Origin of the sequence: Streptomyces sp. DSM 15324 (genome assembly GCF_001514285.1) — a bacterium.
Taxonomy (GTDB): Bacteria; Actinomycetota; Actinomycetes; order Streptomycetales; family Streptomycetaceae; genus Streptomyces.
Map to the genome: position 1 here is coordinate 402,792 of NZ_KQ949025.1, position 112,789 is coordinate 515,580.

The window sequence follows — 112,789 nt, forward strand, 5'->3', positions numbered from 1 at the left end:
CGAGGGACGCGTGGTCCGACCCGGCGAGGATCGCGGGCCGCCGCGTCCCCGAACCGGGCCGGGCGTCGTGGACCCGCACCTACTGGCCGGCCTGACCGTGGGGCTTCTCCTCGGATCTGAGTAGCCCTACTCAGGCGAACCGCCCCCGCCAGGGGGCAGGCTAGGGGCATGCTGTGGTCAGACCCGAAGAACGAGCCGCCGAAGGAACTCCGCGACATGCAGGAGACCCTGAGACGGCTCGGCTTCTTCCTCGCGCTGGCCATGGTGGTGGCGCTGATCGTGCTGGGCCTACGCTGACCGCATGCGCAGACTCGTCCTCGCCTCCCAGTCCCCCGCCCGTCTGAACCTCCTGCGGCAGGCCGGCCTCTCGCCCGAGGTCATCGTCAGCGGGGTCGACGAGGACGCGGTGACCGCCCCCACCCCCGCCGAACTGGCCCTCGCGCTCGCGGAGGCCAAGGCGAGCGTGGTGGCGGCCCGCCCGGACACCAAGGGCGCGCTGGTGATCGGCTGCGACTCCGTGCTCGATCTGGACGGCGAGGCGCTGGGCAAGCCCGCCGACGCCGCGGAGGCCACGGCCCGCTGGAAGGCGATGCGCGGCCGGGCCGGCACGCTCCAGACGGGCCACTGCGTCTACGACACCGTCGGCGGGCGGTACGCCTCCGCGACCGCCTCCACGGTGGTCCGCTTCGGCGAGCCGAGCGACGCGGAGATCGCGGCGTACGTCGCCTCGGGCGAACCCCTCCACGTGGCGGGGGCGTTCACGCTGGACGGCCGCTCGGCCCCGTTCATCGACGGCATCGACGGCGACCACGGCAACGTCATCGGCATCAGCCTGCCGCTGGTCCGCAGACTGCTGGGCCGGCTGGGCGTCGGCATCACTGAGCTGTGGGCGCCGCCGGAGGCGTGACCGCCGAGCCGTCTCCGGGCTTCCCCGGCTCCCCGTCCCCGGGCTCCCCGTCCCGGGGGGCCTCGGCCGCGGGCCGCGGCGGGGCGTCGTACGTCATCAGGAGCAGGACGATCAGCCCGAGCACCACGACCATGAACGTGAACTGCGCGGGGCCGAGGAGCCCCCAGGCGAAGGCGCCGAGCAGACCGTGCGTCACGGCGGCGCTGATCAGCAGGATGCGGCCGAGCAGGGAGGGCGCCCGATTGCGTACGGCCACCAGCAGGGCGACCAGGCCGCAGACGGCGAAGTAGAAGCCGAAGACGATCCCGCCGACCTTCGAGGACGTCGCCATGACGTCCGGGTCGATGCCGGCCATGGACATGTTCTGGGAGTCGGCCATGATTCCCAGGGCCCAGTTCAGCAGGCCGATGCCGAAACCCTCAGCGAACAGCACCAGGGCCACGACCAACGCCAGCGGTCTTCGCACCACCGGTCCCCACCCACTTCCGCCTGCGCTCCCTCGACCCTGGGTCGAGCGGGGTTTCGGTTACCCCAAGTACGTTCGAAACATCGTGAACGCTACTAACGGGTAAACCCGGGGACAAGGGTTCCGTGCGTGGCAAAGAATCGTTGGGCCATTCGTAGGGACTCCACAAAGAAACGGAGTGGGCCGCAGCACGCTCTCACAGAGACCTTGACCACACGAGAGGGCTAGGGTTGCCCGCAGGAGTGCTGCGTACGGCGGTACTACAAGGGATTTCACGGTCGAGTGAGCCTGGCATCACGCTCCGTGTGGGCAAGCTCACCTTTGGGGACGGGTCGATGTGTCGTGTCGGCAGTCCCTAAACTCGGCTTGTTTCAAGGAGGGAGCCTCAATCGTGCGCAAGGTGCTCATCGCCAACCGTGGCGAAATCGCAGTCCGCGTGGCCCGGGCGTGCCGGGATGCCGGTATCGCCAGTGTGGCCGTGTACGCCGACCCGGACCGGGACGCTCTGCACGTGCGTGCCGCGGACGAGGCGTTCGCCCTGGGCGGTGACACCCCGGCGAGCAGCTACCTGGACATCGACAAGGTCCTCAACGCGGCCCGCGAGTCCGGGGCCGACGCCGTCCACCCGGGCTACGGCTTCCTCTCGGAGAACGCCGACTTCGCGCAGGCGGTCCTGGACGCCGACCTGATCTGGATCGGCCCGCCGCCGCAGGCCATCCGTGACCTCGGCGACAAGGTCGCCGCCCGGCACATCGCCCAGCGCGCCGGCGCCCCGCTGGTCGCGGGCACCCCCGACCCGGTGAGCGGCGCCGACGAGGTCGTGGCCTTCGCCCGCGAGCACGGTCTGCCGATCGCGATCAAGGCCGCGTTCGGCGGCGGCGGCCGCGGCCTGAAGGTGGCCCGCACGCTGGAAGAGGTGCCCGAGCTGTACGACTCGGCTGTCCGTGAGGCGGTCGCCGCGTTCGGGCGCGGGGAGTGCTTCGTCGAGCGCTACCTCGACAAGCCGCGGCACGTGGAGACCCAGTGCCTGGCGGACAGCCACGGCAACGTGGTCGTCGTCTCCACCCGTGACTGCTCCCTCCAGCGCCGCCACCAGAAGCTGGTGGAGGAGGCCCCGGCGCCGTTCCTCTCCGACGAGCAGGTCGCGGAGCTGTACTCCTCCTCCAAGGCGATCCTGAAGGAGGCCGGTTACGTCGGTGCCGGCACGGTGGAGTTCCTCGTCGGCCTGGACGGCACGATCTCCTTCCTGGAGGTCAACACCCGGCTCCAGGTGGAGCACCCGGTGACCGAGGAGGTCGCGGGCATCGACCTGGTGCGCGAGATGTTCCGGATCGCCGACGGCGAGGCCCTCGGCTACGACGACCCGCCGCTGCGCGGGCACTCGTTCGAGTTCCGCATCAACGGCGAGGACCCCGGCCGCGGCTTCCTGCCGGCCCCCGGCACGGTCACCACGTTCAACGCGCCCACCGGTCCGGGCGTGCGCCTGGACGCGGGCGTCGAGTCCGGCTCGGTCATCGGCCCGGCGTGGGACTCGCTGCTGGCGAAGCTGATCGTCACCGGCGCCACCCGTGAGCAGGCGCTGCAGCGGGCCGCCCGGGCGCTGGAGGAGTTCCAGGTCGAGGGCATGGCGACCGCGATCCCGTTCCACCGCGCGGTGGTGAAGGACCCGGCGTTCGCTCCCGAACTCACCGGTTCCGCCGAGCCGTTCACGGTCCACACCCGGTGGATCGAGACCGAGTTCGTCAATGAGATCAAGCCCTTCTCCGCCACGGCCGACGCCGACGCGGAGGACGACGACAAGGACCGCGAGACGATCGTCGTCGAGGTCGGCGGCAAGCGCCTGGAGGTCTCCCTCCCGGCCAGCCTGGGCATGACCCTGGCCCGCACCGGTCTCGCCGCCGGCGCCAAGCCCAAGCGCCGGGCCGCGAAGAAATCGGGCCCGGTCGCCTCCGGCGACACCCTCGCCTCCCCGATGCAGGGCACCATCGTCAAGGTGGCCGTCGAGGAGGGCCAGGAGGTCAAGGAGGGCGACCTGATCGTCGTCCTGGAGGCCATGAAGATGGAACAGCCCCTCAACGCCCACCGCTCCGGCACCGTCAAGGGCCTGGCGGCAGAGGTCGGCGCGTCCATCACCTCGGGCGCCGCGATCTGCGAGATCAAGGACTGAGGCACGTCGTACGCCGGTGCCCCGCGCCCACCCACACGGGCGCGGGGCACTGTCTTGTCCCCGCGCGGATCCGCCGCGCCAGTCTTGTCTCTGCGCGGATCCGCCGCGCCAGTCCTGTCTCCGTGCGGCTCGGCCGCGCGGGCGCGACAAGCCACCACCGCCGGACCGGCACCGGCGCAGACGGGCACAGCCCTACGGCGCCTGGGTGACCGGCGGGACTAGGGGCTGTCCGGCGGATCAAGTCGCAGGAAAGCAGCGGTGACTCATCGGCCCAGGTGAGCGGGGTCTGGTGCGTCCAACTGCAAGGCGGAGGAGGGCGTCGACGCGATGGGGGTCCCGCCCGCGCGAGCGAAGCCGAGCGTGGGGGAGTCGGCAACCGACGACAACGCCGCAGGTGGGCGTGCCAGACCCCGCGTCTGCGGCATGACCCGCCGGACAGCCCCTAGCGGCGGCGAAGGTCCGCGACCCGCGCCCGCTCACCACCACCGGGCACCTCCCCGAGCACCGCGGTGGCCCGCAGCCCCGCCGTCGGCCCCGGCCCCCGTCGCGGCGCGGGAAGCGGCACGTCCCGGCGCTGCGGCTGCGGTCGCGCCGGGACCGCCTCACCCCCCGGGCTCCCGGACGCCCCGGCCACGGCGATCTGCACCCCCTGGTCCGCGAGGGCCTGGAGCTCGGTGGCGGCACGGTCGTCGTGCGGCGGCGGCTCGTCGGTCACCAGGCGGGTGATGAGGTCCGTCGGCACGGTCTGGAACATGGTGTCGGTGCCGAGCTTGGTGTGGTCGGCGAGGACGACGACCTCGGCGGCGGCCTGCACGAGCGCCCGGTCGACGGAGGCCGACAGCATGTTGGACGTGGACAGGCCGCGCTCGGCGGTCAGCCCGCTCCCGGAGAGGAAGGCTCGGGAGACGCGCAGCCCTTGGAGGGACTGCTCGGCCCCGCTGCCGACTAGGGCGTAGTTGGAACCGCGCAGGGTGCCCCCGGTCATGACGACCTCCACCCGGTTGGCGTGGGCCAGCGCCTGGGCCACCAGGAGGGAGTTGGTGACGACCGTGAGCCCGGGGACGCGCGCCAGCCGGCGGGCGAGTTCCTGGGTGGTCGTACCGGCTCCGACGACGATGGCCTCGCCCTCTTCGACGAAGCCCGCGGCGAGGTCCGCGATGGCGGTCTTTTCGGCGGTCGCGAGATGGGATTTCTGCGGAAAGCCGGACTCCCGCGTGAATCCGCCCGGCAATACCGCACCGCCGTGCCGGCGGTCGAGGAGTCCTTCTGCCTCCAGTGCGCGCACGTCCCGCCGTACGGTCACTTCGGAGGTCTGGACGACGCGGGCGAGCTCACGGAGCGACACGGCCCCGTTCGCTCGCACCATTTCGAGGATCAATTGGCGACGTTCTGCAGCGAACACGAAACTGACAGTAACGCGGGCGACCGTCTGCTTTCAGCTCTTTGCGCCGAATAGTAGAAGTTGTTCGCACAAGGGGACGGGGAGTGGTATAGGGCCCTGACCAGACCCCGACCCGCCCCCTTTCCGGGCCTCTCAGAGCTCGCGTCGCGTGTGCAGCTGCCGGGCCACCTCGGCGATCGACCCCGAAAGGGACGGGTACACGGTGAACGCGTTCGCGATCTGTTCGACCGTCAGATTGTTGTCGACGGCGATCGAGATGGGGTGGATCAGTTCCGAGGCGCGGGGGGCGACGACCACACCGCCGACGACGATCCCGGTGCCCGGGCGGCAGAAGATCTTGACGAAGCCGTCGCGGATGCCCTGCATCTTGGCGCGGGGGTTGCGCAGCAGCGGCAGCTTGACGACCCGGGCGTCGATCCTGCCGCCGTCGAGGTCGGACTGGGTGTAGCCGACGGTGGCGATCTCGGGGTCGGTGAAGACGTTCGACGAGACCGTCTTGAGGTTGAGCGGGGCCACCGCGTCGCCGAGGAAGTGGTACATCGCGATACGGCCCTGCATGGCTGCGACGGACGCCAGCGCGAAGACGCCGGTCACGTCACCCGCGGCGTACACGCCCGGCGCGGTGGTGCGGCTGACCTTGTCGGTCCAGATGTGCCCGGACTCGCGGACCTTGACGCCCGCCTCCTCCAGGCCCAGCCCCTCGCTGTTGGGGATGGCGCCGACGGCCATGAGACAGTGCGAGCCCGTGATGACCCGGCCGTCGGCGAGGGTGACCTCGACTCGGTCGCCGACCCGCTTCGCGGACTCGGCGCGGGAGCGGGCCATCACGTTCATCCCGCGGCGCCGGAAGACGTCCTCCAGGACGGCGGCGGCGTCGGGGTCCTCGCCGGGCAGCACCCGGTCGCGGGAGGAGACGAGGGTGACCTTGGAGCCGAGGGCCTGGTAGGCGCCGGCGAACTCGGCGCCGGTGACGCCGGAGCCCACCACGATGAGCTCCTCGGGCAGCTCGCCGAGGTCGTAGACCTGGGTCCAGTTCAGGATGCGCTCGCCGTCGGGCTGGGCGTCCGGCAGCTCCCGCGGGTGACCGCCCGTGGCGATCAGCACGGCGTCGGCGGTGAGGGTCTCCTCGGTGCCGTCGGCGGTGGTGACGACGACCTGGCGGGAGCCGTCGAGGGCCTGCATGCCCCGGAGCCGGCCCTTGCCGCGCATGACCCGGGCGCCGGCCCGGGTGACGGAGGCGGTGATGTCGTGCGACTGGGCGAGCGCGAGCCGCTTCACCCGGCGGTTGACCTTGCCGAGGTCCACGCCGACCACCCGGGCCGCCTGCTCCAGGGGCGGGGTGTCGTCGGCGACGATGATGCCGAGTTCCTCGTACGACGAGTCGAAGGTCGTCATGACCTCGGCCGTAGCGATAAGGGTCTTCGACGGCACGCAGTCGGTGAGCACCGACGCCCCGCCCAGACCGTCGCTGTCGACGACGGTCACCTCCGCGCCGAGCTGCGCGGCCACCAGCGCCGCCTCATAGCCGCCGGGTCCGCCACCGATGATCACGATCCGAGTCACATGCTCCATTCTCCCGCACGCTCCGCGGTGGCCGCCGCCCGGGGGCGAACGGATATACGCCTGTGACGGAAGTGACCCGTGCACCGGCTGCCGTACCCTCCTCCCATGTCGCTCTACGCCGCCTACGCCGGCAACCTCGACGCGCGGCTGATGACCCGCCGCGCCCCGCACTCGCCCCTGCGCGCGACGGGCTGGCTGGACGGCTGGCGGCTGACCTTCGGCGGGGAACAGCTCGGCTGGGAGGGCGCGCTGGCCACCCTGGTCGAGGACCCGGAGGCACAGGTCTTCGTCGCGCTGTACGACATCGCGCCCATGGACGAGGAGTCCCTGGACCGCTGGGAGGGCGTCGGCCTCGGCATCTACCGGCGGCTGCGGGTGCGGGTGCACACCCTGGACGGCCAGGCCCCGGCCTGGGTGTACGTGCTGAACGGGTACGAGGGCGGGCTGCCGTCCGCCCGCTACCTCGGGGAGGTCGCGGACGCCGCCGAGTCGGCCGGGGCGCCCCACGACTACGTGATGGAGCTGCGGAAGCGCCCCTGCTGATCGATGCTGGAAGGCATGAGCGGGGCACGGCACGGCTACCAGGTCCAGTACACCGAGCAGGCGGCGGCCGCGCGCGACCGGCTGGACGCACGGCAGCGCGCCAGGTTCGACCGGGGGATAGCCGTCCTCACCCGGGACCCCTATCTGCCCGCGTCGCGTGCCGTGAGCGGGACCGGCGACGACCGCACGGTACGGCTCACCGAGCACATGTTCGCGGAGTACATCGTCAGCCGGGGCCGACTGCTGATCTTCGTGGTCGAGGTGTTCAGCGACGAGGACGTGCTGGTCCCGGAGGACTGACCGCGCCCGCGGCGACGGCCCTGGTTGGAAACGACAAGACAACGATCCCCATCCCGTGGGCTCCGTCATCTACGCGCGTAGGCAAGAACCGGCTACCCTCATCCGCGTGAACGCATCTCTTCTCCCGGACGACATCCAGGGCGACCCGCACGCCGCCGCCGACGCCGCCGCCGCGCGCCTGCGCGAACTGACCGGCGCCGAGACCCACGACGTGGCCCTCGTGATGGGCTCCGGCTGGGCACCCGCCGTGGACGCCCTGGGTGCCCCCGACGCCGAGTTCCCGGTCACCGAGCTGCCCGGGTTCCCGCCGCCCGCGGTCGAGGGCCACGGCGGCAAGGTCCGCTCGTACCGCATCGGCGACAAGCGCGCCCTGGTCTTCCTGGGCCGCACCCACTTCTACGAGGGCCGCGGGGTGGCCGCCGTCGCGCACGGCGTCCGTACGGCCGTCTCGGCGGGCTGCAAGACGGTCGTGCTCACCAACGGCTGCGGCGGTCTGCGCGAGGGCATGCGTCCCGGGCAGCCGGTCCTGATCAGCGACCACATCAACCTCACGGCGACCTCGCCGATCGTCGGCGCGAACTTCGTCGACCTCACCGATCTGTACTCGCCGCGGCTGCGCGCGCTGTGCAAGGAGATCGACCCGACGCTGGAGGAGGGTGTCTACGCCCAGTTCCCCGGCCCGCACTACGAGACGCCGGCGGAGATCCGGATGGCGCGGGTCATCGGCGCGGACCTGGTCGGCATGTCGACGGTGCTGGAGGCCATCGCGGCGCGTGAGGCCGGGGCCGAGGTGCTGGGCATCTCCCTGGTGACGAACCTCGCCGCGGGCATGACGGGCGAGCCCCTCAACCACGAGGAGGTCCTCCAGGCGGGCCGGGACTCGGCGACGCGCATGGGCGCCCTGCTCACCCAGGTACTGGACCGCCTGTAACCGCCCCCTGGGGGCTCCGCCCCCAGCCCCCCGGCCGGTGCCCACCCACCACCCGCCTCGGCCGGGAAAAGGGCCGACCGCCACCGCCCCCCCGGTCGGCGGAAAGACCCGCCACCGACCGTCCCGGCCGGGAGAAGGGCCGGGGGCCGATCGACTCGGTCGGCTGGTAGACCCGCCGCCGCCCGACTCGGTCGGCAGTAGATCCGCCGCCGCCCGACTCGGCCGGCAGGTAGATCCGCCACCGACCGTCCCGGCCGGGAGAAGGGCCGGGGGCCGACCGACTCGGTCGGCCGGAAGGCCCCCGCCACCCGGCTCGGCCGGCGGGTAGACCCGCCGCCGCCCGACTCGGTCGGCAGGAAGACCGCCAGCGACCGACCCGGCCGGCCGGAAGGCACGCACGCCACCGACGGTCGGGAGAAGGGCCGGCCGCCACCCGATTGGGTCGGGAGAAGAGCCGACCGGCCACCACCCGCCCCGGTCGGCAAGAGGGCCCCCACCACCCGACTCGGCCGGGAAGGCCCGCCGCCACCCGCCCCTCCGGTGTGCGAGGACGAGGGCCCTTCAGGGGCGATCGGTGGTCCGAGGGGCGGAGCCCCCTGGCGGCGAGACACCACACACGAGAGGCTGACCGACGTGCAAGACGACCTGATCACCCGCGCCCGGGCCTGGCTGGCCGAGGACCCCGACCCGGAGACCCGCGCGGAACTCGCGAGGCTGCTGGAGTCGGGGGACGCCACCGAACTGGCCGCCCGCTTCGCCGGAACGCTCCAGTTCGGCACGGCCGGCCTGCGCGGCGAGCTCGGCGCCGGTCCGATGCGGATGAACAGGTCGGTCGTGATCCGCGCGGCCGCCGGTCTCGCCGCCTACCTGAAGAAGCAGGGCCACACCGACGGGCTCGTCGTCGTCGGCTACGACGCCCGCCACAAGTCCGCCGACTTCGCCCGCGACACGGCGGCCGTGATGACGGGCGCGGGGCTGCGCGCCGCCGTACTGCCCCGTCCGCTGCCGACGCCCGTCCTCGCCTACGCCATAAGGCACCTCGGCGCGGTCGCCGGGGTCGAGGTCACCGCCAGCCACAACCCTCCCCGCGACAACGGCTACAAGGTCTACCTCGGCGACGGCTCCCAGATCGTGCCGCCCGCCGACGCCGGAATCGCCGCCGAGATCGACGCGATCGCCTCGCTGGACGACGTCCCGCGCCCCGACAACGGCTGGGAGACCCTGGACGACTCGGTCCTCGACGCCTACCTGGCCCGCACGGACGCCGTGCTCGCCGAGGGCTCGGCGCGCACCGCCCGCACGGTGTACACCGCGATGCACGGCGTCGGCAAGGACGTCCTCCTCGCCGCGTTCGCCCGCGCCGGCTTCCCGGAACCGGTGCTGGTCGCCGAGCAGGCCGAGCCCGACCCGGACTTCCCGACGGTGGCCTTCCCCAACCCGGAGGAGCCGGGCGCGATGGACCTCGCCTTCGCGCGCGCCCGCGCGATGAACCCGGACCTCGTCGTCGCCAACGACCCGGACGCCGACCGCTGCGCGGTGGCCGTCCCCGACGGGGGCGACTGGCGGATGCTGCGCGGCGACGAGGTCGGCGCCCTGCTCGCCGCCCATCTGGTCCGGCGCGGCGCGCGCGGCACGTTCGCCGAGTCGATCGTCTCCTCCTCCCTCCTCGGCCGGATCGCCGAGAAGGCGGGGCTGCCGTACGAGGAGACCCTCACCGGATTCAAGTGGATCGCCCGCGTCGAGGGCCTGCGCTACGGCTACGAGGAGGCCCTCGGCTACTGCGTGGACCCGGCAGGGGTGCGGGACAAGGACGGCATCACCGCCGCGCTGCTGATCACGGAGCTGGCCTCCGAGCTGAAGGAGCAGGGCCGTACCCTGCTCGACCTGCTGGACGAGCTGGCCGTGGAGCACGGTCTGCACGCCACCGACCAGCTCTCGTTCCGGGTGGAGGACCTGTCCGTCATCGCCGGAGCCATGCGCCGGCTGCGCGAGCAGCCCCCGGCCTCCCTCGCCGGGCTGGCCGTCACCCGGACCGAGGACCTCACCCGGGGCACGGACCGGCTGCCGCCGACCGACGGTCTGCGCTACACGCTCGAAGGTGCCCGGGTGATCGTCCGGCCGAGCGGCACGGAGCCCAAGCTGAAGTGCTACCTGGAGGTGGTCGTCCCGGTGGCCGGCCCCGCCGCCCTGCCGGCCGCCCGCGCGCAGGCGGCCGAGGTCCTCGCCACGATCAAGCGGGACCTGACGGCGGCGGCCGGGCTCTGAACCGCGGCGCCGCACCCGGCGCCACCCTGACCCACGGGGTGCGCCGGGACGGGCGCGGGCACGGGCGCCGGCACGCCGGCGGCCCTGTCCGGGCGTGCGCGCCGATCTCCACGACGGACCGCTGTGCGGCCCCGTCGTCGTGGGTGCGCACGTCGGAGAAGTCCGCCCCGAGACGCGCCTCCAGGTCGGCGCGGACCGCGCAGTCCAGCGGCTTCCCGGCGCTGCGCAGGACCTCGGGGACGGTGGAGCGCTGGACGTCGGTGGGGCTCCTCGCCATGGCCGCAGCCGGGGCCGTGCGCATCCCGTTCCCGGGCGACGGGCTGCACGGCGGCGGCGCTCGCGGCGCTGCCGCTGGATCGCCAGGAGCGACTGCGGGACGCATGCCGTCGGCGACCGCTCGGTGACGTGCGGAGTCCGGCTCGGCGGAGCGACCGGGTGTCTTCCCGGAGAGGTTCGAGAATCCCGCCGCCGGGACGGGGCGGGGAAGGTCCCCGCGGACACACCGGGGGCAGCGTGCGATGGCCTCAGTGGAACAGCACCGCCGCCACCCCCACCGCCCCGATGACCACCCCGAGCGGCCACAGCGCCCGGCCGCGCCGCCGTTCGTCCGCCACGCCCGTCGGCCGCCGCGCGGGGTCCCGCCACAGCGCGGTGATCTCGGCGGCCGTCCGCTCGTAGGGGTGCGGCATCCCGAGCCGCGCCTCCAGCCAGGGCCAGCGCAGCGCGTCCACCGCCCACTCGTCGGCGGGCGCGCGGCCGCCCACGATCCGCAGCTCGCTGCGGCGGCACCGCACGGTCCGGATGTCGTCCCAGGCCAGCAGACGCGGGCCGCGGAAGCCGGCGAGCCACAGCCCGTCGCGGTCGGCGGTGATACGCCAGCACAGCCGGCGCGGCAGTACCCGCGCCGCCAGCAGACTCACCGCGACGCCGACGACGTAGTGCCGTATGCCGTGACCTCCCGAGAACCAGGCGGCGTAGAGCACCACCACCGCCATGCTGATCCAGTCCCCCCAGCCGGCCCGCCACCGCAGCAGCGCGGCGGGAGCGGCGTCCCCGGCTCGTCCGGCGGCCTCCTCGGCGCTGCGGCCCTGGGCCCGGTACCAGTTCTCGCGGGCCGCGCCGCGCCGCGCCTCCCCGGCCCGGCGCCGCAGGTTCCACCCGGTCACCGGCCGCACCGGCCCGCTGCTCAGCTCCACCACCGGCGGCTCCCCGGCCTTCTCGGCGGCGGCGAGGACCACGACCTCGGCCCCGTCCCAGGGCGCCCCGAACAGCACGCCCTCCCGCAGCGGCCCGCCCCGGTCCCCGCCCCACCGGTCGAGCAACTCCTCGGCGTCCTCGTCGACCCGGTCGCCCTCGGCGGCCCGGTCGCCCTCAGCGGCCCGGTCGCCCTCAGCGGCCCGGTCACCGTCGACCCCGTCGACCCCGTCGCCCTCGGCAGCCCGGCCGACATCGGCCCGGTGGTCGCCGGTGACCCAGCCGCCGTCGACCCGGTCGCCCTCGGCGGCGCGGCCGTCATCAGCCCGGTGGTCGCCGGTGACCCGGCCGTCATCGGCGGCCGGGCCGTCATCGGCCCGGTCATCCTCGGCCCGTTCATCCTCGGCCCGTTCATCCTCGGCCCGTTCATCCTCGGCGTCGGCGTCGTCCTCCTCCGCCCCCACGGTCGCCACCGTGAACAGGGGCCGCCCGCCCGCCGTGTCGTCGGCGGCGTACACCTCGGTGTCGCCGTCCCGGCCCTCCCGCAGCAGCACCCGCAGCACGGGGACGGGCTCCCCGCGCAGGGCGGCGGCCCGCCGACGGGCCAGCGCCCCGGAGAACAGCACGGTGAACCCCAGTCCGGCCAGGCACCAGCCCCCCGCCGGGACGCCCTGCCGGTCGGCGCCCTCCGCCCACAGGTACGCGGCGCCGGACACCGACGCTCCCGCCCCCGCCGTGACCAGCCCGAGCCCGATGAGGAGACGGCCCCGCCGGAGCCGCTTGCCCGCCTCGACGGGCACCGGGGCGGTCGCTCCCCCGGCCGCCGTCAGGGCCGCCGCCCGCTGCCGACCGCGCGCGGACAGCCGTAGCACCGCCGCCAGCCATACGGCGGTCAGCGCGGCCACGAGCAGGGGCGGCAGCAGCCACGGCGGCCCCGGCCAGTCGCCGAGGGCGACGACCGCCACGGCGGCGACCGGCGCACACACCCGCACCGCCTCGGGCCGCTGGGCCGCCCAGACGAGGTGCAGGCCGAGCAGGACGGCGGCCCACCCGGGCAGCACGCCGTTGTAGGCGAGGGCGCCCGCGCCGACCACCGCGCACAGGGGCAGCCACAGGGCCGCCCCGAGCGGGGCGCGCAGGGGCACACCGCGCGCGGGCAGCGTCCGCGTCCAGCGGTCGGCCGACGCGCCGTCCCAGGAAGGGCAGCCCTCCGGGGCCGCGGAGGCGGGCAGCCGCAGCACCTCGCCGGGATTCGTCATGATGGTTCCCCAGACTCGGGGCCCCGTGTTCCGTCGGTCTGGCCGGGGCCGCGCGCCCGATGATGACGAAGAACCCTGTGACCTGGAAGAACTACCGGATCACAATCCAGCCGCAGAGAAGCGCAGAGGGGGAGGCGGAGGGGGAGGCGGAGGCGGCACCACGGTCCGCCCCTGGCTCACCCCGTAGCCAGCAGGATCGCCAGCACCACCGCGCCGGCGGCGGCGGGGCCGAGGATCTCCCACGCCCAGCGCACCGTCACCTCGCCCTGCGCGCTCTCCGTGTGCTCGCGCTCCTCCCACAGGCTCCGCAGGTCGTCCATGACCTGGTCGGTCGCGGCCCGCACGGGTCCCTGCCCAGCCCGGCCACCGTCCCGCCCGCCGCCGACCGCGCTCCCCGGCGTGCCCTGCGCCACCGCCCGGGCCTCGCGCCGCGCCGCGGACTTGCGGGCCCGCAGCGACACCGGCACCGCCCAGAGCTGGAACTTGGTCCCCGACCTGGTGAGGACCTCGTTGGAGTATCCGGAGCGCAGCGCCGCGATCTGCCCCCAGGGCAGCACGACCACCCGGAACGGATTGCGCACCCGCAGCCGGTCCCGGCCCGCGTACACGGCGGGCCGCAGGGTGAAGGCGACGACCAGCGGGACGACCAGGATGAGCAGGGCGAGCGCCAGCCACGGCGTGCGTCCCTCGCCCGCGACGATCGCGTCGACGCCGAGCCAGCCGACGAGGGCCAGCAGCAGGACGCCGCTGGCGATACCGGCGGACGACCGGTGGACACGGTCGGCGTACTCAGGGGCCGGGGGCTGTGCGGAGGGCTGGTCTTCCGGGGTGGTCATGGGCCCGATTCTGCCGCACGCCCTCGGGGGGCGGCCGGGTCGCCCGGCCCGTGCCCCGCCCGTCGGTCCGCGCACCCCGCTCCGCCGGAGGGTCGTTCCTCATTCTTCGGGCGATACATCGGGCTATACATCCGCTACGCGCGTAGATATGCTCGTCTGGTGACCATGCCCACCAATGCACCCACCGCAGCCCTCACGGACGTGACCTCGTCCGGCAGCACGCTGCGCCGCTTCCTCCACGGGCTGCCCGGCGTCGACGCGGTCGGCCTGGAGGCGCGCGCCGCCTCGCTCGGCACCCGTTCCATCAAGACGACCGCGAAGGCGTACGCCATCGACCTCGCCATCTCGATGGTCGACCTGACGACGCTGGAAGGCGCGGACACCCCGGGCAAGGTCCGGGCGCTCGGCGCCAAGGCGGTCCGCCCCGACCCGACCGACCGCACCACGCCCACCACCGCCGCGGTCTGCGTCTACCCCGACATGGTGGCCGTCGCCAAGGAGGCCGTCGCCGGCTCCGGCGTGAAGGTCGCCTCGGTCGCCACCGCCTTCCCGGCCGGCCGCGCCGCCCTCCCGGTCAAGCTGGCGGACGTGCGAGACGCGGTCGCCGCGGGCGCCGACGAGATCGACATGGTCATCGACCGCGGCGCGTTCCTCGCGGGGAACTACCTGAAGGTGTACGAGGAGATCGTCGCCGTCCGGGAGGCGTGCGGGGCGGCCCGGCTGAAGGTCATCTTCGAGACGGGCGAGCTGTCGACGTACGACAACATCCGCCGGGCGAGCTGGCTCGGCATGCTGGCGGGCGCCGACTTCATCAAGACCTCCACCGGCAAGGTCGCCGTCAACGCCACCCCGGCGAACACCCTCCTCATGCTGGAGGCGGTGCGGGACTTCCGGGCGCAGACCGGGGTCCAGGTCGGTGTGAAGCCCGCGGGCGGCATCCGGACCAGCAAGGACGCCATCAAGTTCCTGGTCCTGGTGAACGAGACGGCCGGCCCGGACTGGCTGGACAACCACTGGTTCCGCTTCGGCGCCTCCTCCCTCCTGAACGACCTGCTGATGCAGCGCCAGAAGCTGGCCACCGGCCGCTACTCCGGCCCCGACTACGTGACGGTGGACTGAGACCCATGACCACGGAAAAGCGGACAACTGTGTTCGAGTACGCACCGGCGCCCGAGTCCCGCTCGGTCGTCGACATCGCCCCCTCCTACGGCCTGTTCATCGACGGCGAGTTCGTGGAGTCGGCCGACGGCAAGGTCTTCAAGACGGTCTCGCCGTCCTCGGAGGAGGTCCTGTCCGAGATCGCGCAGGCCGGCGCCGAGGACGTCGACCGCGCGGTGCGGGCCGCCCGCAAGGCGTTCGAGAAGTGGTCGGCGCTGCCCGGCACGGAACGGGCGAAGTACCTGTTCCGGATCGCCCGGATCATCCAGGAGCGCAGCCGTGAGCTGGCCGTCCTGGAGACCCTGGACAACGGCAAGCCGATCAAGGAGACGCGCGACGCCGACCTCCCGCTGGTCGCCGCGCACTTCTTCTACTACGCGGGCTGGGCGGACAAGCTGGAGCACGCGGGCTTCGGCCCCGCGCCGAAGCCGCTGGGCGTGGCCGGCCAGGTCATCCCCTGGAACTTCCCCCTGCTGATGCTGGCGTGGAAGATCGCCCCGGCGCTGGCGACCGGCAACACGGTCGTCCTCAAGCCCGCCGAGACCACCCCGCTGTCCGCCCTGTTCTTCGCGGACATCTGCCGCCAGGCGGGCCTGCCCAAGGGCGTGGTCAACATCCTGCCGGGCTACGGCGACACGGGCGCCGCGCTCGTCGCGCACCCGGACGTGAACAAGGTGGCCTTCACCGGCTCCACGGCCGTCGGCAAGGAGATCGCGAAGACGGTCGCGGGCACCCGCAAGAAGCTCACCCTGGAACTGGGCGGCAAGGGCGCCAACATCGTCTTCGACGACGCCCCGATCGACCAGGCCGTCGAGGGCATCGTCAACGGCATCTTCTTCAACCAGGGCCAGGTCTGCTGCGCCGGGTCCCGGCTCCTCGTGCAGGAGTCGGTCCAGGAGGAGCTGCTGGACTCGCTCAAGCGCCGGCTGTCCACGCTCCGGCTGGGCGACCCCCTGGACAAGAACACCGACATCGGCGCGATCAACTCCGAGGAGCAGCTCGCCCGGATCACCTCGCTGGTCGAGCGGGGCGAGGCGGAGGGCGCCGAGCGCTGGTCCCCGGCCTGCGAACTCCCCGAAGCGGGCTACTGGTTCGCCCCGACGCTGTTCACCAACGTCACCCAGGCCCACACCGTGGCGCGCGACGAGATCTTCGGCCCGGTGCTGTCGGTCCTCACCTTCCGCACCCCGGACGAGGCCGTCGCCAAGGCGAACAACACGCCGTACGGCCTGTCGGCGGGCATCTGGACGGAGAAGGGCTCCCGCATCCTCGCGGTGGCGAACAAGCTCCGGGCCGGTGTCGTCTGGTCCAACACGTTCAACAAGTTCGATCCGACCTCGCCGTTCGGCGGTTACAAGGAGTCGGGCTTCGGCCGCGAGGGCGGTCGCCACGGCCTGGAGGCGTACCTCGATGTCTGACCGCACCAACGAGCGTCTGAGTGTCTTCAAGACCTACAAGCTGTACGTCGGCGGGAAGTTCCCGCGTTCGGAGAGCGGCCGGGTGTACGAGGTGACGGACTCCAAGGGCAACTGGCTGGCGAACGCACCGCAGTCGTCCCGCAAGGACGCCCGTGACGCGGTGGTCGCCGCCCGCAAGGCCTTCGGCGGCTGGTCGGGCGCCACCGCCTACAACCGGGGCCAGATCCTCTACCGCGTCGCGGAGATGCTGGAGGGCCGCCGCGAGCAGTTCGTGCGCGAGGTGGGGGAGGCGGAGGGCCTCGGCAAGTCCAAGGCGGCCGCCGTTGTCGACGCCACGATCGACCGCTGGGTCTGGTATGCGGGCTGGACCGACAAGATCGCCCAGGTCGTGGGCGGCGGAAACCCGGTCGCGGGCCCGTACTTCAACCTCTCCTCCCCGGAGCCGACGGGCGTGGTCGCGGTCCTGGCCCCGCAGGAGTCGTCCTTCCTGGGCCTGGTCTCGGTGCTGGCCCCGGTGATCGCGACCGGCAACACGGCCGTGGTGATCGCCTCCGAGAACTCCCCGCTCCCGGCCCTCTCCCTCGGCGAGGTCCTGGCCACCTCCGACGTCCCCGGCGGTGTCGTCAACGTCCTCTCCGGCCGTACGGCGGAGATCGCGGCCCCGCTGGCCGCGCACCAGGACGTCAACGCGATCGACCTCGCGGGCGCGGACGAGGTCCTGGCGAAGGAACTGGAGATCGCGGCGGCCGACAACCTCAAGCGGGTCCTGCGTCCACAGCCTGTGGACGACTGGACGGCGCCCCCGGGCCTCGACCGCATGACGGCCTTCCTGGAGACGAAGACGGTCTGGCACCCGACGGGTTCGCTGGGCGCGTCGGGCTCGGCGTACTGACCCCCACCACGAACAGGGCCGCGCCACCTCCCCGTCCGGAGGAGACGCGGCCCTCTTTTCCGGCCCCAGCCTGACTACCCCAACGCAGTCCGCGTAGCGCCTCCGTGCCGTGTGACGCGCGGCCGACAGTCGACTTTGGCCGTCCCCCTGATGAACGCCTCATCTGTAGCCTTGCCGGACCACACATACGCCTCACCGGGTCTGAGCGCCGCCAGTTTCTCGGGGTTGAGACCGGACAACGCCGCATTCACCTTCTGCAGGTGCTTCAGCCAGGCCGGAGATGTGAACCTGTGCAGCACCATGTGGGTGGAGAGTTCGATGAGCTCGGAGGGCACGGACGGCGGATCCTGACTGGCGACGAGCACGGACATGCCCTTGTGGCGCATCTCTCGCACACTGGACACGAGTCCCGTCACCAGGTCACCGCTGTCGGCATACTTGTGCGCCTCGTCGAAGACGACGAGCTTGTTGAAGGGACGCCCGTCGTCGGTCGCCTCGGAGAACAGGTGCATCAGCACGACGAACAGGCTCAGCGCGTCGCTCTTCTCGATGTCGTCGGAACGCAGGTCCACGATGATCAAACGGCCTGGTCGCGCCAGGTCCTTGATGCGCGCCGAGTCATCGATGAAGTCGCCTGCGAGGTCGAGCCGCTCCCTGGCCTTTCTCTTCAGGTGTTCGTCGAGCGTCGAGTCCTCGACCCCGCGCCGGACCGTGTCCAGGGTCAGGTCGGCTCGGTTCGCCTTGATGATCCTGCCGATCTGCCGGATGTAGCCGGACTGGTTGCCGACGGCTCCCATGAGGAACTTCCAGTGGGCGATCTTGAGTTCGGCGGCGGCGAAAGCCAGGGGGTGTACGAGTACACCTGGGTACTGGGCCTGACGCTCCTCTACGTATTCCTCGGGAACGAGTAGTACGACGTCGGAAAGGCCGACGGGCTGTGCCCCGTACCGGCGACGCAATGCCTGCCCCTGCCCCTCGTCGTCGTTGGCGTGGATCATGCTCAGGAACTCGGGCTCGTACTCCGAGGTCTCGCTGTAGTGGAAGACGATGCTCGCCAGGGGGCTCGCCAGCCGGTTGACCCCTGACACCGGCAGACTCGCCATTTCCAGAACCGAGCCCAGGGTGTAGCTCTTGCCGCCGCCCTGCACGCCGAACAGGCTGATCGCGTGGGTCTCGTTGAGGTCCAGGGCAACGGTGCCGCCCGCACTCGTGCCGAGGAGACCGAATTGCGGGGACGGTCGCGAGACGCCGAGGACGATATCCGCATCCTTGGTTTCCGAGGAACCGGATGAGTCATCGGACGACACTGCGGATGCCTCGTCTCCCAGGCCGGGTTCTCCGGCTGCCACCTCCTGGGCCTCCGGGGCCCCCTCCTGCACCACCCGCGTGTTTCCCTGCGAGGCATCGGTGGGTTTGGGGGCAAGGGAGTCGTCGGCGGCAGCCATCGGGAGTCCGGACGCGTCCTCGACGGGATCGTCCGGATCGTCGGACAGGGGGGCGGGTTCCTCCGGGAGGTCCCGTGTACGTGTGCGTGGCCGCAGTTGGACAGTGGCCGCACCCAGGAGGGGATCCCGGTCCTGCGCGCTGAGGTCCTCCAGCCCCGGCAGAACGGGCTCAGGCGCCCCGGCGTTCCCGGCGTCGGAGTCTCCAGCTGCGGGCCGGTACTCCGTCTCGATGTCGTCGAGCAGCCGCACGGCGCGGTCGCGGCCTATCCGGTGGAAGGCCACTCCTTCCTCGTGATCGGTGTCGAAGCCGTCCCTGGAGAGGTCGAACACAAGGCCGGTGCGGGTGAATTCCAGGCGGTAACCATGATCGAGGCGGTTCAGAAGCCAGCGTGCCTCGGTCATGGCTCGCTTGCCGAAGAGACCGTAACGGCCCGCACGGGAGAGGTACTTGTCCAGCAGCGTGCGCAGCGCCACGTTCTGCAGCGGTCGGTCCGTCCGTCCCCGTACGGGGTCGAACCTCTCGGCGAGGATCCGCTCCGTGTTTCCGGTCTGGCGGATGATGTGCTGACGTCTGCCCTGGTAGGCGCCGAGGCCGCCGCCCGTGTGGCACTTGACCTCTAGAAGTCGGCACACGATCGTGCGCCGCTCGGCGTCAAGGTCGAACAGGGCGAGGTCGGTGCGTTGGAGGCGGACCTCGGTGTCTCCGGCCGCCGCCCGGCCGCGTTCCTCCGCGTACAGCTCGGGGTGGGCATCGAGAGGGACGAGGATCTGGTTGCGCAGTGCGTCCCGCGCGCCGAGGTACCGGCGGGCGAGGGCCAGGCCGAGGACCTCGGTGCGATGGTTCTCGCCGAGCGCGGCGAGTTTGAACACGAGACTGCCGGACAGTTCCCTCAGCTGGTCGAAGAAGGTCCGCACGTGCCGTTCGGGGATGCCGAGCGACCGGTCGGCGAGCACCGGGCCGAGCAAGGCACGCATCTCGTCCAGTGATCTGGAGGAGACGACGATCTGGTGACCGAGTCCGCTGTTGGACGTGGTGGTGTGGTCGATGACGTACTCGGTGCGTCCTGGGCGTCCGTGATCGAAGTACTCGGCTCCGAGGGTGCGGTCCACGGTGACGACCCAGTCGCTCACCCGGTGGACGTCGTGCAGGAGGGCCCGGTCGTCCGGAGAGAGGCGGACCGTTATCTGCGGCAGCATGCCCGGCCGGTGTTCACCCGCACTGGCCGCGACCAGGGCGGCGGACAGGGTCCGGGGCAGGGCGGCGAGCAGGTCGCCGGTCGTCTCGGCGCCCGCCAACGGGTCGGTGACGCCGTGCCGGGGGCGGCGGGTCCACTCGACGCTGTCGTCGTCCTCGCGGTAGTCGCCGCTCATCTCCTGGACGAGGCCGTGCACGGCGACCCGTCCGGTGCCGTCCAGACCGGGGGCGATGTCGTGGCTCTCTCCACCGAAGGGGTTGAACAGGAAGGTGAGGTGGGCCGGGAAGTCGTCCGCCGCTTTGAGGAGTTCCTCCGCGTCGCGGATCACCACCGACAGTTTGGGCCGCAGCGGCTCACCCGGCGTGGCGTACGCCTCCGCCGCGGCGGATCGCGGTCCGCTCGCGGGAACCATCAGGTCGGTCAGGGCGGACCCGGTCCAGGGATCGTCGGGCGCGGTGGCGAAGAGCCGCACTGTGTAGTGGAGGTGGGACAGATGCCGGCGCTCCTGCAGGGTGACGAGCATGTCGGCGAGAAGTTCGCCGTGCCCGGCGCCGAGCGCGTTGATCACCAGGCTGTCGGCATAGGGGTGGAGACGGATGTACTTCTCCACCCGGTCGGCCAGTTCCGTCCCGGTCACCCCACCCGCCGCTGCCGCCGCGTCGACGCCGAGCGCGCCCGCCACCCGGGCCAGAGTCTCCCGAGGGTCATCGGCCTCGCTGGGCAGGCACACCTGCCAGTAGTCCGTCAACGGGCTGCTAGCAAAGGCCAGTTCGCCTGTGTCGAGTGGTACGGCGAGCGGGTAGCCCAGTGGGGCCAGCTGTCGTTCCAGACTTTCCAGCCGTGCCTTGACCACGCCCGCCGAGACGTGGTGGAGCTGTTCGAGCCAGCGGTCGGCGAGGGCCGCCTGTCCGCTCCACCACAGCATGCGCAGCGGATGGGTGGGGGCGACCAGGACGACGGTACGACGGCTGCCGTCCGTGTCGTGCAGGTGGACGGTGAGGGTGTCGGTGCGCAGCAGGCTGTGGAGCCGCGACTGCCGCCGGGCGATGTCGGGCGCGCCCGGCCGGTCCAGGGCCCGCAGACTGGCGGTGACCGCGGTGAGATACGCCTCCGCGTATTCCTCGACGGCGGCCCGCAGCGCACGCGGGTCCGCCCCCTCGACGACTAGGACGTCCGACGCGCTGTCCGTGGCCTCCGGCAGGGCGAGCCGGCCGAACAGCTCCGCTCGTGCGCGGAGATAACCGGACAGGGGTCCCTCACCCTCGGTCCGCGCGCCGTCCTCTTCCCGCTCCCCTGGTTGCCCGGACGGCGCGGACAGCCGGGTGGCTCCCGCCGCGTCGACATCGATCCGGGGCCCCTGAAGTGTGTCCGGGGAACGGAGGATGTGCTGTTCCGCCTCGGCCAGGAGCCGGGGGAGGTCGATGGTGACCAGTCCCGCGGGCCCGAAGGAGGCGCGCAGGGAGCGGGTCTTCACGCTGGTGCCCCGTGGGCCCCAGCCGGTCTCGCGGCACTGCACCCGGGCCGGGTCCCGGCCTTCGGCGAGCGCGGTGAAACGCAGTCGGTTGATCGCCTGGGCGAGGCCGGGCGCATGGTGGCCGCGCGGGGTGGGCGGCTCGTCGAACTCGCCCTCGGGGACGACGTAGAAACGGTCGCTCTCGTACGGGCGACGGCCGACTGTCTGTCCGCTGCCCGCGGCGGGCATGGGGTCGTCGTTCCCGTCGAGCGGGGTGACCCTGACGAAGTGCCAGCCTTCCTCCCAGTCCGGTGCCCGGCGTCCCTTGCGGAGTTTGATGCTGGCCTTGTACTGCGGCTTGTTGCGTGGCCCGGCCGGAACGGTCACTGTCAGCCCGGTCGGGCTGGCCACTGCCGTACCCGCGTCGCTGCCGTCCTCGTCCCCTGGCTCCTCACCGGTCTCGGCGCAGATCTCGACCTTGAAGCGCTTCAGACCCGTGACACCCCGCTGGTCTCGATCCACGGAGAACGTGACAGGCAGCGAGGAGAGGCCTCCGGGCAGCAGGTAGGGCTGGCCGAAGAGCCGGTCGAGGGCGGGATGGTTGCGCTGGTCCTCCACGTTCTCCCCGGCCTTGGGCAGCGCGGTCAGGTCGTCCACCTCGATGCGCACCGTCTGGTCGGCCGGGTCGTTCTCCTGCGGCCAGTGGTGGAAGGCGAGAGGCCAGTTGTCGGGATCCGCGGCGATGGCCCGGCACCAGTGCCCGGGGTCGGTCAGGCCGGTGTGCGCGGCGAAGTCGACGAGGCGGCGCAGGAAGCGCTGGTGCTCCTCGGAGTTGCGGGGCAGGCCGAGGGCGAGGACCCGCTGCCGGTCGGTGGCGGGACCGTCGGTGAGTTTCTCGACGGTCCGCCGGTTGCGCTGGATCTTGGTGACCAGGAGTGAAGGGTCGGCGAAGAGCTGGAAGTCCGGGATGAGGCCCAGCAGGTGGATGGCGGCTCCGGCGGCCTGCGGGTCGTGCTGGTTCTCGCGCAGGGTGAGCAGGTAGCGGGCGGCGGCCCGGTCCGAGGTGTCGGCGGTCTCCGCGAGCAGCCGTTCGACGCTGGTGCGCAGCGGTTCGGGCACCTCCTTGAGGAGGCTGCGCCTGAGGCGGGCGTGCACCTCGTGGAGGGAGACCTCCTCGAAGGTCGCGACGGAGAAGGAGTCCTCGGCGCTGGCCTTGGTTCCAGGCGGTACGAACACCAGGAGCACCGGCCTGAGACGGCCGTGTTCATCGGGGTTGCGTAGTTCGACCAGCTTTGTGCTGGTGATGGAGGTGTCGGCGCCGTCTGCGGGGTCAGCCGCGAGAACGTGCACCTGCGCGTCGGGAACGGCCTGCCGGAGGCCGCGAGTGAGGCGGGCGGCGAGTTCGGCGTCGAGTCCGCCGACCCGCATGCAGTGGCCGGCCTCACGCGTGCGCAGCAGGTCGGCGAGGCCCGGCAACGCGACGTGTTCGAGGGCGCGCCGCCAGTCGGTCTCGGTGATCTCCGCCAGTCCGCGTTTCATGGTCCCGCTTGTCATGCCGCCGTTTCCCCCATGTGCCTCTCGTCTGGTCTGCTGCCGCGGTCGGTGTGTCCGTCACCGCTCGCCCGTGGTCACCGTGCCGTCCTCGGTGATGGAGAACCTGGGGGTGATCACCTGGGTGAGATAGGCGTCCGACAGGTCGTCGTAGAAGCCGATCTCCCGCATCCGGGTGGTGAACGCCTCGGCGTTGGCCCGCAGTGCGGCCTCCTCCTCCAGTCCCGCCGGACCGAATCCGTCCGCTGTGGGCAGCCGGTCCACGTACAGCCCGTACCGGTCGCGCAGCAGGGCGAGGAACTCGTCGAGCCGCAGCGAGACGGTGTGGTGGGTGTACGGGGAGGAACCGCCGCGAGGGTTGAGGCGCAGCAGTGCCACCTGGACGAGCACCTCAAGCAGGGCACTGTCGAGGACGAAGCGGCGCCGACCTCCGTGAGGCTGCGCGATGGCGGCACCGGGCCGGTTCTTGAGGAGGAGGGAGTCGACGGCCTGGAAGATGTACTTGTGGTGATAAGGCCCCCGGTAGGCCATCAGGACTTCGAGGTACTTCTCGAAGGGGGCGAGGCCCATGGACTCGTCCAGCAGGGGCCGGACCTCCTCGGGCTGCTCGCTGACCGGGGTGTCGTCGAGAATCGCGGTGAGCCGGGAACCGAAGAACTCGTCGCGCGCCTTGCGGTAGTCGTCCGTGCCGAAGCGGAGGAGTTCGGGCACGGTGAAGTGCCCAAGCGGGGGGCGGCGCTCCTTGCCCTGGCCGACGAGGTGCTCGGCGAACTCGTCCAGCTTGCGAACGGTGTAGGAGGCTCGCACGAAGTCGGGGATGCGGCGCAGCCAGTGCTCGGCGCTGTGCTCGGCGAGCGCGGCGGCGGGTGTGCCGGGTACTCCGGCGACATCCACGAAGAGCCCGACGCGAAAGGGGCATCCGGCCAGTGGATCCTGCGCGGTGGCGGAGGCAGGGCAGCGGTCGTGCCCGCAGGCCGGGTCGGCCGCCGACCGGGCCACGGCGACGGGCAGCAGCTTCATGGTCTTGAACTGGCCGAGGGCTAGGTGGAACGCGAAGAGGATCTTCAGGTACTCGACCATGGTGATGCGCGGCAGCAGATCTTTCAGGGACAGCAGCCGTACGACGTCGTCGGCGAGGAGATCGGCCTGCCCGACGCACAGCGGGGGCGCCGAGTACCAGCCCTTGACGGTGTGCGGGCTGTCCGCCTTCACCTGACTGTTGAGGTGCAGCACGGCCTGCGTCTCGATGTCCACGGGTGTCTTCTGCGCGGGAGCGGAGGCAGCCGTGCCGAGGCCGGTGAAGAAGAACGTCCGAAGCTGCTCCAGCGCGAGGGCGCCGAGGGGGCCGCGCGCGTGCCGCAGCATCTCGTACAGCTGGGCGTCGGCGCCGTAGGGCCGGGAGTGACGGCTGCTGCGGAACCGGTAGGTGAGGCCGTGCAGCGGGCGCAGGCCGGCCACTTCCTGGGTGGGCTTGCCCCGGTTGACCACGTCCAGGAGCTGGGTCTCCACCCAGCGCCGGGCCATCTCGGGGTGTTCCGCGAAGCCCTGGAAGCGGTCGGCGTTGACGGGGTCGGTGAACTCGTCCGCGAACTCCTTGACGAACAGGTCCTTGCGCCGCACCAGGCGGCTGGTGAGGCCCTTGTGGTTGAGTCGCATGAGAAACCCGGTCAGCACCCGGTCCATCTGCACGCGCTTGAAGTCCAGGTAGGAGACGCCGAGGTGCTTGAACTCGGTGTCCCGGCGGCGCAGGGCCATCAGCATGCTCCTTGCGGTACTGCGCCGGAGTCGGTGTCCGGGGGTGTGTCGGGCGTGGCGGCGAGGGCCAGGCGCAGGGCGCCGTCCTGGAGCCGGCGCAGCCGGTGGGGTGGTGATCCGGGGGCGTTGAGGAGGACCTCCTGGTAGGAGGTGGCGGCCAGGGCGTTCTTGAAGACAGCCAGGGCGAGGTTCTGGCCTTGGCGGTCCTCGACGCCGGGCTGGTGGCCCCGGTGCAGCCGGTCGAGGAGTTCGTAGAGGTCGAGGCGGACCGTCAGCTGGGCGCGGTGGGCGCGGCCGTCCTCGGGGTGGTGGCGTACGACGATTTCGCGGGGGCCGGTCTCGACGTACGGCGAGGCGGGCGGGCCGCCGACGGAGATGGTGAACTGGTCTGCGGGGAACAGCCGGTGGCTGCGCACGGTGCCGCCGGGGACGGCCCGGACCTGGAGCGCGAGGTCCTGGCCACCCCTCTTGGCCAGTCCACGCGGCATTCCCTCGCCGCGGCTGACGGCTTCGACGATCCGGGCCAGTTCCTCCGGACCCGGCTGCCCGTTTGCGAGCAGCCGCAGAAAGCGGTCGGCCGCCTGGTAGGGCAGGAGGCTTCGCCAGCGGCTGTCGTCGAGGCTCTCGAAGTAGAAGCGGCGCCGGGCCGCGGCCAGGTAGGCGCGGTGCGCGGCGATCTGGGCCCGGTCGGCCTGGTGGGTGCGGGGCAGGGCTTCGAAGGCATCAGTGAGGAGGCGTTCGTCGAGGTCGCCGCGCTGGTCGAAGGAGACGAGGGTGTGGCCGTCGGCGGGGCCGGTGTAGTCGAGCTTCCGGTCCAGTTGGGGGTCGGGGACGGCGGCGACGTCGAGATCGCGCAACTGGACGAGCAGGCGGTCGCGTTCGTCCGGTCGTGAGGTGTCGGCGGGGATCCTGCCGGTGCGGCCGGACGTACGGCTGCCGCCACCGGCCGCCACCCGCGCGTCCGGGTGGCTGACGGTGTGGATGCCGGTCCAGCTGGTGAAGTACAGGCTGTCGAGGATCTCCTGGGCCGCCTCCGGTTCCTCGCGCGCGTACAGGGTGTGGATCTCGGCACAGTCGCGGCCGGAGGTGAGGGTGAAGGCGAGGGCGGAGCGCAGGTCGCGCAGGGTGATGTGGAGGCGTCCACGCAGGTGGGCCATGCGGTAGAGGGTGGCGAGGCGTTCGGTGATCTGGGCGCCGGCGGTGGGGTGGGCGAAGGTGCGGGCGTTGTGCAGGGCGTAGCAGCGGGGGGCCAGGGTGCAGGAGCCGCAGGCCTGCCAGTGCCGTTCGTCGGTGAGGACCGCGACCATGCGGTGCATGATCGATCCGGTGCCGTCGGGGTCGGCGAGGACGTCACGGGCGTTGAGGTTGACGACGGCGACGCCGTGGACGGCGCTGCCGGTGGTCAGTCCTTCCCGGACGGTGTCCGCGAGCAACGGGTAGCGCTTCTGGTGGCGGGTGACGAAGTCGACGAGGCGGCCCTCGTTGACTGCGACGAGCCGGGTGACGTTGTCGGGCCAGTCCTCCGCGTCGGCACCCTGGTAGGGGGCGAGGAAGGTGTCGAGGACGGTGTCGTTGTCGGTGTCGCCCTCGTCCTGGCTGCCGTCGTGGTTGGTGTGGAAGGAACGGCCGTCGAGGGTGAAGTCGTCGCCGTTGGCGCGTGCCGCACCGAACCGGGCGCCCCGGCGACGGGCCTCGTCGGCCAGGTGCTGGAGGAAGGCGGTCTTGCCGTCTCCGGCGTTTCCGGTGATGAGGACGAGGCGGTGGCGGCCCGCGAGGACGTCGGGGCGCAGCCGGTCGTCCAGGGCCGTGGCCACGTAGAGGGGGTAGGCGGCCGGGTCGAGGCCGCGGGTGCCCGCGTTGGTACGGGCACTCTGGCTGTAGAGGGTCTGGAGATGGCCGACGAACGGGTTGGAACCGGCCTCGTCCGCGTCGCCGTCGGCGGGTGCGGGTCGCTGCGGTTCCACCTGCTGCGGGGCGGCCGGCACGAGGCGCACCTCGCGGACGGCGGCGAGGGCGGCGCGGAACTCGTCGGCGTCGCGGTAGCGCTCGTAGCGGCGGGGGGCGAGGGCGCGCAGCAGGACGGCTGTGAAGTCCGGGTCGAGGTCGGCGAGGCCGGGCAGGCGGCGCGGGTCGAGGGCCTGCCCGCCGCGCGGCGGGGTGCCACGGCCCTGCCAGGGGTAGCCGCCGGTGAGCGCCTCGTAGGCGGAGATACCGAGGGCGAACAGGTCCAGGTCGGCGAGTTCCTCACGATTGGGCCGAGTCAGGCGGGTGGCCTCGGGGGCGAGATAGCGGGGGGAACCGAGGGTCGGGGTAAGGGTGGAGTCGGCGGAGACGGCCGCGTTGAAGTCGAGGATGCGGGCGCCGTCGGCGGTCCACAGCAGGTTGCTGGGTTTGATGTCGCAGTGGAAGACCCCGCCCGCGTGCAGGTGGGCGAGGCCGGCCAGGCAGTCGTCGAGGAGCTTGCGTACATCGGCGGGGCCGAGAGGGCGGCCCTGGTCGAGGACGCGTTTGAGGTCCTGTCCCTCGGCGAACTCCATGCGCAGGTACGGGAAGTCGCCCTTGGGCAGGAACTCGGCGTCGATGAGCCGCACGAGGTTGGGGTGCGGAGCGATCCGGCGCAGGATACGGTACTCACTCACCAGGCGCTCGCGGACGGACTCCCGGTCCCTGGTGATGATCTTCAGGACCTCGTCGGTGTCGTCGAGGGTGTTGAACACCCGGTAGACGACACCGAACTGGCCGTGCCCGAGCCGGGAGCGCACCCGGAACCTCTCGGTGAGGCGGAACCCCTCGGGCAGATCGGTGTAGCCGTGCGGGTCGTCCCAGTTGAACGGGTCGCCGGACTCCTCGCGCCCCTCGCGCCGCCCCCGGGTGCGGGCTCGGCGCTTGTCGGCGCTGGTGAGCCGCTCGATGGCCTCACGGGCCGGCGGCCGGTCGCCCGGGGCGGCGGACAACAGCTCCCGGATGACCGACTTGAGTTCGGGGTCGAACCGGTCGGCCTCGTCCAGGCTGTCGAGCGGGGTGCCGCCCGCGCCGAGGGCGGGCTCCTCGCCGGTGTACAGCTCGTGGAAGAGCACACCCGCCGCGTACAGGTCGGTGGCCGGGGAGAAGATCCCGGGCCGCTCGTGGCACTCGGGGGCGAGGTAGGCGGGCGACTGGTGCGCGTAGGCCTCGATGCCCCGGGACTCGTCGCGCGGACGCGGCGGTCCGGGGTGGGCGTAGTCGAAGCCGGTGAGCATGGCGGTGCCGTTGCGGCCGATGAGCACGGTGTCCGGGCTGAGGTAGCGGTGGACGACCCGGTGGGCGTGCGCGACGGCGAGACCTCCGAGCACCCCGTCCACGACGCGCCGCTTAGCGTCGGCGCCGAGCGCGCCCTGCCCCCGGGCGTCGAGCCTGACCCGCAGCGCCTCGGCGAGCACGTCCTTCAGGACCACGGCGTAGCCGTCGCCCTCGTCCAGCGGGAAGGACGTCTCGCACGGCACGATGTACGGGCTGGAGGGCAGCTTGCTGAGGGCCTGGACCGGGTTGCCGATGCGCGCGTACGCCGTGGACCGCGCGCCGTCGGGCAGCAGCGGGTCGACGGCGTGCGCCTGGAGGATGCGGGTCCCCGACCGGGGCTGGTCGGCTAGCCGCACCCGGTACACCGAGACCCGCCGGGCCGGATCACCGTCCTGGTCGGCGAGATCGGTGGGGGACGCCTCGTACAGCGCTTCCACGACCTCGTAGTGCCCAAACCGGCGCGGCCCCGAGGGCGGCCTGGTCTCCGCCTGGAAGACACGGGCGATGTCCTCGCGCAGCGCGGAGATGTCGTCGCCGGGGCCTCTGCCGTGCCCGGAGGGGCGATGTCGCTCGATGAACGGCACCAGATCGGTGAGTGGATACGTCGTCACCTCGTCGCGACCGTCGGGGTCGTGCAGCGTGGCACCCCGATACGGCAGGACCACCAGCCCCTGGCACCACACCGACCCGAGCCGACCGCTCGCCGACCGGGACCGGGCCAGCAGGTCGGCGGCCACCCGGGCGTGGTTGCGAATCTTGCGCGCCGGGCTGGGGAACGACATGCCTTGCGGATACCAACGCCCGCCGCGCACCTGCACCCGACCGTGCACGCCCTTGGTGTCGGCCAGGTAGACCGCGTGATCGGCGATGATTGCGAGATCCACCTCGAACATCGGCCGCCCCGGCCCGTAGGGCAGCTCAAAGTTGGCCACCACGATCCAGTCGTCCGGCGCGTGCTCCCGCAGATGGCGCAGCACCATACGCTCGGCCTCGTTGGCCGGCTCCCCGATCGGGATGATCCGCGCCATCGCCCGCCCCCGCTCCCCGTCTTCCCGCCGTGCCCGTCCCGGCGCCCGCGCCCGAGATCCCCCATGGCACACGCACCGACACCTGTGTCACGGAACACTCTAGAACGCCCCACTGACAATGCGTCGCGAACCGGTTACAGCCGAGCTCGCACCGTGACGACCGGCGCGTGAGACGCCGACCGGAGAGGCATGCCGTTCTTCAGGCGTTCTCGTCGTGGATCCGCGCCCCCAGATCCTCCGCCCACTCCAGCGCCCACGCCTTCAGCTCATCGATCTGCCGGGAGGTGAGCCCGTACGCGGCGTAGTCCTCGTCCTCGTACCAGTCCGCGCCGGTGAGCCGGTCGCGGAGGTCCTCCAGGCTGAACTCATCGGGTGCGCGACGGCGGCCGAGGGATTCGAGGTCGGCGATGGAGCGGTGGCGGGAGGCGGCCTGGACGTCGATGAGGTCGCGGACGGTGCCGCGATCGGCGAGGGCGCGGACCTTGGTGCCGATCACGTCGTCGAGGGAGAGGACAGGGCCGTAGGGGGTCTGGGCAGGCGGGGCCCAGAACGCCTCCTTGAGGACGTCGACCTCGCACTCCTCGCCGGTGTCCGGATCTGCGACGAGGAACCGGCCGCTGAGCGGGTCGGTCTGGATGTGCGTGGTCCGCCAGCCCCGGGCGGCGAGGCCGGCGGTCAGCGAGGCGACGATCTCGTCCATCGGGGCGGGATTCTCGGTGGCGACGTCGAGGTCACGGCTGAAGCGTTCGACCAGGCCGTGGGCCTGCACGGCGTATCCGCCGGTGAGGACCAGAGGGTAGGGAGAGCCGAGGTCGAGGATGTCGGCGAGGAGACGCTCGTGGAGCGGGGTGAGCTTCACGAGGTGGTCGCACCGTCCAACGCGGTGCGGGGCAGTTCGGGAAACGCCTCCTCCCAGACCTCGCGGACATAGGGGCTGACCAGGCGACGCAGAAGGGGCCACTGCTCGGCAAGCAGCCGGGGGTGGAGGAAGGCCACCAGATCCTCGCGCAAGCCCTCGGCCAGGACGGTCCGGTAGAGCGTCATGCGGGACTTCGGGCGGTCCAGGCTGTAGCTCGTCCGCCCGGACCAGGCGATGTGGAGCGGCAGATCGACTGTGCCCTCCACCGGGCCGGTCAACTCCTGCAGTCGCCCAGGCAGCCGATCGCGGTAGCGGTCCCGCAGTACCTCGGCGCGGGGGGCGGTGGTCTTCGCGTCCATGCGTCCAGTATCGCTGCCGCGAGGCGGCGGCATGGCGGATACGGGGCCCTCCTCCCGATGGCCCGACGAACGCCGCGACAGCCCCCGGGACGATCTCAAGCTCACAGCACCTCTCCCCGGCTGCGAGCGTTGGCGCTGGCCACCCGCGCCCACATCAGAGCCTCCGCCTGCTCACGGACGTTCAGCGGATGCACATCGCCGGGGCACGCGGTCCACTCCGTACCACCGCCTTCGGGGCGCAGCCACACGAAGCCGTCCTGGTGGTCCATGACGATCCCGCGCCTCTCCTGCCGTGTGTCGTGGGCGAGCTGACCGACGGGAAGCCGGGTCCGCTCCAGCTCGGCGCGGTCGGGACGGGGTGTGCGGGCAGCCGCGTCCGTCATGTCGGTCGTCCTACGTCCTCGAGGTGCCACGGGCGTCTCCGTTCTCACTGTGCGTACTCCCAGCGAAACGGTCGGCGGCCGTCGCGCGACAGGGTGACTGTGTTCCGAAGCGGGTTACGGAACACCCGCCACCTGCCCTCTTTCACCGTTTGCGATCACCCTGTCACCGACGGCAACTATCGTGGAGAGGCGACAGCGTTCCCCCAAGGACACGGAACGCCACGCACGTCCGCACGGCATACGGCAAGGGAGCACCGGCCATGGCCCAGCCCGCCCGAGACCTCGAACCCGCCAGCTCCGCGCGCGACCTGTACGGCGTGGAGCTACGGCGTCAACGCCAGGCCGCCGGGCTGTCGTTGGACCGGCTGTCGGACATCGTGAACTACAGCAAGACGCATCTGCACGGGGTGGAGACGGCGGAGCGGCTTCCGTTGCCGCCGATCTCGGAGAAACTGGATGTGGCGTTTGGGACGGGGGAGTTGTTCCAGGGGTTGTGGGGGGTGGTTAAGCGGGAGCACACGCCTCGGCGGTTTGATCATTGTTTGGAGTTGGAGGCACGGGCGGCGCGGATTCAGTCGTTCAACGCGAGCCTCATTCCTGGGCTGCTCCAGACCGCGGCGTACATGCGGGCGTTGTTCGCCGAAGGTGAACCGGGCATCAGCCCAGAGGAGATCGAAAGCCTCACGGCAGCTCGCCTGGGCCGTCAGGAGATCCTGCGCCGGGACTGCCCGCCGGACTTCTGGTGGATCCTCAACGAAGCAGTGCTACGGCAGGCAGTGAGCGGCCGCGCAGTGATGCGTGAGCAACTCGCGGCGCTGCTGCCCCTTATGGAAACGCGCCACACGACGATCCAAGTCGTCCCTTTCGAGGCGGGCGCATGCTCCCTGATGCTCGGCACGCTCATCCTGCTGACGCTTCCTGACAACTCCACCACCGTGTACCAGGAAGGTCCTAGGAACGGCGAGATCTTCGACGACCGGAAGACTGTCATGCAACGCGTGCGAGACTACATCGCATGAAGGTCTGCGCGCTCTCACCCAAGGAGTCCGCAGCGTTGATCAAGGCGACGATGGAGATGTACGAGCCATGCGAGTCACCCCGGACCTGAGCACCGCCCGCTGGCGCAAGTCATCGTTCAGCGGAAACCAGGCAGGGGACGAATGCGTCGAGGTCTGCGACGACTTCCCCGGCGCGGTCCCCGTCCGTGACAGCAAGGAGACGAACGGCCCCATCCTGATGCTCGACGGCGCGGCCTGGCAGCCCTTCGTCGACGGCGTCAAGGACGGCTCCCTGTAAGGCGGTTACGCGAAACGGGTCCCGGAGGTGTTCCAGGACCCGTTCGGAACAAGAAGTCCGGCGGGCAGCTCAGCCCGTCACAGCCGCCTCCAGCCTCGCGAGAGCCAGGTCTTCCCTGCGGTCGGCCTCGTCACGCTTCTTGTAGGCGGCCCGGACGGTGGCGGCGATGCGGTCGCGGTCGGGCTGGGTGAGGACAGGAACGGGAATCTCCCGACACAGATCGAGATGGATGTCCTGCTGCTTTCCGCCCGTCGAGCAGGCGCGCAGCAGCCTGAATAGGGCCTCGGAGCGGAACAACGCGTACAGGTAGGCGCCGGAGTACTCCGAGGTCCCGGAACGAATCCGCAGGAAGTCCTCGGAATAGGCGAGATTGGCCCACTCTCCCGTCACCAGGATGGAGCGCCCGTACACCTCGTTCTCGCCGAGCGTCCCACGTGCAGCGACCAGAAGCGTCTCGTCGGCGGCCCGCACCTCGTCCGGCGTGAACGCCTTGCTGATCCATCGCCCTTCCGGCCGCAACCAGAACGCCTGCCGCTGCCCGACCAGCCGGTAACTGCACGTGTTACCGGGTTCGCCGTCGACACGCTGGAACCGCATACCCCGGCTCAGCTGTCCCCTCTCACAAACCTCCCCCAACGACACACACTCCCGCTCCCCCAACCGCTCCAAAATCCTCCGAGCCCTCGGCTGGAAGTTGAGCGCCCGCAGACTCGTCGCCGTAACACGGCGCTGGGCGAACCCCAGATCCCGCCCCTGCTCATGCCACCGCAGATCCAGCAGATCCTCGATCTCGGCCGTGCGGAACAGATCCCGCGTCGCCGCCTCAAGCCCCGCCTGGAACTCGGCCCGCAACTCGGCCGCGTCCTCGACGAGTTCGTGGATCTCGTTCTCCACAGCGTCCCCGAAGCGCGGCACGGGGATCTCACCGACATGGTCGGGGGAGATGTGCTTGACGGCCGAGCCGTAAATCCCACCCCTGACAAGCACCTCGCCAAACCGGCTGGCCAGGAACGCGTACAGGTATCCAGGCTGAATCTTGCTCTGGTCGGGAACAACCTTCATGACGTGCTCCGAGGACCAGAAACCGTCCATGTCCGGGCGCGTGTACGAGCGCCGCCCGGCGTTGAATCCCGACCGTGAGATCAAGGTCATCCCGGCCTTGAGCTCCATGTAGCGCAAGCCGGGCGATTCCGCCTCGGCCTTGCTCAGTCGGGGCAACGCGCCGAGGTCGGCGACAAGCATGTCCTTGCTGCCCACGAACGGCACGCTGTGCTCAGGGTCAGTGAGATACACCCGCCGCGATTGCGGACCGTCGAAGATGCCTCCCGCATACCCTGCCGTGAGGTCCTTCAGCGGAACCTTTTCCACAGGCAACCGCTCCAGCAACCGCTGTGTGATGAACGCCCCCGACAGGTAGGGCTTCGCAACGAGCTTCAGCCCCTGCTTGTCGAACCACCCCCGCCGCGCCGGATTCCCCCTCTCCGCGATCTTCACGCCGATTCCCCCTTCACCCAGGGAAGTTCGTGCCCGTGCTCCTTCAGGAACTCGTGGTAGGAGTCGATCACATTGGCCCGCACCTCGACATCGTGCTCGGTCCGGTCCCGCAGCGCGAACAGGTCGTTGTCCAGGATCCGCTTGCGCCGGTTGATCTTCCGGGGCACGACGACGTTCCCGACCCAGATGTCGTCGTTCTCCTCGTACTCCTGCCACTCGTACTCGCCGCGCGCGTCCCGCACGTACAGCCGGTTGCCGCGCCGGTCGTGGCCGACCTTCTCGACGACGGCCATGAACACCGGGTAGTCCTTGGGCTCGTACAGCCGCTCCTCCTGCTTCTCCCGCTCGGTCTTCTTCCGCAGGAACAGCATGGTGGTGAGGATGTTGACGCCGGCGCCGAACACGAAGGGTTCCACAGGGAGTTCGACGCTGGCCATCACCCAGCACTCGTCGAGGATGTACCGCCGTACCGCCTCGTCGTCCGGGCCGGGGTTGGACAGGATGCCGTTGGGAAGGACGATGCCGATGCGCCCGCCGGGCCTGACCCACTCCACGCACTTCTGCACGAAGAGCCGCTCGGGCGGGACGGAGGAGGCCGGCTTGCCGCGCTTGAGCGAGCCGTCGCCCTTCTCCTTGTCCTTGGTCCAGTCGTAGGCGATGCTCGCCGGCTTCTCCCCGCCGAACTCGTCCGTCCGGAACAGCTCCAGGGTCGACCCGGTGACGGGGATGTCCGTGCCGAAGGGCGGGTTGGTGAGCAGGACGTCGACCTGTCCGATCCCGACGCGGTTCAGGCGCTCCATGGCGGGCCCGTGACCGGGCTTGTCCTGGCTGCCGCGGGGGAACCTGAGGGAGTCCACCTGGAAGGTGTTGCCCCTGACCTCCGTCAGCATCATCAGGCCGAAGGAGGCGGCGCGGGTGAGGAACGGGTCGAAGTCCATGCCGAAGACCCGGTCGCTGGCGTACCGCGCGAGTTCCGGGCGGTACTCCGTCTCCGCGTCGGCCTTCGCCTGCACGGACATGCCCCGCCCGAAGGCGGGCAGCCCGTCCCGGTGCAGGACATGCAGCAGCGTCTCGCGCAGGAAGCCGCCGGTGCCGCAGCACGGGTCGAGAACGGTCTCGTCGGGCTGGGGGTCGAGCAGTTCGACCATGAAGCGGGTCGCGACGTTCGGGGTGAAGTACTGACCCCGGTCGCCGCGCAGGTTGGCGCCGACGAGTTCTTGGTAGGCGGTGCCGACCGCGTCGAGGGAGGTGCCGAGGAGGGTGTACGTGGACAGTTCACCGGCGATGAAGGTGAGAGCGGCCTCATTGAGAGTGAGGCGGTCGTACTCGGTGAGCTCGTCCGGATGCTCCTTCTTGAACTCCGCGAAGAGGTCCTTCACGCGCTGGGCGACGGCGGGGTTGCCCTCGTCGCTCTTCGCCAGCGCCACGAGCTCCGTGGTGTCGACGTAGAAGCGGGGGTCCTGTCCCTCCCGCACCATCTTCTCGTCGTGCAGCTTGGCGAACAGGACGTAGAGGAACTGCCAGAACGCGGCGTCCTTGGGCAGGCCCTCGTTGCCGTGGATGAAGTCGTGACAGCGGCGGAACGCGAACTTGAGCATGGTCTCGTCGGCGCTGCGCATGATGCCGAGCGAGGAGATGTTGCCCTTGGCGTCGAAGAGGGTGGCGTCGCCGCGCGGCCAGTTCGCCAGCGGCAGGTAGACGTCCTCGAAGCGGTGCGGGTCGCGGCGGATGAAGTAGAGGTCCTTGTCGTCCGTCCACATGCCGTAGACGCACTCCGGCCCGGCCCCGTGCATCAGGTCGGCGACCTCGTCGACCTGTTCCTTGGCCCGGGCGAAGGTGCGGATCTTGGAGACAGTACGGCTGTCGTTGCGGGGCGGCTTGATGACGACGATCCGGCGGATGTCCTCCCGCTTGGGCTCCTCGCCGGGCTTGATCGAGCCGGGCTCGAAGATCGCGATGCTCGCCCGCTTCCACGTCTTCCGGCCGTTCTTCGAGACCTGGATGCGGAAGTCGGCCCGCATGTCGCGCGGGTCGATGCCGTACTGGTGGACGAGCGCCCGGGCGATGCGCTGGCGGACCTCCTCCATCGGGGTGTGCTTGACGACGTTCGTACCGGAGATGTAGTCGAAGATCTCGTCGTCCTGGAGCTTGCGCGGCCCCGCGCTCTCCTCCGGCGCCGACTGCGCACGCCCCCTGCCGGAGGCCTTCGCGTTCGCCTTGGCCGACGGTGCCGGCCTCCGCCCACCCTCCTCGGGAATGTCGAAGCCCAGCTGTTCCTCACCCATCGCGCCCGCGCCCACCTTGTCCCATATCGCCACGTTTCACACCGCCGGTCTGCCGTACGGCGTACCGCCCCACACTAGGCCAACGTCATTCCTCGGCGTCCTCCCCCGTGACGGCCCAGTCCTCGGCGATCTGCACCAGGGAACGCCCGCCGGGGTCGACCCAGTACTTCGTCCCCTGCACCTGCTGGTCGTTGCCCATCGCCTCAAGGCGAATACGTCGGACCAGGCTGGACGGGGAGTACGCCTGCCCGTCCGCCTCCCACACCAGCGGCCGGCTCTTGCTGTTCCGCCAGACAGCCCGCCCTCGCCGCGGGTCCTCCTGGATCCAGCGGGGCAGGTTCTTGCGGTCGGCCTCGGTATCCGGCCGCAGTTCCAGAAGCGTGCCCTCACTGATGAGCCCCTGCTCGACGATCACCGTGACCGCGCGCGTACTGCGCGTTCCAGACGTCGGCTGTCGCGTGCGAACGAATGACTCGGCCGTGAGCGCCAGGTCAGCCAGTGTGGCGCCCCCGGTCTCGGCAACAACCGCGTGCGGCTCTTCGACCAGCGCTTCAGCCGCGGCCTCAGATGCCTCCCCCGCGACCAGGAGCGCGGTGAGGCGACCCGCTACTCCTGAGGCCCGCTCGGGCAGCGTGACCGCCTTGGCAACCTGGCTGGTTCGCCCGTACGCGGCGTTGATCACATCGATCATGAGCAGTACGGCCAGATTCACCCGCCCTGGCACCTGAGCCAGTCGGTCCGACCACGCTTCCCCGTCCAGGGCCTCCAGGTCGCCGATCTCCATGGTGTGGAACAGCACGTGGGTGAGCAGGATGTCAGCATGCTCAGCCACCTGGGCCACGCGGGCGCTCGACACGCCCACAAGCTTGGCCCGCTCGGCAAGGTCACCCAGCATGCCGAGCTTGCCGACCTCGTCGCGCACCGCCCGAAGCAGACCGACACACCGCCACACCCGGAAGGCAGTCGGCATGGGCCCGAAGATCTCCCGGTAGTGGGCCCTCTCCCATAGCCATGACGGATTCCGCTTCGCCTCGGCGGCGAAAGCCGGGTCCGGGTGCACGGCGGCGAGGGCAAGCGCCGCCTCCTCCATGGTGCAGCCTTGCTCCCGGTCCGGTACGACCTCGCCCCGCTTGACGGCGTACGTCAGATTCAGGGCCAGCTGGAAGTCCTCGCGCAGATCGGCCTGCTCCGGCTCCACCGACCTCAGGTCCCGTGCCTCGATGGGGTTCTGCGTGTTGGCTGCGATGGTGATCCGGTCGCCGAAGTCGTCAGGGCAGTCCTTCAGCGAGATGATGCGCACCATCACCTGGGCTTGCGCCACGCAGTCGGGGTGGGACTCCATCACCGCGCGTATCGCGTCCCCGGTCTGGGCACCGTTGATCACACTGGCGCCTTCGAGGTGCAGCCCGATCGACGCCCACCGGTCGGGCGGATCCACGCCCTTGGGGCCGGCCTCGTCACAGACAAGGGTGATCCCGCCGTTGAAGTACAGGAAGTGCTCGGGCCTGTGGATCAAGGAGTCCTGGATGGTGGCATTGACCTCACTCTCACCCAGAGCGTCACGTACATTACGGGCAGTGAGCACGTCACCGTTCTCCCCCGCATACCAGTCGGCCACCGTCGAAGCAGGCACGGTCCCGTAGTACAAGGGGAAGGGCTTGTCCGTCTTCCCCGGGCTGCCCAGCTCGATGTCCAGGTCGACCCTGCGCCGGGTTCCCAGAACCGCCTGATACAGCGCAGGCAGGTCGATGATCTCCAGGGAGACGAGGTCGGGGTTCCTGGGATGAAGCGCTCGTATCTTTTCTTCCAGGCGCTTGCGAGTGTTGGGGTGGAGCCCGTTCCGGGTGACGAGCGCGAGAACCAGCGTCACCTTCGGCCGTGATGCCGCCAGGGCACGCGTGAGGTCCGCAACATGCGGAGCCATCTTGGGGCCGAGGCGCTCGAAATCGCGATTGAAGAGGTAGTGCAGGCCATCCACGACGGCCGCCACATCGGCGTGGCCGAAACCTGCGTTCCCCCTGTCGTTCCACTTGGACTGGACGACGATGATCTCCCGGCCCTCGACGACAATGGCGTCGATGCCCTCGTCTCCCCTCCCATCGGTAATGGTCTGCGCGGCCTGCTCGTCCGTCCGTTCCGTCTCCAGCGTTACGGCGAGTGCGGCGACAGCACGGCTGAGGAACATCTGCTCCTCGTCCGGACGGTGAGCAACGTCCTCCGTGATACCGAACGGCCGGAACCGCTCGATCAACTTCCTGCGCAGGTTCGCCACTTGAACCGGATGCGGCACGCGTCCCCCTCGTCCACCAGTGCTCCACCGCCGTCACCGGCGACACCGTCCCGAGGCTATCCCGGCAGGCGCAAGGCGTTCCGTTCGATTCAGCGGAACATACGCCTCTGGCCGTAGTGCTCACAGCCACCGGCATGCTCAACTCGGGCTGCTTATGGGCGCATTGACCTGCATGACTGCCCGTCGCTATCTTTGTCTGCCGGACAAGACAGCCGCTCGGGGGGCCTGGTGCGCATCCTGTCGTTCAAGCCTGGAAATGACGGGACTGTCGCCCTCATCGAGGATGGGCACCTCGTCTTCTCGCACGAGAGCGAGAAGGACTCCTTTCGCCGGTAGACCGACCTGACCGCATCCACCTTGCTGCACGCAGCCGAAGGGCTGGACGGACCACCCGACGTGGTGTGCCTCAGCAGGTGGGGCAAGGGGTTCCACTCTGTCGATCCTCCGCTGGGTGCGGGGTACTTCGGGTACGACGAGAGCGGCATACTCACGGGTGAGAGCCGCTTCTTCAGTAGCCCCGTCCGCACCTTCAGCTCCACTCCACGAGCGGTCCCATCTGCTGAGCGCGTACGGGATGTCCGATCTGGAGGCCGGCCAGCCCTGTTACGCGCTGGTCTGGGAAGGCAACATCGGATCGTTCTACGCCTTCACCCCCGGCCTACGGGTCAGGCGCCTGTCCACGGTGCGGACCCGGGCAACAAGTACCAGCACATCTTCGCTCTTGCCGATCCTTCCACCTCACGCGAGCACGGAGGATTCCGCTTCTCCAATGCCGGCAAGCTCATGGCACTGACCGGCTTCGCACGCGGCTCCGCCATGTCGCAGGCCGAGCGGGATCTGATCGAGTGCTCAAGACGGCCGACCACCCAGGCGCCCTCTTCTCGCGTCGCGCGCTCAGCCGCCCAGCACTCCCGCCACATCCCCCAGCACGGGAATCGCCCCGAGCGACCGCGCCTGAGCCACCGGCGCGGTCAGCATCTGCGAGGTCAGCGGCTGGAAGTCGGCGACCTGCGTGCCGACGCCGTTGTCGAGGGGGTCCACACCCGTGCCCGCCAGCGGGTTCGGCTTGAGGCCCGTGAGCGCGCCGGTGACGTAGGGCAGGGCCGCGAGCGTGCCCCGCACCCCGGTCTGGGGGTCGATGTTCCCCAGCGAGGTGGGGTGGGTCCGCATCACGTCGACGACGGGTTCGCCCGGCGCCGCCGACGCGGCACCGGCGCCCGCGCCCAGCGCCACGGAGGCGGTCGCGAGGGCGGCGAGCGCGCGCCGGCCGGTGGGGTTGTGGGGAGAGGCGTGTCGGGCCATCGCTGCTGCCACCTTCTGCTGCGCACGGTCATCGGATCGGCACACAGGGTAGGCGAGGTGTGACGCGCGCTTCAAAGCCGACCCGCGGGGTCGTACCGGGGCCGAGGGATGCCGCACACTGGTGTCCCGTGAGCTCCCAACCGCCCATACCGACCCGAGTCGTGCTGCTCTGCGGCCCTTCCGGCTCCGGCAAGTCCCTTCTCGCCGCCCGCTCCGGCCTGCCCGTGCTGCGGCTCGACGACTTCTACAAGGAGGGCGACGACCCGACCCTGCCGCTGGTCGCCGGGAGCTCCGACATCGACTGGGACCACCCCGGGTCGTGGGACGCGGACACGGCCGTCGCCGCCATCGTCGAACTGTGCGCGTCGGGCCGTACCCAGGTACCGGTCTACGACATCTCGCTCAGCGCCCGCACCGGCACGGAGGCGGTCGAGGTGGGGCGGACCCCGCTGTTCATCGCCGAGGGCATCTTCGCCGCCGAGATCGTCGAGCGCTGCCGTGAGCTCGGGGTGCTGGCCGACGCGCTGTGTCTGAGCCGGGGCCCGGTGAAGACGTTCCGCCGCCGCTTCCTGCGCGATCTGCGGGAGGGCCGCAAGTCGGTGCCGTTCCTGCTGCGCCGGGGCTGGCGGCTGATGCGGGCGGAGCGCTCCATCGTGGCACGGCAGACCGCGCTCGGCGCGTACGCCTGCGACCGCGACGAGGCGATGGGTCGCCTGGCGTCCGCGGCGGCGGGCCGCTGCGCACCGGCCGCACGCAGCACCGCCTGAAAGATTCACTCGGACGAGGGACAGGCGAACCCTGCGGACACATGAAAGCGGGACTGGACGGACCCCCCGGCCCTCCAGTCCCGCTTCCCCCGTTCCCCCCACGCCACCCCCCAGCGGCGTTCCCCCGTGCTGTGCGGCACCGCTGCCCGGCTTCCCCCGTCGGGCCGCGGTACCGCTCCCCCGTTCCCCCGTTTCCCCGTTCCCCCGTAACCCTCAGGCGACAAGCTCCCCGAAGGCGTCCTCCTCGTCACGGCCGAAGCTGAGGACCTCGTCCTCGCGCAGCCGGCGGAGCGACCGCCAGATGCTGGACTTCACCGTGCCGACACTTATGTCGAGGATCTCCGCGATCTCCGGGTCGGTGCGGCCCTCGTAGTAGCGCAGGACCAGCATCGTCCGCTGGAGTTCGGGCAGCCGGGCCAGCGCCTGCCACAGGACCGCGCGCAGTTCGGTGCCGCGCATCGCGTCCGTGTCGCCGGGCGTCTCCGGCAGTTCCTCGGTCGGGTACTCGTTCAGCTTGCGGCGGCGCCACGCGCTGATATGCAGGTTGGTCATCGTCCGCCGCAGATACCCCCCGACGGCGGCCTTGTCACTGATCCGCTCCCAGGCGCGGTACGTCGAGAACAGCGCGCTCTGCAGCAGGTCCTCGGCCTCGAAGCGGTCGCCGGTGAGGTGGTAGGCGGTGGCGTACAGGGAGGCGCGGCGCTCCGTGACGTAGGCGGTGAACTCCGCCTCGGTCAGCGAGCGACGCTCCCCCGTGTCCTCCCTGTACGCGGCTCCCCCGTGAGCCTGTTCCCCCGTGTCGACCACCGTCATGAACCCGGTGTGCTGCCGCCCGGTGCCGCGAGCGCACCCCCGCCCGCTCACGACACCGGACTTCTCTGAACCCCGGCCGACGTTCACGTCGTGGAGACGCGTGACGACTGCGACTGCGGTGGTGCTCTTACCGTGCAGCGTGTTCATCTCGCGCCCCCCGTCGTGGACTTCCGGTGTTTCGTTCTTTGCGTTCTTGCCTGTGACCAAAAGACTGCCGGGGCCACTTCATCGCCGTGTCCGCCGACTGTCACAGACCTGTCACAGGGGTCCGTCATGCCGACACCACAGGGCGTGCACAGTCGTCGGGGGTACGGTCGCCGGCTCGGCGCCCCGGCGCGCCCACCCTGCGGTCCTGACCTGGCCCGTTCCCGCCGCCGACCGGGCCCTCGGCCGTCCCGCCGCGCGAGCCGCTCGGTGTGATCGGCGCCCATCAGTGCGGCTGCGGGACGTCAACTCCGCGCGCTGGCCTGCGCCGAGGACACCGCCCGCAGGCTGGGCCGGCCCGAACGAATCACGACGGCACCGGGCCTTGGCCGACCGACCAGGTGCCCCAGGCGAACCTGGTGGACCGGTCCGGGACGGCCGGGCGAACCGGGTGGACCAGTGCGGGACAGCCGGGCGGACCGGGAGGACCGGGCGGACCGGGAGGGCCGATGGGTGGCAGCCAGGCAGACCGGGCGGGCCGGCGGCAGGTGAGCGGGCCTGCGGGAGCCAGGCGGACCGGGCGCACCGGCGGCAGCCAGGCGCACCGGGCGCACGGGCGACAGGTGGGCGGGCCTGCGGCAGCCAGGCGGACCGGTGGCAGCCGGGCAGGCCGACGGCAGCCAGGTCGACCGGCGGCAGCCAGGCGCACCGGGCGCACCGGCGGTAGCCAGGCAGGCCGGCGGTAGCCAGGCAGGCCGGCGGCAGCCAGGCAGGCCGGGACAGGCGGGCGGACCGGGACAGCCGGGCGGGTCGGGGCAGGTGGGCGGGCCCGGTCGTCCTGGTGGTGTCGTGCCGTGTCCGCGGCTCGGCGGGGAAGGCCGGCCGGTGCTCTCCGACCTCGCCGAGCGCCTCGGTCCGCGGCCCCGCGGCGACCTGCTCGCCCGCGTCGAAGCCGCAGGTCCGCGGGTACGCGGCCGACTGGAAACGTACCCCCGCCACCGGCGTGCGCGGGGCACCTCCGAACCCCTCCGCACCGCCCGCGCCGCGGAATGCATCTGCCTGTGCCGTCTCAGCACCGACCCACAGGTCGAACGACAGCCCCCTCATGGGCCAGAATGAGCCCGTGCCTTCCCTGTTGCTGATCGAGGACGACGACGCCATCCGTACGGCCCTGGAGCTCTCACTGACGCGCCAGGGGCACCGTGTGGCGACCGCTGCGAGCGGTGAGGACGGTCTGAAGCTGTTGCGTGAGCAGCGGCCGGATCTGATCGTGCTGGATGTCATGCTGCCCGGCATCGACGGGTTCGAGGTGTGCCGGCGCATCCGGCGCACCGACCAGCTGCCGATCATTCTGCTCACCGCGCGCAGCGACGACATCGACGTGGTGGTCGGGCTGGAGTCCGGTGCCGACGACTATGTCGTCAAACCCGTCCAGGGCCGGGTGCTGGACGCCCGGATCCGGGCCGTGCTGCGCCGCGGGGAGCGCGAGTCGAACGACGCGGCGGCCTTCGGCAGCCTGGTCATCGACCGCGCGGCGATGACCGTGACGAAGAACGGCGAGGATCTCCAGCTCACCCCGACCGAGCTGCGGCTGCTCCTGGAGCTGAGCCGGCGGCCGGGGCAGGCGCTGTCCCGGCAGCAGCTGCTGCGGCTGGTGTGGGAGCACGACTACCTCGGTGACTCGCGGCTCGTCGACGCCTGTGTGCAGCGGCTGCGCGCCAAGGTCGAGGACGTGCCCTCGTCTCCGACACTGATCCGTACCGTCCGCGGGGTCGGCTACCGCCTGGACGTCCCTCAGTGACACAAGCGCAGGAGGCGCGCGGCGGCTGGTCCGCGGTGCGCAGGGGTCATCTGTCACGGCTCAGGTTCACCAGCCTGCGCCTCAGGCTCGTCGTCGTCTTCGGCGCGGTCGCGCTGACCGCCGCCGTGTCCGCGTCCGGCATCGCGTACTGGCTCAACCGCGAGGCCGTCCTCACCCGTACCCAGGGGGCGGTGCTGCGGGACTTCGAGCAGGAGATGCAGAACCGGGCGGGCTCGCTGCCCGGGCATCCGACGCAGGACGAGTTGCAGCACACCGCCGGGCAGATGGCCAACAGCAGCCAGCGGTTCAGTGTGCTGCTGGTCGGCGAGGACGCGAACGGCCGGACGGTGTACGGCAACTCCGGCGGACTGAGCGGCTTCTCGCTGGACGACGTGCCGAAGTCGCTGCGGACGGCGGTGAACAGGAAGCAGGACGTCACCGACGGCAACAAGTCGCCGTACCACCTGTACTGGCAGCGGGTCGTGGAGCACGGCACGCCCTATCTGGTGGCCGGTACGAAGGTGATCGGCGGCGGGCCGACCGGGTACATGCGCAAGTCGCTGGAGCCGGAGGCGAAGGACCTCAACTCCCTGGCCTGGTCGCTGGGGATCGCCACCGGCCTCGCGCTGATCGGCGCCGCGCTGCTCGCGCAGGCCGCCGCCACGACCGTACTGAAGCCGGTGCACCGGCTGGGGGTCGCCGCGCGGCGGCTCGGCGAGGGGCGGCTGGACACCCGGCTGCGGGTGTCGGGGACGGACGAACTCGCCGACCTGTCCCGGACGTTCAACCGGACGGCGGAGGCGCTGGAGAAGCGGGTCGACGACATGGCGGCGCGGGACGAGGCGTCCCGGCGGTTCGTCGCCGACATGTCGCACGAGCTGCGCACCCCGCTGACCGCCATCACCGCCGTCACGGAGGTGCTGGAGGAGGAGCTGGACGCGGAGTCCGGCAGCATCGATCCGATGATCGAACCGGCCGTACGGCTGGTGGTCAGCGAGACCCGGCGGCTCAACGACCTCGTCGAGAACCTGATGGAGGTCACCCGCTTCGACGCCGGTACGGCGCGGCTGGTCGTGGACACGGTCGACGTCGCCGACCAGATCACGTTCTGCATCGACGCGCGCGCGTGGCTGGACGCGGTCGACCTGGACGCCGAGCGCGGCATCCACGCGCGGCTGGACCCGCGCCGACTGGACGTGATCCTCGCCAACCTCATCGGCAACGCGCTCAAGCACGGCGGTTCCCCGGTGCGGGTGTCGGTGCGCGAGTCGGCCGAGGACGTCGTCATCGCGGTGCGCGACCACGGGCCGGGCATCCCCGAGGACGTGCTGCCGCACGTCTTCGACCGGTTCTACAAGGCGAGCGCCTCGCGGCCGCGCTCCGACGGCAGCGGGCTCGGTCTGTCGATCGCCCTGGAGAACGCCCACATCCACGGCGGCGAGATCACCGCCGCCAACTCCCCCGAGGGCGGCGCGGTGTTCACGCTGCGGCTGCCGAGGGACGCGTCGGAGCTGGTGGACCCGGGCGCCCAGGCGGCGCGGGGCGGACCGGGTGGGCCGGGGGGTCCCGGCGCGCAGGGCGCGAAGGCCGGGAAGGCCGGGAAGGACAACAAGGGGGACGCCTGATGAACGTACGCCGTCTGCTCGCGCTTCCCCTGCTCGCCGGTCTGCTCACCGGCTGCGGGATCCGGGCCACCGAGGTGCCGACCGACTTCGGGGCCGCGCCCTCCCGGGTGCGCTGCTCGCTCAGCGAGCCGGACGTGACGACGCAGTCCGCGCGGGCGGGCGTGCCGGTGCAGGTGTTCCTGCTGTGCGGCTCGTCGCTGGTGACCGTCGACCGCTCGGTACGGGTCACGGACGGGGCGGCTGACGCCCAGCGGCGGGCTCTGGTGGCGCAGGGCCTGCTCGACCAGCTCGCCGAGTCGCCGTCGGCCGCCGAGAAGGAGGCCGGGTACACCACCGACGTGCGCGGGGGGATGACGGTCGGCGGTCCGGGCCCGAAGGACCCCGAGGACGCGCTCCGGCTGAGCGTGCCCCCGGACACCCTCACCTCGTACGCGCTCGCCCAGCTGGTGTGCACCTTCTCCGACTCGGCCGCGGCCGAGGGCGACGGCTCGGTCGTCCTGGGCGGGCCCGGTTCCGATCCCCTGCGCCGCTACGCGTGCACGGACGAGGTCCGCTCCAGGCCCGGCAGCACCGAACCGCCGTCGTCGCCCGTCACCGGGACCTGAGCGGCCGGCACGTGCGGCCCGCCGCCGATGTGGCGGACGCCTCACGGGGGCCCCGGCCCGCGGTGTCGCCGCAGGTCACCGTCGGGCGAGGGGGTGCGGCCGACGGGGAACAGCAAGGGCTTGCGGGGGTGCCGGGCGGGGAGCCGGAACCGATCGTGTCGGGGGGTGCGTCTAGGGGGGCGTGCAGCGTCAAGGCTCCATCGGCGGCAGCGCCGCGTTCCGTCTCCGTGCGACCGGGGTTGTCCTCCTGGCCGCACATCTCGTGTTCGTGGCCTGGGTCACGCTGCGCCCCCGGGACGTGCCCTGGGTGCTGCCGACCAATCTGCATCCGTTCGCCGGGATCCGCGCCGACCTGAGACTGGGCTGGCCCGAGGCGGCCCGGCGGATCGGCGGCGGGCTGGGGCTGCTGGCCCCGCTGGGTGTGCTGTTGCCGCTGGTGCACGGTCGGCTCCGGGTCTCGCCGCTCGTCTCCCTGATCCGTACGGTCGCGGCGGGTGCCCTGTTGTCGCTGGCGATCGAGCTGCTCCAGACGGGGGTGCCCGGGCAGGTCGTGGACGTGGACTCGCTGCTGCTGAACACCGTGGGGGTGGCGCTCGCGCATGCCGCGGTGGTGCCTGCGGCCCGGGTGTGGCTGCGCCGCAGGGGGGAGCGCCGGATGCCGTCGGCGGCCTTGGCGGAGGACGCGGCTCAGGGTCGGACCCCGAGGATTCCCAGGGTCGGCATCGCTCCGTAGGAGAAGGAATCTCGGGGTCGGGATGGCTCCGGAGAGTGACGCTTCGCGTTCTTCGGGTCCGTAGCGTTGACGGCAGATGGGACGGCCGTAAGGGCCGCCTCTGCACCGACGCTCATGAAGGAGCCCCAGATGTCCAGCCTCGCCCGCCCCACCCACGGCCGCATGATCGGCGGAGTGTGCGCCGCGCTGGCCCGCCGCTTCGGTACCTCCGCGACCACCATGCGTGTGATCTTCCTGCTGTCCTGTCTGCTGCCGGGCCCGCAGTTCCTGCTCTACATAGCGCTGTGGATCATGTTCCCCTCGGAGGACAAGGCGCGCGCGGCCTGGTGACCCGAGTGCACCGCGTGCACCCCGGGTCCGCAGGAGAACGCCGTCGGGGCGCGCCCGTCACTCACGGGTGCGCCCCGACGGCGTCATGTCCACACGGGATTCAGCCGATCGGCAGCCCGTTCACCGGCAGCCCGTGGGTGGGCAGACCCTGGACCGGAAGCCCGCCGAGCAGCCCGGCGACCGGCTTGGTCGGGCCGTGCGAGAGCGCCTGCTCGGCAGCCGGCTGTACGGCGGCGAGGCCCGCGGCGAGCGCCGGCTGGGCCTGCGAGAGCTGGGCCTGCTCCAGGGCCTTGCCGGCACCCGGCAGCGCCTTGGTGACGTTCGTGACGTTCTCCAAGGGCAGCGAGCCGGTGACCGTCTCCAGCGCCTGCGAGGCGTCGGGGACGGCCGGGGCGGCGTGGGCGGCGCCCGCGCCGACGGCGGCGATGGCGGCACCGAGGGCGGCGACGCCGAGGGTCTTGGCAGCAGACTGCTTCATGAAAATGCGTCCTCGAATGGGATACGGGGAACCGATCGGTCCACGACCGTAAACACGGAAAGGGGGAGGCCGCAAACATCGAAATGCGGACGGATGGTGAACACGCGCCCGCATCTCGCCCCCGGGGAAATCGTGCGGTCAGTCCTCCTTGGGCACGGAACCGCTGGTGGAGGCCGTCTGTTGGAACAGCCATTCGGACTTGAGCTCGGCATAGCCGGGCTTGATCACGTCATTGATCATGGCGAGACGTTCATCGAAAGGAATGAATGCTGACTTCATAGCATTGACCGAGAACCATTGCAGATCGTCGAGCGTGTATCCGAATGCGCCGACAAGGTGCTCGAATTCGCGGCTCATGCTGGTGCCGGACATCAGCCGGTTGTCGGTGTTGACCGTGGCCCGGAAGTGCAGCCGCCGCAGCAGACCGATGGGGTGCTCGGCGTAGGAGGCGGCCGCGCCGGTCTGGAGGTTGGAGCTGGGGCACATCTCCAGCGGGACGCGCTTGTCGCGGACGTAGGAGGCGAGCCGGCCGAGCTTCACGCTTCCGTCGGCGGCGACCTCGATGTCGTCGATGATGCGGACGCCGTGCCCGAGCCGGTCGGCGCCGCACCACTGGAGGGCCTGCCAGATGGAGGGCAGACCGAAGGCCTCGCCGGCGTGGATCGTGAAGTGGTTGTTCTCCCGCTTCAGGTACTCGAAGGCGTCGAGGTGGCGGGTGGGCGGGAAGCCTGCCTCGGCGCCCGCGATGTCGAAGCCGACGACGCCGAGATCCCGGTAGCGGTTGGCGAGTTCGGCGATCTCCAGGGCGCGGGCGGCGTGCCGCATCGCCGTGAGCAGGGCGCCTACGCGGATGCGGCGGCCGTTGCGGCGGGCGTTCCGCTCGCCTTCCCGGAAGCCCTCGTCGACGGCCTCGACGACCTCTTCGAGGCTCAGTCCGGCTTCGAGGTGCTGCTCGGGGGCGTAGCGCACCTCGGCGTAGACGACACCGTCCTCGGCGAGGTCCTCGGCACACTCGCGCGCGACCCGGACCAGGGCGTCGCGGGTCTGCATCACACCGACGGTGTGCGAGAAGGTCTCCAAGTACCGTTCCAGGGAGCCGGAGTCGGCGGCCTCCCGGAACCAGAGGCCGAGCTTGTCGGGGTCGCTCTCGGGGAGGTGGGGGTACCCGGTCTCCCGGGCGAGGTCGACGATCGTGCCGGGGCGCAGCCCGCCGTCGAGGTGGTCGTGCAGCAGAACCTTGGGCGCCCGCCGGATCTGGTCCGGGGTGGGGGTGATGCCCGCCTGGATGCTCTGGCTCGTCATTTCCGCACTCTAACTCCTACGCGCGTAGATCACCCGTTGCACCCCGCCGCCGATACGCAATGGTGACCGCCCGGACGGGTGGAGTCCACCACTGCTTCTGACACTGTTCTGTCATGGCACAGCAACTGACGCCGGCTCGGACGGCCAGGCTGGGGAAGGCGATCGGACCGGAGCCGACGGCGGTGAGCGGGGTGGTGCTGCTGCTCCCGGGCGGCGAGGAGGTGTCCGAACGCCGACCGTCCCCGATGTGGGCGGCCGCCTCCGTGCGCGGCCTCGGGCGAAGACTCACGCGGGCCGGCCGGGAGGAAGGGCTGGTCACCCATGTCGTGCACTACCGCTACCGCGGCTGGAACGGCGGCGCGGCGCATCTCGCCGCTGACGCCACCTGGGCGGCGGACGAGGTCGTACGGCGCTACGGGGACGTTCCCGTGTGCCTCGCCGGGACCGGGATGGGCGGCCGCGCCGCGCTCCGGGCCGGGGGCCATGCGGCCGTCAACTCCGTGCTGGCCCTCGCCCCGTGGCTGCCGCAGGAGGACGTGGCGGCGCCACCCGAACCGGTGAAGCAGTTGGTGGGGCGGCGGGTGATGGTGGTGCACGGGACGCATGACGACCGCAGCGACCCGGAGTTGTCCTTCCGGCTGGCGGCGCGGGTGAAGAAGGCGAACCGGGACGTGTGCCGGTTCGAGGTGCACGCGGACGGGCACGGGTTGCATCAGTACCGGGACGAAGTGCTGGCGCTGGCCGAGGACTTCGTGATGGGGGTGTTGTTCGGGAGGACGTTCTCCCGGCCTGTCGAGGACGCGCTGGCGGCTCCGCCGCCGTTGGGGTTGCGGATGCCGTTGGCGGCGGGGTTCGGGAAGTCGTTGCGGAGGTAGGTCGGGCCGTTCCCGGGCGCGGGGTGCGGGGGGCGGGTGCGGGTGGGTGGGGGCTGGTCGCGCTCACGCGGCGGAGCCGCAAGTCGATACCGCCCCGCGCCTCCTGCGTGGGCTGACCCTAGGTAGGCAGCAGGTTTCCGCGTCTTGAGAGCAGGAATCTCTTGAAGGCCGCCACCGGGGGTGTGTCCGGGTGGCCGTCCAGCCAGGCCACGCCGATCTCGCGGACCGCCCGGGGGGCCGTGACCGTCAGTTCGACCACCCCCGGGCGGGCCACCGCCGGCGGGGGCAGGAGGGCGACGCCCAGGCCCGCCGCCACCAGGCCCCGCAGGGTCTCCGCCTCCTCGCCCTCGAAGGCGATGCGGGGTTTGAAGCCGGCCTCCTTGCAGAGGTCGTCGGTGATGCGGCGCATGCCGTAGTTGGGTTCGAGGGTGACGAAGGTTTCGTCGGCCGCCTCGGCGAGGCGGATGCGCCGGCGGGAGGCCAGGCGGTGGTCGGCGGGGACGACCAGGCGGAGCTTCTGCTCGTCGAGGCGGCGGGCGACCAGATCGGGGGCGTCCGGGACCGGGGAGGTGAGGCAGAGGTCGAGCTCGCCGGCCCGCAGGCGCTCCAGCATCGCCTCGCCGTAGTTCTGGACGAGGCTGAAGCGGACCCGGGGGTGATCGGCGCGGAAGGCGTGGATCAGGCCGGGGACGGTCTCGGCGCCCATCGTGTGGAGGAAGCCGAAGGCGACCTTGCCGGTGGCGGCGTCGGCGTCGGCGCGGACCTCCTCGGCGGCCTTCTCGATCTCCGCGAGGGCGCGTTCGACCGAGGCGAGGAAGGTGCGGCCGGCCGGGGTGAGGGAGACCGTGCGGCCGCGGCGGGCGAAGAGGTCGACGCCCAGGTCCTGTTCGAGCCGGACCATCGCCCGGGACAGGGTCGACTGCGGGACCCCCATCTCCTGCGCGGCCCGGGTGACGTGCTCGGTGCGGGCGACCCCGGCGAAGTGGGCGAGCCGGGGCGCCAGCAACCTCGACATGTCAGTCATGTCTTCTGTGTCACTGGACGGTGACAGATGAGCTCGTGACCTCTGCTGATGCACCATGGGAACGATTATGGGGAGTCCGTGCATTGGACGGATGAACGGGGGCGTCCGTAGTTTCGAGGCATGTCTCCCGCCAGTACGGGGGCGTCCACCGTCGTGGGCGCCGCCTCCTCCGTCCCCGTCGTCGACGACACCCGTATGACCCCCGGTGGCCCCGGCTACCGCCGGATGAGCCTCGCGCTCTTCCTCGCCGGTGTGGCGACCTTCGCCCTGCTGTACTCCACACAGGCGCTGCTCCCGCTGATCTCCGGTGACTTCGGGGTGGCGGCGAGCGAGGCGAGCTGGACGGTGGCGGCGGCGACCGGCGGACTCGCGCTGTTCGTGCTGCCGATGAGTGCCCTCTCCGAGCGCTACGGCCGCCGTACGGTGATGACGGCCTCGCTGGCGGTCGCGGTGACCGTGGGACTGCTGGTCCCCTTCGCGCCGTCGCTGGGCGCGCTCGTGGTGCTGCGGGCGGTGCAGGGCGCGGCGCTGGCCGGGCTCCCGGCGTCGGCGACCGCGTATCTGGCCGAGGAGGTGCGCCCGAGGGCCCTGGTCACGGCGATCGGGCTGTTCGTCGCGGGCAACAGCGTCGGCGGGATGAGCGGCCGGGTCATCACCGGCTGGGTCGCGCAGGAGTGGGGCTGGCGGGTCGCCGTCGCGGTGATCGGTGTGCTGGCCGTGGGCTGCGCGATCGCGTTCCGGCTGCTGCTGCCGGCGCCCCGGCACTTCACGGCGGGCTCGCTGCGGCCCCGCGTCCTGGCCCGCACGGTCCGTGAGCATCTGGCGAACCCGCTGCTGTGCCGGCTGTACGCGATCGGCGCGCTGTTCATGACCGTCTTCGGCGGGGTGTACACGGTCGTCGGCTACCGGCTGACCGAGGCGCCCTTCTCGCTCCCGCAGGGCATCGTCGGCTCGATCTTCCTGGTGTACCTGGTGGGTACGGTCTCGGCGTCGACGGCGGGCCGGCTGGTGGGCCGGCTGGGGCGGCGCGGGGCCCTGTACCTGGCGGCCGGGACGACCGCGACGGGTCTGCTGCTGTCCCTGGCCGACTCGCTGCCGATGGTCCTGCTGGGCCTGGTCCTGATCACGGCGGGCTTCTTCGCGGGGCACGCGGTGGCGTCCTCGGCGGTCAGCAGGACGGCGACCACGGGCCGTGCCCAGGCCTCCGCGCTCTACCAGTCGGCGTACTACATCGGCTCCAGCACCGGCTCGACGGTCGGCGCGCTCGCCTTCCACTCCGGCGGCTGGGCCGGCACGGTCGGCGTGGGCGTCCTGGCGGTCCTCGGGGTCGTGGCCATCACGGTTCTCGGCACCCGGGCGGCGCGGGTCGCGGCGCGGCGGGAGCCCGTGCCCGCCCACTGAGTCACCGGTCCCCGCGTCGGACGTTCCCCCTGTTCAGGGCCCGTTGTCAGTGGTCGCGCCCAGGGTGCGCAGCCACTGGCGCCGACCGAGCAGGGGGTTCGTTCATGGCCCGCGGCTGCCCGCCTCGCTGGCCGGTGCGGAGGAGGTGGCGCGGGCGCTGCGGGACGCGGTGGACGCGCCCGGTGTCCACCGGCATCTGCTGATGTTCGTGAAGCAGCTGTCCTGACCTGCGGGTACGTCGACTCGGCAGGCCATTGTCAGTGGGCTGGGGTAGCTTCCGAAGTGCTGGGGCGCACAGGCGCGCGACAGGACGGCCACAGGGGTGGGTGGACGAGGATGAGTGACGGGACGGCAGCCGCCGCGACGGTCGAGGATCTCGATGTCCGGCTGGAGCGGCACCGGGTCGAGCTGACGGGCTACTGCTATCGCATGCTCGGTTCGTCCTTCGAGGCCGAGGACGCGGTGCAGGACACGCTCGTGCGGGCCTGGCGGAGCTACGACCGGTTCGAGGGCCGCTCCAGTCTGCGCTCGTGGCTGTACCGGATCGCGACGAACGTGTGTCTGGACATGCTGACGGCGGGCAACAAACGGGCCCGTCCGATGGATCTCTCGGAGTCGACTCCGCTCGCCCAGGCGGCCCTGGCGCCCCGCCCCGACCACACCTGGCTGGAGCCGATGCCGGACGCGCGCGTGCTGCCCACGGTGGAGGACCCGGCGGAGGCGGCGGTCGCCAAGGAGTCGGTGCGGCTGGCGTTCATGGCGGCGCTCCAGCAGTTGCCGCCCAAGCAGCGCGCGGTGCTGATCCTGCGCGAGGTGCTGGCGTGGCGGGCGAGTGAGGTCGCCGAACTGCTGGACACCACGGTCGCCTCGGTCAACAGCGCGTTGCAGCGGGCGCGGGCCACGCTGGCCGAGCGGGCGGAGGCGGGCGCGGACGCGGCGGTGTCGGACCCGCTGGACGAGGAGCAGCGCAAGCTGCTCGAGCGCTATGTGGCGGCCTTCGAGGGGTACGACATGGCCGCCCTGACGGCGTTGCTGCACGAGGACGCCATCATGACGATGCCGCCGTTCGACCTGTGGCTGACCGGCCACGACGACATCACGGGGTTCATGACGACGCTCGGCTCGGCCTGCGAGGGCTCGCGGCTCCTGCCGGTCCGGGTGAACGGGCTGCCGGGCTTCGCCCAGTACAAGCCGGACCCGGACAAGGGCGGCTTCAGCCCCTGGGCGATCCAGGTCCTGGAGATCTCAGACGGCCGCCTCACCGGGTTCCACTTCTACCTCGACACCCAGCGCTGGTTCCCCCTCTTCGGCCTCCCCCTCCACCTCGACGGGGAGTCCGACGAGGTCGAGCAGGGCGCGTAGGCCGGGATCGGGGCCGCGCAGCCGTATCCGTCCCCCGGCCCTGCGGGCGGCGAGCTGGAGCCGGGCCAGCAGCTCGACGACGGCCAGTCCCGGCGGCCCCCCGAGCCCGCTGACGTCACAGACGACGACTCCGCCGTCCCCGGCCGTCAGCAGGGCCCGTACGGCATCGGCGAACCCTGCCGCCCGTTCGCGGGTGACAGGGCCGGTCAGGGCGAGTACGGGCGGTGTCCTGGGGTCCACGTGCGGTAGACCCCGGCGGGGGGCTCAACTCATCGCGGCGCTACTGCGGCCTCAGTTCATGGGGAAGACTCCGGTGTCGATGTCCAGGTCGAAGGGGGCGGGCAGCGCCACTTTCTCGCCGTACTCGACGGAAACGAGGACGCGGTATGTGCCGTCTTCCGGGGCCCCGTAGAGCGTCGCCGTGGGACGGCCTCGGTGCCAGGGATCCAGGAGGAGGTAGAGAGGGACACCAGCGCGGGCGTAGCCGTGTGTCTTCTTGACTCGGTCGTGGTTGGCGTTGCTGGGAGACGTGATTTCCACAACCAGTTCTGCCTCACCCGCATGCACGCGCTTACCGCGGCGCAACGCGGCTCTGGGCACGACGCACACATCTGGAACGAAGAACCCTGCCGTTTCAGGGACAGCCAGGCCGAGTGTCTGGTAGATGCCACAGCCCTCCGGGACCGCGGGATAGAGACGCTCGACCAGTAGCTCGGCAGTGTCATTGTGTTCTTCGGACGGCGGAGGCGACACGGTGACGATCCCTCCGACGATCTCCACCTTGCTGCCCTCCGGAGCGTCCGTTTCCTCCCAGACACGGACGATCTCGTCCCAGTCCTTGCCGCTAGGGGACTCGGACTCGACGCTGAGTGCGCTCATGGCGGTTCTCCTATCGGTGCGTCACCCATCACAGCATGCCGAACGGGACCGGCGGCGGTCCACCGATCCCGTTCACCCGCATGGGGAAAGCGCAGGTCAGGCGATACGTTCCAGCACCACCGGCGATGCCGTGAACGCCGTACCGGTCGGGGCGATGTCGTAGGAGCCGGTCACCGCCTGGAGGGCGTAGTCGAAGCGCTCCGGGGTGTCGGTGTGCAGGGTCAGGAGGGGCTGGCCCGCGGTGACCGTGTCGCCGGGGCGGGCGTGGAGTTCGACGCCCGCGCCCGCCTGGACCGGGTCCTCCTTGCGGGCGCGGCCCGCGCCGAGGCGCCAGGCGGCGATGCCGATGTCGTAGGCGTCGAGGCGGGTGAGGACACCGGAGGAGGGGGCTGTGACGACGTGCTGTTCGCGGGCCACCGGCAGGGTGGCGTCCGGGTCGCCGCCCTGGGCCGCGATCATGCGGCGCCAGACGTCCATCGCCGAGCCGTCGGCGAGCGCCTTCGCCGGGTCGGCGTCCTTCACCCCGGCCGCGTCGAGCATCTCGCGGGCGAGGGCGATGGTCAGCTCCACGACGTCCGCCGGGCCGCCGCCCGCGAGGACCTCGATCGACTCGCGGACCTCCAGGGCGTTGCCCGCGGTCAGGCCGAGCGGGGTGTTCATGTCGGTGAGCAGGGCGACCGTCTTCACGCCGTGGTCGGTGCCGAGGCCGACCATCGTGGAGGCCAGCTCACGGGCGTCCTCGACGGTCTTCATGAAGGCGCCGGTGCCGACCTTCACGTCGAGGACCAGGGAGCCGGTGCCCTCGGCGATCTTCTTGGACATGATCGAGGAGGCGATGAGGGGGATCGCCTCGACGGTGCCGGTGACGTCGCGCAGGGCGTACAGCTTCTTGTCGGCGGGGGCGAGGCCGTCGCCGGCCGCGCAGATCACGGCGCCGGTGGTGTCGAGGACGGAGAGCATCTCCTCGTTGGAGAGCAGGGCGCGCCAGCCGGGGATGGACTCCAGCTTGTCCAGGGTGCCGCCGGTGTGGCCGAGGCCGCGGCCGGAGAGCTGCGGGACGGCGGCGCCGCAGGCCGCGACGAGCGGGGCGAGCGGCAGCGTGATCTTGTCGCCGACGCCGCCGGTGGAGTGCTTGTCGGCGGTCGGGCGGGACAGGGACGAGAAGTCCATGCGTTCCCCGCTCGCGATCATCGCGGCGGTCCAGCGGGCGATCTCCCGGCGGTTCATGCCGTTGAGCAGGACGGCCATCGCGAGCGACGACATCTGCTCGTCGGCGACCTCGCCGCGGGTGTACGCGTCGATGACCCAGTCGATCTGCGCGTCGCTGAGTTCGCCGCGGTCCCGCTTGGTGCGGATGACGGAGATGGCGTCCATGGCCATGGCGTGCGTTCCTTCCGAGGGTCCAGAAAGTGTGCGGCCCCCCTGAGCGTGTCCAGCGATTCAGAGGGGCCGTACGGAGGTGCTTGCTTGCTTGCTTACTTGGTGAGGTGGTCCGGGCCGAAGGCCTGCGGGAGCATCTCGGCGAGGGGCAGGATGCCGGCCGGGGTCTCCAGCAGGAGCTCGGCGCCGCCGAACTCGTACAGCAGCTGGCGGCAGCGGCCGCACGGGACCAGGACCTCGCCCTTGCCGTCCACGCAGGTGAAGTGCGTGAGCCGGCCGCCGCCGGTGTTCTGCAGCTCGGAGACCAGCCCGCACTCGGCGCACAGGCCGAGCCCGTAGGAGGCGTTCTCGACGTTGCAGCCGGAGACGATCCGGCCGTCGTCGACGAGGGCCGCCACGCCGACCGGGTAGCCGGAGTACGGGGCGTACGCCCGGGACATGGCGTCCCGGGCCACCGAACGCAGCTTCTCCCAGTCGACCGGGGTCACTTGCCCTGTCCCTTCCGGTACGGCAGTCCGTCGGCCTTCGGCATGCGCAGGCGCTGGGCGGACAGCGAGAGGACCAGCAGGGTGACGACGTACGGGGTGGCGGTGACGACCTGGTTGGGGACCTCGTCGGTGCTGACGTACCAGACGAACATCAGGGCCGCGACCGCGGCGGTGATGAAGGCCGGGACGTACTGCTTCTTCCAGGCCAGGTAGGCGACGCCGACGACCAGCAGGATCGCGAGCAGCAGGATCAGCGCGTGGACGTTGGTCGCGCCGCCGCGCAGGTTGAGGCTGTCGGTGTAGCCGAAGAGCCCGGCGCCGAGGGCGAGGCCGCCCGGCATCCAGTTGCCGAAGATCATCGCGGCGAGACCGATGTAGCCGCGGCCGGCGGTCTGGCCGTCGAGGTAGACGTTCGACGCGACGATCGACAGGAAGGCGCCGCCGAGGCCGGCGAAGCCGCCGGAGACGATCACGGCGATGTACTTGTACTTGTAGACGTTGACGCCGAGGGACTCGGCGGCCACCGGGTTCTCGCCGCAGGAGCGCAGGCGCAGACCGAAGGAGGTGCGCCACAGCACGTACCAGGTGCCCGGGACGAGGGCGACGGCGACGACGGTGAGCGGCGACAGGTTGGTGATCAGGCCGCCTACCAGGCCGGCGAGGTCGGAGATCAGGAACCAGTGCTTGTCGTTGAGGGTCTCCAGCCAGCCGGACAGGCCGGGGACGTCGAAGGTGCCGAGCGACTCGATCGGCGGGGACTGCTTGGAGGAGCCCTGCGGGGCGCCCTCGAAGGTGAACTTCGACAGGTAGCGGGTGACGCCCAGGGCGAGGATGTTCAGGGCCACACCGGAGACGATGTGGTTGACCTTGAAGGTGACGGTGGCGATGGCGTGCAGGACGGCGCCGAGCGCGCCGCCGACGATGCCGAAGGCGACACCGGTCCACGGGCCCCACTGGTAGCCGGCCCAGGCGCCGAACCAGGTGCCGAGGATCATCATGCCCTCGAGGCCGATGTTGACGACGCCGGCCCGCTCGGCCCACAGACCGCCGAGACCGGCGAGTCCGATCGGGACGGCGGCGCGCAGGGCGGTGGACATCTGGCCGGTGGACGTGATGCCGTCCGCGCCGGTGATCAGACGGACCGCCGAGGTCAGGATCAGGACGCCCGCGATGACCAGCAGGAGGACGGGCAGCGACATCCGGCGGCCGCCCTTGCCGGGCTGCCCGGACTTCGGCTTCGCGATGGTCGCGGTGCTCATCAGACCGCCACCTCCTTCTTGGTGTTCGCGGCGGCGGCGAGTTCCTCACCGACGCGCTTCTGCTGGCGGCGCAGACCCCAGGTGCGGACGACCTCGTAGGAGATGACGACCGCGAAGACGATCAGGCCCTGCATGATCATCGCGATCTCCTTCTCGTACGGCTGGGGAGTCGCGTAGTCGAGGGCGGGGGACGCCTTGTCGAGGAAGGCCCACAGGAGGGCGGCGAGGGCGATGCCGCCGGGGTTGTTGCGGCCGAGCAGGGCGATGCCGATGGCGGTGAAGCCGACGCCGGTCGGGAAGCTCAGGCTGTAGGTGTGGGCGTCGCCGAGCAGCAGCGGCAGACCGGCGAGGCCGGAGACCGCGCCGGAGACGATCATCACGGTGAGGATCATGCGCTTGGCGTCGACGCCGGAGGCGGCGGCGGCCGACTCGGACTCGCCGGTGGCGCGCAGGTCGAAGCCGAAGCGGGTGCGGTTGAGGACCAGCCAGTAGACGATGCCGAGCGCGATGGCGAGGAAGACCAGGCCGTAGATCTCGCCGACGTCGGCGCCCAGGTTGATGCCGGGGACCCAGCCGGACTTCTTCATGATGCCGGTGGTCTTGTTGTCGCCGACGAGCTGGCCGAAGACGTCGGGCAGGGTGAGGTAGGCGATGAGGCTGGTGGCGATCGCGTTGAGCATGATCGTCGCGACGACCTCGCTGACGCCCCGGGTGACCTTCAGGACGCCCGCGACGCCGGCCCAGATGCCGCCGGTGAAGGCGGCGACCAGCAGCAGCAGCGGGACCTGGAGGAAGGCCGGCAGGTCCATGTGGGCGCCGACCACGGCGGTCATCATCGCGGCGAGGCGGTACTGGCCGTCCACGCCGATGTTGAACAGGTTCATGCGGAAGCCGAGGGCGACCGCGAGGGCGGCGATGTAGTACAGCGACGCCTGGTTGATGATCAGGACCTGGACGTCGGAGTAGCCGATCTGCTCCAGCATGAGCGTGTACGGCTCGATCGGGCTCTTGCCCGAGGCGATCAGCACGACCGAGGTCAGCAGGATCGCCGCGACGAGCGCCATGACCGGTCCGGCCACGGCGAGGAGCACGCGCTCCTTGTCGAACTTCTTCATCGGGCCTCGTCCTCCGGGGCGCTCGCTTCCTCGACGTGCTCAAGGTGTCCGGTGGCGGCACCCGTCATGGCCGAGCCCAGTTCCTCCGGGGTGATGGTGGCGGGGTCGGCGTCCGCGACCAGCCTGCCGTTGTAGATCACGCGCAGGGTGTCCGACAGGCCGATCAGCTCGTCCAGGTCGGCGGAGATCAGCAGCACGGCCAGGCCCTCGCGGCGGGCCTCGCGGATGCGGTCCCAGATCTGGGCCTGTGCGCCGACGTCCACGCCGCGGGTGGGGTGGGCGGCGATCAGGAACTTCGGGTTGTGGCTCATCTCGCGGCCGACGATCAGCTTCTGCTGGTTGCCGCCGGAGAGGGAGGCGGCGGTGACGTCGATGCCGGGGGTGCGGACGTCGAACTCCTCGACGATCCGGCGGGTGTCGGCCTGGGCGCCCTTGGGGTTCAGCCAGAAGCCCTTGGCGTTGGGCGTCTCGGTGACATGGCCGAGGATTCGGTTCTCCCAGAGGGGGGCCTCCAGGAGCAGGCCCTGGCGGTGGCGGTCCTCGGGGATGTAGCCGACGCCGGACTCGCGGCGCTTGCGGGTGGGCCAGGGGGTGATGTCCTCGCCGAGGAAGGAGATCGTGCCGGCGTCGGCGTTCTTGGTGCCGATCAGGGCGTCGATCAGCTCGGTCTGGCCGTTGCCCTCGACTCCGGCGATGCCCATGACCTCGCCGGCGTGGATGGTGAAGCTGACGTCGTCCAGGACGCGCTTGATCTCGCCGCCCTCGGGAGCCAGCGTGATGCCGCCGGTGGGCTCGGCCTCGGTGCCCATCGAGGCGCCGCCGCTGGCGTAGACGGTGAGGCCCGCGACCGTGAGGACGGCCTGGTCGGTGACCGTGGACTCGGCGGTCTCCGGGGTGGGCAGCTCGGAGCCGACCATCATCTCGGCGAGCTGGCGGGGGGTGGTCTCGGACGGGACCGCCGTGCCGACGGTCGTGCCGCGCCGGATGACGGTGATGTCGTCGGCGACGGAGAGGACCTCGCCCAGCTTGTGGGAGATGAAGATGACGGAGAGGCCCTCGGCCTTGAGCTCGCGCAGGTTGGCGAAGAGGGCGTCGACCTCCTGCGGGACCAGGACGGCGGTCGGCTCGTCGAGGATGAGGGTGCGGGCGCCGCGGAAGAGGACCTTGAGGATCTCCACGCGCTGGCGGTCGGCGACACCGAGGTCCTCGACGAGGGCGTCGGGGCGCACCCCGAGGCCGTAGCGGTCGGAGATCTCCTTGATCTTCTTGCGGGCGGCGCCGCCGATGCCGTGCAGCTTCTCGCTGCCGAGCACCACGTTCTCCAGGACGGTCAGGTTGTCGGCCAGCATGAAGTGCTGGTGGACCATGCCGATGCCGCGGGCGATGGCGTCGGCGGGGCTGGAGAAGCTCACCTGCTGTCCGTCGACGGCGATGGTGCCCTCGTCCGGCTTCTGCATGCCGTAGAGGATCTTCATCAGGGTCGACTTGCCGGCGCCGTTCTCTCCGACCAGGGCGTGCACGGTGCCCTTGCGGACGGTCAGGTGGATGTCGTGGTTGGCGACGACTCCGGGGAAGCGCTTGGTGATACCCGCCAGCTCTACCGCGATCGTCGACTGTGCGGTGAGCGGAGGGCTGCTGGACGCGTCGATGGCGCACTCTCCTTGGGAAAGGGGCCGCTCTACGCGCGTAGCGCCCCTGCTTTAAATAGTGCTCGGATCTGATCGCTCATTTTCGGTCACGATCCGTTCCGAGCATTCTGCCGCGAAGGGGCACGAGTACGCCGTGGTTCCCGTGCCCCGTTCCGTGGCCGTCACGCTGTCATCGCAGCGCCCTGTAGGCCAATCCCTGCGACCGGTTCGATTCGCCGGATCAGGAGGTCTTGACGGTGATGGTGCCGTTCTTGATGCCCTCTTCGGCCTTCTTGATCGCGGCCTGGATGTCGGCGTTGCCGGCGAAGGTCGGGTTGGAGTTCGACACGCTCACGCCGCCGTTCTCCAGGCTGCCGCGGACGACGCCCGTCTCGGGCTTGCCGTCCTCGACCGACTTGGCCAGGCCGTAGACCGCGCCCTGCACGTTCTTCATGGCGGAGGTCAGGATCGAGTTCTTGTACGCCTTGAGCGCGTCCTGCTTGTACTGGTCGGAGTCGACGCCGATCGCCCACACCTTGTTGGCGTTGGCGGCCTTGATGACACCCTGGCCGGACAGGCCGGCGGCGGCGTAGAGGACGTCCGCACCGGCGTCGATCTGGCCGTCGGCGGCGCTCTCGCCCTTGTCCGGGGAGGAGAAGCCACCCTCGGCGGCGGTCTCGGTCAGGTACTGCGACTTGACCGTGACGCCCTTCTTGGTGTCCTCGACGCCCTGCTTGAAGCCGGCCTCGAACTTGTGGATCAGCGGCACGTCCACACCGCCGATGAAGCCCACGACGTTCGACTTGGTGGCCTTGGCGGCCGCGACACCGGCGAGGTAGGAGGCCTGCTCCTCGTGGAAGACCAGGTCGGCGACGTTGGCGGCCTTGATGGTCTCGTCGTCCACGATGCCGAAGGTGGTCTTCGGGTACTTGGCCGCGACCTCCTTGACGGCCGGCGCGTAGGCGAAGCCGACGCCGATGACCGGGTTGTAGCCCGCCTTGGCCAGGCTCTCCAGGCGCTGCACCTTGTCCGCGTCGGACTCGTTGTCCTGCGGCTCGACCGCGGTGGACTTGTAGCCGAACTCCTTGTCGGCCTGCTCCAGGCCGGCGGTGGCGGCGTCGTTGAAGGACTGGTCGCCCTTGCCGCCGACGTCGTACGCGAGCGCGAGGCCCAGGTTGTTCTTGCTGCTCTCCGACGAGGAGGACGACGTGGACGAGCTTCCACAAGCGGAAACGGTCACGGCGAGAGCTGCGGTGGCAACACCCGCAGCCGCGATTCGGGACACCCGGCGCATGGAACGAGACTCCTTTGTGCAAGCGCCCAAACCAGGCGCTGGTTCCGCCGCAGCGTAACGCGCGTAGACCGGGAGGAAAAACCCTTCTGTCCGCTCCGTTATCGAGCTGTGGCCACAGTTGTAGTCCAGGTTACGTACAGCAGAACGCCCCCTGCGGAACGCAGGGGGCGCGTGGGCTGCGAGGACGCCCGGAAGGGCGTACGGGACGGGCGGGGCCGGCGTTACGGCGGCCCCGCCGGGGCGTTACTTGGTGTTGACCGTGACCTTGCCGTCGATGATGTCCTGCTTGGCCTTGTCCACGGCCGCGACGACGTCCGTCATCGCCTTGTACTTCGGGTTGGAGTCGGCGAATCCGACGCCGTCGTTGGAGAGGCTGCCGCGGACCACGCCGGACAGCGGCTTGCCCTCGTGCACCGACTTCACGAGGTCGTAGACCGCGCCGCCGACGTTCTTCAGCGCCGAGCCGAGGATGAAGTCCTTGTACGTGGCGAGCGCGCTCTGGTTGTACTGGTCGGAGTCGACGCCGATGACCCAGACCTTCTTGGCGGCGCCCTCGCTGATCACGCCCTGACCGGACAGACCGGCCGCGGCGTACAGGACGTCGGCGCCCGCCTCGATCTGGCCGCTCGCCGCGTCCTTGCCCTTGTCGGGGCTGGAGAAGCCGCCCTCCTGGGGCGTCTCCGTGAGGTACTGCGACTCGACCTTGATGCTCGGGTTGACCGACTTGGCGCCCTGGACGTACCCGGCCTCGAACTTGTGGATCAGCGGGATGTCCACGCCGCCGATGAAGCCGATGTGCGCCTTCTTGGAGGCCTTGGCGGCGGCGACGCCCGCCAGGTAGGAGGCCTGCTCCTCGTGGAAGACCATGTCGGCGACGTTCTTCGCCTGGACGCTCTCGTCGTCGATGATCCCGAAGGTGGTGTTCGGGAACTTGGCGGCGACCTCCTTGACGGCCGGCCCGTAGACGAAGCCGACGCCGATCACCGGGTTGTAGCCGGCCTGAGCCAGCTGGGTGAGCCGCTGGATCTTGTCCGCGTCGGTCTCGTTGTCCTGCGGCTCGACGTCCCGGCCGCTGATGCCGAACTCCTTCTCGGCCTTCTGGAAACCGGCGTAGGCGGCGTCGTTGAAGGACTGGTCGCCCTTGCCGCCGATGTCGTACGCGAGACCGATGCCCTTGCCCGAGTACTTCCCGGACGACGACGAAGCCGAGTCGTTCGCCTTGGAACCGGTGCTGGACTCACCGCAGCCGGTGGCCGCGAGCGCGATGACCGCGACGGCCACCGCTGCCTGGGAGAATCTGCTCCTCCGAGATATCTGACGCACAGCAAGTACCCCTTCGCATCCCCACGGCGCCGCGACCGGCCCGCTTTCCCCTTGGTGGCGCCGTTCCGGGGGGCTCCCCAACAAGCCGAACCGGGTGGCGATTTCGGCGACAGTAACGCGCGTAGAAGTCGAGGGGAACGGGGTTGCCCGCTCCCGTTATCGATTCGTGCCGACCTTGGCGTGCAAGCGCGTCCTGGGCGTTACGGACGGGTGACACAAGGGGACGAAGAGGAACCTTTCGGTCACCTCGTCGTCCCCCGTGGTCGGATACCGCCTCACGCGTCCCGCGTCGCCGCGTCCAGCAGGGCGGCGGCCGTGAACAGCTCCACGCCCACGGTGATCGCGTGCTCGTCGGCGTCGAAGTCGCCCTGGTGCAGATCGCGCACCGTGCGCTCGCCCGGGGGACGCACGCCGAGCCGGGCCATCGCGCCCGGGACCCGCTCCAGGTACCAGGAGAAGTCCTCGCCGCCGAGGCTCTGCTCGGTGCCCTCCACGGCGTCCTCGCCGCGCCGGGCGACCATCGCGTCGTGCAGCAGGGCGGCGACCGCGCCGTCGTTGACGACCGGCGGGACGCCCCGGACGTAGTTGATCTCGGACTTGGCGCGGTGCAGGTTGGCGACCTCGTCGATCGCCGCCACGACGATGTCCGGGGCCTGCCGCCAGGCCTCGATGTCCAGGCAGCGCACGGTGCCGGACAGCTCGGCGTGCTGCGGGATCACGTTCGGGGCGTGGCCGCTCTCGATCCGCCCCCAGGTGACCGCGAGGCCCGCCCGGGTGTCGACCCGGCGCGCGACCAGCGCGGGCACGTCGGTGACGACCCGGGCCGCGGCGGTGACCAGGTCGGTGGTGAGGTGGGGGCGGGCGGTGTGGCCGCCGGGGCCGTCCAGGGTGATCTCCAGCCGGTCGCAGGCGGAGGTGATGGCGCCCTCGCGCAGCCCGATCAGACCCGCGTCGACGCGCGGGTCGCAGTGCACGGCGATGATCCGGCCGACGCCGTCCAGCGCGCCGCACTCGATGGCGTCGGCGGCGCCGCCGGGCAGCACCTCCTCGGCGGGCTGGAAGATCAGCCGCACCGGGCGCGGGAGGCGGCCCTGCCGGTGCAGTTCGGCGAGCACGAGACCGGCGCCGAGGACGACGGTGGTGTGCACGTCGTGGCCGCAGGCGTGGGCGCGGTCGGGGACCGTGGAGCGGTAGGCGCACTCGGTCTTGGTGTCCGGGATGGGCAGCGCGTCGATGTCGGCGCGCATCGCGAGGACGGGCACGCCGGAGACCGGCTGCCCCTCCTCGATCCCGATGTCACAGATGAGCCCGGTCCCGACGCTGAGGACGCGCGGCTTGAGGCCTGCCTTCTCCAGGCGGGCCTTGATCGCGGCGGTCGTGCGGAACTCCTGGTTGCCCAGCTCCGGGTGCATGTGCATGTCGCGCCGGAAGGCGACCAGCTCCGCACGGAGGGCTTCGGGCAGCGTGCCGGGCAGGGCGGCGCGCTTCGCGGGTTCGGCCTCGGACTCTCGGGACATCAGTTGCTTCACCCTCTGAAGGGTAGGACGCCGAAGCGGTCAACTGACCCGATCAACAAAATTTCAACCTGTTGGAGGAAGAAAAGTTGGCCGCGCGACGCATGGTTGCCGTAGAGGGTGGGTAAACTCGCCGAATTTTCATCTGGCGCCGTCCCTCTTCCTAACCTCACCCATACCATGAGGTGCGGGTGGGGCGCCTGCCGTGTCCACGTTCCGGAATCGTTCATCGGACGTTCGTACGAGCCGCCGCGCGCGCCGGTAGTGTGCGCGCCCATGACCGACCTGGACGTCGACTTCCTGCACGCCGCCCGCACCTCCTACGACGCGATGGCCGAGGCCTACACCGAGGAGTTCGCGGACGGGCTGGAGCACCGGCACCTGGACAGAGCGCTGGTCACCGGCTTCGTGGACCTGGTGAAGGAGCGCGGGGGCGGCGAGCCGGTGGCGGACATCGGCAGCGGGCCGGGGTACGTGACCCGGCGGCTGGACGCGCTCGGGCTGTCGGTGTTCGGGGTGGACGTGTCGCCGCGCATGGTGGCGCTGGCCTCGCGGGCGCATCCGCACCTGCGGTTCCACGTGGGCTCGATGACCGGGCTCGACCTGCCGGACCGCTCCCTCGCCGGAGTGCTGGCGCTGTTCTCCGTGATCCATGTGCCGGACACCGAACTCCCGACCGTACTGCGGGAGTTCCGCCGCGTGCTGGTCCCCGGCGGACATCTGCTCCTCGCCTTCCAGACCGGGCGGGGCGAGGAACTGCACGTCACGGAACGCTTCGGGCACGAGGTCTCGCTGCGGTACTGGTTCCGGGACCCGGAGGTGATGGCGGGGCTGCTGGGGGAGGCGGGCTTCGAGGTACTGGCGCGCGTGGTGCTGGCCCCGGAGGAGGGCCGCCGGTACCCCCGGGCGTATCTGCTGGCCCAGGTGCCCGGCAGATAGCGGGCCGGGGGCGGGGGCCGCTCCCCCGCGCTCGGGGTGCCGCCCCGCAGCTGAGGGGACACGGGACTGCAAGTCCCTGGGGCGGGGGGAACCGCGCCCTGGTGCGCGGGGAACTGCCCCCAGGGGCGCGGGGAACTGCCCCCCAGGGGCGCGGGGAACTCCGCGACCAGCCCCCGCCGGCCGGCAGCCAGAAGGCGGTGCGCGGTTACGGCATCACCGCCGCCAGCCGATGCACGTCCCGCGCCGTCCCGGTGACCCCCGACAGGAAGCCCTGGGCCCTTGGGGACGCGTGTGCCGTCAGCCAGGTGGGGTCGATGTCGCAGACCGCCACGCGGACGTCCGTGCCGGAGAGCGCCAGGGGGAGGGTGTGGACGACGGTCGACGGGAAGCTGAGGACCGTACGGCCGATCGGGCCACGGCGGGCGATCAGTTCCAGGGGGAGGTCGGGGCGGACCACCTCCAGGCCCGTCTCCACGGCCAGCCGGTGGAGTTTGTCCGCGCTCTCGCGGCGGTGCGCGAAGTAGCGGGCCGCGCCATGGGCGCGAGCGAGGGCCCGGACGGCCTCCAGATAGCGGTCGGCGTCCACCACACCGGTCTCGACCAGCGAGGTGCCGACCAGGTCCGCGCCCTTCGTGACCCGCGGCGGCCCGAAGCGGGCCCGGGTCCAGGTGAAGGTGTTGGCGGTGACCGTGACGCCCTCGGGGACGTCCTGGACCGGCATCGCGGAGAAGACCTCGACCCGGGTGTCGGCCGACGGGGTGAGGCGGCGGCGGGCCGAGGAGGAGACCGGGGCGAAGAGGAGGTCGCGGGGGCCGGGCCGGCCGCCCTTGCGGTGCCAGCGCACGAGGCGTTCGCCGCGGGCGAGCTGGCCGACGAACTCCATGGTCGCGGTGCCGTCGTCGACCACGACGAGGTCGGTGGCCCTGGTGATGGACAGAAGGAGCTGGACGTACCGGGAGAACGGGTCGCCCATGACGACCCGCCGGGCCCGGCGCAGCAGCGGGGCGAGCCCGCCGATCGTGCGGAAGGGGGCCGTGGTCCCGCCGCGGGCCTCCTCCCAGCGCACGGCGTGCCCCTCGTCGCGGGCCAGCTCGGCCATGCGCCGCAGCTGTCCGCGGGTCATCGGGTCGGTCGGGGACAGGACGACGAGGGTGAGCTCCGCGCCGGACGCCTCCTGGGCGGGCGACGGAACGGGCAGCTCGGCGTGCCGCCGGTTGTGCGCCCACTCCAGCACGTTCAGGAGCTGCACCGGGCTCTCGACGAAGGCGAGGGTGTGGGGGGTGGTGCCGGTGCCGATGCCGGCGCGGGGGCTCATCCTCGTACGACCGTCCCGTAGTGGTGGGTGTCTCGGGCCCTGGTGGCTCAGACCGCGACCGGCTCGCCCGCCGCCGCGGCGATCTCCGCCTCCGCGACGACACCGCTGACGCGGCGGAGCTTCTTCATGGGGCCGAGCTCGGAGTCGTAGACCTTCTTCACGCCGTCGCCGAGGGAGGCCTCGATGGTGCGGATGTCACGGACCAGGCGCGTGAGGCCCTGGGGCTCGACGGAGGCGGCCTGGTCGGAGCCCCACATCGCGCGGTCGAGGGTGATGTGGCGCTCGACGAAGACGGCGCCGAGGGCGACGGCGGCCAGCGTGGTCTGCAGGCCGGTCTCGTGGCCGGAGTAGCCGATCGGGACGTTCGGGTACTCCGTCTCCAGCGTGTTGATCACGCGGAGGTTGAGCTCCTCGGCCTTGGCCGGGTAGGTCGAGGTGGCGTGGCACATGAGGATGTTGTCGCTGCCGATGACCTCGACGGCGTGGCGGATCTGCTTCGGCGTCGACATGCCGGTGGAGAGGATGACCGCGCGGCCGGTGGCGCGCAGGGCGCGCAGCAGCTCGTCGTCGGTGAGGGAGGCGGAGGCCACCTTGTGGGCGGGGACGTCGAACTGCTCCAGGAAGGCGACGGCCTCGGTGTCCCACGGGGAGGCGAACCAGTCGATCCCCTTCTTCTTGCAGTAGGTGTCGATCTGGCGGTACTCGTCCTCGCCGAACTCCACGCGGTGGCGGTAGTCGATGTACGTCATCCGGCCCCAGGGGGTGTCGCGCTCGATGTCCCACTGGTCGCGCGGGGTGCAGATCTCGGGGGTGCGCTTCTGGAACTTGACGGCGTCGCAGCCGGCCTCGGCGGCCACGTCGATCAGCTTGAAGGCGTTCTCGAGGTCGCCGTTGTGGTTGATGCCGATCTCGCCGCAGATGTAGACCGGGCGGCCGGGGCCGACCTCGCGGGAACCGAACGTGCGCAGACGGGAGTTGGTGCTCATGGCGGAACGTTCCTTACCTGGTGAGGGTGGAGAGGGAGGGTCCGAGGATCCAGCCGGCGATCTCCCGGATCGCGCCGTCGCCACCGGGGACGGTGGTGACCGCGCGTGCGGCGCCGCGTACGACGTCGTGGGCGCTCGCGACCGCCACCGGCCAGCCCACGAGGGCGAAGCAGGGGAGGTCGTTGACGTCGTTGCCGACGTAGAGCACGCGCTCCGGCGCGATGCCCTGTTCCTCGCACCACTGCTTGAGCGCGAGGTCCTTGCGGTCGATGCCGTGCAGGACCGGGAGCTTCAGCTTCCGGGCCCGGGCGGCGACGACCGGGTTCTGTTCCGTGGACAGGATCAGGAGCGGGAAGCCGCTCCTGCGCAGGGCGGCGATGCCGAGGCCGTCGCCGCGGTGGACGGAGACGAACTCCCGCCCGTCGGAGTCGATCAGCACCCGGTCGTCGGTCTGGGTGCCGTCGAAGTCGAGGACGATCGCGTCGATGTCGTCCGCGGTCGGCAGACCGTCGGGGCGGTCCGCGTCGAAGAGGGGGGCGAGGGCGCGGGCCCGGGCGAGGTCGTGCGGGTCGTCGACCTCCAGGACCCGGGCGGGGTCGGTGCGGACGAGTTCCGTACGGCCGAAGAAGCGGTGCCGGTGCTCGCGGAAGCCGGCGGCGTCCATGGCGTAGGCGGCGCCGGTCTCCAGGAAGTCCTGCGGGCGGTCCTGGCGGCGCGGGCGGAAGGACTTGTCGTGGTTGACGCCGTGGCCGCCCTCGCCGCTGTCGTCGGCGTGCCGCCAGACGAAGCCGTGGAAGGGGGCCACGGTGACGGCCGTGTCCGCGCCCTGCTCGACGACCGCGCCGGCGACGCCGTCGACGTCCTCGCGGACCAGGAAGGGGCTGGTGCACTGCACGAGCAGGACGACGTCGACCGGGCTGCCGTGCAGGGCCTCGTGGGCGTCCATCGCGTGCAGGACGGCTGCCTCGGAGGTGGCGGTGTCGCCGGCGATGGCGGCCGGGCGCAGCACGACCTCGGCGCCGGCCTCGCGGGCCGCGGCGGCGATGGCCGGGTCGTCGGTGGAGACGACGACATCGGTGACGAGCCGGGTGGCCCGGCACTCGCGGACGGCCCGGGCGACCAGCGGGACGCCGCCGACGGGGGCGAGGTTCTTCGCGGGCACACCCTTGGAGCCGCCGCGCGCGGGGATCACGGCGAGAACGCGGCGCCCCGCTGGGGAGTCGGACATGGGGGCTTCTCCTAGCGGTGAAGGACGATCACTCACGCCGCTCCCTCCCGGGAATGACGACCGAGCCCGATGACGGGGCCGGGGCGACGGACGGGCACGGCGGCGGACCTGCAGCTACGGGCGGGCGCGGCGGCGGACCAGCGGCCACGGGCGGGCGCCGCGGCGGACCAGCGGCCACGGGCGGGCGCCGCGGCGGACCAGCGGCCACGGGCGGGCACGGCGGCGGACCAGCAGCTACGGGCAGGCACGGCAGCCGACCGGCAACCACCGCCGGGCACGGCGGCGGACCCGCGGCCACGGGCAGGCACGGCAGCCGACCGGCAACCACCGCCGGGCACGGCGGCGGACCGGCAACCACCGCCGGGCGCGGCGGCGGACCAGCAACCACCGGCAGGCATGACGGCGGCCCCGCAGCCGCTGGCCGAGTCGCCGGCCGACCCGAGCCTGCGAGGCGGCGCCGCGGCAGTCCCGGGACACCGGGCCGGCCTGGCGGCGGGCCGCAGCCCGCACGCCGACGTCACGGCAGACCCCGGACACCGGGCCGACGCCACCGCGGAACCCCGACACCGGGACGACGCGGCACCGGACCCGAGCCCGCAGGACGCCCCGGCACCGGACCCGAACCCGCAGGACGCCCCAGCACCGGACCCGAACCCGCAGGACGCCCCAGCACCGGACCCGAACCCGCAGGACGCCCCAGCACCGGACCCGAACCCGCAGGACGCCCCAGCACCGGACCCGAACCCGCAGGACGCCCCAGCACCGGACCCGAGCCCGCAGGACGCCTCGGCAATGGACTCGGACCCCGGGCCAGGGCAGTTGGAGGGCTCGGCGGCTCGTGTTCCGTCGGCCGCCGGACGGCCCCCGCTCACAGCTCCCCCATGCGGCGGATCACGGGGGCCACTCGCTGCACCCCGTGCCGGTAGGCGCCGCGTGCGGCGCGGCGGACGATCTGGCGGACCGGGCCGGGGTCCTTGTCGGAGGCGGGGGCGCCGGGCAGCGGGCTGCCGTCGGGGCCGAGGTGGTGGCGCGCGAGGATGCCGGGCAGATAGCCGGGCGCGGTGGCGGGCGTGTACCAGGGGGTCAGGGGCGGCAGGCCGCCGGGCCGGTCGAGCAGCTTGGCGATGCGCTCACGGGCGGTGTCCCAGGAGGAGGCGTACGAGCCTGCCCCGGAGGGGGTACCCCCGGCCGCGACGCCCTGCCGGGCGATCCACTCCTCGTCGGGGGCGGGCCGGTGGCCGGCGTCGAGCTGGTCCCAGGAGGCGAGACAGCCCGAGCCGACGAAGTGGTGGTTGCCGAGGGCCTCGCGCACCCCGAGGTCGCTGAGGACGACGGTGGGGACACGGCGGTGGAGGGACTCCAGGGCCGCGGTGGAGCTGATCGTGACGAGCAGGTCGGTGCGGTCGAGGACCTCGCCCATGTTGCCGTACACCAGACGGAAGTTGGCGGGCGGGTCGAGCCGCTGGACCAGCTTCTGGTAGGGCAGTTCCTCGATGTGCGTGGTGTGTTCGCCGGGCTGGGAGCGCAGTTTCAGCAGCACCTCGCGCTCGGGGTGCAGCCGGGCGTGCCGGACGAGCCGGTTCAGCAGGTACGTACGGTCCTTGCGGCTCTCCGGTACGGAGGGCTGCGCGGCGAAGACCACCGTGTAGGGGTCGTGCTCGCCGGTGTAGGCGGCACCGCCGAGGAACGGCAGGGCGACCTCGGTCACCGAGGAGGAGTCGGCGCCGACCCCGTCGTAGACCGCGCGGAACCGTTCGGCGTCCTGGCGGGAGTTGGCGAGGACGAGGTCGGCCCCGTGCCGCAGCAGCAGGCCGTCGGCGAGCTTCTCGTAGACGACGCCGACATAGCCGGTGACGACGACGGGGCGGTCGGCCCGGCCCTCCCAGACCCGCTTCAGGCCGTGCAGGACGGCCTGGACGCCGCCGCCGACGAGCGCGAGGACGAGGACGTCGTACGACTCCTGTGTCATGGCGCGCAGGAACTCGACGGCCGTGACCTCGCGCAGGGAGTCGGCGTGCACGCCGACCTCGGCGAGCTGACGCGGGGTGGGGGTGGCGCGGCCGCGCAGGAGGTACCCGTCGAGGACGGGGACGACCGGGTCGGCTTGCACCCCGCTTCCGGATCCGGGCACGATCCTGGAGGCGGTCAGCGCACCCCATTTCCATCGGGTGTCGGAGTCCGCGAGGACGGCAATCCGTGGGGGGTTCGCACTACTTGCTGGCACGCCGAAGACGCTAGAAAGCAAAACCCAGGGTTGGCCCAACCTCGATTCAACGAAAAGTTAACAGCAGCCCACCGGTGGCCGAACTGGGCCCGCGGGAGCCGCCACGCACGCCCGGTGCACCATTCCGACACATTGAGTTCACCGCCCGTCTCCGCAACGGAAAGTTCCGTTGTCGGGGGCCCTCCTAGGATTTCGCCGTGCCAAAGCTTTCCGTGATCGTGCCGTTCTACAACGTCCAGCAATACGCGCCGGACACCCTCAGAAGCCTTCGTCTCAACGCCCGCCCGGACTTTGAGTTCGTACTGGTGGACGACGCGTCGAAGGACGAAACTCCGGCCATTCTCGAACGGGCCGTCGAGGAGCTTTCCGAGGTCGCCCGGGTGCGTTACGTCCGCCATGAGGAGAACGGAGGCCTGGCCACCGCGCGCAACACCGGACTCGACGCGGCGAGCGGCGAGTACCTGACGTTCCTGGACGGCGACGACTGGCTGGCGCGCGGGTATCTGACCGAGCTGGTCACCGCGATCGAGACGCTGGGCTGCGACGTCGTCCGGACGGACCATGTGCAGGCCACCGGCCGGGCCCGCACGATCGTCCGGCATCCGCTCGGGCGGCGCGAGGAGGTGCTGAGTCCGCGGGAGGCGATCCTGCCGGTCGACCGCTCCACGTCCGTCGACTACGCCTACGCCTGGGCCGGCGCCTACCACCGCCGCCTCCTCGACCGCGGGCTGCTGCACTTCACGCACGGGCTGCGCACCGCCGAGGACCGGCCGTGGATCTGGAAGCTGCACCGGGAGGCGGAGTCGTTCGCGGTGCTGAACCTGCACGGCGTCTTCTACCGCCGCGGGGTCGCCTCCTCGCTCACCCAGATCGGCGACGCCCGTCAGCTCGACTTCATCCGCGCCTTCGACCAGGTGATCGAGGAGACCGCCGGGGACCGGGAGGCGGACCGGCTGCTGCCGAAGGCGGTGCGCACCTACTGCGCGATCATCGCCCACCATCTCGCGGAGATCGACAAGTTCGAGCCCGCCGTGGCCAAGCAACTGCGCACGATGAGTTCGGCGGCCATACGGCGGATGCCGCAGGAGCTGCTCACCGACGTTCTCGACACCATGGACCTGCGCCGCTCGGCCAAGCTGCGGCGGCTCAGGCGCCAGATCACCAGCGCGAAGGCGGCCGCCTGATGGCACGCACCACCGGACAGACCACCCAGATCTTCTGCGCCTCCACGCTGTACGGCGCGGCCACCCTCGCCGCCGCCCTGGACGCCGGCTGCTTCCCGGCGGCCGGGCGGCGGCTGTTGCTGGTGTGCAACAACGCGACGAACCCGGAGACCTCCCCGGCTCTCGACGAGATGCCGGGCTTCGCGCCCCTGCGCGACCGTTTCGACGAGGTCCTGTCCTGGAACGAGGCGATCAGCCCCTTCCACCCGGGCGCCTGGACCCCGCGTCCCGACGACGTCCCGCTGTTCGAGCGGTACCTGCGGCTGCTGTGGGGGCTCGGCACGGATCGGGTGGCGATCGTCCTGGAGTCCGTCCAGGTCAACCCGGCGCAGGCGATCGCCCAGGTGTTCCCGGGCGCGCCGATCGAGGTCTACGCCGACGGCCTGATGAGCTACGGCCCGACCCGCAACAAGCTCGACCCGCTGATCGGCACCCGGGTGCGCCGGCTGCTCCACCTGGACCTGGTGCCGGGGCTCGTACCGCTGCTGCTCACCGAGTTCGGGGTGCCCGCCGGTACGGTTCCGTCGGCCGCGTTCCTGAAGGTGCTCGGGCAGGTCGCCGACGCCGTACCCGGCCTGCCGCCGCTGCCGGACGACTCGGCGCTGCTGCTCGGGCAGTACCTCTCCGCGCTGGACATCATGTCCGCGGACGAGGAGGAGGACCTGCACGTGCGGATGATGCGGGGGGCGGTGGCGCGGGGCCACCGCTCGGTCGTGTTCAAGCCGCATCCGTCCGCCCCGGCCCGCTACAGCCGGACCCTGGAGACGGAGGCGGCGAAGCTGGGGGTGGACCTCACGGTCCTCGACGTGCCCGTGCTGGCCGAGGTGCTGTTCCAGAAGGCGCGGCCCGCGCTGGTCGTCGGCTGCTTCTCGACCGCGCTGTTCACCGCGTCGGCGTTCTACGAACTGCCGGTGGCGCGGGTCGGCACCGGGCCGCTGCTGGACCGGCTGACGCCGTACCAGAACAGCAACCGGGTGCCGGTGGTGCTGGCGGACGCGCTCCTGCCGGACCTGGAGGAGAAGGACGAGATCATTTCGGCGGATCTGCTGAGCGGACTGCTCGCCTCCGTCGGATTCGTGATGCAGCCGCAGATTCTTTCCGGTCTCCGTCCCGAGACGGAGAATTGGCTGCGCACCCATCTCGGCCCGCGCACCCAGCGTTACTTCAAGCGCAAGCGGCTGACTTCCCTCGGGCTTCCGGGCGGTATCCCGGAACGGCTGGCGTTCCTTCCGCACAACTCCACGGCCCGCCGGGTGGTACGGCGGGCGAAGGCCCTGCGGAAGGCGATCAAGCGGTGATACGCCACCACTCGGTCACATAAACCCGAAAAGATGAAGAGCAATGGGGAAGCCCGCTTTCGGACGTACGGAGTTGGGCCGCGGTTCACCCACGCTCCATAGCTTCCCCGAATGCTGCAAACAGCGCTCTCCCACCAACCGGTCGCCGCCCCGGCACCGGAACACCGGCCGCTGATCTCCTACGTCCTGCCGGTCTACAACGAGCAGGACGGCATCGCCGCCTTCCACACCGAGCTGACCGCAGCCCTCGCCGGCCGCCCCGAGCTCGACTTCGAGATGGTGTACGTCAACGACGGCTCCGCCGACGGTTCGCTGGCGATCCTCAGGGCGCTGGCCGAGCAGGACGGCCGGGTACGCATCGTCGACTTCGCCCGCAACTTCGGCCACCAGATCGCCATCACCGCCGGACTGGACGTCGCCCGGGGCGACGCGGTGATCGTCATGGACACCGACCTCCAGGACCCGCCGCGGGTCAGCCTGGAGCTGGTGGACGCCTGGCGCGAGGGCGCGGAGATCGTGCACGCGCGCCGCCGCAGCCGCCAGGACACCGCGTTCAAGCGGACCACCGCCCACCTCTACTACCGCGTGCTGCGCTCCTCCACCGAGGTCGACATCCCGCTGGACACCGGCGACTTCCGCCTCCTCGACCGGCGGGTCGCCGACGAGCTGCGCAAGTACCGCGAGAAGAGCCGGTTCGTGCGCGGGATCGTCGCCTCGATGGGCTACCGGCAGACCGAGGTCGCCTTCGACCGCGACGAACGCTTCGCCGGCGAGACCAAGTACCCGCTGCGCAAGATGGCCAAGCTCGCCATCGACGGCGTGACCAGCTTCTCCACCGTCCCGCTGAAGATGATCACCCGGCTCGGCTTCGTCGTCCTGGCCCTGTCCATGGCCGGCATCGTCTACGCCCTCGCGATGAAGTTCTTCCGCCCCGACATCACCGTCTCCGGCTGGACGATGCTGATGGTCGTCGTGCTGTTCCTCGGCGGCGTGCAGATGCTCTCCCTCGGGGTCATCGGCACCTACATAGGCCGCATCTACAGCGAGGCGCAGGGCCGTCCGCTGTACCTGGTGCGCGAGGTGATCGGCGGTTCCCGGGCCGATGACTGAGACCACGGCCAGGATCCCGGCGCGCCCCTCCTCCCGGACCGTGCGCCAGCTGGTCCGCTACACCCTGATCGGCGGCAGCGGGGTCACCCTCGACCTCGTCGTCTTCCTGCTGCTGCACAGCGGGGCCGCGATGGACGAGCAGTTCGCCAACGCGATCAGCACCACGCTCGCCATCACCAACAACTTCGCCCTCAACGCCCGCTTCACCTTCGAGGCCCGGGACCGGCTCGTCGTCCGCTTCCTGCGCTTCTACGCCGTCGGGCTGACCGGCATCGCCCTCACCAACCTGCTCTTCCTCGCCTTCACCGACGGCCTGGGGATCAACGCCAACCTCGTCAAGGTGGGCTCGATGCCGCTGGTCCTGGCGCTCCAGTTCGTGCTCAACAAAAAATGGAGTTTCGCGTGAACCTCGGCATCATCGGCGCCGGCGCCACCGGCCTCACCGCCGCCTGGGACGCCGTGCGCGCCGGGCATCAGGTGACCATCCTGGAGGCCGCCGGTGAACTCGGCGGGCTGGCCGCCTCGCTGGAGGTGGGCGGGGTGCCGCTGGAGCGCTACTACCACCACATCTTCCGCAGCGACAAGGCGATGATCGCGCTCATCGGGGAGCTGGGGCTCGGGGACGCGCTGCGCTTCCACCGGCCGACCACCGGGATCTACCGGGGCGGACGGCTCATCGACTTCACCACCCCGTTCGACATGCTCCGCTTCCCGGAGTTCTCGCCGGTGGACGCGGTGCGCTTCGCCGGTTCCTCGGCGGTGCTGAAGGCCGTACGCAACGGCGAGCGGTACAACGACCTCACCGCGCTCGCCTGGCTGCGCAGGAGGGCCGGGAAGAAGGCCACGGCGGCCGTCTGGGAGCCGCTGCTGCGGGGCAAGTTCGGGGACCGCGCCGAGCAGGTGTCGATGGCCTGGCTGTGGGCCCGCATCCACTGCCGGACCTTCGAACTCGGCTATGTGGACGGCGGATTCGAGCGGGTGTACGCGGCGCTGCGGGACGGGATCGAGGAGCGCGGCGGGAAGGTCGAGTTCGGCAAGGCCGTCGAGACCATCCGGCAGGAGGGCGACACGCCGGTCGTGACCTGCGCGGACGGGTCGACGTACCGCTTCGGGCACCTGATCGTCACCACGCCGCAGCCCGCCTTCGCCAAGGCGGCGGGGCTGCCGGCCGAGGACGCGGTGTGGAAGAACCAGTACCTGGGCGCCACCTGCTTCGTCCTGGAACTGGACCGCAGTGTGATCCCGTACTACTGGCTCAACATCAACGAGCCGGACTTCCCGTTCCTCGCGGTGGTCGAGCACACCAAGATGATCGATCCGTCGGTCTACGGCGGCCGGCACATCCTCTACGTCGGCAACTACGTCGAGCGCGAGGACTGGCGCTTCACGACCGACCCCGGTGAGCTGCTGAACGCGTTCGTGCCGTACCTGAAGCGGATCAACCCCGCCTTCGACCCGGCCTGGATCAAGGACTGGCACTTCTCGAAGGCCGGCTTCGCCCAGCCCGTGGTGACCCCGCGGTACCGGGCGCTGATACCGGGCCACGAGACCCCGATGAGCCGGGTCACGCTGGCGACGATGGCCCAGATCTACCCGCAGGACCGGGGGCAGAGCTACTCGGTGGAGATGGCCCGGAAGGTGACGGCCTCGCTCGGGCTGCGCTGAGCGGTCGCGCACATCGGAAGGGGCCCCGGTCCGGCGCGTTCCGGGGCCCCTTCCGCGCACGCGGCTACTTCAGCCGGCACACCACCAGCGGCGTCCCCGGCCTGAGCGGCGGGCACGCGTACGTCGCCTGTACGCGCCTGCGCAGGTCCGCGTCGACGGAGGCGAGCCGGAACCAGGCCCGGTCGAGGATCGCGTAGGGCGCCGGGTCGTGGTCGACGCAGTCGGCGTTCTCCTTGAAGGACTTCAGGTCGGCCACGTCCGGGATGAAGCGGGTGCGCTGTAGGAACGTGGCGATCGGGTAGCGGCACCGGGCCGGGTGGTCGACGTAGTACACCGTGTCGCCGAAGGCCAGGTAGAGCACCTCGGCGCCCGCCGGGAGCTGTGCGCGCAGCCGGTCGGCGTCCTTCTGCTTGGTCTCGGCGTTCCGGTGGAACGTGGTGTTGGTCGAGGACACCTTGCCGTACTGGGCGAGGTGCGGGGAGCTCGGCCAGATCGGTCCGGCGAGCAGGACGACCCCGGCGAGCGCGACCGGTGCCAGGGAGCGCCGGGGCAGTGCGGTGAGCCGGGTGTCGGCGAGCGCGGCGAGCAGGGCGAGCAGGCCGAGGGCCCACATCGTCGCCGGGCGCTGGAGGCCGTGCGGCAGCCGGGTGTAGAGCGCGGGCAGGGTGCCGTACAGCAGGGACACCGCGCCGAAGCACCACGGGGGCCTCGCGGATCCGCCCACCGCGAGGCCGCAGAGGGCTGCGGCGAAGACGGTGAGCTGGACGGCGTGGTACGGGAACCAGTTGCCCTGGACGATCACCACGGCCAGCGAGCCGAAGCCGACGAGCACGGCGAGCGTCAGCAGTTCCAGGCGGCGGGCTCGGCCCCGGACGCGGGTGAGGAGGAGCAGCAGGGCGCCGGGCAGGAGCAGCAGCACCGGGGTGAGGACCGACCGGTCGGCGAGGAACTCGAAGGACCGGTGCAGGATGAAGCCGGGGCGGATACCGGTGCGGCTGAGGGCCGACTGGTTGATCAGCGGCATGTCGTGCGTCCACTGGAGCTCGTGCGAGCCGGCGAGGACGCTCAGTCCGAAGAGCGCGAGGGCGGCGGGTACGGCGACGGCGGCGACGCGGATCGCCCGGCCGCGGTCGACGGCCCACAGGACGAGGACGCCGAAGGCGGCGGTGGAGGCGGTGGAGTACTTCATCATCACCGCGAGACCGAGCGGCAGCGCGGCGAGCAGGGCGGCGGGCCAGGCCCTGCGGACCCCGAGGGCGGCGGCGACGCCGAACACCGTCAGGACGACCGCCGTCCACTCCGGCTGGAGGAAGTCGGTGCGCGGGGCGAGGACCAGGACGAGTCCGGTGGTGCCCGCGGTGAGGGCGGCCTCGCGCGGGGTGGTCCGGCGCAGAGTCGCGGTGTACAGGGCGAGGGCCGCGGCCGCCACGACGAGGGCGCCCTCGGCCTCGATGACCGTCTCCCGTACGGCCACGCCGCCAAAGGCGGGCAGGTCCAGCAGGGCGATGAACCAGCGGTAGAAGAAGGGGCGGTGGGTGAAGACCTCGGACGGGGAGTAGCCGGCCTCGCCGCCGAGGCGCAGGGCGGCGAGCACGTACTGGAGGTCGCCCGTCAGGCGCCGGGTGAGGACCGTGTACACGACGGCCGCCGCGGCCGGGGCCGCGACCACCGGCCACCACAGGGGTGACCGGCGGGCGCGGGGGGCGGGCGGCGCGTCGACCGGGGCGGTCGTCGTCGCCATGCGGTCAGCCGCCCAGGACGGTGCGCAGGTCGGCGGAGTTGGCCTCGGTGACCTTCCACAGTTCCTGCTGGCGGCCGTGCACGTCGGCGACCGTGCGGTCGTGGTCCGCGAGCAGGTCGCGGGAGCGTTCGACGAGGAGCGCGGCGAGGTTGCGGTCGTGCACCGAGACACCCCATTCGGGGCGGTCGATGTCGCGCAGGAAGTACGCCATCTTGGGGTGCGAGATGAGGCTGATGATCGGGGTGCCGCAGCCGAACGGGATCATCCCGGCGTGGCCGCGCATGCCGATGACCAGCTTGGTGCGGGCGTACAGGTCGCGGATGCCGTCGTTGTCGAAGTCGTACATCGGGATGACGGGCAGCGAGACGCCGTGTTCGCGGCGCAGGTCGAAGGCGATCTTCTCGTCGTCGAGGGAGTGCGCCACGCACTGGACGTCGGCCAGCTCGCGCAGGCCCTCGACGGCCTTGGCCATCTGGGCGAGGAAGGAGCCGTAGTCGTGGCCGAAGCGCAGGCCGGCGCGGTCGTAGGCGGCGTTGACGAGGATGGTGTCGTCGCGGCGCGCGGGGTCCTGCCAGCCGTCGACGAGCCGGCGGGTGACCGTGGTCGGGCAGGGCTGGAAGCGGACCTTGTCGTGGAGGTGGGCGGGGAGCATCGCCCGGACCTTCTCGATGGAGCCGTGGTTGCGCAGGCCGAAGAACGCGGACTTCTCGACGAGGAGGCGCAGCGACTCGCGGAAGCGGTGGGCGCGGTAGGACTGGCCGTCGAAGGCGTTGAAGCCGACGGCGTAGACCGCGATCGGGACCTCGATGGCCTTGAGCATCTCGTCCGGGACGTTCCACTGCCAGGCGCTGTTGCCGTTGGGCATGGTGTCCGGGATGAAGAGGCCGCCGCCGCCGATGACGAGACCGCGGCGGGCGTTGACGCGCTCCAGGGCGTTCCGGTCGAAGAGGCGGTGGGCGTGCACGGAGTGCCAGCGGCGGGAGGTGGTGTCGCGGTCGAAGCCGAGCCGGACGCTCTCCGGGAGGAGCTTGTCGCCGGCGTTGCCCTGGCGGTCCATGTAGAACGCGACGTGGGCGAGCTGGTCCTCGGGGCGGCCGGCGGGCTGGGCCGGGATGCCGGTGGTGCGCTGGTGCCAGATGCGGCTGGCCCGGTGGGTGGGGTCGACGGTGAGGCCGGCGGTGGCGTACGCGCGGGCCTGGGTGTCGTCGCCGTGCACCCAGGCGATCTGGGCGAGCCGGGAGAAGGCGGTGGCGGCCCGGTTGGGGGCGGCGCTCGCGAGGTGGAGGTGGGCCTTGGCCTCCTCGTAGCGGGAGACGCTCATCAGGGCGTTGCCGTAGACCTCGTGCGGCCAGGCCTCGTCGATGGGCAGGTGGACCTGCTCCAGGATGTCGACGGCGGCCTGGAAGTCGCCGGCGCCGATGTGGGCGAGGGCGACCTTGCGGGCGGCGTCGGCGTCGCCGGTGCGCTCGACGTGCGGGGTGCCGTAGTGGACGAGCAGGTCGGGGTGGAGGGTGTCGCCGGCCTCCAGGTAGGCGGCGTGGAACTCGGCGTCGGTCAGCTCGAACTCGGCCCAGCGCTCCTGGGCGAGCCCGTAGCCGGCCTCGCCGCCCTGCCAGGGCTTGTGGCGGCCGGTGAAGTGCAGCACGGCGACGTCGTCGGGGACCGGGAGGTCGCCGGAGAGGCGGCGCTTGACGTAGTTGTACCGGGGGTCGAGGTCGACGAAGTCGCCGTCGAGGAGCGCGTTGAGGATGCCCTGGTCGTGCTTGTCGAGCTCGTACGTGCCGCTGCGGCCGATCGCGTCGATCTTCGCGCAGAACGCGTCGCTGAGGTACTCCTTCTGGATGACGAGGAGACCGCTGTTGAGCATGCGGGTCTTGTCGCCGTAGAAGAACTGCGGGACGGCGGCGAGGCCGTGGCGCAGCGTCAGGAGCTCGTCGACGGGGCCGAGGACCACCATGTCGGTGTCCAGGGTGATCACGGTGTCGTAGTCGCGGACGCGGAAGACGTCGAGGATGAAGTAGGCCTTGCGGACCAGGTAGTTTTCCTGGTCGCCCTTGACGTAGGAGTCGTAGTGGTCGGCGTCCACCCGGCGGAACGTGACGCGCGGGTGCAGGTCGCGGATCGCGGCGACGGAGGCGGGGCGCAGGCCGTCGTGGAGGACGAGGAAGTCCTCGCAGAGGTGCGGGTTGGACAGGGCGAGGGAGCGCAGCAGGACGAGGAAGCCGGGGAGGTAGTTCTCGTCGACGAAGCTCGCGAAGGCGATGCGGCGCTTGCCGGTGAGGGCGGAGGCGTCGGTGGCGGGGGCCGCCGGGGCGGGGGCCGGTGTGGAAGTGGTCATCGCAGGGAAATCCTCATGCCGGAGACGCTCTGGGCCCGTTCCATGACCCACGTCTTCTCGCTGCCGTATTCGTGCACGTTGGTGATGGCCAGCTTCATCGCCTCGGGGAGGCGGTAGGCGCCGCTCTCGTAGAAGTCGAAGCCGATCAGGTCGAGCGTGGGGCTGACGTCGAGGAAGTCGAGCAGCCAGAGCATGTTGAAGCCGGAGGTGGGGATGGCCGCGAACTGCTCGGTGGTCCAGCCGCCGATGGTGCGCACGGGCCAGCGCAGCGACTCGTCGTTGACGCAGGTCTGGGCGCCGGGGATCAGCTTGTTGCGGACCGAGTACTTCCAGTCGGGCGAGCTTCCGCTGAACACGAGCCGGGTGTCGACGGGCTTGTCCCAGTTGTAGTGGTGCTTGTGGATGGTGACGTGGATGTCGGTCCTGCTGCCGGTGTGCGCCGGGTCGATGCGGTACGAGTTGAAGCGCACGACGAGGTCGTAGGCGTCGATGTCGTGGCCGAGGCCGCTCTCGCCGACCGTGCCGGAGTTGGCGACGAGGCAGATCGACTTGCCGGCGATCCGGTTGCGGAACTCGCCGAGGCTGAGCCACTGCACGCCCCCGAACAGGGGGTCGGGGACCGGGCCGCGCATCCGGTTGCGGCGGGCGTCGGCGTACAGGGCGAGGGCCCGGGTCAGCTCGGGGGTGGGGCGGCTCTGCCGGGCGGTGGCGAGGTCGAGGTAGTGCGCGAGGGCCTCCTGGACCTCGTCCTCGCGGGCGCCCTCGCGGTCCATGGCGAGCAGCGCGCCGGCCAGCCGGGCCTCGGCGCCGGGCTGGTCGCCGGCGGCGTGCGCGGCGAGGCCGTCGGCCCAGGCGTCGGTGGCGGGTCCGGCGGCGAAGCGGGTGGCCTCGGGGACGGTGCGCTCCAGCAGGGTGAGCAGTTCGGTGCGGGCCCGGGTGGCGGCGTGGATGCCGTCGACGCGGGCGCGGACGCCGAAGCCGTCCTCCTTGGTGAGTTCGAGGTAGCGCTCGTAGGCCTCGGCGGCCTCCTCGGGCAGGCCGAGGGCCTCCAGGATCCGGCCGCGCAGCCGCCAGCCGGCGCGGGAGCCCCGGCGCAGGTGGAGGATGGTGTCGGTGATGGTCAGCGTGAGGTTCAGCTCGTCGTCGTAGGGGCAGACGACGGCCTTGTTGCCGACGTTGAGCAGGGCGTCGAGGACGTCGTTGCCGAGGGTGCCGCCGCTGCCGGTGGCGGCGGCCCTGGTGCGCCGGAGCAGGCTGGTGGCGGTGGGCGCGGGCGCGGACTGGTCCTGGACCGCCCAGGTGGCGAGGAGTTGGCGGAGCGCCTCGGCGACCGCCTGGCGGCGGGGGTCGAGGCTGCCGACGAGCTTGCCGCTGTGCACGGAGCAGGCGCGCAGGCAGTCGTCGAGCGAGACCGGGGATGGCGCTGACGAGGGCTTCTGCGGCCTGGCGTCTGACCCTCTGCTGCGGACCCTCGTCATGGTTCTCCTGGTCTTATGAAAAGCGTATTGACGTACTGAAACCTGGTGAGGTTGGGAGAACGTAAGAAAGGAAAACGACGCTCAGGTGAACCCCTCGGAACAGAGGAGCGAATGCTGAGGCCGTCGAACAGAAGTTTCTCGGGTGACGCCATAGGGTCCACATGGACGGCACTCATCCGCATTCCTAGGGACACCCGCGTGACACAGACGGTCGTGAACACGACACAAGGGAGCCTCACGGTCGCCACCCCGGAGGCGGCCCCGCGCGGTGGCCGGCTGCGCGCGCTGGACGGCCTGCGGCTGATCGCGGCCCTGATGGTGGCCTGCTACCACTACGGCGGCCGGGGCGGCGACATCACCCGCGCCTGGGGCACCTCCGCGGCGCGCGTCTTCCCCACCCTGCACACGCCGTTCGCGTACGGCTGCCTGGGCGTCCAGGTCTTCTTCGTGATCAGCGGCTTCGTCATCTGCATGAGCGGCTGGGGCCGTCCGCTGCGCTCGTTCTTCGCCTCCCGGGTGGCCCGGCTGATGCCCGCGTACTGGGTGGCGGTGCTGCTGGTGACGGCCGTCTTCGCGCTGCCGGTGGTCGCCTACGACGCCGTCTCGCCCAGTGACGTCCTGGTGAACCTGACCCTGCTTCAGCAGCCGCTGGGGGTGGACCGGGTGCTGGGCGTGGACTGGACGCTGTGGGCGGAGGTCCGCTTCTACGCCCTGTTCGCGCTGTGCGTGGTGCTGCCGGGCGCGAACCGGCGCCGGGTGATCCTGTTCTGCGCGGGCTGGATCCTGGCGGCGGCGATCGCGCAGGGCGCGCACCAGCCGCTGCTCGACATCGTCCTGATGCCGGAGTACGCGCCGTTCTTCGTCGGCGGGGTCGGCCTCTACCTGGTCCACCGCGACCGCCGGGACCCCTACGCGTGGGGGATCACCGCGGTGAGTTTCCTCATCGGCCAGCACTACGCGGTCCGCAGCCTGTGGAACGCCTCCGACCCGCACGCCTTCGCCCACCGCACCTCGTACGGCGTCATCGCGGTCGTCGCCTTCGGGTTCGTCGCCGTCGCGGCGATCGCGCTGGGGTGGCTGGACCGGGTGAACTGGGGCGGGCTCACGGTGGCGGGCGCGCTGACGTACCCGTTCTACCTGGTGCACGAGCACCTGGGCTGGGTCGTGGTCGCGGCCCTGCACCGCCGGCTGGGCGTCCCCTCCTCGGCCACCTTCCTGCTGACGGTCGCGGGGATGCTGGTGCTGGCGTACGCGATGAACAATCTCGTGGAGGAGCGACTGACGCCGAGGCTGCGGAAGGCGCTGACGGCGCCGCGCCAGTGAATTCCGGGTGAATCACGGGGCCTTTTTCAGGAAACTCCGCAGCGCGCCGAGATTCCCGCGATGACGATCTCCAGCCCTCGTCGAAATGCGTGCCGTAATCGGGCCAGGGCGTGAACTCAAGCGCTCGCGAGCGACAGCTTCACCGCGAACCCGAGGAACAACGCCCCGGCCGCCGAGGTGACACCCGCGGCCAGCCGCCTCCGCCGCCGGAAGGCATCTGCAAGCCGCGTCCCGCTGAAGATCAGGACTGTCAGGTACAGCACGCTGGCGAGTTGGGCGAAGGCGCCGAGCACCAGGAAGGACAAGGCAGGGTAGGCGTAGTCGTCTGAGACGAACTGCACGAAGAAGGCGACGAAGAACAGGATCGCCTTGGGATTGAACAGGCTCACGACCAGCGCCCGGCGGAAGGGCCGCTCATCGGCGACGGCGGCCTCCTCCTCGGCGGGGACCCGCGACCGCACCATCGCCCACGCCGCCCGCAGCATCCCGACGGCGAGCCAGCTCAGATATCCGGCGCCGGCGTACTTCACGATCCCGAACAGCACGGCGTTGGCCTGGAGCAGCGAGGCCACCCCGGCCGCCGACAGCGTCATCAGCACGGTGTCCCCGCACCACACCCCGGCCGCGGCGGTGTAGCCCGCCCGCACCCCGCGCCGGGCGGCGACGGAGAGGACGTACAGGGAGTTGGGTCCCGGAAGGAGGACGATCAGGACGAGGCCCGCGAGATAGGTGGGAAGGTCGACGACTCCGAACATGAGGACGAGTGTCGCACGGGGGTTCCCAGGTCAGAACGCGTCGGCCGGGACGTACGTCCCCCACACCTCCCGCAGCGCCCCGCACACCTCACCCACCGTGGCCCGGGCCCGCAGCGCCTCCTTCATCGGGTACAGGACGTTGTCCCGCCCCCCGGCCGCCGTCCGCAGGGCGGCCAGGGCCTTCCCGACCGCCGGGCCCTCGCGCCCGGCGCGCAGCCGCGCGAGCCGCTCCGCCTGCCGGGCCTCGACGGCCGGGTCCACCCGGAGCGGCTCGTACGGCTCCTCCTCGTCGAGCCGGAAGCGGTTGACGCCCACCACCACCCGCTCGCCGGAGTCGGTCTGCCGGGCGATCCGGTAGGCGTTGCGCTCGATCTCCTCCTTCTGGAAGCCGCGCTCGATCGCCGCGACCGCGCCGCCGAGGTCCTCGACCCGGCGCATCAGCCCGACCGCCGCCGCCTCCACGTCGTCGGTCATGCTCTCGATGACGTACGAGCCCGCGAACGGGTCGACCGTCGCGGTCACGTCCGTCTCGTGGGCCAGCACCTGCTGGGTCCGCAGCGCGAGGCGCGCGCTCCTGTCCGAGGGCAGCGCGAGCGCCTCGTCGAAGGCGTTGGTGTGCAGGGACTGGGTGCCGCCCAGGACGGCGGCCAGACCCTGGACGGCAACCCGCACCAGGTTCACCTCGGGCTGCTGGGCCGTCAGCTGGACCCCCGCGGTCTGGGTGTGGAAGCGCAGCATCATCGACTTCGGGTTGCGCGCCCCGAACTCCTCCCGCATCACCCGCGCCCAGATCCGGCGGGCGGCGCGGAACTTCGCGACCTCCTCCAAAAGGGTCGTACGGGCCACGAAGAAGAAGGACAGCCGAGGGGCGAAATCATCGACGTCCATGCCCGCCGCCACGGCCGTTCGGACGTACGCGATACCGTCCGCCAGGGTGAAAGCGATCTCCTGCGCCGGGGACGCGCCCGCCTCCGCCATGTGGTACCCGGAGATCGAGATCGTGTTCCACCGCGGCAGCTCGGCCCGGCAGTACCGGAAGATGTCGGCGGTCAGCCGCAGGGAGGGCCGGGGCGGGAAGATGTACGTCCCGCGCGCGATGTACTCCTTGAGGACGTCGTTCTGGACGGTGCCCGTCAGCCGGTCCGCCGCGATGCCCTGCTCCTCCGCCACCAGCTGGTACAGCAGCAGGAGCAGCGCCGCCGGGGCGTTGATCGTCATCGAGGTGGACACCCGGTCCAGCGGGATCCCGCCGAACAGCACCCGCATGTCGTCGAGGGAGTCGACGGCCACGCCCACCTTGCCGACCTCGCCGTGGGCGAGCGGGGCGTCGGAGTCGTGGCCCATCTGCGTGGGCAGGTCGAAGGCCACGGACAGGCCGGTCGTGCCGTGCGCGATGAGCTGCCGGTAGCGGGCGTTGGACTCGGCCGCCGTGCCGAAGCCCGCGTACTGGCGCATGGTCCAGGGGCGGCCGGTGTACATGGACGGGTGGACGCCCCGGGTGAAGGGGTAGCCGCCCGGTTCGCCCAGTTGCTCGGCCGGGTCCCAGCCGTCCAGGGCCGCGGGCCCGTACACCGGCTCGATCGGCAGTCCCGACTCCGACTCGCGCACCATGCCCACCACCATGCCGCTCCGTTCGCCCGGCGTCATCCGGGGGGAACATCTCAGGCATGCGGATGCGGAGATCGATCATCGCCCTGGCCGGCACGGCGGCCCTGGCGACCCTGTGCGGCTGTACCGTGCGGACCCCGGGCCCCCAGGACGGCAGGGCGCGCCCGCCGGTCCAGGCCGGCGTCACCGGTACGACCCCCGACCCGGACCCGAGCGGCACCGCCCCGGACGACAAGCCGATCGCGGCCCGGACCCCCGGCACCCCGTCGCCCGCCCCGGCCGTGCTGTACCGGCGGGGCGACTCCGGGCGGGGCGTGCGCGAACTCCAGGCCCGGCTGCGGCAGCTCGCCTGGCTCTTCGAGGGGCCCACGGGACGGTACGAGGCGTCCACCGAGGAGGCGGTGAAGGGGTTCCAGGGCAAGCGCGGGCTGCCGCGGACCGGGACCACGGACACCGTCACCTGGGACCGGCTGGTGGGGATGACGCGTGAACCGGGGCAGTGGGAGCTGTATCTGATGGGCGGCCAGTCCGCCGCGGAGCCCGACTCCCGGTGTCTGACCGGACGGGTGCTGTGCATCGACAAGACGAGCCGCACCCTGCGCTGGATGATCGACGGACGGACCGTGTCGACCATGTCCGTGCGGTTCGGCTCCCAGTACACGCCCACCCGCGAGGGGGTCTTCCAGGTCTACTGGAAGTCCCGCGACCACGTGTCGACGCTCTACCACACGCCGATGCCGTACGCGATGTTCTTCAGCGGCGGCCAGGCGGTGCACTACTCGTCCGACTTCGCGGCCCGCGGCTACGCGGGCGCCTCGCACGGCTGTGTGAACGTACGGGACGAGGCGGCGGTCTCGGCGCTCTTCGCGCAGGTCCGCAGCGGCGACAAGGTCGTCGTGTCCTGGTGAGTTCGGGGCGCGGGCGGGACCGGGGGAACGTGTCCCGCCCGCGCCGGGTGCACGAGCCGTAGGTACGGGGGGAACCCCGGCTGCGTGCGAAGGCCGATGACCAGTCGGCTCACTTGTTACTGCGTCGCGGCCCCCGAAAACGTCACACCCTGCGCGAAAAAACTTCCGGGATTTGCGAAGTCCCAGTTCAGGTGGGGTGTGGGGGGCGCTGCGAGCGGGCGGGAGCCGGGGGGAGTCAGTGGTGGCCGGGGCCGCCGGTGCCACCGTGCCCGCCGTTGCCCCCGTGGCCGCCGCCGTGGCCGTGGCCGCCGCCGTGGGCGCCGCCGTGGCCGTCCGAACCGGTGCCGCCGCCGTGGGCGCCGCCCCAGCCGTACCCCGTGCCGGCCGCGGCGCCGCCCGGGCCGGCGGAGGGCCCGGCCGAACCCCCGTCGTGGGTGCCCCGGCCGCTGCCGCCGTCGTCGTCGCCCCAGGAGTTCCAGTGGTCCGAGTCGTCCTGGCCGCCGCCCCGGTTCCGGCCGGAGCCGCCGTCCAGGACGTGCGCGCAGTACGTCGTCACCCGGGACCAGCCGCCGGCCAGGCCCTCCAGGGTGCGGCGGCGCTCGGTGCCCAGCGTCCGGCCGGCCTCGATGTCCCGGCAGGACGAGGCCACGCCCTTCGGCCACCCGCCGCGGGCGCCGGGCGCGGTGGAGGAGCCGTCGGTGCCCTTCGTCCGCCCGGTGGTGCCGCGGTCGGTGCCGCCGTCGGGCGCCACCGCGTCCGGGGCGCGGCCTGAGGTCTCGGAGGTCTTCGGGGAGGGCGAGGGCGGGGCCGACGGGCGGTCGGGGCTCGCGGCGCTGGAAACGGAGGCGCCGGGTTCGGGCCCGGCCCCGTCGAAGGGGCTCGGCAGCATTCCGCTGCCCGCGGCCACCGTGACCCCGCCGAGCACGCCGGCGGCCACCGCGGCGGCCAGCCCCAGCCTCAGCGGGCGGCTCAGGCGGCGGTGTGCCCGTTCGCCGTTGCGATCGGCACCGGTGCGACCGCCGATGCGGACGAGTCCGACGTCGGCCGGATACGCCGACGGGTGTGACGTATGCGACCGCTGTGACGTGGGGGACTCGGCGTGGGACTCCCGGGCCGCCCGGGCCTCGCTGAAGGCCTTCAGGGCGGCCGCCTCACCGGGGAGCTCCTCGTCGGCGCGCAGCGGTTCGGCGCCGAGCGCGGAGAGCGCGGCCAGCGTTCTGGCGAGGCGTTCGGCCTGGTCCTGGGCTTCCGGGGCGACAGCGTTCTCGGGTGACTCACCGCGCAGCAGACGCTCCGCCGTCTCGCGGTCGAGCCACCTGTCCTGCTTGTCGGCCATCACATGTCCTTCTGCGTCCGCGCGCTCGGTTGCGTCACACTCGCGGACGTTACCGCGCGCGAACGCGGCCCTCGCTGCGGAGGCAGGGCGTCGAGCACCCCGGCGGTCTCCGGATCCCCGCCGAGCATCTCGGCGAGCTTCTTCAGGCCGCGGTGCGCGGCGGTGCGGACGGCGCCGGGGCGCTTGCCGAGGGTCTCGGCGGCGGTCCTGGCGTCCAGGCCCATCACGACCCGCAGCACGACCGCCTCGGCCTGGTCCTGCGGAAGCCGGGAGATGAGGTCGAGCGTGCGGCCGGTGGCCAGCGCCTCGATGGCCTCACCCGCGGTGTCGGACTCGGCGGCCCGGCCGGTCAGCTCGGTCTCGTCACCGCCGATCGCGGGGCGCCGGCCGCGCATCCGTACGTGGTCGAGCGCGCGGTTGCGGGCGATCCGGGCGGCCCAGCCGCGGAAGCGGTCCGCGTCGCCCCCGAAGCGCTCCAGGTCACGGGCGATCTGCAACCAGGCCTCGGAGGCCACGTCCTCGGCGTCGAGGTCGCCGACGAGTGTGCGCACGTACCCGAGGAGCCGCGGGTGCACCGCGCGGTACACAGCCCGGAAAGCGGTCTCGTCCCCGTTCTGTGCCGCAAGCACCGCGGCTGTCAGCTCCGCGTCGTCCCCCACGTCGTGGTTCCTCGGTCGGTCGATGGTCGCGGTCGAGACCGCTGGTCGGTGCGGTGGACCGCAGGTCGTCGCGGTGGTCTGCCGCTGGGCCCGTCCGGCGCGAAAGGCACGTTACGACCTGAAAGCACCGCCCGTCCATGTCCGCACACCCTGCAACCGACTCGTGATCCCGTCGGGGACGGTCCCGCACGGTACCCGGGGTGTGACAGAAAACGCACTCCCGGCGCTGAAGGAAGTACGGGCCGCCGCGCGGTCCGTGCCGCGCGACGGCCGGGGTCTCTCCTGTGGGGGGTGGCGACCCCGGTCGTTGCCTCGGCAGCGTGAGGCTACCGCTTCCCGGCGTTGCCCTCGGGGTTCTTCGCGGCCTTGTCCTGGCCCTTGCCGGTGGTGCCGCTGCTCCTGCCGCTGCCCCCGCCGTCGTTCTTGCCGTTGCTCTCGCCGTCGATCTTGCCGGTGTTCCCGCCGTCGTTCCCGCCGGCGTCGCGGGCCGGCGCCGTCTGCGCCGCGCAGTACGCCTCGACGTTCTCCTCGCCGCCCGCCGCCGTCACCAGCCGCTGCCAGGCCGTGGAGTCCAGCGCCCTGCCCCGGCCCTCGACCCGCTCGTAGGCGCGGCAGTGGGCCGCGGTGTCCTGCGCGCTCACCGGACGGTCCCGCTCGGCCGGGGCCGACGGGGCGGCCGGGGACGGGGTGAGCGACGGCGCGGCGGAGCGGCCCTCGGACGCGGGCGCGGACCGCTCCGGACGCCTCGCCTCGGCCGGGTCCTCCCCGGCGGACCCGATCGCGGCGAACGCGACCCCGCCGAGGGCGAGGCTCGCGACGGCGACGGAGAGCGTGGCCCGCAGCGAGCGGGCGGTGGACCGGCGGGTCCGGGGCCGCCAGTCGTCGCGCCGGCGGGTCCGGGCGGTGTGCGCGCCCGCGTCCCGGGCGGCCCGGAAGGCGGCCACGGCCCGCAGCTCGCCCTCGCTGCCCGCGGGCGGCGCGACGGGACGCCCCGCGATGCGCAGGACGTGGGCGAGCAGCGCCTCCAGCTCCTGGTCGACCGCGTCCGCCGCCGGACCCGTACCGGCCGGGTGGGGACGCCGACGGACCGGCTCCCCGCCGTCGTTCAGCCGTTCACCCATGTCCGTTTCCGCCTCTGTCCCATGCGTACGTCTGTGCGTGCCGCCGATCCCCGTGACTGTCCGGGTGGCCGCGGCCGGCCGTGCGGCCGTGGCCGTTCATGTCGCATCCCCCAGCGTGCGGGGGCCGTCATCCGTCACACCGTCGCCGTTCCCGTCCGCCACGCCGAGCTGGCGGGCCAGGCGTTTCAGGCCGCGGTGCGCGGCCGTGCGGACCGCTCCGGGGCGCTTGCCGAGGACCCGCGCCGCGGCGGGACCGTCCAGCCCCACGACGACCCTCAGCAGCACGGCCTCCGCCTGGTCCCGCGGGAGTCCCCGGACCAGTTCCAGCGCCCGCGCGGTGGAGAGCGACTCCAGCGCCTGGTCGTGCGTGGTGTGCGGACCGGGCAGGTCCATGGCCACCTCGTACTCCAGCGCCGCCGCCCTCGGCCGCACGCGCAGCCGGCGCAGGTGGTCCAGGGCCCGGTGCCGGGCGATGGTCGCCGTCCAGCCGCGGAACCCGGCGCCGTCGCCCTTGAACCGCCCGAGATCGCGGGCGATCTCCAGCCAGGCGTCGGAGGCCACGTCCTCGGCGTCGTCCCCGACGATCCCGCGCAGATAGCCGAGCAGCCCCGGCTGGACGATCCGGTACGCGACGGCGAACGCGGTCTCGTCGCCGTCCTGGGCCCGTGCCACGGCCGCGCCCAGCTCCCCGTCGTACGCCTGCGCGCGCCGGGGTTCCCCTCCCTGGCCCAAGACTGTCCTCGTTCGTACGGAATTCGCTGGGGGTGCACCCCCACGGTCTTCAGCGCCGGGCCGCACGGAAATGTCACAGGGTGGGCCGTCCGCCCCGGTCGGGGACCGGCCCCGCACCCGGCCCTCCCGCCCGGCGCCCGGCACCGCCTCCAGCCCCGCGCCCAGCCTGGCGTCCGGCCCCGCGTTCAGACCGCCACCCGGCGGGAGCGGCCGTGCAGGGTGAGGTAGAAGGTCCGCAGGGACTCCTCGGGGGCGCCCGTCTCGAAGCGGTTGACGACCTTGCCGAGCGGGTTCCAGACCCGGCCGTCGGGCATCCGTACCCCGACCGGCTGCCCGAACCAGCCGCGCTGCGGCTCCTCCAGGTCCACCCAGGCCGCGCCCGCGCGGCGGACGAGCACCTCACCGACGTACGCGCCCAGTCCCACGAGCGTGTCGTGGGCGCGCGCCCGGTCGGCGCCGCCCTTGCGCAGCCCGTCGGCCAGGAAGTCGACCAGGCGCAGGCTGGCCGGGGAGTAGTCGAGGGGCAGCCGGTGCCGTGCGGTGGCGCGCTCGACGAACGCGCCGGCGCACGCCCGCATGTCCGCCGCGCCTGTCCCGCACGGGTCCGTCCCGCGCCGTTCTTCCGTCCTGCCGCCCATGCGCCGCCACCCTCCGCTCGGCCCGCCGGGCCCGCTCGGTCCGCGGGGAACCGGCTCGGCTCCCCGCTGTCCCAGCGGCCGGCGGCGCCGGAGTGTCACGGGTCGCGGACGTGTCGTCGGTCACGTGCGCAGGGCGTCCCGGCAGAGCAGCCGGAGCGATCCGTGGCCGGCGAAGCACCGGCGGGCCTCGTCGACGGGGTCCCAGAGACGGCCGTCCGGGGTGCGGACCCAATGGTCGCCGCCGGCCGCCCACCACTCGGCTCCGCCGTGGCGGACGATCACCTCACCGGCGTACGCCCCGAGTCCGCGCAGCACGTTCTCGACGGCCGGGTACGGGGTCTCCTCGGCGCGCAGCTCCTCGATCAGCCGGTCGACCCGCCACAGGCTCCGCGCGGAGTGGTCGAGGTACAGGCGGGCGCCCTCGCGCAGCGCGCACAGCGTGTCGGCCGCCCAGCGCACCGGCTTCACGGCGGCCTGGGGCCGGGCGGGGAACGGGTGAGTCGTCGTGGTCATGTACGGGAAAGCGTGGCGGGGGCATGATCCGTCACGCCGTTCCGGACGCCTTCCCGGAACCGGCCGGGAACCCGCACAGGAGTGGGGGTCGTGCGGTCGTGTGCGCCCCTTCGGTGATGAGCGCGCGGCGGCCGCGCCCCGTCGGGGTCAGGCCCGCCCGCGGGCTCGGCGGGAGACCACCGCCCGCAGGATGCGGCGGCCCTCGGTGGAGACGTCCAGGGCGCGGCGCAGGCCGGCCGGGCCGTGGGCCGCGAGGAGTTCCAGGACGGTGACCTGGCGGCGCAGCTCGGCCGCGACCAGGGGCGGCATGCCCTCCGTGCGGCCCGCGCGGCGGGAGTCGACGGAGTCGGCGTCCTCGGCGGGGTCGAGGAGGCGGTGGATCTGGAGCGAGGCGACGGAGCAGGCGTCGGCCCAGACCCGTATCTCGGCGGGGGCCCGGCGGGCGGGGGCGGCGTCGAGCATCCGGCGGGCGAGCAGCGCCGCCTCGCCGCCGTTCTCGCCGGACTCGAGTTTGGCGCGTATCTGTTCCAGCCCGCTGTCCCAGTCCGCGTCCGCACCGGCCTCGGCGAGGCTCGCCCACAGCGGCCGCAGGATGCCGTCGTCCCCGCCGAGCAGCGGCACGCACCGGTCCAGACAGGCCAGCCCACTGGCGGCCAGTCCGCGTTCGTCGGCCTGAGCGATCAGTTCCACCAGGCTCATCCACGTCTCCCTTGCCGGCGCGCCGCCCTCACGGAGCCCGCACCTTCCCTTACTGCGTGCAACGGAAGAAGACTGTCACAGAGTGGATTTTCAGCCAAGGGGTGATCGAGAGGCCGAAAAGCCCCGCCTCAGCCCAGCCGCCCCGCGAGCGTCCTGAACTGCGCCCAGCTGAGGGCCGGCGTCCGGGCGTCCCACAGCTTCTGCGCGGTGGCCCGCAACGGCATCCGGATCCCCGCCGCGACCTGGTCCTGGGTCTGGGAGTTCGCCAGGTCGCACCAGACCGAGAAGGACCCGCCGAGGATCTGGGCGTCGTACGCCGAGGACACCGGCGTGGTCCCGCGCAGCACCCGCGGCGTCCACTGCTCGTAGATCCGCCGGCCCGTCGGATAGACGAACGTCTGCGGCTCGCCGAGGACGTAGTACAGGTACTCGTCGTTGTAGTTGAGCACCTTGCGTCCCGTACTCAGATACGCGGCCGGCACCCGGGCCCCGATCTCCTTGCCGGTCCAGTACGCGACCACCAGGTCGGAGGCCGGCTTCACGGTCGTGTCGCGGAAGAACCCGTCGTTCCAGACCCGCATGGTCCGGCCATGGGCCCGGACCGTGTCGGCGCGGTCGTTGAGCCACCCGGTGGCGAGGTCGGCGACGCCCGCCCCGGAGCCGTAGCGCTGCCGCGCAGCGGCGGCGAGCTGCGGGAAGGAGGCGGCCGGGTTCGACACGGTCAGCGCCTGGTACTCGTCGCCGCCGAGGTGCCACTGCGTGCCCGGGAAGAGGCCCGCGTACTCGCCGAGCAGGTCGTCGAGCAGCTTCGCGGAGGCGTCCTTGGAGATGTCGATGGCCCCCCGGACGGCGACCCCGTTGACGTTGCGCAGCTGGAGCTCGGGGTGGGCGGCGAGGACGGCCCCCAGGTGCCCGGGCGAGTCGATCTCGGGCACGACGGTGATGTGCCGGGACGCGGCGAGGCCGACGATCCGCTTCACCTGCGCCTTGGTGAGGTGCTGCGCGGCGACGATCTCGGGATGGGTGTCGGACTCGATCCGGAAGGCCTGGTCGTCGGAGAAGTGCAGGGCGAACTGGTTGTACTTCAGGTCCCCCAGCTCACGGATGCGGTCCTCGATCCAGCCCGGCGAGAAGTACTTGCGGGCGATGTCCAGCGAGAAGGCCCGCTGCGGCTTGGCCGGCGCGTCCCTGACGACGCCCTCCGGCGCCGTGCCGCCGCCCCGGACCTCCTGCTTGAGCGTGCGTGTCCCGTAGAACACCCCGACGTCGGAGGGGCCGCCGACGCTGGCCCGCCCGTCCCGCACGGTCAGGGTGTACGACTGGGCGCCCCCGCTCCCGCCGAGCGTCAGCCGCAGATCCCCGGAGCGGCTGTCGCTGCGCTGCCCGGCGTACGACATGCCCAGCTCGCCGGCGATCAGCCGGCCCTCGTCGGCCAGCCGCGGGTCGGTGACGACGACCCGGTGCCCGGCGGCGGGCCGCCAGCCGGGCCCGCGCGCCGCCGTGAAGCGCTGGACGGCCGGGATCGTGCGCGGGGCGGTGGACAGCGGGTACGTACGGGTCGGGCGGGGACTGGGGGACGGCGCGGCGGCGACGGACCGCTCGCCGCCGGACGCGGCCGGGGAGGCCTGACCCGCCGCCGACGCGGTGGGCGCGCCGTCGTCCCCGTCGGAGGCCCACAGCCCCACGCCGACGCCGAGGGCGGCGACCAGCCCGCCGGCTATCAGGGCCCGCAGGGCGACCTGCTCCCGGACCTTCTTCCGCGGCGCCGCACGCCGATGCCTGTGCCTGCTCACCCGGCCCACCGTACGTCGCCCGGGTGACGGAGGCGCGCCGACCGGGGCATCGCACGCGTCACCGAACGGTCACCGGGAGAGTCCACCAACGATTCCGAAACTCTCTCGTTCGAGTGAAATTCGGGCAAGCGTCGGACACCGAATGACCACTCCCGATAACGTTGCGCCACACCTTTCACCGCATCCCCTGCCACATCACTCGTGACGCGAGGATCCACGCTGCCTGCGCACCGTCTTCCCCACCTCACCGGCCGCCTTCCGATACCGGCGCAGACCCGGACGCCCCCGGCCACCCCGGTGGACACCTTCAACACCGTCCCCGCCGAGGAGGCCCTCGACTCCCTCCTCGCCTGCCTGCACAGTCCCTGCTGGGCGCGCAGGGTCGTGGACCACCGCCCCTACCCCACGGTCGACGCCCTTCTCGCCGCCTCCGACGAGGCGGCCTACGACCTCACGGCCGCCGACCTCGCCGAAGCACTCGCGGCGGAATCCCTCCCCGCCCTCCCGGCGGATGCCTACGAGGCGGCCCACCTGGCCCTGGACGCGGCCCACGCGGCCTACGAAGCCCGCTTCGGGCACGTGTTCGTCATCTGCCTCGACGCCGTCCCCCCGGCCGAAGCCCTGGACGTCGTCCTGGAGAGCATCCGGTCACGATTGACAAACGATCCGGAGGACGAACGGGTGGTGGCGGCAGAAGAACTCCGCCGCCTCGCGAGAGGGCGATTGACGGCCCACCTCAGGGGCGCGGGACTGTAGTCCGATATGCGGCTACCGCCGCGTGGGCCCGACCAGCCCGGACGGCCCCGCACCCGGCGTATAACGGCACAACCCTCCACACACCCGGCACCGCTCACCCATACGCGTGCCAGTTTGATCACACAGGTAGGCCCGCTGTAAGCCCAGCGCCGCAGCGTGGCTACGATGCTGGGGGCCGGTGGACCGTACCCGGCCGGGCCCGTCCGACAGCACAAGCCGGCAGGCCCCAATCCCCGCTCCCGGAGGGTTCTTCCGTGCCGGCTGGAACGCTGTACCGCGGCCGGGAAGGAATGTGGTCCTGGGTGGCTCACCGAGTCACCGGCGTCCTCATCTTCTTCTTCCTGTTCGTTCACGTGCTGGACACCGCTCTCGTGCGTGTCTCCCCCGAGGACTACGACAAGGTCGTAGCCACGTACAAGACGCCGATCGTCGCCGTGCTCGAGTACGGTCTGGTCGCCGCCATCCTCTTCCACGCGCTCAACGGCCTGCGTGTCATCGCCGTCGACTTCTGGTCGAAGGGCCCGCGCTACCAGAAGCAGATGCTGTGGAGTGTCGTCGGCATCTGGGTCGTGCTGATGCTCGGGGCGATCTACCCCGTCCTCGGCCACGCCGCTCGTGAACTGTTCGGGAGCTGAGACCGATGGCCACCACTGAAACCACCGCGTCCGGGATCGGCCCCGTCGAGGGCCCCTCGATCTACAACGTCGACAACCCGGCGCCCCTCATCGAGGCCCCGCGCAAGCGCACCAGGAAGACCCCGCGCTCGACCCGCGGCAACTTCGAGATGGCCGCGTGGCTGTTCATGCGGCTGTCCGGCGTCGTGCTGGTCGTCCTGGTCATCGGCCACCTGCTGATCCAGCTCGTGCTGGACGGCGGCGTGTCGAAGATCGGCTTCGCGTTCGTGGCCGGCCGCTGGGCGTCCCCGTTCTGGCAGGTCTGGGACCTGCTGATGCTGTGGCTCGCGATGCTGCACGGCGCGAACGGCCTGCGCACGGTCATCAACGACTACGCGGAGCGCGCGAACACCCGGCTGTGGCTGAAGGGCCTGCTCTACACCGCCACGGTGTTCACCATCCTGCTGGGCACGCTGGTGATCTTCACCTTCGACCCGAACATCCGCTAGGCACGGGGTTACGAGACTCATGAAGATCCACAAGTACGACACCGTCATCGTCGGCGCGGGCGGCGCCGGCATGCGCGCCGCCATCGAGTCGACGAAGCGCAGCCGCACCGCCGTGCTCACCAAGCTCTACCCCACCCGCTCCCACACGGGCGCCGCGCAGGGCGGCATGGCCGCCGCGCTGGCCAACGTGGAGGAGGACAACTGGGAGTGGCACACCTTCGACACGGTCAAGGGCGGTGACTACCTGGTCGACCAGGACGCCGCCGAGATCCTGGCGAAGGAGGCCATCGACTCCGTCCTCGACCTGGAGAAGATGGGCCTGCCGTTCAACCGGACCCCGAACGGCACGATCGACCAGCGCCGCTTCGGCGGACACAGCCGCAACCACGGCGAGGCCCCGGTCCGCCGCTCCTGCTACGCGGCCGACCGCACCGGTCACATGATCCTCCAGACGCTGTACCAGAACTGCGTGAAGGAGGGCGTGGAGTTCTTCAACGAGTTCTACGTCCTCGACCAGCTGATCACCGAAGAGGACGGCGTCAAGAAGTCCGCCGGTGTGGTCGCCTACGAGCTGGCCACCGGCGAGATCCACGTCTTCCAGGCGAAGGCCGTCATCTACGCCTCCGGCGGCTGCGGCAAGTTCTTCAAGGTGACGTCGAACGCCCACACGCTGACCGGTGACGGCCAGGCCGCGGTCTACCGGCGCGGGCTGCCGCTGGAGGACATGGAGTTCTTCCAGTTCCACCCGACCGGCATCTGGCGCATGGGCATCCTGCTGACGGAGGGCGCCCGCGGTGAGGGCGGCATCCTCCGCAACAAGGACGGCGAGCGCTTCATGGAGAAGTACGCGCCGGTCATGAAGGACCTCGCGTCCCGTGACGTCGTCTCCCGCTCCATCTACACGGAGATCCGCGAAGGCCGCGGCTGCGGTCCCGAGGGCGACCACGTCTACCTGGACCTGACGCACCTTCCCCCGGAGCAGCTGGACGCCAAGCTCCCGGACATCACCGAGTTCGCGCGCACCTACCTCGGCATCGAGCCCTACACGGACCCGATCCCGATCCAGCCCACCGCGCACTACGCCATGGGCGGCATCCCGACCAACGTCGAGGGTGAGGTCCTGGCGGACAACACCACCGTCGTGCCGGGCCTGTACGCGGCCGGCGAGGTGGCCTGTGTCTCCGTGCACGGCGCCAACCGCCTCGGCACCAACTCGCTGCTGGACATCAACGTCTTCGGCCGCCGGGCCGGCATCGCCGCGGCGGAGTACAGCCAGAGGACCGCGACCTTCGTCGAGCTGCCGGAGAACCCGGCCCAGCTCGTCGTGGACCAGATCGAGCGGCTGCGCAGCTCCACGGGCACCGAGCGGGTGGCGACCCTGCGCAAGGAGCTGCAGGAGACCATGGACGCGAACGTCATGGTGTTCCGCACCGAGCAGACGATCAAGACGGCGGTCGAGAAGATCGCGGAGCTGCGCGAGCGCTACAAGAACGTCTCGATCCAGGACAAGGGCAAGCGGTTCAACACGGACCTGCTGGAGGCGATCGAGCTGGGCAACCTGCTCGACCTCGCCGAGGTCATGGCGGTGTCGGCCCTCGCCCGCAAGGAGTCCCGCGGCGGTCACTACCGCGAGGACTACCCCAACCGCGACGACGTCAACTTCATGCGGCACACCATGGCGTACCGCGAGGTCGGCGACGACGGCACGGATTCCATTCGTCTCGACTACAAGCCGGTCGTCCAGACCCGCTACCAGCCGATGGAGCGTAAGTACTGATGGCAACCCCTGTTCTGGACAAGGTCGAGGCGGAGTCGGCCGCGTCCCCGTACATCACGGTCACCTTCCGGATCCGCCGGTTCAACCCGGAGGTCTCGGCCGAGGCGGTCTGGGAAGACTTCCAGCTGGAGATCGACCCGAAGGAGCGCGTCCTCGACGGCCTCCACAAGATCAAGTGGGACCTGGACGGCACCCTGACGTTCCGCCGTTCCTGCGCCCACGGCATCTGCGGCTCGGACGCGATGCGGATCAACGGCAAGAACCGCCTCGCCTGCAAGACGCTGATCAAGGACATCAACCCCGAGAAGCCGATCACGGTCGAGGCCATCAAGGGCCTGACGGTGCTCAAGGACCTCGTGGTCGACATGGACCCGTTCTTCCAGGCGTACCGCGACGTCATGCCCTTCCTCATCACGAAGGACACGAACGAGCCGACCCGCGAACGCCTCCAGACGGCGGAGGACCGCGAGCGCTTCGACGACACCACGAAGTGCATCCTCTGCGCGGCCTGCACGTCCTCGTGCCCGGTCTTCTGGAACGACGGCCAGTACTTCGGCCCGGCGGCCATCGTCAACGCGCACCGCTTCATCTTCGACTCGCGTGACGAGGCCGGCGAGCAGCGCCTGGAGATCCTGAACGACCGCGACGGCGTCTGGCGCTGCCGCACCACGTTCAACTGCACGGACGCCTGCCCGCGCGGCATCGAGGTCACCAAGGCGATCGCCGAGGTGAAGAAGGCGCTGATCACGCGTCGCTTCTGACCCGCGTTCCCGTACGTCCACGAGGGCCCCGTCTCCCGGTTTCATGACCGGGGGCGGGGCCCTCAGGCGTTCAAACGCCACGATCGGGTGAACGTGATCAAGAGGGACATCCAGAGGGCGTCCGGCCTACGATGATGGCCTCGACACCAGCCCACAGGAGGCGCCAGATGTCCTCAGCAGCTGTCGAGCGGCCCCGAGAGAACCGGCCGCTGATCGCCGAGGCGAACCTCATCATGGAGAGTCTTCCTGGCCGCCGCGTCGAGATCATCGGAGGCCAGATCCTCGTGAGCCCAGCACCGGACGGCCCGCACTCCGAAGCCCTGATGCTGTTCGCCGCTCCTTTCCTGCAACTCGGTCTGGTGCGAGCGCTTCCGGGTATCGGCCTCTGGCTGCCGACAGGACCGGAGGACTATGTGATCCCCGACCTGTCGGTGGTCGATGACGACTACCGCGACCACCGGGTCGAGAACAGTTGTTACGACCCGGCCTGCTTCCGACTCGTCATGGAAGTCACCTCCAGCAACTGGAAGACCGACCTCCGGACCAAGGTCACGTGCTACGCCAGGGCCGGGATCCCCGTGTACGTCATCATCGACCGTCGGCATCAGCGCCTTCACGTCCTCACCGCCCCGGTCCGGGACAGCTACACGACCCACCACATCCACACCGCCGGCGAGTCGGTCACCTTGCCCGAATCCATCGGCGGCAAGGTCGTCCTGGACGTGAGCCGGCTGCTGGAGGCCGGACGCCCGGAGACAGAGGACTGACCCCGATCACCAGGACGCGTACCACTCCGGATCCCCGCTGCCCAGGCGGCGGCGCAGATAGTCCTCCAGATCGTTGGCCACCCAGCGGCGGCTGTCGCTCTCGTGCTCCCAGACGAAGATGTCCGGCCGCTCGGGCCTCACGACGAAGCCGAAGAGGTCGCCTCCCGCGCTCTCCCCGAAGAGCAGCAGCGGATCGAAGGGCATGTAGAGCTTCCGGAAGTCGGCCGCGCTCCTGAACTCCAGGTTCCGGTCCACGACTTCGGCGACGGAACAGACGATCCCGGTGCCGTACTTGTCCCGGGCCCCGTCCGCCGCCCTCCAGAACTCCTTCAGCGCCGCGGGCAGCGGGTGCCCCAGCACCACTTCCGCGACCCGCATCTGCTCCTCACAACCGGGACCGTCGGCGAGGTCCACGTCCGACGACAGCGAGGAGATGAGCTCGGTCCACATACGGTGATCCTTCATGGTTCAGAAGACGCCCTGACCGGGAGTCAGGATTCCGTTCGGATCGTAACGGTGCTTCGCCCGCTCGAAGGCGGGCCAGGCGGCGCCGAAGTGGGTCCGCCAGTCGTCGCGGGTGAGCCGCATGCCGCCCACCGGGTAACGGGTGCCGCCGGCCGCGACGACGGTGTCGTAGGCGGCGCGGTTGGCCGCCAGGGCACGCTCGACGGCGGCCGTGTCGTCCGGCGGGACGGTGCGCAGGAAGTCGAAGAGGTGGAAGACGTCGTCGTCCGGGGTGCGCAGCAGCGGCGTCCTGAAGTGCTCGCGCAGGAGGGGGTAGAAGAGGACCACCCCGCCGGGTCCCAGGGTGTCGGGGGTGAGCGCGTCCAGGAGCGGGGCGGCGAGGGCGGCGGCGGACCGGCCGGGGAACATCAGGTCGAGCCAGGGGTGGGCGTACGCCCACAGGCCCGACTCCTTCAGCGCGGCGACGAAGGGCGCGATGCGGTCCAGGAAGTCGTAGTAGGTGCGGTCGGTGCGGCTGACGGTCGCCGGGTCGTGGCGCAGGCCCCGCAGCAGGACCGTGTCGTCGGGCGCGGGGCCGACCGGCGGGCCGTAGGCCGCGGCTTCGAGGACGTACACCCGGAACGCGCCCTCGGCGTCCGCGGAGACCTGGCCCTCCACATAGGCGAAGCGGCCCTCCCGCACCAGGAGGCGCTGGTCCTCCAGGAAGGTGTCCAGGTCGTCGTAGGTCAGCAGGTAGTGGCGTACGGTCGCGGGCGCGGGGACGAGCCGTACCGTCGCCTCGACGATGACCGCGCACTGCCCGAGCCCCGCCAGCGCGGCGTGGAAGAGGTCGGGGCGGCGGGTCGGCGAGCAGCGGACCAGTTCGCCCGCGCCGGTGACGACCCGGAGCTGGGTGACGTTGTCGACCTGGGCGCCGTGCTGGTGGCCCTGGCCGCCGAGGCCGCCCACGGACAGGGTGCCGCCTACGGAGAGTTCGAGGTAGTCGGTGAAGACGGGCGGGGTGAGGCCGTGGGCGAGCGTGGCCCGGGCGACCTCGCTCCAGCGCGCGCCGGCGCCGACGGTGACCGTGGTGCTCGCGGAGTCCAGGGCGCCGATGTCCGCCAGGGTCGCGGTCTCGATGACCAGGCCGCCCCGTGTCTGCGCCTGCCCGAAGGCGGCGTGCCCCTGGCCGCGCGGGGCGACGGGCAGCCGGTGGGCGTTGCAGAACCGGATCATGGTGACGACGTCACGGACCGAGCCCGGGCGAAGGACGGCCACGGGGCGGTGGTGCACGAGGTGGCCGAAGTCGTCGGCCGCGGCGGTGAGCGAGGCGTCGTCCGTGACGAGGGTGCCGTCCAGCCGGGGGATCCTGGCGAGGCCGGCCGGCGGGGCGCCGGTCTCCGGCGAGGTCGCGGCCCAGCTCCGGGCGGTGGGGTCGAAGCCGACGACGGCGGCTCCGGCGAGTGTGACTCCGTGTAAGACGGTCCGCCGTGACGGGGTGCGGGACATGCGGATGCCACCTCTCGAGCCGCGCGAAGTCCTCAAATCCGCGCCAGCCTAGGACAGTGCGCCGCTGTCGTGCGGGGTTTTCGCGCCCCGCGTCGCACCGGGGGTACGGCGAGGGCCCCGCTCCTGGAAGGACTCGCAGGAGGGGGCCCTCGCCGTCAGGGGCGCCTCGGGCTCAGCCGCGCAGGACGCGGCCCTGGCTGTCGGTGCGGTCGTTGCTCGTGAGGAACAGGATGCCGTCGATCAGAGCCCAGAAGCCGAGGCCGCCGCAGGTCAGGAGCTGGGCGATGCCGACGCCGACCGAACCGACGTAGAAGCGTCCGATGCCGAGGGTGCCCAGGAAGAGCTGGAGGATACCGGCGACGATCTTCGACTTGTCGGAGTACGGGCGGCCGAGCGGGTCGACGCCGTAGGGGGCCTCGGGGGTGGGGACGGTCATGAGAACTGCTCCTGGGGACGACTTCGGGTGACCGGAACCTGTGCCGGCTCCGGACTGCGGGGACTCCAGGAGGGATGCGACGTACTGCTCCTGCGCGTCGACGGACGTCGACGACCACGTCCGCGCACGGTGTCGACCGCGCCCGAACGTCCCCCTGGTTCGGTGAGAGTAAAGAGACCAGTGGGGCGAATGGGAGTAGCGGGGACTGATCGTTCCTGTTCCGTGATCAAAATCCGCCAACTCCGAGATATTTTCAGACGCCTGACGGGTGGCGAGTGGCCCCAAAGAGGTGGAAACAGGCCTAGAAGATGTTCCGGACGATCATCCAGGTCACCGCGACACCGAGCACCGCGGCCACCCCGCGGCCGCTGAGCCCCGGTCTCCAGCGGCGGCCGTGCAGGCCCTCCCAGGCCCAGCGGGCGAGCAGGGCGAGGGCGAAGGGCGAGGCCAGCAGCAGGACCCGGTTGTCCAGCCAGGCCTGGTGGTAGTGACCGTGCATCAGGTCGTACACCATGCGGGTGCCGCCGCAGGCCGGGCAGAGCAGACCGGTGACCAGCCGGAACGGGCACTGCGGCAGCAGATGGCCCGGCTGGTGGGGGTCGGCGCCGTAGAGGTACGCGGAGCCCGCCGCGCCGGCGGCCAGCACCGCGAGGGGTGCGGCCGCGGGGTGGCGCAGCGCGGACGGGCGCTCCGCATCAGCCACGCAGGACCCGCCCGTTGCCGTCCGTGGTGTTGTTGCCCGTCAGGAGCATGATCCCGTCGACCAGCGCCCAGATGCCGAAGCCGCCGCAGGTGAACAGCTGGGCGAGGCCTATGCCGACGTGGCCGATGTAGAAGCGGCCCACGCCCAGGGTGCCCAGGGTCAGCTGGAGGACACCCGCGACGATCTTGGACTTGTCGGAGTAGGGGCGGCCGTAGGGGTCGTAGCCGTACGGCGCCTGGGGGTCGCCGGTGTAGGTGCCGGGCGGCACATAGCCGGGGGCGGGGTAACCGGCCTGCGGTGGGTAGCCGGGCTGGGCCTGGCCGGGCTGCGGGTAGCCGTAGGGGCCGGGCTGACCGCCGGGCTGGGCCGCGCCGTACGGGCCGGGGGCGCCGGCGTTCGGGTAGCCGTACCCGGGCTGGGGCGGCTGGTAGGGCTGCTGCGGCTGTTCGGACAAGGCGAGTTCTCCCCGTGGTCGGATGAGCGGAACATCTGCGTGCAAGGTGGGTGCACGTCATCTTGCAGCAGAAAACAGGACCCGGAGAAGCCGGGGGTGGTCAAGAAGGGACACCGTCGAGCAGCAATCACCGATTCCCGGAACCCGGGCACCTATTCTGACGGTATGTCAGATGGAGAGTCCTACGAACTGCTCGGGTTCGACAACGTCCTGCTGCCCGTCGGCGACATCGGCGAGGCCGTGCGGTTCTACGAGCGGGCCGGGTTCGCGGTGGCGTTCCGGTTCGACGAGGGCGGGATCGCGCTGCTGAAGGTCGGGGCGGAGACACCCGGGATCCTGCTGCGGCGGGAGGAGGCGCTGGGGCACCGGCCGCCGCCCTGGGCGGCGCCGCGCGTCTGGCTGGAGGTGCCGGACGCGCGCGTGGCGGCACGGCGGCTGGCCGACGCGGGGATCGCACCCCTCGATCCGCCGTTCTCCGTGGCGACGGGCTGGACCGTCGAGGTCGCCGACCCCTGGGGGAACGTCCTCGGGTTCGCCGACTACACCAAGCGGCCGGAACTGGGCCGGAGACAGTGAGGCCGTGAGGCCGTGACACAGGTCCCACCCTCTACTGATTGAACACGTTCAAAACTGGGCTACAGTCATCCCTGTCAGCGTTTTGAACGCGTTCAACAAAGAGGGACGCCATGGATCGCACCGTCATCGCCTACGTCATCTACCTGGCCGTCAGCATCGGTCTGACCGTCTGGGTGGCCCGCACCCTCAGCCAGAACGGAAGGGTCTTCCTCGCCGACGTCCTCAAGGGCGACGAGAAGCTCGCCGACGCCGTCAACCACCTCCTGGTGGTGGGCTTCTACCTCGTCAACCTCGGCTTCGTCGCCCTCTACCTGAGCGGCGACGAAGCCATCGAGGACACCCGCGGCGTCTTCGAGGCCCTGTCGACCAAGCTGGGCGTGGTGCTGCTGGTGCTCGGCGTGATGCACCTGGGCAACGTGTACGTACTCAACCGGATCCGGCGGCGGGGGGTCATGGAACGGGAGCAGTTCCCGCCGGTCGCCCCGCAGGACTGGACCCCCCGGCAGGCCGGGGCGTAACGGCCGTGAGCACCACGGCCTCGCCCGCGGACCGGGACACCACGGGGGTCCCGGTCCGCCGGCTCACCGTCCTCTACGACGCCGACTGCTCCCTGTGCGCCTTCGTCCGCGACTGGCTGGTCCGGCAGCCGCAGCTCGTCCCGCTGGAGCCGGTCGTCGCGGCCGGATCCGCCGAGGCGGCCGCCCGCTTCCCCGGCCTCGACCACCGCGCCACCCTGGAGGAGATCACCGTCGTCGGCGACGGCGGCCAGGTCTACCGGGGCGCGGCCGCCTGGATCGTCACCCTGTGGGCGCTGCGCGAGCACCGGCCGCTCGCCCACCGGCTGAGCACCCCCGCGGGTGCGAAAGTCGCCAAGGCCGCGGTCCTGGCCGCCGCCAAGTGGCGCGGGGCGCGGCGCACGGAGGCCGGCTGGGGCGGCGGCGCCTACCCCAGGGCGGACGGCTGGTCCTTCGACCCCCGGCACGGCTGGACCTTCACCCCGCCCTCCTGTGCCGACGGCTCCTGCGCGACTGACTAGGCTCTCTGTCCGTGTCCGCCATGAACGAGCCCGCCGACGAGGGCCGCGCCGAGCCCGCTCCCCCGGCCGAGCCCCGTGAGCCGTCCCCCGCGACCGGCTCCAAGTCCGAGCAGACCCGCGCGCTGATCCTGGAGACGGCGATGCGGCTGTTCCAGGAGCGCGGCTACGACAAGACGACGATGCGGGCCATCGCCCAGGAGGCCGGGGTCTCGGTAGGGAACGCCTACTACTACTTCGCCGGCAAGGAGTGGCTGATCCAGGGCTTCTACGACCGTCTCGCGGCAGAGCACCGCGAGGCGGTCCGCGAGCTCCTGGCGACGGAGACCGCCCTGGAGGCCCGGATGGCGGGGGTGCTGCGCGTCTGGCTGGACGTGGCGACGCCGTACCACGAGTTCGCGGTGCAGTTCTTCAAGAACGCCGCCGACCCGGACAGCCCGCTCAGTCCCTTCTCCGCGGAGTCGGAGCACGCGCGCGTGGAGGCGATCGCCGTCCACAAGGAGGTCCTCGCCGGCTCGAAGACGAAGGTGCCCGAGGAACTGCGCGAGGTGCTGCCCGAGCTGATGTGGCTCGCGCAGATGGGCCTCGTCATGTACTGGATCTACGACCGGACGGAGGGCCGCGAGCGCAGCTACCGGCTCGCGGAACGGGGCTCGCGCCTCACCGCGCGGGGTGTGGCGCTGGCCCGGTTCCGCGTCCTGCGGCCCCTCGTCCTGGAGATCCACGAACTGTTCACGGACTTCCTGCCCGGCATGACCAACGCCCTGCCGGACCCGCAGAAGAAGCGCGGCTGACCGCTAGTTGACCTCCGACATCTCGGCCAGTTCCACGTCGTACACCAGCGGCTCGTCGGCGACCGTCACCTGGCGGGCCTGGGTGGTGTACGACGCCGCCGTCGTCGACAGCAGATAGGTGCCCGGCTCCGGGACGGAGAGGATGTAGGAGCCGTCGGCCAGCGAGGTCACCCGGTCCAGCGGGCGGCCGCCCTTGGACAGCAGGGCCACCGTGGCGTGCTCCACCGGATCGCCGGAGACGTCGCGGACGAAGCCGTGGACGACCGTCGCGGGACCGTCCGACGGGCCGGCGGAGGCGGTGGCGTCCTCCTCCTTCGGCTCGACCGCGAGATGCGGCAGCCGCTTCTCCAGCCAGGCGGGCAGCCACCAGTTGGAGGCGCCCAGCAGGTGCATCGCGGCCGGCACCAGCGCCGTACGCAGGACGAACGCGTCGAGGGCGACGGCCGCGGCGAGGCCCACGCCGGCCATGGCCGCGCCCGAGTCCCCGCTGAGGACGAACGCGAGGAACACACAGACCATGATCAGGGCGGCGGAGTTGATGACCCGGCTGGTCTCGGCGAGGCCCACGCGCACCGCGCGCGCGTTGTCGCGCGTGTGCACCCACTCCTCGTGCATCCGGCTGACCAGGAACACCTGGTAGTCCATCGACAGGCCGAACAGCAGGGACAGCATGATGACCGGCAGGAAGGCGTTGATCGGCCCCTCCTTGCCGAGCCCGAGCAGCTCCAGGCCCCAGCCCCACTGGAAGACGGCGACCAGGACGCCGAAGGAGGCGGCGGCCGCGATCAGGTTCATCAGGGCGGCGGTCAGCGGCACCACCAGGGAGCGGAAGGCGATCAGCAGGAGCAGGAAGCCCAGTCCGATGATCGTCCCGATGAAGAGCGGCAGCCGGTCGCCGGTGACGGTCGCGAAGTCCTTGGAGACCGCCGTGACCCCGCCGACATGCGCCTTCACCCCCGCCGCGGGGATGACGTCGTCGCGCAGCCGGTCGATGAGGGTGTCCGTCTCCCGCGACTGGGGCGAGGTCGCGGGGACGACCTGGATGACGGTGACGCCCCCCGCGGGCGGCAGCGCGGCCGCCTGCGCCACGCCCGGCGCGTCCTCGATGCCCCGGACGAGCGCGGTGGTGTCGGTGCCCTCCACGACGACCTGGAGCGGGCCGTTGAAGCCCGGTCCGAAGCCCTCGGCGAGCAGGTCGTAGGCCTTGCGGGTGGTGGTGGAGGTGTCGTTGTTGCCCTGGTCGGTGGCGCCGAGGTGCAGCGAGAGCACCGGCACCGCGAGGACGGCCATGACGACCAGCGCGAGCGCGGCGACCGTCCGGGGGCGGCGCTGCACCTGAGCCGACCAGCGGACCGCGGGGCCGCTCGTCCGCTCCTCCTCCGGGCCCTCGGCGGCGAGGCGCCGCCGCTGCTTACGGCTGAGCACCCGCGGGCCGAGGAAGCCGAGCAGGGCCGGCAGCAGGGTGGTGGCGGCGAGGACGCTGAGGACGACCGTCAGCGAGGTGCCGACGACCACGCCTTCCAGGAAGCGCAGGTCCGTCACCAGCATGCCGGCCAGGGCGATGCAGACCGTGCCGCCCGCGAACAGCACCGCGCGGCCGGAGGTGTTGAGGGCGGTGACCGCCGACTCCTCCGGTGCGACGCCGCGCAGGAGGCCCTTGCGGTGGCGGGTGACGATGAACAGCGCGTAGTCGATGCCGACGCCGAGACCGATCAGGGACGACAGCAGCGGCGCCAGGTCGGGAATGTCGGTGACATGGCTGAGCAACTGGGTCGAGAACAGTCCGGTGCCCACGCCGAAGACCGCCACGGCGAGCGGCAGCAGCATCGCGAAGAGCGAGCCGAAGGCGAGGAACAGCACGATCGCCGCGGCGACCAGACCGACCATCTCGGCGAGGCCGGTGGGAGGTTCCTGGACGCGCTGGATGGCCTGACCGCCCAGTTCGACCTCCAGGCCGGCGCGCCCGGCGTCCCGCGCCGTGTCAACGACGTCCTGGACGAGTTCCTTGGGCACCGCGTTCGCCTGGTCGGCGAAGGTGATCTGGGCGTAGGCGATGCGGCCGTCCCGGCTGATCTGCCCCGCGCCCCGCTCACCGGCGTAGGGGCTGGTGACCCCGCCGACGCCCTTCATGTCCGCGATCCGCTCCAGCGCGGGCTGGATCCGGTCTCGCACGTCCCGGTCGCGGACGCTGCCCCCGTCGACCTTCCAGACGACGGTGTCGGTGTCGCCCGCGCGCGCGGGGAACGCCTTCTCCATCAGGTCGTACGCCTTCTTGGAGTCCGTGTCGGGGAGGGAGAACACGTTCGCGTAGTCCGTGCCCGCCGTCGTGGCCGAGAACCCCAGCCCGAACAACGTCCCCACCCACAGCAACAGGACCACCAGCCGATGCCGGTAGCACCAGCGTGCCAATGCCGCCACGATGCGCAACTCCTCACTCAACGGTCGACGGATCCCCCGGGTCCTGGACCCAAGCATCCGGTGCGGCGCGCACCCGGGGACATCGCAGGCCCATGACTCTCAAGGAACTCCAAAGGGGGGAACCGGCCCGGTCGCCGCCGGGGCCACCGATACTGGGGGCATGTCGACCGCCCCCGGCACCGTGCTGGTCGTGGAGGACGAGCCGAGCATCGCGGACGTCCTCGCCATCGCGCTGCGCTACCACCGCTTCGAGGTCATGACCGCGGGCACGGTCCGCGAGGCCCTCGCCCTCGCCGACCGCACCCGTCCCGACGTCGCGCTGCTCGACGTGATGCTGCCCGACGGCGACGGCCGGGCGCTCGGGCGGGAACTGCGCGGGCGGCGGCCGGATCTGGCACTGGTGTTCCTCACCGCGCGCGACGCACCGGCCGAGATCGTCGGCGCGCTCGGCTTCGGGGACGACTACGTCACCAAGCCGTTCGACATCGACGTGGTGATCGCCAGGATCACCGCGGTACTGCGCCGCACCCGCCCGGCGGACGTCCTGCCGCAGCGCCCCCCGCTGCGCTACGGCGACCTGGAGCTGGACGAGACGACGTACAGCGTGCACCGCGCGGGCCGCTCGGTGGAGCTGACCCCGACGGAGTACGCGCTGCTGCGCTTCCTGGTGCGCAACGGCGGCCGGATCGTGCCCAAGGAGCAACTCCTGCGCCATGTCTGGCAGTACGAGCACACCCCGCCGGAGTCGACGGTGGTCGAGACGTACATCAGCTATCTGCGGCGCAAGCTGGACACGCTGGGCCCGCCGGTGATCACCACCCGGCGGGGCGTGGGGTACGGGCTGGCATGAGGACGGCGCGGGCCCTGCGGTGCGGGCGGGGCATGCACTCGCTGCGGGTGAAGCTGACGCTGGCGAACGTGGCGCTGCTGGCGATCGGGATCGTCACGGCGACCGCGGTGAGCCTGATGGGCATGCGGCACTACCTGCTGGCCCAGGTCGACAGCGAGCTGGTCAAGACCCGGGACTCGATCGCCGGTACGGGGCTCACCCTGCGCGCGCTGGACTCGCTGTCGGCGCTGAGCTTCCTGCGCGACCGGATGGCGCCCGGGGAGGGCGGCGCGGAGTCCGCGGCGGACACCGTGTTCACCGCCGTGGACGCGACCGGCCGGGCCGTGTCGCTCTTCGGTGTGCCGCCCACCGCCGCCCAGAGCGATCTCGCCGAGGCGGTGCGCGACCCGCACGCGCTCACCGCGGCCCGCGACCCGGGCGACCTGAGCATGCGCGGTGCGTCGTACCGGGTCACGGCCACCCGGCTCGGGGACGGCACCTACGTCCTGATGGCGACCTCCACCGAGGCCCTCCACCAGGGCATCGCCAAGGCGCTCCGGCTCGATCTCACCGTCGGGACCCTGCTGCTGGCGCTCCTCGCCTGTCTGACGCTGTTCAGCGTGCGGCGGCGGATGCGGCCGCTGGAGGACATGGTGGAGACGTCGTCGGCGATCGCGGAGGGCGATCTGACCCGCCGGGTGCCCTCCAGCCGGGAGACCAGCCTGGAGGTGGAGCAGCTGCGGCTCGCCCTGAACTCCATGCTCCAGCAGGTGGAGGCGGCGTACCTCACGCGCGAGCGCAGCGCGGGCCAGCTGCGCCGGTTCGTCGCCGACGCCTCGCACGAGCTGCGCACCCCGCTGTCGGCGATCCGCGGCTATCTCCAGCTGTACGACCAGGGGATGCTGCGCGAGCCGGAGGAGCGCAGACGGGCCTGGGACCGGATGAACGGCGAGGTGGACCGGATGGGCCGGCTCGTCGACGAACTGCTCATGCTGGCCCGGCTGGACCAGCGGCCCGAGCTGCGGCTGCGGAACGTGGACGTGAGCCGGCTGGTGCGGGACGCGGCCGAGGACCTGCGGGCGCAGCAGCCCGACCGGCCCGTCACGGTCCACGCGGACGGCGCGCTGCTGGTGCGGGCCGACGAGTCGGGGCTGCGGCAGGTCCTGGGCAATCTGGTGGCCAACGTCCGCACGCACACGCCCGCGGAGGTCCCGGTGCGGCTCGGGGTGGAGCGCACGGACGGGATCGTACGGCTGTCGGTGCGGGACGAGGGACCGGGCCTCGCGGCGGAGGACGCGGCGCGGGTCTTCGACCGCTTCTTCCGGGCGGGCGGCGGCGCGGGCAGCGGCCTGGGCCTGGCGATCGTGCAGGGGCTGGTCCGGGCCCACGGCGGCGAGGTGAACATCCACACGGCACCGGGCGAGGGCCTCGACGTGACGGTGGAACTCCCGTCCCGCCCGATGACCTGCGTCTGACTGCCGGGGGCCGGGGTCCGGGGTCGGCCGGCGGGGGGCGGGTTAGGCGGTCGTCGCCAGGATCAGGGCCCATACCGTCTTGCCGTGGTGGCCTCTGCTCCATACGCCCCACGTGGTGGCGAGGTGTGCCACCAGGTGCAGGCCGCGGCCGTGTTCCTCCCACTCGCCGACCGCCCGGGGGCGGGGTTCCCGGCGGTCCTCGTCGGAGACCTCGATCAGACAGGAGCCGTCCGCGAGTGCGGTGACCGCCACCTCGAACTCCCGCTCGCGCAGGGGTCCGTGGCGGATGACGTTGGTGGCCAGCTCGGACACCACGAGGACCGCGTCGGTGACCGCCCGGTCGTCGGGGCCGTGCCCCCAGTCGGCCAGATGGTCCCGCACCCGGCGCCGGGCCAGCCCGACGGACGCCGGATGCCGGGGCAGCCGGAAGGAGTTGCGTCTCAGCACGTCTGCTCCTCACCCCGCGCGCGGCTCCGTCACATCGCACCCCGACGGGTGACTGCCCGCGCGGGTGGGGACGCATGCCCGAACGGACCGGATCCGCGTGGCGGGACCGGCCCTCGGGCTACTGCTGCGTCGGGTGGGTCCGGGGGGTCAGATCCAGTCCAGGGACCACAGACGGAACACGCCATTGCCGTCGGCGAGGTAGCGGCCGCCGCCTCACGCCTGACGGGACGCCAGTTCGATCACCGTGATGTCCGAGGGCGCGCCCACGCGGGTGGGCGGCCCCCAGGCGCCGGCGCCCCGGGAGACGTAGAGCTGGGTGTCGCCGTAGCGGTCCAGGCCGGCCAGGGTCGGGTTCGCCGCCTCGGCGATCAGGTTGCCGGGGAAGAGCTGCCCGCCGTGGGTGTGGCCGGAGAGCTGGAGGTCGACGCCGTGGCGTGCGGCGTCGTGGATCTGGACGGGCTGGTGGGCCAGGAGCACGCACGCGCGTGTGGTGTCCCGGCCGCCGAGGGCCTTGCCGAAGTCGGGGCCCTGGCCCTCGCTCTGTCCCGCGATGTCGTTGACGCCGGCCAGGTCGAACCAGGGGAGTTCGGTGCGCTCGTTCTCCAGGGGGTCGATCCCGAGGCGGCGGACCTCCTCGACCCATTGGGCGGCGCCGGAGAAGTACTCGTGGTTGCCGGTGACGAAGAAGCTGCCGTGCCGGGCCCGCAGCCGGGCGAGCGGGGCGGCCGCCGGACCCAGGTCCTTCACACTGCCGTCGACGAGGTCGCCGACGACGGCGATCAGGTCGGGCTGGGTGCCGTTGATCGTGTCGACGACCTTCTGCGCGAAGCCCCGGCCGAGCACCGGTCCGAGGTGGATGTCGCTGACGACCGCGATCCGGTAGCCGTGGGCGGCGCGCGGAAGCTTGGCCAGCGGGACGGTGACCCGCTTCACCTTCGGACCGCGCAGCACCCCGTAGGTACCGGCGCCGACGGTCCCCACCGCCACCGCGGCGGCCGCGCCGCCGACCACCCGCGAGACGAACAGCCGCCGCGAGGGGCCACGGGTTTCGTCCCCTCCGACACCGGAACGCGACTTCGCCGCCTCCACCCGACCACCGGGCGCACCCGCCTGCCCGTCCGGCGCACCCGCAAGCCCGGCCGCCGCGTCAGGCCGCCCCGCTTCGGCGTCCGTCCGGTCGGCCGGTGTGTCGCCCTGTACGGCACGTGAGCCCTGGGCGGCGCGTGAGCCCTGGGCGGCCGGGGCCGGCCGGTCGGCTTGTGGGCCCTGGGCGGCCGGGTCCGCATCCTGCTCCGGGACCGCTTCCTGCTCCGGCTCCCCTTCCCGCTCCTGCTCCGGCTCGCGCGTCGGCCCCGGCGTCGGCCGCCCCGTGTGGGCCCGTCGGTCCAGGAAGCGGCGCAGCAGCGGTCGTACGAACTCGCCCGCGACGACCCCCAGCAGCAGGTAGATCGACAGGGCGAGCCACAGGAAGCCCGGCCAGGCCAGGGTGCGCTGGAGCCAGAAGGGGGCGCCGGTGCGCTCCGCGACGAGGGCGCCGATCGCCAGGGCCCAGCCGCCCGCGATCAGTACGGCGCCGCCGCGGCGCACCCGGCCGGGGCCGCGGGTGGTGTCCCGGAAGAGCCTGCGCCACAGGTACCAGTTGGCGCCGACGACGACCGCGAGGACGAGCAGCGCGAGCAGCGCGAAGAGGATCACCATCGGCTATGACGTCCGGCGCAGTGCGCGCAGACCGCGCAACCCGATGACACCGATGGCCGTCCCCAATACGAAGGAGACGACGGCGAGCGTCAGGTGCACCCAGAAGTAGGCGGTGGGGTGCCCGTCGTCGAAGGCGAGACCACTGCCGTCCTTGACCAGATTCTTGACGAAAGTGACCCAGATGAACCAGCTCCACACCCCGAAGGCGAGCAGGAACCAGGACACGGGGCGGCTGAGCTTCATGGGTTCAGTATCGCCGTCGGGTGTCCGGTTCGATGACCGGGGTGGGGAGGGTGGCGGGACTTCCCGGCGCCCGACCGGTACGTTCTCCGTCGTGCCCGCACCCATGAAGCAGACCGTCAGGCGATCCCTGCTGGTCACCGCAGCGTCCCTCACCTCCCTCGCGCTTTCCGCGCCCGTCTCCCCCGCCGCGCCGAAACCGTCCCCCGCCACGAGCCCGTCCCCCTCGGCCACTCCCCCGGCGACCATGTCCACGGTCGGCGGCGCCCGGCTCGGGCAGGCCGGGACGCAGGTGGCGCTCGCCGGGGGCGCGCCGGTGGTGCCGAAGGACCTCACCGCGCGGTCGTGGATCGTCGCTGACGCCGAGTCGGGCGAGGTGCTGGCGGCGCACAACGCGCACTGGCGGCTGCCCCCGGCGAGCACGATGAAGATGCTGTTCGCGGACACCGTGCTGCCGAAGTTCCCGAGGACCACCCAGCACAAGGTGGTGCCGAAGGACCTGGAGGGCATCGGGGCGGGCTCCAGCCTGGTGGGGATAAAGGAGAACGAGACGTACTCGGTGCACGATCTGTGGCTGGGCGTGTTCCTGCGCTCCGGCAACGACGCCGTGCACGTGCTGTCGTCGATGAACGGCGGGGTCGCGGGCACGGTCAAGGAGATGAACGGGCACGCCGAGGAGCTCCAGGCCCTCGACACGCACGTGGTCTCCCCCGACGGCTACGACGCGCCCGGTCAGGTGTCCTCCGCGTACGACCTGACGCTGATCGCGCGGTCGGGGCTGCAGAAGAAGGACTTCCGGGAGTACTGCTCGACCGTCTCGGCCAAGTTCCCCGGCGAGACGAAGAAGAACAAGAAGGGCAAGAAGGTCCGGGGGACCTTCGAGATCCAGAACACCAACCGGCTGCTGGCCGGCGACTACGACATCGCGCAGTACCCGGGCATCGCGGGGGTGAAGAACGGCAACACGACCAACGCGGGCGCGACCTTCACGGGGGTGGCCGAGCGGAACGGGCGGGTGCTCCTCGTCACCGTGATGAACCCGGAGAAGAGCGACCACAACGAGGTCTACAAGGAGACGGCCAAGCTGTTCGACTGGGGTTTCGCGGCGGCCGGGAAGGTGACGCCGGTGGGCGAGCTGGTCCCGCCGCGGGGGGCGGCTCCCAGCGCGCAGGCCAGTGCGCAGCCGGGCGCGAACCCGTCCGCCGGCGCCTCCTCGGGCGCCTCCCGGGGCGGCACCTCGCAGCAGCCGGTGGCGAGCGCGGTGGCCGACGACGGCGCGCGCGGCATGTGGACCGCGCTGGGCATCACCGGCGGGGCGCTGGTGCTGCTGGCCGCCGGGGCCTACGTCGTCAACCGCCGCTGGCCCCTCCCGGATCTGGTACGCCGTCGCCGCTGACGTCTTCGTCGAACGCACTGTCGGGTGCGCTGCCCGTGGCGGTCCAGGCGGCGCTGTACAGGACCAGTTTCGAGGTGAGGTTGATCCACAGGAGCAGGGCGATGGGG

101 protein-coding genes (2 of these 101 only partly in view) are annotated in these 112,789 nt (G+C 71.6%); 44 read left to right on the top strand and 57 right to left on the bottom strand.

Annotated features, from left to right (window positions below):
• From AQJ58_RS12145 to AQJ58_RS12150, 3 genes are all read left to right on the top strand, one after another.
• On the top strand, window positions 1-95 hold the 3' end of the coding sequence (locus AQJ58_RS12145) for an acyl-CoA carboxylase epsilon subunit (protein WP_067248700.1). 112 nt of this gene lie to the left of the window's left edge; 95 of the gene's 207 nt are visible here — the last part of the coding sequence; the start codon falls outside the window, past its left edge; its stop codon occupies window positions 93-95.
• A 73-nt stretch (window positions 96-168) separates the two neighbouring features.
• On the top strand, window positions 169-297 hold the full coding sequence (mmpB, locus tag AQJ58_RS45325; RefSeq protein WP_107122027.1) for a morphogenic membrane protein MmpB: 129 nt from the start codon (window positions 169-171) through the stop codon (window positions 295-297).
• Window positions 298-301: 4 nt separating this feature from the next.
• Window positions 302-907 (top strand): Maf family protein, encoded by a 606-nt coding sequence (locus AQJ58_RS12150; protein ID WP_067248703.1) that lies wholly within the window; start codon window positions 302-304, stop codon window positions 905-907.
• Here AQJ58_RS12150 and AQJ58_RS12155 read toward each other — a convergent pair.
• Window positions 876-1,376: a hypothetical protein gene (locus AQJ58_RS12155; RefSeq protein WP_067248706.1), complete on the bottom strand. Its 501-nt coding sequence runs from the start codon at window positions 1,374-1,376 to the stop codon at window positions 876-878. The two genes, AQJ58_RS12150 and AQJ58_RS12155, sit on opposite strands and share 32 nt — an antisense overlap.
• Window positions 1,377-1,764: 388 nt before the next feature.
• Here AQJ58_RS12155 and AQJ58_RS12160 point away from each other — a divergent pair, with 388 nt between their 5' ends.
• Complete coding sequence (locus tag AQJ58_RS12160) at window positions 1,765-3,540, top strand: acetyl/propionyl/methylcrotonyl-CoA carboxylase subunit alpha (protein ID WP_067248708.1); 1,776 nt, start codon at window positions 1,765-1,767, stop codon at window positions 3,538-3,540.
• A 442-nt stretch (window positions 3,541-3,982) separates the two neighbouring features.
• Here the strand turns inward: AQJ58_RS12160 and AQJ58_RS12165 are convergent, their stop codons facing one another.
• Both AQJ58_RS12165 and AQJ58_RS12170 read right to left on the bottom strand, forming a co-directional pair.
• Window positions 3,983-4,942, bottom strand: coding sequence for a DeoR/GlpR family DNA-binding transcription regulator (locus tag AQJ58_RS12165; protein ID WP_079078879.1), 960 nt, complete (start codon window positions 4,940-4,942; stop codon window positions 3,983-3,985).
• Between the two features lie 132 nt (window positions 4,943-5,074).
• A complete protein-coding gene (locus AQJ58_RS12170; RefSeq protein ID WP_067248713.1) occupies window positions 5,075-6,514 on the bottom strand; it encodes an NAD(P)H-quinone dehydrogenase in 1,440 nt (479 codons plus the stop codon).
• A 96-nt stretch (window positions 6,515-6,610) separates the two neighbouring features.
• On the opposite strand from AQJ58_RS12170, the gene AQJ58_RS12175 reads away from it, so the two are divergent.
• The 4 genes from AQJ58_RS12175 (at window position 6,611) to AQJ58_RS12190 (ending at window position 10,544) form a co-directional block, all read left to right on the top strand.
• Window positions 6,611-7,048 carry a gamma-glutamylcyclotransferase family protein gene (locus AQJ58_RS12175; protein WP_067248716.1) on the top strand — a complete coding sequence of 146 codons (438 nt, stop codon included), beginning with the start codon at window positions 6,611-6,613 and terminating at the stop codon, window positions 7,046-7,048.
• 15 nt (window positions 7,049-7,063) lie between these two features.
• Entirely contained in the window at window positions 7,064-7,348 is a 285-nt protein-coding gene (locus tag AQJ58_RS12180; RefSeq protein ID WP_067249686.1) for a hypothetical protein, read from the top strand.
• A gap of 106 nt (window positions 7,349-7,454) precedes the next feature.
• Complete coding sequence (locus AQJ58_RS12185) at window positions 7,455-8,279, top strand: purine-nucleoside phosphorylase (protein WP_067249689.1); 825 nt, start codon at window positions 7,455-7,457, stop codon at window positions 8,277-8,279.
• Between the two features lie 633 nt (window positions 8,280-8,912).
• Entirely contained in the window at window positions 8,913-10,544 is a 1,632-nt protein-coding gene (locus tag AQJ58_RS12190) for a phospho-sugar mutase (RefSeq protein WP_067248718.1), read from the top strand.
• On the opposite strand, the gene AQJ58_RS12195 is transcribed toward AQJ58_RS12190, so the two are convergent.
• The 3 genes from AQJ58_RS12195 to AQJ58_RS12205 form a co-directional block, all read right to left on the bottom strand.
• Window positions 10,510-10,821, bottom strand: a complete 312-nt coding sequence (locus tag AQJ58_RS12195; RefSeq protein ID WP_234360029.1) for an eCIS core domain-containing protein — start codon at window positions 10,819-10,821, stop codon at window positions 10,510-10,512. The two genes, AQJ58_RS12190 and AQJ58_RS12195, sit on opposite strands and share 35 nt — an antisense overlap.
• 247 nt (window positions 10,822-11,068) lie before the next feature.
• Entirely contained in the window at window positions 11,069-12,997 is a 1,929-nt protein-coding gene (locus AQJ58_RS12200; RefSeq protein WP_067248723.1) for a hypothetical protein, read from the bottom strand.
• Between the two features lie 176 nt (window positions 12,998-13,173).
• The gene (locus tag AQJ58_RS12205; protein ID WP_067248726.1) at window positions 13,174-13,833 is read right to left on the bottom strand and encodes a PH domain-containing protein; all 660 of its coding nucleotides are present in this window, start codon (window positions 13,831-13,833) and stop codon (window positions 13,174-13,176) included.
• 165 nt (window positions 13,834-13,998) lie between these two features.
• Between AQJ58_RS12205 and deoC the strand changes: the two genes are divergently transcribed.
• Genes deoC through AQJ58_RS12220 form a run of 3 tightly spaced genes read left to right on the top strand, consistent with a single transcriptional unit; the run spans window position 13,999 to window position 17,301 of the window.
• Window positions 13,999-14,952, top strand: a complete 954-nt coding sequence (gene deoC / locus AQJ58_RS12210; protein WP_067248729.1) for a deoxyribose-phosphate aldolase — start codon at window positions 13,999-14,001, stop codon at window positions 14,950-14,952.
• Window positions 14,953-14,957: 5 nt separating this feature from the next.
• Complete coding sequence (locus AQJ58_RS12215) at window positions 14,958-16,409, top strand: aldehyde dehydrogenase family protein (RefSeq protein WP_067248732.1); 1,452 nt, start codon at window positions 14,958-14,960, stop codon at window positions 16,407-16,409.
• Window positions 16,402-17,301 carry an aldehyde dehydrogenase family protein gene (locus AQJ58_RS12220; RefSeq protein ID WP_067248733.1) on the top strand — a complete coding sequence of 300 codons (900 nt, stop codon included), beginning with the start codon at window positions 16,402-16,404 and terminating at the stop codon, window positions 17,299-17,301. The genes AQJ58_RS12215 and AQJ58_RS12220 overlap by 8 nt, the downstream gene beginning before the upstream one ends.
• A gap of 74 nt (window positions 17,302-17,375) precedes the next feature.
• On the opposite strand, the gene mads8 is transcribed toward AQJ58_RS12220, so the two are convergent.
• The 6 genes from mads8 to AQJ58_RS12250 all read right to left on the bottom strand — a co-directional run bounded on the left by mads8 (window position 17,376) and on the right by AQJ58_RS12250 (window position 30,609).
• Window positions 17,376-22,949 carry a methylation-associated defense system ATP-binding protein MAD8 gene (mads8, locus tag AQJ58_RS44360; protein WP_159056237.1) on the bottom strand — a complete coding sequence of 1,858 codons (5,574 nt, stop codon included), beginning with the start codon at window positions 22,947-22,949 and terminating at the stop codon, window positions 17,376-17,378.
• Window positions 22,950-23,006: 57 nt separating this feature from the next.
• On the bottom strand, window positions 23,007-24,701 hold the full coding sequence (mads7, locus tag AQJ58_RS12230; protein WP_067248738.1) for a methylation-associated defense system protein MAD7: 1,695 nt from the start codon (window positions 24,699-24,701) through the stop codon (window positions 23,007-23,009).
• Complete coding sequence (gene mads6, locus AQJ58_RS12235) at window positions 24,701-29,008, bottom strand: methylation-associated defense system protein kinase MAD6 (RefSeq protein ID WP_067248739.1); 4,308 nt, start codon at window positions 29,006-29,008, stop codon at window positions 24,701-24,703. Before mads6 ends, mads7 begins: the two co-directional genes overlap by 1 nt.
• Before the next feature lie 199 nt (window positions 29,009-29,207).
• Complete coding sequence (locus tag AQJ58_RS12240) at window positions 29,208-29,867, bottom strand: nucleotidyl transferase AbiEii/AbiGii toxin family protein (RefSeq protein ID WP_067248742.1); 660 nt, start codon at window positions 29,865-29,867, stop codon at window positions 29,208-29,210.
• Window positions 29,864-30,226 carry a hypothetical protein gene (locus AQJ58_RS12245; RefSeq protein WP_067248745.1) on the bottom strand — a complete coding sequence of 121 codons (363 nt, stop codon included), beginning with the start codon at window positions 30,224-30,226 and terminating at the stop codon, window positions 29,864-29,866. Before AQJ58_RS12245 ends, AQJ58_RS12240 begins: the two co-directional genes overlap by 4 nt.
• Before the next feature lie 101 nt (window positions 30,227-30,327).
• Window positions 30,328-30,609, bottom strand: coding sequence for a hypothetical protein (locus AQJ58_RS12250; RefSeq protein WP_067248748.1), 282 nt, complete (start codon window positions 30,607-30,609; stop codon window positions 30,328-30,330).
• Between the two features lie 260 nt (window positions 30,610-30,869).
• Here AQJ58_RS12250 and AQJ58_RS12255 point away from each other — a divergent pair, with 260 nt between their 5' ends.
• On the top strand, window positions 30,870-31,628 hold the full coding sequence (locus AQJ58_RS12255) for a helix-turn-helix domain-containing protein (RefSeq protein ID WP_079078881.1): 759 nt from the start codon (window positions 30,870-30,872) through the stop codon (window positions 31,626-31,628).
• Window positions 31,629-31,695: 67 nt separating this feature from the next.
• The gene (locus AQJ58_RS12260) at window positions 31,696-31,905 is read left to right on the top strand and encodes a DUF397 domain-containing protein (RefSeq protein WP_067248750.1); all 210 of its coding nucleotides are present in this window, start codon (window positions 31,696-31,698) and stop codon (window positions 31,903-31,905) included.
• 69 nt (window positions 31,906-31,974) lie between these two features.
• Here the strand turns inward: AQJ58_RS12260 and mads5 are convergent, their stop codons facing one another.
• From mads5 to AQJ58_RS12280, 4 genes are all read right to left on the bottom strand, one after another.
• The gene (gene mads5, locus AQJ58_RS12265; RefSeq protein ID WP_067248752.1) at window positions 31,975-33,399 is read right to left on the bottom strand and encodes a methylation-associated defense system restriction endonuclease subunit S MAD5; all 1,425 of its coding nucleotides are present in this window, start codon (window positions 33,397-33,399) and stop codon (window positions 31,975-31,977) included.
• On the bottom strand, window positions 33,396-35,717 hold the full coding sequence (gene mads2, locus AQJ58_RS12270) for a methylation-associated defense system DNA methyltransferase MAD2 (RefSeq protein WP_159056238.1): 2,322 nt from the start codon (window positions 35,715-35,717) through the stop codon (window positions 33,396-33,398). Before mads2 ends, mads5 begins: the two co-directional genes overlap by 4 nt.
• Before the next feature lie 52 nt (window positions 35,718-35,769).
• Entirely contained in the window at window positions 35,770-37,956 is a 2,187-nt protein-coding gene (locus AQJ58_RS12275) for an AIPR family protein (protein ID WP_067248756.1), read from the bottom strand.
• 912 nt (window positions 37,957-38,868) lie between these two features.
• Window positions 38,869-39,276 (bottom strand): hypothetical protein, encoded by a 408-nt coding sequence (locus tag AQJ58_RS12280; protein ID WP_067248758.1) that lies wholly within the window; start codon window positions 39,274-39,276, stop codon window positions 38,869-38,871.
• 59 nt (window positions 39,277-39,335) lie between these two features.
• Here AQJ58_RS12280 and AQJ58_RS12285 point away from each other — a divergent pair, with 59 nt between their 5' ends.
• Window positions 39,336-40,043: a uridine kinase family protein gene (locus AQJ58_RS12285; RefSeq protein WP_079078882.1), complete on the top strand. Its 708-nt coding sequence runs from the start codon at window positions 39,336-39,338 to the stop codon at window positions 40,041-40,043.
• Between the two features lie 213 nt (window positions 40,044-40,256).
• On the opposite strand, the gene AQJ58_RS12290 is transcribed toward AQJ58_RS12285, so the two are convergent.
• Complete coding sequence (locus AQJ58_RS12290; protein ID WP_067248762.1) at window positions 40,257-41,003, bottom strand: SigE family RNA polymerase sigma factor; 747 nt, start codon at window positions 41,001-41,003, stop codon at window positions 40,257-40,259.
• A 1,120-nt stretch (window positions 41,004-42,123) separates the two neighbouring features.
• Here AQJ58_RS12290 and afsQ1 point away from each other — a divergent pair.
• The 5 genes from afsQ1 to AQJ58_RS12315 all read left to right on the top strand — a co-directional run bounded on the left by afsQ1 (window position 42,124) and on the right by AQJ58_RS12315 (window position 46,094).
• Window positions 42,124-42,801 (top strand): two-component system response regulator AfsQ1, encoded by a 678-nt coding sequence (gene afsQ1 / locus AQJ58_RS12295; RefSeq protein WP_199844574.1) that lies wholly within the window; start codon window positions 42,124-42,126, stop codon window positions 42,799-42,801.
• Window positions 42,798-44,426, top strand: coding sequence for a sensor histidine kinase (locus tag AQJ58_RS12300; protein WP_067248767.1), 1,629 nt, complete (start codon window positions 42,798-42,800; stop codon window positions 44,424-44,426). The genes afsQ1 and AQJ58_RS12300 overlap by 4 nt, the downstream gene beginning before the upstream one ends.
• Window positions 44,426-45,031: a hypothetical protein gene (locus AQJ58_RS12305; protein WP_067248769.1), complete on the top strand. Its 606-nt coding sequence runs from the start codon at window positions 44,426-44,428 to the stop codon at window positions 45,029-45,031. Before AQJ58_RS12300 ends, AQJ58_RS12305 begins: the two co-directional genes overlap by 1 nt.
• A gap of 181 nt (window positions 45,032-45,212) precedes the next feature.
• Window positions 45,213-45,764 carry a VanZ family protein gene (locus AQJ58_RS12310; RefSeq protein ID WP_067248772.1) on the top strand — a complete coding sequence of 184 codons (552 nt, stop codon included), beginning with the start codon at window positions 45,213-45,215 and terminating at the stop codon, window positions 45,762-45,764.
• 129 nt (window positions 45,765-45,893) lie between these two features.
• Entirely contained in the window at window positions 45,894-46,094 is a 201-nt protein-coding gene (locus AQJ58_RS12315; RefSeq protein ID WP_067248775.1) for a PspC domain-containing protein, read from the top strand.
• Between the two features lie 100 nt (window positions 46,095-46,194).
• Here the strand turns inward: AQJ58_RS12315 and AQJ58_RS12320 are convergent, their stop codons facing one another.
• Together AQJ58_RS12320 and AQJ58_RS12325 are read right to left on the bottom strand one after the other, a co-directional pair.
• Window positions 46,195-46,572: an ATP-binding protein gene (locus AQJ58_RS12320; protein WP_067248777.1), complete on the bottom strand. Its 378-nt coding sequence runs from the start codon at window positions 46,570-46,572 to the stop codon at window positions 46,195-46,197.
• Between the two features lie 138 nt (window positions 46,573-46,710).
• Entirely contained in the window at window positions 46,711-47,874 is a 1,164-nt protein-coding gene (locus tag AQJ58_RS12325) for an adenosine deaminase (protein WP_067248779.1), read from the bottom strand.
• A gap of 113 nt (window positions 47,875-47,987) precedes the next feature.
• Between AQJ58_RS12325 and AQJ58_RS12330 the strand changes: the two genes are divergently transcribed.
• On the top strand, window positions 47,988-48,749 hold the full coding sequence (locus tag AQJ58_RS12330) for a prolyl oligopeptidase family serine peptidase (protein WP_067248782.1): 762 nt from the start codon (window positions 47,988-47,990) through the stop codon (window positions 48,747-48,749).
• A gap of 118 nt (window positions 48,750-48,867) precedes the next feature.
• Here AQJ58_RS12330 and AQJ58_RS12335 read toward each other — a convergent pair whose 3' ends face one another.
• Window positions 48,868-49,830 carry a LysR family transcriptional regulator gene (locus tag AQJ58_RS12335; protein ID WP_067248785.1) on the bottom strand — a complete coding sequence of 321 codons (963 nt, stop codon included), beginning with the start codon at window positions 49,828-49,830 and terminating at the stop codon, window positions 48,868-48,870.
• Between the two features lie 63 nt (window positions 49,831-49,893).
• Here AQJ58_RS12335 and AQJ58_RS12340 point away from each other — a divergent pair, with 63 nt between their 5' ends.
• The 3 genes from AQJ58_RS12340 to AQJ58_RS12345 all read left to right on the top strand — a co-directional run bounded on the left by AQJ58_RS12340 (window position 49,894) and on the right by AQJ58_RS12345 (window position 52,536).
• The gene (locus AQJ58_RS12340) at window positions 49,894-51,174 is read left to right on the top strand and encodes an MFS transporter (protein WP_067248788.1); all 1,281 of its coding nucleotides are present in this window, start codon (window positions 49,894-49,896) and stop codon (window positions 51,172-51,174) included.
• Window positions 51,175-51,238: 64 nt separating this feature from the next.
• Window positions 51,239-51,400: a hypothetical protein gene (locus AQJ58_RS43280; protein ID WP_159056239.1), complete on the top strand. Its 162-nt coding sequence runs from the start codon at window positions 51,239-51,241 to the stop codon at window positions 51,398-51,400.
• A gap of 110 nt (window positions 51,401-51,510) precedes the next feature.
• Window positions 51,511-52,536, top strand: coding sequence for a sigma-70 family RNA polymerase sigma factor (locus AQJ58_RS12345; RefSeq protein WP_067248791.1), 1,026 nt, complete (start codon window positions 51,511-51,513; stop codon window positions 52,534-52,536).
• On the opposite strand, the gene AQJ58_RS40665 is transcribed toward AQJ58_RS12345, so the two are convergent.
• From AQJ58_RS40665 to AQJ58_RS12390, 10 genes are all read right to left on the bottom strand, one after another.
• Complete coding sequence (locus AQJ58_RS40665; RefSeq protein WP_159056240.1) at window positions 52,420-52,776, bottom strand: STAS domain-containing protein; 357 nt, start codon at window positions 52,774-52,776, stop codon at window positions 52,420-52,422. The genes AQJ58_RS12345 and AQJ58_RS40665 overlap by 117 nt on opposite strands.
• A 51-nt stretch (window positions 52,777-52,827) precedes the next feature.
• The gene (locus AQJ58_RS12350) at window positions 52,828-53,415 is read right to left on the bottom strand and encodes a Uma2 family endonuclease (protein WP_067248793.1); all 588 of its coding nucleotides are present in this window, start codon (window positions 53,413-53,415) and stop codon (window positions 52,828-52,830) included.
• Between the two features lie 96 nt (window positions 53,416-53,511).
• Window positions 53,512-54,795 (bottom strand): thymidine phosphorylase, encoded by a 1,284-nt coding sequence (locus AQJ58_RS12355; RefSeq protein WP_067248796.1) that lies wholly within the window; start codon window positions 54,793-54,795, stop codon window positions 53,512-53,514.
• Between the two features lie 95 nt (window positions 54,796-54,890).
• A complete protein-coding gene (locus AQJ58_RS12360; RefSeq protein WP_067248799.1) occupies window positions 54,891-55,283 on the bottom strand; it encodes a cytidine deaminase in 393 nt (130 codons plus the stop codon).
• A complete protein-coding gene (locus tag AQJ58_RS12365; protein ID WP_067248800.1) occupies window positions 55,280-56,542 on the bottom strand; it encodes an ABC transporter permease in 1,263 nt (420 codons plus the stop codon). The genes AQJ58_RS12360 and AQJ58_RS12365 overlap by 4 nt, the downstream gene beginning before the upstream one ends.
• Complete coding sequence (locus AQJ58_RS12370) at window positions 56,542-57,657, bottom strand: ABC transporter permease (RefSeq protein ID WP_067248803.1); 1,116 nt, start codon at window positions 57,655-57,657, stop codon at window positions 56,542-56,544. Before AQJ58_RS12370 ends, AQJ58_RS12365 begins: the two co-directional genes overlap by 1 nt.
• The gene (locus AQJ58_RS12375; RefSeq protein WP_079078883.1) at window positions 57,654-59,306 is read right to left on the bottom strand and encodes an ABC transporter ATP-binding protein; all 1,653 of its coding nucleotides are present in this window, start codon (window positions 59,304-59,306) and stop codon (window positions 57,654-57,656) included. Before AQJ58_RS12375 ends, AQJ58_RS12370 begins: the two co-directional genes overlap by 4 nt.
• Before the next feature lie 220 nt (window positions 59,307-59,526).
• The gene (locus AQJ58_RS12380) at window positions 59,527-60,579 is read right to left on the bottom strand and encodes a BMP family lipoprotein (RefSeq protein ID WP_067248809.1); all 1,053 of its coding nucleotides are present in this window, start codon (window positions 60,577-60,579) and stop codon (window positions 59,527-59,529) included.
• Window positions 60,580-60,822: 243 nt separating this feature from the next.
• Entirely contained in the window at window positions 60,823-61,860 is a 1,038-nt protein-coding gene (locus AQJ58_RS12385; protein WP_079078884.1) for a BMP family lipoprotein, read from the bottom strand.
• Window positions 61,861-62,177: 317 nt separating this feature from the next.
• Entirely contained in the window at window positions 62,178-63,419 is a 1,242-nt protein-coding gene (locus AQJ58_RS12390; RefSeq protein WP_067248811.1) for an amidohydrolase, read from the bottom strand.
• A gap of 273 nt (window positions 63,420-63,692) precedes the next feature.
• Here AQJ58_RS12390 and AQJ58_RS12395 point away from each other — a divergent pair, with 273 nt between their 5' ends.
• A complete protein-coding gene (locus AQJ58_RS12395) occupies window positions 63,693-64,355 on the top strand; it encodes a class I SAM-dependent DNA methyltransferase (protein ID WP_067248814.1) in 663 nt (220 codons plus the stop codon).
• Window positions 64,356-64,560: 205 nt separating this feature from the next.
• Here the strand turns inward: AQJ58_RS12395 and AQJ58_RS12400 are convergent, their stop codons facing one another.
• The 4 genes from AQJ58_RS12400 to AQJ58_RS12415 all read right to left on the bottom strand — a co-directional run bounded on the left by AQJ58_RS12400 (window position 64,561) and on the right by AQJ58_RS12415 (window position 70,108).
• Window positions 64,561-65,670 (bottom strand): hypothetical protein, encoded by a 1,110-nt coding sequence (locus AQJ58_RS12400; protein ID WP_067248817.1) that lies wholly within the window; start codon window positions 65,668-65,670, stop codon window positions 64,561-64,563.
• A gap of 47 nt (window positions 65,671-65,717) precedes the next feature.
• Complete coding sequence (locus tag AQJ58_RS12405; protein WP_067248820.1) at window positions 65,718-66,656, bottom strand: N-acetylneuraminate synthase family protein; 939 nt, start codon at window positions 66,654-66,656, stop codon at window positions 65,718-65,720.
• A gap of 13 nt (window positions 66,657-66,669) precedes the next feature.
• Window positions 66,670-67,884: an N-acylneuraminate cytidylyltransferase gene (locus AQJ58_RS12410; RefSeq protein WP_067248822.1), complete on the bottom strand. Its 1,215-nt coding sequence runs from the start codon at window positions 67,882-67,884 to the stop codon at window positions 66,670-66,672.
• 868 nt (window positions 67,885-68,752) lie between these two features.
• Complete coding sequence (locus AQJ58_RS12415) at window positions 68,753-70,108, bottom strand: DUF6716 putative glycosyltransferase (protein WP_079078885.1); 1,356 nt, start codon at window positions 70,106-70,108, stop codon at window positions 68,753-68,755.
• A 197-nt stretch (window positions 70,109-70,305) separates the two neighbouring features.
• Here AQJ58_RS12415 and AQJ58_RS12420 point away from each other — a divergent pair, with 197 nt between their 5' ends.
• From AQJ58_RS12420 to AQJ58_RS12440, 5 genes are all read left to right on the top strand, one after another.
• On the top strand, window positions 70,306-71,292 hold the full coding sequence (locus AQJ58_RS12420) for a glycosyltransferase family 2 protein (protein WP_067248827.1): 987 nt from the start codon (window positions 70,306-70,308) through the stop codon (window positions 71,290-71,292).
• Window positions 71,292-72,629 (top strand): polysialyltransferase family glycosyltransferase, encoded by a 1,338-nt coding sequence (locus AQJ58_RS12425; RefSeq protein ID WP_067248830.1) that lies wholly within the window; start codon window positions 71,292-71,294, stop codon window positions 72,627-72,629. The genes AQJ58_RS12420 and AQJ58_RS12425 overlap by 1 nt, the downstream gene beginning before the upstream one ends.
• A gap of 111 nt (window positions 72,630-72,740) precedes the next feature.
• Entirely contained in the window at window positions 72,741-73,739 is a 999-nt protein-coding gene (locus AQJ58_RS12430) for a glycosyltransferase family 2 protein (protein WP_067248833.1), read from the top strand.
• Window positions 73,732-74,145: a GtrA family protein gene (locus AQJ58_RS12435; protein ID WP_067248836.1), complete on the top strand. Its 414-nt coding sequence runs from the start codon at window positions 73,732-73,734 to the stop codon at window positions 74,143-74,145. Before AQJ58_RS12430 ends, AQJ58_RS12435 begins: the two co-directional genes overlap by 8 nt.
• On the top strand, window positions 74,142-75,404 hold the full coding sequence (locus AQJ58_RS12440) for an NAD(P)/FAD-dependent oxidoreductase (protein WP_234360030.1): 1,263 nt from the start codon (window positions 74,142-74,144) through the stop codon (window positions 75,402-75,404). Before AQJ58_RS12435 ends, AQJ58_RS12440 begins: the two co-directional genes overlap by 4 nt.
• Window positions 75,405-75,468: 64 nt before the next feature.
• On the opposite strand, the gene AQJ58_RS12445 is transcribed toward AQJ58_RS12440, so the two are convergent.
• From AQJ58_RS12445 to AQJ58_RS12455, 3 genes are read right to left on the bottom strand one after another with little or no spacing between them, the layout of a single operon-like run.
• A complete protein-coding gene (locus tag AQJ58_RS12445; RefSeq protein WP_067248840.1) occupies window positions 75,469-77,145 on the bottom strand; it encodes a hypothetical protein in 1,677 nt (558 codons plus the stop codon).
• A gap of 4 nt (window positions 77,146-77,149) precedes the next feature.
• On the bottom strand, window positions 77,150-79,483 hold the full coding sequence (locus AQJ58_RS12450; protein ID WP_067248842.1) for a glycosyltransferase: 2,334 nt from the start codon (window positions 79,481-79,483) through the stop codon (window positions 77,150-77,152).
• Window positions 79,480-80,961: a glycosyltransferase family 29 protein gene (locus tag AQJ58_RS12455; RefSeq protein WP_067248846.1), complete on the bottom strand. Its 1,482-nt coding sequence runs from the start codon at window positions 80,959-80,961 to the stop codon at window positions 79,480-79,482. The genes AQJ58_RS12450 and AQJ58_RS12455 overlap by 4 nt, the downstream gene beginning before the upstream one ends.
• 198 nt (window positions 80,962-81,159) lie before the next feature.
• Between AQJ58_RS12455 and AQJ58_RS12460 the strand changes: the two genes are divergently transcribed.
• A complete protein-coding gene (locus tag AQJ58_RS12460; RefSeq protein ID WP_234360031.1) occupies window positions 81,160-82,284 on the top strand; it encodes an acyltransferase family protein in 1,125 nt (374 codons plus the stop codon).
• Window positions 82,285-82,400: 116 nt separating this feature from the next.
• Here AQJ58_RS12460 and leuE read toward each other — a convergent pair whose 3' ends face one another.
• Both leuE and AQJ58_RS12470 read right to left on the bottom strand, forming a co-directional pair.
• Complete coding sequence (leuE, locus tag AQJ58_RS12465) at window positions 82,401-83,039, bottom strand: leucine efflux protein LeuE (protein ID WP_067248849.1); 639 nt, start codon at window positions 83,037-83,039, stop codon at window positions 82,401-82,403.
• 30 nt (window positions 83,040-83,069) lie between these two features.
• Window positions 83,070-84,650: an acyl-CoA mutase large subunit family protein gene (locus AQJ58_RS12470; RefSeq protein ID WP_067249697.1), complete on the bottom strand. Its 1,581-nt coding sequence runs from the start codon at window positions 84,648-84,650 to the stop codon at window positions 83,070-83,072.
• Window positions 84,651-84,706: 56 nt separating this feature from the next.
• Between AQJ58_RS12470 and AQJ58_RS12475 the strand changes: the two genes are divergently transcribed.
• Window positions 84,707-85,555: a L,D-transpeptidase family protein gene (locus AQJ58_RS12475; protein WP_420712150.1), complete on the top strand. Its 849-nt coding sequence runs from the start codon at window positions 84,707-84,709 to the stop codon at window positions 85,553-85,555.
• 235 nt (window positions 85,556-85,790) lie between these two features.
• On the opposite strand, the gene AQJ58_RS12480 is transcribed toward AQJ58_RS12475, so the two are convergent.
• The 8 genes from AQJ58_RS12480 to AQJ58_RS12515 all read right to left on the bottom strand — a co-directional run bounded on the left by AQJ58_RS12480 (window position 85,791) and on the right by AQJ58_RS12515 (window position 93,046).
• The gene (locus AQJ58_RS12480) at window positions 85,791-86,891 is read right to left on the bottom strand and encodes a hypothetical protein (RefSeq protein WP_067248851.1); all 1,101 of its coding nucleotides are present in this window, start codon (window positions 86,889-86,891) and stop codon (window positions 85,791-85,793) included.
• Window positions 86,891-87,550, bottom strand: a complete 660-nt coding sequence (locus AQJ58_RS12485) for an RNA polymerase sigma factor (protein WP_067248854.1) — start codon at window positions 87,548-87,550, stop codon at window positions 86,891-86,893. The genes AQJ58_RS12480 and AQJ58_RS12485 overlap by 1 nt, the downstream gene beginning before the upstream one ends.
• Before the next feature lie 326 nt (window positions 87,551-87,876).
• Window positions 87,877-88,671 (bottom strand): hypothetical protein, encoded by a 795-nt coding sequence (locus AQJ58_RS12490; RefSeq protein ID WP_067248857.1) that lies wholly within the window; start codon window positions 88,669-88,671, stop codon window positions 87,877-87,879.
• A 96-nt stretch (window positions 88,672-88,767) separates the two neighbouring features.
• Entirely contained in the window at window positions 88,768-89,403 is a 636-nt protein-coding gene (locus tag AQJ58_RS12495; RefSeq protein ID WP_067248860.1) for an RNA polymerase sigma factor, read from the bottom strand.
• 185 nt (window positions 89,404-89,588) lie between these two features.
• A complete protein-coding gene (locus AQJ58_RS12500) occupies window positions 89,589-90,041 on the bottom strand; it encodes a hypothetical protein (protein WP_234360032.1) in 453 nt (150 codons plus the stop codon).
• A 120-nt stretch (window positions 90,042-90,161) separates the two neighbouring features.
• Entirely contained in the window at window positions 90,162-90,554 is a 393-nt protein-coding gene (locus AQJ58_RS12505; protein WP_067248864.1) for a hypothetical protein, read from the bottom strand.
• Window positions 90,555-90,701: 147 nt separating this feature from the next.
• A complete protein-coding gene (locus tag AQJ58_RS12510) occupies window positions 90,702-91,253 on the bottom strand; it encodes a hypothetical protein (protein ID WP_067248867.1) in 552 nt (183 codons plus the stop codon).
• A 128-nt stretch (window positions 91,254-91,381) separates the two neighbouring features.
• The gene (locus AQJ58_RS12515) at window positions 91,382-93,046 is read right to left on the bottom strand and encodes a beta-N-acetylhexosaminidase (RefSeq protein WP_420712151.1); all 1,665 of its coding nucleotides are present in this window, start codon (window positions 93,044-93,046) and stop codon (window positions 91,382-91,384) included.
• A 201-nt stretch (window positions 93,047-93,247) separates the two neighbouring features.
• Here AQJ58_RS12515 and AQJ58_RS12520 point away from each other — a divergent pair, with 201 nt between their 5' ends.
• The 6 genes from AQJ58_RS12520 to AQJ58_RS12545 all read left to right on the top strand — a co-directional run bounded on the left by AQJ58_RS12520 (window position 93,248) and on the right by AQJ58_RS12545 (window position 98,230).
• A complete protein-coding gene (locus AQJ58_RS12520; RefSeq protein WP_067248869.1) occupies window positions 93,248-93,802 on the top strand; it encodes a 2-oxo-4-hydroxy-4-carboxy-5-ureidoimidazoline decarboxylase in 555 nt (184 codons plus the stop codon).
• Between the two features lie 254 nt (window positions 93,803-94,056).
• Complete coding sequence (gene sdhC, locus AQJ58_RS12525; RefSeq protein ID WP_079061657.1) at window positions 94,057-94,437, top strand: succinate dehydrogenase, cytochrome b556 subunit; 381 nt, start codon at window positions 94,057-94,059, stop codon at window positions 94,435-94,437.
• A gap of 5 nt (window positions 94,438-94,442) precedes the next feature.
• A complete protein-coding gene (locus AQJ58_RS12530; protein WP_067248871.1) occupies window positions 94,443-94,925 on the top strand; it encodes a succinate dehydrogenase hydrophobic membrane anchor subunit in 483 nt (160 codons plus the stop codon).
• Between the two features lie 19 nt (window positions 94,926-94,944).
• Window positions 94,945-96,702 carry a succinate dehydrogenase flavoprotein subunit gene (gene sdhA / locus AQJ58_RS12535; RefSeq protein WP_067248873.1) on the top strand — a complete coding sequence of 586 codons (1,758 nt, stop codon included), beginning with the start codon at window positions 94,945-94,947 and terminating at the stop codon, window positions 96,700-96,702.
• Window positions 96,702-97,463, top strand: a complete 762-nt coding sequence (locus AQJ58_RS12540) for a succinate dehydrogenase iron-sulfur subunit (RefSeq protein WP_067248875.1) — start codon at window positions 96,702-96,704, stop codon at window positions 97,461-97,463. The genes sdhA and AQJ58_RS12540 overlap by 1 nt, the downstream gene beginning before the upstream one ends.
• A 167-nt stretch (window positions 97,464-97,630) precedes the next feature.
• On the top strand, window positions 97,631-98,230 hold the full coding sequence (locus tag AQJ58_RS12545; RefSeq protein ID WP_067248878.1) for a Uma2 family endonuclease: 600 nt from the start codon (window positions 97,631-97,633) through the stop codon (window positions 98,228-98,230).
• 6 nt (window positions 98,231-98,236) lie between these two features.
• On the opposite strand, the gene AQJ58_RS12550 is transcribed toward AQJ58_RS12545, so the two are convergent.
• The 5 genes from AQJ58_RS12550 to AQJ58_RS12570 form a co-directional block, all read right to left on the bottom strand.
• Complete coding sequence (locus tag AQJ58_RS12550) at window positions 98,237-98,680, bottom strand: SMI1/KNR4 family protein (protein ID WP_067248881.1); 444 nt, start codon at window positions 98,678-98,680, stop codon at window positions 98,237-98,239.
• An 18-nt stretch (window positions 98,681-98,698) separates the two neighbouring features.
• Window positions 98,699-100,183, bottom strand: a complete 1,485-nt coding sequence (locus tag AQJ58_RS12555) for an FAD-binding protein (protein ID WP_067248884.1) — start codon at window positions 100,181-100,183, stop codon at window positions 98,699-98,701.
• A gap of 172 nt (window positions 100,184-100,355) precedes the next feature.
• The gene (locus AQJ58_RS12560) at window positions 100,356-100,619 is read right to left on the bottom strand and encodes a TM2 domain-containing protein (protein WP_055632039.1); all 264 of its coding nucleotides are present in this window, start codon (window positions 100,617-100,619) and stop codon (window positions 100,356-100,358) included.
• 301 nt (window positions 100,620-100,920) lie between these two features.
• Window positions 100,921-101,322 (bottom strand): DUF2752 domain-containing protein, encoded by a 402-nt coding sequence (locus AQJ58_RS12565; protein WP_067248886.1) that lies wholly within the window; start codon window positions 101,320-101,322, stop codon window positions 100,921-100,923.
• On the bottom strand, window positions 101,315-101,776 hold the full coding sequence (locus AQJ58_RS12570; RefSeq protein WP_067248888.1) for a TM2 domain-containing protein: 462 nt from the start codon (window positions 101,774-101,776) through the stop codon (window positions 101,315-101,317). Before AQJ58_RS12570 ends, AQJ58_RS12565 begins: the two co-directional genes overlap by 8 nt.
• 165 nt (window positions 101,777-101,941) lie before the next feature.
• Here AQJ58_RS12570 and AQJ58_RS12575 point away from each other — a divergent pair, with 165 nt between their 5' ends.
• From AQJ58_RS12575 to AQJ58_RS12590, 4 genes are all read left to right on the top strand, one after another.
• Window positions 101,942-102,352: a VOC family protein gene (locus AQJ58_RS12575; RefSeq protein ID WP_067248890.1), complete on the top strand. Its 411-nt coding sequence runs from the start codon at window positions 101,942-101,944 to the stop codon at window positions 102,350-102,352.
• A 110-nt stretch (window positions 102,353-102,462) separates the two neighbouring features.
• The gene (locus AQJ58_RS12580) at window positions 102,463-102,870 is read left to right on the top strand and encodes a hypothetical protein (protein ID WP_067248892.1); all 408 of its coding nucleotides are present in this window, start codon (window positions 102,463-102,465) and stop codon (window positions 102,868-102,870) included.
• Between the two features lie 5 nt (window positions 102,871-102,875).
• On the top strand, window positions 102,876-103,388 hold the full coding sequence (locus AQJ58_RS12585) for a DCC1-like thiol-disulfide oxidoreductase family protein (protein ID WP_067248895.1): 513 nt from the start codon (window positions 102,876-102,878) through the stop codon (window positions 103,386-103,388).
• Window positions 103,389-103,408: 20 nt separating this feature from the next.
• Window positions 103,409-104,179, top strand: coding sequence for a TetR/AcrR family transcriptional regulator (locus AQJ58_RS12590; protein WP_067248898.1), 771 nt, complete (start codon window positions 103,409-103,411; stop codon window positions 104,177-104,179).
• 3 nt (window positions 104,180-104,182) lie between these two features.
• Here the strand turns inward: AQJ58_RS12590 and AQJ58_RS12595 are convergent, their stop codons facing one another.
• Entirely contained in the window at window positions 104,183-106,588 is a 2,406-nt protein-coding gene (locus tag AQJ58_RS12595; RefSeq protein ID WP_067248900.1) for an MMPL family transporter, read from the bottom strand.
• A gap of 169 nt (window positions 106,589-106,757) precedes the next feature.
• On the opposite strand from AQJ58_RS12595, the gene AQJ58_RS12600 reads away from it, so the two are divergent.
• Together AQJ58_RS12600 and AQJ58_RS12605 are read left to right on the top strand one after the other, a co-directional pair.
• Window positions 106,758-107,447, top strand: a complete 690-nt coding sequence (locus AQJ58_RS12600; protein ID WP_067248903.1) for a response regulator transcription factor — start codon at window positions 106,758-106,760, stop codon at window positions 107,445-107,447.
• The gene (locus AQJ58_RS12605) at window positions 107,444-108,901 is read left to right on the top strand and encodes a sensor histidine kinase (protein WP_067248906.1); all 1,458 of its coding nucleotides are present in this window, start codon (window positions 107,444-107,446) and stop codon (window positions 108,899-108,901) included. Before AQJ58_RS12600 ends, AQJ58_RS12605 begins: the two co-directional genes overlap by 4 nt.
• A gap of 42 nt (window positions 108,902-108,943) precedes the next feature.
• Here AQJ58_RS12605 and AQJ58_RS12610 read toward each other — a convergent pair whose 3' ends face one another.
• The 3 genes from AQJ58_RS12610 to AQJ58_RS12620 all read right to left on the bottom strand — a co-directional run bounded on the left by AQJ58_RS12610 (window position 108,944) and on the right by AQJ58_RS12620 (window position 111,289).
• Window positions 108,944-109,348 carry an ATP-binding protein gene (locus tag AQJ58_RS12610; protein WP_067248909.1) on the bottom strand — a complete coding sequence of 135 codons (405 nt, stop codon included), beginning with the start codon at window positions 109,346-109,348 and terminating at the stop codon, window positions 108,944-108,946.
• A 213-nt stretch (window positions 109,349-109,561) separates the two neighbouring features.
• Window positions 109,562-111,046 carry a metallophosphoesterase gene (locus tag AQJ58_RS12615; protein ID WP_067248912.1) on the bottom strand — a complete coding sequence of 495 codons (1,485 nt, stop codon included), beginning with the start codon at window positions 111,044-111,046 and terminating at the stop codon, window positions 109,562-109,564.
• A gap of 3 nt (window positions 111,047-111,049) precedes the next feature.
• Window positions 111,050-111,289, bottom strand: a complete 240-nt coding sequence (locus tag AQJ58_RS12620) for an SCO4848 family membrane protein (RefSeq protein WP_067248915.1) — start codon at window positions 111,287-111,289, stop codon at window positions 111,050-111,052.
• 91 nt (window positions 111,290-111,380) lie between these two features.
• On the opposite strand from AQJ58_RS12620, the gene AQJ58_RS42445 reads away from it, so the two are divergent.
• Complete coding sequence (locus AQJ58_RS42445; protein ID WP_067248917.1) at window positions 111,381-112,682, top strand: D-alanyl-D-alanine carboxypeptidase family protein; 1,302 nt, start codon at window positions 111,381-111,383, stop codon at window positions 112,680-112,682.
• Here AQJ58_RS42445 and AQJ58_RS42450 read toward each other — a convergent pair.
• A protein-coding gene (locus AQJ58_RS42450) for a YihY/virulence factor BrkB family protein (protein WP_067248919.1) crosses the window boundary here: on the bottom strand, window positions 112,636-112,789 show its final stretch. Its footprint extends 764 nt past the window's final position; only the last 154 of its 918 coding nucleotides appear in the window; its start codon lies beyond the right edge, outside the window — the gene reads right to left on this strand; its stop codon occupies window positions 112,636-112,638. The two genes, AQJ58_RS42445 and AQJ58_RS42450, sit on opposite strands and share 47 nt — an antisense overlap.

What these genes read in the sequence shown, in the direction of transcription:
- mmpB (WP_107122027.1), top strand. Translation starts at nt 169, where the DNA reads ATGCTGTGGTCAGACCCGAAGAACGAGCCGCCGAAGGAACTCCGCGAC.
- AQJ58_RS12150 (WP_067248703.1), top strand. Translation starts at nt 302, where the DNA reads ATGCGCAGACTCGTCCTCGCCTCCCAGTCCCCCGCCCGTCTGAACCTC.
- AQJ58_RS12170 (WP_067248713.1), bottom strand. Translation starts at nt 6,514, where the DNA reads ATGGAGCATGTGACTCGGATCGTGATCATCGGTGGCGGACCCGGCGGC.
- AQJ58_RS12175 (WP_067248716.1), top strand. Translation starts at nt 6,611, where the DNA reads ATGTCGCTCTACGCCGCCTACGCCGGCAACCTCGACGCGCGGCTGATG.
- AQJ58_RS12180 (WP_067249686.1), top strand. Translation starts at nt 7,064, where the DNA reads ATGAGCGGGGCACGGCACGGCTACCAGGTCCAGTACACCGAGCAGGCG.
- AQJ58_RS12195 (WP_234360029.1), bottom strand. Translation starts at nt 10,821, where the DNA reads ATGGCGAGGAGCCCCACCGACGTCCAGCGCTCCACCGTCCCCGAGGTC.
- AQJ58_RS12200 (WP_067248723.1), bottom strand. Translation starts at nt 12,997, where the DNA reads ATGACGAATCCCGGCGAGGTGCTGCGGCTGCCCGCCTCCGCGGCCCCG.
- AQJ58_RS12205 (WP_067248726.1), bottom strand. Translation starts at nt 13,833, where the DNA reads ATGACCACCCCGGAAGACCAGCCCTCCGCACAGCCCCCGGCCCCTGAG.
- deoC (WP_067248729.1), top strand. Translation starts at nt 13,999, where the DNA reads ATGCCCACCAATGCACCCACCGCAGCCCTCACGGACGTGACCTCGTCC.
- AQJ58_RS12215 (WP_067248732.1), top strand. Translation starts at nt 14,958, where the DNA reads ATGACCACGGAAAAGCGGACAACTGTGTTCGAGTACGCACCGGCGCCC.
- AQJ58_RS12220 (WP_067248733.1), top strand. Translation starts at nt 16,402, where the DNA reads ATGTCTGACCGCACCAACGAGCGTCTGAGTGTCTTCAAGACCTACAAG.
- mads8 (WP_159056237.1), bottom strand. Translation starts at nt 22,949, where the DNA reads ATGACAAGCGGGACCATGAAACGCGGACTGGCGGAGATCACCGAGACC.
- mads7 (WP_067248738.1), bottom strand. Translation starts at nt 24,701, where the DNA reads ATGGCCCTGCGCCGCCGGGACACCGAGTTCAAGCACCTCGGCGTCTCC.
- mads6 (WP_067248739.1), bottom strand. Translation starts at nt 29,008, where the DNA reads ATGGCGCGGATCATCCCGATCGGGGAGCCGGCCAACGAGGCCGAGCGT.
- AQJ58_RS12245 (WP_067248745.1), bottom strand. Translation starts at nt 30,226, where the DNA reads ATGGACGCGAAGACCACCGCCCCCCGCGCCGAGGTACTGCGGGACCGC.
- AQJ58_RS12250 (WP_067248748.1), bottom strand. Translation starts at nt 30,609, where the DNA reads ATGACGGACGCGGCTGCCCGCACACCCCGTCCCGACCGCGCCGAGCTG.
- AQJ58_RS12255 (WP_079078881.1), top strand. Translation starts at nt 30,870, where the DNA reads ATGGCCCAGCCCGCCCGAGACCTCGAACCCGCCAGCTCCGCGCGCGAC.
- AQJ58_RS12260 (WP_067248750.1), top strand. Translation starts at nt 31,696, where the DNA reads ATGCGAGTCACCCCGGACCTGAGCACCGCCCGCTGGCGCAAGTCATCG.
- AQJ58_RS12280 (WP_067248758.1), bottom strand. Translation starts at nt 39,276, where the DNA reads ATGGCCCGACACGCCTCTCCCCACAACCCCACCGGCCGGCGCGCGCTC.
- AQJ58_RS12290 (WP_067248762.1), bottom strand. Translation starts at nt 41,003, where the DNA reads ATGAACACGCTGCACGGTAAGAGCACCACCGCAGTCGCAGTCGTCACG.
- AQJ58_RS12305 (WP_067248769.1), top strand. Translation starts at nt 44,426, where the DNA reads ATGAACGTACGCCGTCTGCTCGCGCTTCCCCTGCTCGCCGGTCTGCTC.
- AQJ58_RS12315 (WP_067248775.1), top strand. Translation starts at nt 45,894, where the DNA reads ATGTCCAGCCTCGCCCGCCCCACCCACGGCCGCATGATCGGCGGAGTG.
- AQJ58_RS12320 (WP_067248777.1), bottom strand. Translation starts at nt 46,572, where the DNA reads ATGAAGCAGTCTGCTGCCAAGACCCTCGGCGTCGCCGCCCTCGGTGCC.
- AQJ58_RS12325 (WP_067248779.1), bottom strand. Translation starts at nt 47,874, where the DNA reads ATGACGAGCCAGAGCATCCAGGCGGGCATCACCCCCACCCCGGACCAG.
- AQJ58_RS12330 (WP_067248782.1), top strand. Translation starts at nt 47,988, where the DNA reads ATGGCACAGCAACTGACGCCGGCTCGGACGGCCAGGCTGGGGAAGGCG.
- AQJ58_RS12335 (WP_067248785.1), bottom strand. Translation starts at nt 49,830, where the DNA reads ATGGTGCATCAGCAGAGGTCACGAGCTCATCTGTCACCGTCCAGTGAC.
- AQJ58_RS12340 (WP_067248788.1), top strand. Translation starts at nt 49,894, where the DNA reads ATGTCTCCCGCCAGTACGGGGGCGTCCACCGTCGTGGGCGCCGCCTCC.
- AQJ58_RS12345 (WP_067248791.1), top strand. Translation starts at nt 51,511, where the DNA reads ATGAGTGACGGGACGGCAGCCGCCGCGACGGTCGAGGATCTCGATGTC.
- AQJ58_RS12350 (WP_067248793.1), bottom strand. Translation starts at nt 53,415, where the DNA reads ATGAGCGCACTCAGCGTCGAGTCCGAGTCCCCTAGCGGCAAGGACTGG.
- AQJ58_RS12355 (WP_067248796.1), bottom strand. Translation starts at nt 54,795, where the DNA reads ATGGCCATGGACGCCATCTCCGTCATCCGCACCAAGCGGGACCGCGGC.
- AQJ58_RS12365 (WP_067248800.1), bottom strand. Translation starts at nt 56,542, where the DNA reads ATGAGCACCGCGACCATCGCGAAGCCGAAGTCCGGGCAGCCCGGCAAG.
- AQJ58_RS12370 (WP_067248803.1), bottom strand. Translation starts at nt 57,657, where the DNA reads ATGAAGAAGTTCGACAAGGAGCGCGTGCTCCTCGCCGTGGCCGGACCG.
- AQJ58_RS12380 (WP_067248809.1), bottom strand. Translation starts at nt 60,579, where the DNA reads ATGCGCCGGGTGTCCCGAATCGCGGCTGCGGGTGTTGCCACCGCAGCT.
- AQJ58_RS12390 (WP_067248811.1), bottom strand. Translation starts at nt 63,419, where the DNA reads ATGTCCCGAGAGTCCGAGGCCGAACCCGCGAAGCGCGCCGCCCTGCCC.
- AQJ58_RS12395 (WP_067248814.1), top strand. Translation starts at nt 63,693, where the DNA reads ATGACCGACCTGGACGTCGACTTCCTGCACGCCGCCCGCACCTCCTAC.
- AQJ58_RS12400 (WP_067248817.1), bottom strand. Translation starts at nt 65,670, where the DNA reads ATGAGCCCCCGCGCCGGCATCGGCACCGGCACCACCCCCCACACCCTC.
- AQJ58_RS12405 (WP_067248820.1), bottom strand. Translation starts at nt 66,656, where the DNA reads ATGAGCACCAACTCCCGTCTGCGCACGTTCGGTTCCCGCGAGGTCGGC.
- AQJ58_RS12410 (WP_067248822.1), bottom strand. Translation starts at nt 67,884, where the DNA reads ATGTCCGACTCCCCAGCGGGGCGCCGCGTTCTCGCCGTGATCCCCGCG.
- AQJ58_RS12425 (WP_067248830.1), top strand. Translation starts at nt 71,292, where the DNA reads ATGGCACGCACCACCGGACAGACCACCCAGATCTTCTGCGCCTCCACG.
- AQJ58_RS12430 (WP_067248833.1), top strand. Translation starts at nt 72,741, where the DNA reads ATGCTGCAAACAGCGCTCTCCCACCAACCGGTCGCCGCCCCGGCACCG.
- AQJ58_RS12435 (WP_067248836.1), top strand. Translation starts at nt 73,732, where the DNA reads ATGACTGAGACCACGGCCAGGATCCCGGCGCGCCCCTCCTCCCGGACC.
- AQJ58_RS12445 (WP_067248840.1), bottom strand. Translation starts at nt 77,145, where the DNA reads ATGGCGACGACGACCGCCCCGGTCGACGCGCCGCCCGCCCCCCGCGCC.
- AQJ58_RS12450 (WP_067248842.1), bottom strand. Translation starts at nt 79,483, where the DNA reads ATGACCACTTCCACACCGGCCCCCGCCCCGGCGGCCCCCGCCACCGAC.
- AQJ58_RS12455 (WP_067248846.1), bottom strand. Translation starts at nt 80,961, where the DNA reads ATGACGAGGGTCCGCAGCAGAGGGTCAGACGCCAGGCCGCAGAAGCCC.
- leuE (WP_067248849.1), bottom strand. Translation starts at nt 83,039, where the DNA reads ATGTTCGGAGTCGTCGACCTTCCCACCTATCTCGCGGGCCTCGTCCTG.
- AQJ58_RS12470 (WP_067249697.1), bottom strand. Translation starts at nt 84,650, where the DNA reads ATGGTGCGCGAGTCGGAGTCGGGACTGCCGATCGAGCCGGTGTACGGG.
- AQJ58_RS12475 (WP_420712150.1), top strand. Translation starts at nt 84,707, where the DNA reads ATGCGGATGCGGAGATCGATCATCGCCCTGGCCGGCACGGCGGCCCTG.
- AQJ58_RS12480 (WP_067248851.1), bottom strand. Translation starts at nt 86,891, where the DNA reads ATGGCCGACAAGCAGGACAGGTGGCTCGACCGCGAGACGGCGGAGCGT.
- AQJ58_RS12490 (WP_067248857.1), bottom strand. Translation starts at nt 88,671, where the DNA reads ATGGGTGAACGGCTGAACGACGGCGGGGAGCCGGTCCGTCGGCGTCCC.
- AQJ58_RS12500 (WP_234360032.1), bottom strand. Translation starts at nt 90,041, where the DNA reads ATGGGCGGCAGGACGGAAGAACGGCGCGGGACGGACCCGTGCGGGACA.
- AQJ58_RS12505 (WP_067248864.1), bottom strand. Translation starts at nt 90,554, where the DNA reads ATGACCACGACGACTCACCCGTTCCCCGCCCGGCCCCAGGCCGCCGTG.
- AQJ58_RS12510 (WP_067248867.1), bottom strand. Translation starts at nt 91,253, where the DNA reads ATGAGCCTGGTGGAACTGATCGCTCAGGCCGACGAACGCGGACTGGCC.
- AQJ58_RS12530 (WP_067248871.1), top strand. Translation starts at nt 94,443, where the DNA reads ATGGCCACCACTGAAACCACCGCGTCCGGGATCGGCCCCGTCGAGGGC.
- sdhA (WP_067248873.1), top strand. Translation starts at nt 94,945, where the DNA reads ATGAAGATCCACAAGTACGACACCGTCATCGTCGGCGCGGGCGGCGCC.
- AQJ58_RS12540 (WP_067248875.1), top strand. Translation starts at nt 96,702, where the DNA reads ATGGCAACCCCTGTTCTGGACAAGGTCGAGGCGGAGTCGGCCGCGTCC.
- AQJ58_RS12545 (WP_067248878.1), top strand. Translation starts at nt 97,631, where the DNA reads ATGTCCTCAGCAGCTGTCGAGCGGCCCCGAGAGAACCGGCCGCTGATC.
- AQJ58_RS12550 (WP_067248881.1), bottom strand. Translation starts at nt 98,680, where the DNA reads ATGTGGACCGAGCTCATCTCCTCGCTGTCGTCGGACGTGGACCTCGCC.
- AQJ58_RS12555 (WP_067248884.1), bottom strand. Translation starts at nt 100,183, where the DNA reads ATGTCCCGCACCCCGTCACGGCGGACCGTCTTACACGGAGTCACACTC.
- AQJ58_RS12560 (WP_055632039.1), bottom strand. Translation starts at nt 100,619, where the DNA reads ATGACCGTCCCCACCCCCGAGGCCCCCTACGGCGTCGACCCGCTCGGC.
- AQJ58_RS12575 (WP_067248890.1), top strand. Translation starts at nt 101,942, where the DNA reads ATGTCAGATGGAGAGTCCTACGAACTGCTCGGGTTCGACAACGTCCTG.
- AQJ58_RS12580 (WP_067248892.1), top strand. Translation starts at nt 102,463, where the DNA reads ATGGATCGCACCGTCATCGCCTACGTCATCTACCTGGCCGTCAGCATC.
- AQJ58_RS12590 (WP_067248898.1), top strand. Translation starts at nt 103,409, where the DNA reads ATGAACGAGCCCGCCGACGAGGGCCGCGCCGAGCCCGCTCCCCCGGCC.
- AQJ58_RS12600 (WP_067248903.1), top strand. Translation starts at nt 106,758, where the DNA reads ATGTCGACCGCCCCCGGCACCGTGCTGGTCGTGGAGGACGAGCCGAGC.
- AQJ58_RS12605 (WP_067248906.1), top strand. Translation starts at nt 107,444, where the DNA reads ATGAGGACGGCGCGGGCCCTGCGGTGCGGGCGGGGCATGCACTCGCTG.
- AQJ58_RS12615 (WP_067248912.1), bottom strand. Translation starts at nt 111,046, where the DNA reads ATGGTGATCCTCTTCGCGCTGCTCGCGCTGCTCGTCCTCGCGGTCGTC.
- AQJ58_RS12620 (WP_067248915.1), bottom strand. Translation starts at nt 111,289, where the DNA reads ATGAAGCTCAGCCGCCCCGTGTCCTGGTTCCTGCTCGCCTTCGGGGTG.